The sequence below is a fragment of the Nonomuraea sp. NPDC049309 genome, assembly GCF_043196965.1.
Taxonomy (GTDB): domain Bacteria; phylum Actinomycetota; class Actinomycetes; order Streptosporangiales; family Streptosporangiaceae; genus Nonomuraea; species Nonomuraea fastidiosa.
Map to the genome: position 1 here is coordinate 1,577,623 of NZ_JBICSH010000001.1, position 113,302 is coordinate 1,690,924.

Here is a 113,302-nt window from a genome sequence, read left to right on the forward strand (position 1 = left end):
GAGAGCTGGCTCGGCGCCCGGCCGACGCGCGAGCCGAGGTCGGACAGCGTGAGGCCGCGCTGCTTGCGCAGGTGGCGCAGGCGCTGCCCGAACGCGATCAGGTCGAGCTCCTGCGTCAAAGACAGCGGTTCTTCGCTCAGCACGGACGCCATATCGGCATCTTAGACAGAAATTCCGGGCATTTTCTAGCAGCAGCACTCCGCCGAGCCGCCACCGGCGGAACCCCTGGCCACCCGCGGAATTGGTCCAGACCAAAGCTAAAACTTGCGATTTCTTCACCCTTGAATGCCCGCGAGTAATGTATATGAGCGGAAATTCGACGAATCTTCTCGGCTGAATGCCCTATTTGACCATGGCTGCCAGGGCAGAGACTTCGGCGTGAGCCCCAGGGGACGACCGAAGGAGTGAACGGTGAACGATCGCCTCAAGGGAGCTGCCGAGCAGCTGCGGGAAGAATGGGAGAACGACCCTCGCTGGGAGGGCATCGAGCGCACCTACAGCGCCGAAGACGTGATCAGGTTGCGCGGGAGCGTCCAGGAGGAGCACACGCTGGCCCGGCTCGGCGCCGAGCGGCTGTGGCGCCTGCTGCACACCGAGGACTACGTCAACAGCCTCGGCGCGCTGACCGGCAACCAGGCCGTGCAGCAGGTGCGAGCCGGCCTGAAGGCCATCTACCTGTCCGGCTGGCAGGTCGCCGCCGACGCGAACCTGAGCGGGCACACCTATCCCGACCAGAGCCTCTACCCGGCGAACTCCGTGCCGGCCGTCGTGCGCCGCATCAACAACGCGCTGCTGCGGGCCGACCAGATCACCTGGGCCGAGGGCGCGGAGGACGCGCCGCACTGGCTGGCGCCCATCGTGGCCGACGCCGAGGCCGGCTTCGGCGGCGTGCTCAACGCGTTCGAGCTGATGAAGGCGATGATCGCGGCCGGCGCCGCGGGCGTGCACTGGGAGGACCAGCTCGCCTCCGAGAAGAAGTGCGGCCACCTCGGCGGCAAGGTGCTCGTCCCGACCGGCCAGCACATCAAGACGCTCAACGCCGCCCGGCTCGCCGCCGACGTCGCGGGCGTGCCCACCCTGGTCATCGCGCGGACCGACGCACAGGCCGCGACCCTGCTGACCAGCGACATCGACCCGCGCGACCAGCCGTTCGTCACCGGTGAGCGCACCGCCGAGGGCTTCTACCGGGTCAGGAACGGGCTGGAGGCGTGCGTGGCACGCGGCCTTGCCTACGCGCCGTACGCCGACCTGCTCTGGATGGAGACCGGCACGCCCGACCTCGACGTGGCCCGCGCGTTCGCCGAGGCGATCAAGGCCGAGTACCCGGACAAGATGCTCGCCTACAACTGTTCGCCGTCGTTCAACTGGAAGGCGCACCTCGACGACTCCACCATCGCCAAGTTCCAGCGCGAGCTGGGGCACATGGGGTACAAGTTCCAGTTCATCACGCTGGCCGGATTCCACTCGCTGAACTACGGCATGTTCGACCTGGCCCACGCGTACGCGACGGACGGCATGAGCGCGTACGTCGGGCTGCAGGAGGCCGAGTTCGCGGCCGAGGCGCGCGGCTACACCGCCACCCGGCACCAGCGCGAGGTCGGCACCGGCTACTTCGACCTGGTGAGCACCGCCGTGGCGCCCGACTCCTCGACGACCGCGCTCAAGGGCTCGACGGAAGAGGAGCAGTTCGCGCACTGACCCCGCAGAAAGGGCCCCGCAGAAAGAGCCTCACTGAAGGGGCCCTCGCTCAGGGCTCGCCGGACGCCTCCAGGGGCATGGGAGGGTTCCCCGGCGAACGGGCCGCGCCGGTTCCCCCAGCACCGGCGCGGCCCCTCAGCGCACGTGGTCCGCAACGACCCTTCAGCGGCCCGACGGCCTGAGGGGGCCGACGGCCAGGCCCGCGACGCGACAACCTTTCAGACGGTGCGGCGTGGCCGGTGGCCGGGCTCCGCGACGCGGCGACCTTCAAGCGGCGCGGGGTGGCCGGGAGCCTGCGGCGGGTCTTCAGCGGTCCGATGGTGTGGGGTGGGCGGCGGGTCTTCAGCGGTCCGACGGGGTCGGGTCGCCCGGCGCCGGGGCCGGCGAGGGCGTCGGTGAGGGCTCGACCGACTCGCCCGGGCCCTCCTGCGGGATGCCGCTGATCGAGACCGGCGGGACGGGGCAGGCGCGGCGCCGCACCGGACGCCCGATCGGCCGGTTCCCCGGCCGCATCCGCTCGCCGCCGGGCCCCAAGCAGCTCTCGGGCTCCTCGTCGCGGGGCCCCGGCCCGCGGCCGCGGTCCCTGCCGCCGGGGCCGAAGGTGCGCGGCGGGGTGCGGAGGATCCTGACCGTGCTGCGGGACGGCGGTGCGAGCGTCCTGGCCGGCTCCTTCGTCATGGTCTCCGTGACGATCACCGTGGGCGTGCCCGGCGGCGGAGCCGTCGTCGCCGGGCGCACCACCGGCAGGCCACGCCCGGCCGAGGCGGTGGGCCTGATGGTCGAGTGCGCGCTGCCGGACGTCTCCACGACGGCGGGCGGGTCCGCGGGCGGCAGCGCGCCGGCCTCACCGCCCGCCTTGTCGCCGCCGGCCGCCACGATGACGGTGAGCGCCGCGATGGAGACGGTGGCCAGCGCGGCGAAGCCCGCGTGCCCGAGATGCGCGGTCTGCCGGGCTCGCCGGCCGCGCCTGGAGGCATGGGAACGGTCCACATCGGCGGTGGCCGTCGGCGGGGCAGGCGCGAGCCCGGCCACGGCGACCCCCTCCCCCGCCGAGTCCCCTCCGGTGAGCCCCGTCCCGGCCGCCGCGGGTTCCGCCCCCGCCGGGCCGCCTCCACCGAGCGTCGCGAGCCCCGTCCCGGCCGCCGTGGGCTCCGCCCCCGCCGGGCCGCCCCCACCGAGCGTCGCGAGCCCCGTCCCGGCCGTCGTCGGGTGCGGCACCGGGATCCAGAGTCTGGCGAGCGCGACGGGCACCGCCTGGCGCAGGTTCCACGGGGCGCTGAGACCGCCGGCCGTGAGCAGCGCGCGCAGCAGGTCGGGGGCCGCCGGCCGTTCCGCGGGGTCCTTGGCGAGCGCCGCCGCGACCGTGGGCCGCAGCAGGACCGGCACGCCGTCCAGGCGCGGCGGGTCGAACAGGATGCGCCGGGTGAGCACGTCGTCGTCGCCGCCGCCACCGAAAGGGTGGTGCCCGGTGGCGGCGTAGGCCACCAGGCAGCCCCAGGCGAACACGTCGGACGCGGGCAGCGCGGACCCGCCGGTCAGCCGCTCGGGCGCCACCCATCCCGGGCTGCCCATGATCTGCCCCGCCTGGGTGTGGGCGGCGGAGACGTCCACGTCGCGGGCGATGCCGAAGTCGATGACGCGCGGCCCGTCGGGTGACAGCAGCACGTTGGCGGGTTTGAGGTCGCGGTGCACCAGCCCGGCCTCGTGCACGGCCACCAGCGCGGCGGCGACGCCGAGCGCGACGCCGTGGGCGAGGCCGGGCGCGAGGGGGCCGCCGGCCGTGACGACCTGGGAGAGCGCGGGGCCGGGGATGTACTCGGTGACGAGGTACGGGCGGTCCCTGTCGGTGCCGTCCTCGATGACGGCGGCCGTACAGAAGGGCACCAGTCTGCGGGAGTATGCGACTTCTTCCGCGAAGCGGGCGCGTAACGTGGCATCGTTGAGATGCACCGGATGCGGGGTCTTGAGCGCGACCAGGCCGCCCTGCGGGTGCTCGGCGAGGTAGACGACGCCCATCCCGCCGGTGCCGAGACGGCCGAGCAGCAGATAACGGCCGATGATGGCCGGGTCCGTCACGGTCAGCGGTCGCACGCCGGGAGGCATGCCGCTCGCACCACGCGCCATCCGGGGCCGCCCTCCCTGATCAGTGTCCTGCCGTAGCACACTGTGGCGGCATCCGCGGATGCTTTCCGCATGTCTTACATAAGGGGTATCGAAGGTAAGGCGGTCGTTCCGTCCTAGTGAGTTAATGAAGTGACATAGCGGCTTGAAGTGGCGCTATGTCCTCAGCGTCGCCATCCCCCGGGGCCGGTCAGGATGCGATCGCCGCCGCCTCCTCGGCCTCCACCTGGCGGTTCCAGTCGCGCTTGACCGCGCGCCACGCCTCGTCGTCCACACCGGCCCGCCAGTAGCCGGAGATGGACAGCCGGTCGAGGCCGATCCCCCGCTCCAGCCGGAGGAAGCGGCGCAGCTCCTTGACGAACCCGGCCTCGCCGTGGACGAACGCGTGCACGTCGCCCCCGGGGAAGTCGAGCGCGCGCACGGCCGCGACGAGCTTCTCGCCCACCGGCCGGTCTCCGCGGTAGAGCCAGGTGACGCGGGCGTCGGCGGAGGTCTCCAGCTTCAGCTCGTCCTCGGGGGTGGCCACCTCGACGAAGACGTGGGCGAGAGCGTCCTCGGGCAGCGCTTCGAGCGAGGCGGCGATGGCCGGCAGCGCGCTCTCGTCGCCTGCCAGGAGGTGCCAGTCCGCCTCGGGGTCGGGCGCGTAGCCGCCGCCGGGACCCAGCATGATCACCTCGTCGCCGGGCGCGGCATGCGCCGCCCACGGCCCGGCCAGGCCCTCGTCGCCGTGGACGACGAAGTCGAGCGTGAGCTCGCGGGCGTCGGGGTCCCACGCGCGCACGGTGTAGGTGCGCAGCCTGGGCCACAGCGCCCTCGGCATCGTCTCGCGGCAGGTCTTCATGCTGAACGGCCGGGGATAGTCGACCCCTTCGTACGGGAACACGAGCTTGACGTAGTGGTCGGTGTACCCGTTCGTCGAGAAGCCGGAAAGCCCGTCGCCACCGATGACGAGCCGCACCATGTGACGCGAGATGCGCTCGGTGCGCTGGACGACCCCCCGATGGTGATCGACGTGATTCTCCGGCATGAGCAGTCCCCCTGAACAGGTTAGGTATACCTAACCTTACACTGCCCTCAGATCTCAGCGTATGCCTTTGCCCCCGAAACGGACAGGTAAAAAATCAGGCCGCCGCCGTGTCACCTGCGGCCGAGCCCGCTCCCGCCACCTCCTTCAGAAAGCGCGACATGTGCAGGAACGCCTGGCGCGCCTCCGGCAGCACGTCGGCGAGGATCGGGAAGACGTGCGGCATCCGCGGCCACTCCTCGTACCGCACCGAAACGCCCGCCTCTCGCGCCCGCACGGCGACCCTGCGCGCCTCGTCGCGCAGCACCTCCGTCGAGCCGGTCACGATCATCAGCGGCGGCAGCCCGGTGAAGTCGCCGTGCACCGGCGAGACCAGCGGGTCCAGCGGGTCGAGGCCCGAGGTCCACCTGCGGGCCAGCCAGCGCACCCGCCCGGCCGGCAGCATCGGGTCCTGCCAGCGGTTCTCGCGGCGCGGGATGTCGGTGAGGTCGGCCCACGGCGACAGGCAGATCGCCGCCGCCGGCAGCGGGCGGCCCGCGTCGCGCAGCGCGAGCAGCGTCGCGAGCGTCAGGTGGCCGCCCGCGGAGTCGCCCGCCAGCACGACGTCCTCGGCCGCATACCCCTGGTGCAGCACGCAGTCGTAGGCGTCGAGCGCGTCGGCCAGCGAATCCGCCAGCCTGTGCACGGGCCCCTGGCGGTAGTCGAGCGCGAGGACGGGACGCCCGGCCGCCGCCGACAGCCGCCAGGTGATGGACCGGTGCGTGCGCGGCGAGCACGAGAAGTAGCCGCCCCCGTGGAAGTACAGCACCGCCTTGCGCTCGTCGAGCTCCCGCCCGGCGCGCACCCATTCGCCGCCGCATGCCGAGAACGCGGCGGGCTCCACCTCGACGTGCTCGGGGCACGGCACCCGCATCACCCGTCCGAGCTCGCCCAGCCGCGCGGCGCCGACCAGCGCGAGCGGATGACGCATGAGCAGGCTGGAGATCGGTTTGACGGTGCTCCACATCAAGCCGGTCAGCGCCCGGGCCTGCCAGCTCAGGGGGTAGTCGGGAACCACGTCCGTGTCGATCCGCATTGTGTGACCCTCCAAAGGATGTCCTTCCCCGGAGATCGCGCTCCTACCGGCGGGTAAGTAACTCATCTCTTACCCGAACATTTCGGCATGGTGACGGACCACCGCCCGACCTTCCCATACGCGGAAAAAGTGTTGCGAGGAGCCGCCGCGCCTGCGCATAATTCCGTGCTCCCCATCACGGACCCGTGTGCGGGTCCAGGCACGAACCGTGACCGTGCCATCACCCCCCGGAGGTGCCAAACCATACCGCTCTATGCCCGGCTCGTCCGGTACGGCTTTCGCAAGCACGCCACCTACGTAGGGGCCGCACTCGCCGGAGCGTTCACCAACAGCGTCTTCGGCGTCCTGCGCGCCTACGTCCTCATCGCGCTCTGGCAGGCCCGCCCCGGGCTGGCCGGCTACGACGTGACCGACGCCGTCACCTTCTGCTTCCTCACCCAGGCGTTCATCGCCCCGATGCAGCTCTTCGGCGGCGGCCTGACCATCCCCGAGCGCATCCGCAGCGGCGACATCGCGCTCGACCTCGTACGCCCTGCGTCCCTGCAGCTGTGGACGCTGTCGGAGGACATCGGCAGGGCCTGCTACCTGTTCCTCGTACGCGGCATCCCGCCGATGCTGCTCGGCGCCGTGCTGTTCGGCATCACGACGCCCGACGGTCCAGGCCAGTGGGCCGCGGTGGCGCTGGGCCTCGCCATCGCCGTCGTGCTCAGCTTCGCCTGGCGTTACCTGCTCGCCCTGTCGGTCTGCTGGCTGCTCGACGACCGGGGCGTCCAGGTGCTTTCGCTGGTCCTGATGACGTTCTTCTCGGGGATGATGGTGCCGCTGCACCTCTTCCCCGGCGCCTTCGGCGACGTCGTCGCCGCGCTGCCCTGGGCCGCCATGGTGCAGGTGCCCGCCGACCTCTACCTCGGCAAGGCCGACGCCGTGCAGGCGCTGACCTTCCAGGCGTTCTGGGCGATCGTCCTGCTCGGGCTAGGCGCGCTCGGCACCCGCGCGATCCGCCACAAGGTGGTGATCCAGGGTGGTTAGGACGTACCTGCTGCTCATCTGGACGTGGACCCGCTCCGCCGCCGCCTATCCCGCCTCGTTCGCGGTGATGACCGTCTTCGGGTTCGTCACGGCGGCGATCGACGTGGGCGTCATCCTGGTGGTCTTCGCCAACACCACCAGCCTGGCCGGCTTCTCCCGCGAGGAGGTGCTGTTCCTGTACGGTGCGGCGAGCCTGTCGTTCACGGTGTGCGACACGTTCGCCGGCAACCTCGACCAGATCAGCCGGCACATCAAGGCGGGCACGCTCGACACGATCCTCATCAGGCCGGTCAGCCCGTGGCTGCAGCTGGCCACCGACCGGTTCAACGCCACCAGGGTGGGCCGCATCGTGCAGTCGGGGCTCGTGCTCGGCTACGCGATCGCCGCGCTCGGCATCGATCCGGGGCGGGCCTGGATGATCCCCGTCATGGTGATCACCGGCATCGTCATCTTCGCGGCGCTGTGGACGCTGGCCGGTGCCGTGCAGTTCGTGCTCACCGACGCGCCGGAGGTGGTCAACTCCTTCACCTACGGCAGCCAGCAGCTCAACCAGTACCCGCTCAGCATCTATGCCCGCGACCTGGTGGCGGGCGTGACGTACGTGCTGCCGCTCGCCTTCATCAACTGGCAGCCCGGCCTGTACGTCCTGGGCCGTGCCGACCCCTTCGGCACACCGGAGTTCATGCGGTTCCTCGGGCCGGCCGCCGCGCTGGTCCTCGCCCTGGTGGCCGGGTTCGCCTGGCGGCAGGGCGTACGGCACTACCGATCCACGGGGAGTTGATGATGATCGAGCTCGACAGGGCCGGGCGCTCGTTCAAGGTGCGTGGCAAGGTCGTCCACGCCGTACGAGACCTGACCTTCACCGTGCGGCCCGGGGAGTTCGTCGGCTACCTCGGCCCCAATGGCGCGGGCAAGTCCACCACGATCAAGATGCTGTGCGGCATCCTCACCCCCACGACGGGCACCGTGCGGGTGGCGGGGCTGGAGCCGTCGCGGCGGCGCACCACCCTGGCGCGGCGCATCGGCGTGGTGTTCGGCCAGCGCACGACGCTCTGGTGGGACCTGCCGCTGAACGACAGCTTCGAGCTGATCCGCCATCTGTACAAGGTGGAGCGGAGCACGTTCCGCACCCGGCTCGCCGAGCTGACCGAGACGCTCGACCTGGGCTCCTTCCTGCGCACGCCGGTGCGGCAGCTCAGCCTCGGCCAGCGCATGCGCGGCGACCTGGCGGCGGCGCTGCTGCACGCGCCCGACGTGCTGGTGCTCGACGAGCCGACGATCGGGCTCGACGTGGTCAGCAAGGCCGGCATCCGTGACTTCCTGCTCCGGCTCAACGCCGAGCGGGGCACGACCGTGCTGCTGACCACGCACGATCTGGGCGACATCGAGCGGTTGTGCCGGCGGGTGATGCTGATCGACCACGGGCGGCTGGCCTTCGACGGGACGCTCGACGACCTGATGGCCACCGCGCCCGGCCAGTCGTCTCTGGAGGAGGTGGTCACCCGCCTCTATACGGAGGCGAACGAGTCGGCCGCTCAGTAGTAGCCGCCCTGCCGGCTGCTCTCGTACTCGTCGTCGTAGTCGTCCTGCTGCCGCGACCAGCGTGACGGCATCAGCACGGGGATGAACAGGGCCACGCCGAGCAGCGCGTACACGCCGCTGGTGAGCAGCGTCCTGGCGCCTTCACCGGCCTCCAGGACGATCTGGTTCATCGACTGGCCCGACGGGATGAACGACAGCGCCCTGTTGACGTCGAGGGCGTACACGACGGTCCAGGCCAGCAGCACCATCGAGGGCACGAACGTCGCGAGCGGCGAGATGTGGCCGGCGACCACGAGCCCGACGACGAGACCCACCGCTGCCATCGAGCCCAGCGAGATCCACAGGGTCTTCTCATCGAGAGTGGTCGCCGCCGCGACGTCGAGCGCGTGCCGGACCGCCCATCCGCCGCCCCCGAGTACGGCCGCCGTCACGACTAAACCGACGAGCAATCCAGCGAAGTGCCGCAACGTTCTCACCTCTGTGTCGACGTGGTCGGCACCGACCCTAGCGACAAATGCCGCATACGGCCCAGGCATTGGGCAGCTTGGGTCTCCCCCGGCCCCGCCCCGTGAGACCATGAGCACACCCATGCGTGCGCAACTTCCGATGAGGCTCGCGCGGACGGCCGCCTTCGCCGCCGTCTGCGTGGCGCTGGCCGCGTTCGCCCACGTGCTCGGCGGCGGCGCCGCCCCTGCTCCGTGGGTGGCCGCGCTCGGCCTCGCCGGGGTGTCGATGCTGGGCCTCGCCCTGTGCGGCAGGGAGCGCTCGGCGGGCACGATCAACCTGGCGCTGGTCGGGGTGCAGATCGGGCTGCACGAGCTGTTCGCCGGTGAGGGCGCCGGCTACGTGTCGGTGCACGGCCACGCGCAGGGCGGGCTCGGGGTCAACGCGGGCATGCTGGTGACCCACCTGACGGCGACGATCATCACCGGGCTGTGGCTGGCGCGCGGCGAGGCCGCGCTCTGGTCGGTGCTGCGCGGGATCGGCCGCCGCCTGGTGCTGCTCGTCCTGCCCGCCGTACCCGTGCGGCCCCGGTGCGCTCCTCCCGTGACGACCAGGGTGCTCCCGCTGCGGCCGGTCTTCCGGCACAGCGTGGCCAGGCGCGGACCGCCGATTCCCGCCTGACCTTCTGACGCCCCTGTTCGACCCCCCGATCACACGTGGAGTTCTCGCATGTCCTTCGTACGCCGTGCGGCGACCGTGCTCGCCGCCACCACCGCCGCGCTCACCACCGCCCTGGCCCTGCCCGCCATGGCCCACGTCACCATCCAGCCCGGCTCGGCCGAGCAGGGCGGCTTCACCAAGGTCGCCTTCCGGGTGCCCAACGAGCGCGACAACGCCTCGACCACCAGGATCGAGGTGTCCTTCCCCACCGATCACCCGCTGGCGTTCGTCTCGGTCAAGCCGGTGCCCGGCTGGAAGGTCGAGGTCACCGAGGGCACGCTGCCCAAGCCGGTCACGACCGAGTACGGCGAGCTGAAGGAGGCCGTCACCAAGGTCGTCTGGTCGGGCGGCAAGGTCGAGCCCGGCCAGTTCCAGGAGTTCGAGGTGTCCATGGGGCAGCTGCCCAAGGACGTCGACTCGCTGATGTTCCCGACGAAGCAGACGTACTCGAACGGTGAGGTCGTCGACTGGTCGGAGGCGCCGAAGGCGGACGGCTCGGAGCCCGAGCACCCGGCGCCGCTGCTCAAGCTGGTGCCCGCCGCCGAGGAGGGCGACGCGGCCACGACCGCCGCGACCGCTCAGGCCGGCTCCTCGCCGTCGGTCGCGCCGGTGGCGGCGGGCGAACCGGCGTCCGACACCACGGCGCGGCTGCTCGGCGGGGCCGGGCTGCTCGTCGGCGCCGTGGGCGTCGTGGTCGGCGTGCTCGGCCTGCGCCGCCGCCCGTCCGCCTGATCCCTTCTTCGTCCGTGCGGCGCCCGGGTCACGCCCCGGGCGCCGCACGGGCGCTCACGAGGTGATGTCCTTGCCGGTGAAGCGCGCCCAGGCGATCGAGCCGAACAGCAGGATGTACGCCCCGAACGCCAGCAGACCGTCGCGCAGCGCGGCGACGTCGATCGGGCTGCGCAGCACCGCGTCGAAGTCCGTGAACCTGGTCGGCAGCAGGTACGGCGTGACCGCGTCCAGGTCGGGGATGGCCCGCAGCACCTGAGAGACGATGACCAGCACGATGGTCCCGGCGATCGCCCCGATGGACACCTCGGTGAACGTCGACAGCGCCAGCGCGATCGCGGCGAGCGCGGCCATCCCGGCGCCGACGTACCCGACGCAGATGACGATCCGCAGCAGCCCCTCCGCCACGCTGATCGTGGTGCCCGACAGCAGCGTCACCGGCCCGGCAGGAAACAACAACAGCCCGGTCACCAGCGCCGACAGCGCCACCACCGCGGTCACGGCGTAGGAGTAGACGACCGCGTTGAGGAACTTGACCGCGAGCAGCCGGGTGCGGCCCGCGGGGGCGGCCAGCAGGTAGCGCAGCGTGCCCGCGCCGGCCTCGCCGGCGATCGAGTCGCCCGCCACCACGCTCACCGCGACCGGCATCATCAGCAGCACCAGGAACGAGAACGACAGGAACGTCAGCATCAGGCTGTTGCCCGCGACGTCCTGGACGATGCCGCCCATGCCCCCGCCCGAGCCGCCGACCGCCCGCAGGGTGACGCCGACGATGACCGGCACGAGGGCGAGCACGCCCAGGATCACCAGGTTGCGCGGGCGGCGGAACGTCAGCCTCAGCTCGGAGGCGAGCAGCCGCCAGAACGCCGCCACCGGCCGCCCCGGCCCGGCCGCCGTTCCTTCCTCGGCGGCCCCGGCCGCCCGGCCCTCGACGGCGGCCCCGGCCGCAGGACCGGACTCCGGCTCTCCGGCGGCCGGCCCGGTGGCAGCGTCCGTCGCCGGGTCCGTCGCCGGGTCCGTCGCCGGGTCCGCAGTGCGTTCCACGGTGAGCATGGTCTCGGTGACCGGCACCAGGCCCGGGGTACGCCGGTCGCGGCTGCCGAGCGTGGACGTGCCGGCCGGTCCCCCGTTCTCAGCCGTCGACATCGAAGCCCTCCCCTGTCAGTCCCACGAACACGTCTTCAAGGCTCGGCCGTACGACGGCCAGCCCGCGCACGGCCACGCCCTCCCCCACCAGGGCGGCGTTGACCCGCTCCGGCGCGTGGCCGCCCAGCTCGGCGGTGACGTGCGCCTCCCCGGCCCGCACGCCGTCCATGCCGAGGCCCTCCAGCACCCGGGCGGCGGCGGCCGCGTCCGGCGTCTCGACCCGGATGCGGACGGCCGTCCCGGCGCTGAGCGAGGCGATCGTGCCCTGGACCACGAGCTGTCCTGCCCGCATGATCGCCGCGTGCGTGCACATCTGCTCCACCTCGGCCAGCAGATGGGAGGAGACGAACACCGTGGTGCCGTCGGCGGCGATCTCCTTGACCAGCGCGCGCACCTCGCGGGTGCCCTGCGGGTCGAGCCCGTTGGTGGGCTCGTCGAGCACGAGCAGCTCGCGCGGCCTGAGCAGGGCGGCGGCGATGGCCAGCCGCTGGCGCATGCCGAGCGAGTAGGTGCGGTAGCGCTTGCCCGCGGCGGCCGTGAGCCCGACCCGGTCGAGCGCGTCGGCGATGCGCCGGCGGGCGGTGGCGCGCGCGGCGGTCGGGTCGGCCGCGTCGAAGCGCATGAGGTTGTCGGCTCCCGACAGGTACGGGTAGAACGCCGGCCCCTCGACCACCGCCCCCACCTTCGGCAGCGCCTGGACGGGCGGCAGCCCGAGCACGGACAGCTCGCCCGAGGTGGGCGTCACGAGGCCGAGCAGCATGCGGATGGTGGTGGTCTTGCCCGAGCCGTTGGGGCCGAGGAAGCCGAACACCGAGCCGCGCGGCACGGTCAGGTCGAGCGCGTCGACCGCGACCTGGCCGCTCCTGAAGCGCTTGGTCAGCCCCCTCGTGACGATCGCCGCGTCCGCGATGTCCCCGGCGTCCATGTCCCGGGCATCCACCGCGTCCGCCCTGTCCCGCGCGTCCACCGTGTCTGTGGCGTCCGCACGCGTCGCCGTGTCCATCGTCTCCCCCGCGTCCGTTCTCACGACTCCATCGCCGGACGGCGGGGCCGCCCCGGAGGGCGCCCCCGCCTCGTGCGTGACCGGCGTCACGTGGTGCCCGCCACCCGGGTGATCTCCTCCGGGGTGACCGCGCCGACCAGCAGCCGGCCGTCGTCGGTGAGCAGGGCGGTGACGAGCTTGGTCGTGATCAGCCTGCCGGATCCCCACGGCCCGCTGACCGGGGTGGCGCTCTTCATGACGCTGTCGAGCACCGCCTGCGGGTCGCCGCCGCCGTCGAACCCGTGGGGGCCGCGCTCGCCCGAGCCGCCCTCGCGCGCCTGCTCGGCCGCAAGCTGCTCGGTGTCGACCGGCAGCACCGCCACCCGCGCCCAGCCCTCGCCGACGACCTTGGCGGTGTCCGCGACGTCCTTGGCGTGCTCGGCGTGCTCCTCGCGGGCCTGGTCGAACCCGATCTGCTGCTCCTCCACCTTGGCGCCCGCGGGCGGGGTGAAGGTGAAGTTCTCCTCGGCCGGCGGCGTGAACGTGACCTGGGTGAAGCCCACCTGGTAGGCGGGCTCGGCCGAGCCCTTGGCGTAGATCTGGACCTGGAGCGGGACGTACGTCTCGCCGTCGAGCGCGATGCGCACCTCCTGCACCAGCGAGCTCTCCACCTTGGGCGAGAGCACGAGCTGGTACACCGGCCGCCCGGCCACCTCGGCGGTGTTGATCACCCGGACGGCGGTGTGCTCGCCCGCCTGGGCCAGCACGTGCTCGGCCACCTGCTGCGGGGTGAAGTCCGTAGGCTGGGGCACGGGCGTCTCCGGCCGCTCCCGCCCGCCGCCCTTGATGGTCAGCCTGGTGGCGGTGTTGGTGGCGCTGTCCCAGTACCATGCCTGGCCGCCGTTCAGGATCAGGTTGGTCTCGTTGAGCTGGGTCGGCATGGCCACGCGCAGCTTGTCATCGGCGCCGTACCAGACCTTGACCTCGTGCGAGCCGGACAGCAGGCTCAGCGGCGAGGAGCCGGTGGCGGAGGCCGGCAGCGCGGGCAGGCCGAGCGAGGCCGTCTGCTGCACGGTGCCGGACATCGGCGGGATGCCGCCTTCCTTGCCGGTGGCCGCCACGGCGTCGGCGAGTAGCTGCTCGGCCGAGCGCTCCGGCAGAGCGGGTTCGCCGCTCACGGCGGCGATGACGGGGCCGGCGCCGATCGCGGCTGCGATCACGGCGGCCGCCGCGGCCGGAACCCCCCACCTCACGAGCGTGCCTCTTCGCATCTCACTCCTTCACGGTATGTCGATGCTCAGAGCCTGCGTCAGCGATCCTGTGGTGGACCTGAGACAGTCTGAGACGGCTCTCAGTCTTCTCAGCGGAGTCTCAGCGCCGGAACGGGAGAATCAGCACATGAGAGTACTTGTCGTCGAGGACGAGCGCCGGATGGCCGCCGCGCTCCAGCGGGGGCTCCAGGCCGAGGGTTTCGCCGTCGATCTCGCCCACGACGGCCAGGAGGGCCTGCACGCCGCCAGACACGGCGACTACGACGTGGTCGTGCTCGACATCATGCTGCCCAAGCTCTCGGGCTACAACGTGTGCAAGCAGTTGCGCGCGGAGGAGAACTGGGTGCCGATCCTCATGCTGTCGGCCAAGGACGGCGAGTACGACATGGCCGACGGGCTCGACCTGGGCGCCGACGACTACCTCACCAAACCGTTCTCGTACGTGGTGCTGGTGGCCAGGCTGCGGGCGCTGATGCGGCGGGACGCCGGGCGGCGGCCGTCGGTGCTGCTGGCCGGCGACCTGTCGCTGGATCCGGCCAGGCGGCGGGTGGAGCGGGGCGGGACCGCGATCGAGCTGACGCCCAGGGAGTTCGCGCTGCTGGAGTACCTGATGCGGCGGCGGGACGAGGTGGTGTCGAAGTCGGAGATCCTGGAGCACGTGTGGGACACCTTCGACACCGATCCCAACGTGGTCGAGGTCTACGTCGGCTATCTCCGCCGCAAGATCGACGCCCCGTTCGGCAGGAACGCGCTGCAGACCGTGCGCGGCGCGGGCTACCGGCTGGCGGGCGACGGTGGCTGACTCGCCGCTGGCCTGGTGGCGGCGGCAGGGGCTGCGCTTCCGGCTCACCCTGGCGGCCGCCGCCGTGCTCGCGCTGGCGCTTGCGCTGTCGGCGTCGGTGCTGCTCAGCGTGCTCGACCGGGCGCTGATCTCCACGGTCGACGACACCACCAGACAGCACGCGCAGGCCGTCAGGGTGGCGGCCGACGCGGGCACGCTGACCAGCCCCATCACCACCCACGACGGCACGATCGTGCAGGTCATCGACGCCAAGGGGCGGATCACGCACGTCACGTACGGCACGGACAGGCTGGTGCCGCTGCTGGACGCGGAGGCCAGGGCCAAGGTGCTGGCCGATGGCGAGCCCGTGCTGCTGGACGGACGGCCGTACGCGATCCCGGGCTTCCTGCGCGTCGTCGTGCTCCGCGCCGACCACGGCCAGACCGTGGTGGCGGCCAGGCCGGTCAACGAGATCCAGACCAGCCTGGTGACCGCCGGCAAGGTGCTGCTCGTCGGCACGCCCGCGCTGATCGTGCTGCTCGCGGTGGCGAGCTGGCTGATGATCGGCCGCACGCTGCGGCCGATCACCGCGTTGCGCAGGGGCGCCGCGGAGATCACGCACACCGCGCGCTCGCGCCGCCTGCCGGTGCCGGAGTCGCGTGACGAGGTGCACTCGCTGGCCACCACGCTCAACGACATGCTGGCCCGGCTGGAGGAGGCCGAGCAGCGCCAGCGCGCATTGGTCGCCGACGCCGCGCACGAGCTGCGCAGCCCGCTGGCCAGCATCCGGCTGCAACTCGAGGTGGCGCTCGGCCACCCCGACGGCCAGCACTGGCAGGAGACCGCCGAGGGCGTGCTCGAGGACACCCTGCGGCTGTCCAGGCTGGCCGAGGACCTGCTGGCCCTGGCCAGGCTGGACGAGCGCGGAGGTGTGCCGGCCCGCCGCGAGCCCGTCGATCTCGACGAGGTCGTACGGCGGGCCGTGGACCGCTATCCCGAGGTCCGGCTGACCGCCTGCGAGCCGGTGGTGGTCACGGGCGACGCGCTGGACCTGAGCCGGGTGCTGACGAACCTGCTGGACAACGCCGTACGCCACACCACCTCCAAGGTCGAGGTGGCGCTGACCGGCGATGGCGTGCTGACCGTCACCGATGACGGTCCCGGCATTCCCGAGCAGGATCGCGAACGGGTCTTCAACCGCTTCACCCGGCTCGACACCGGCCGCAGCCGCGACGAAGGCGGCGCCGGGCTGGGGCTGGCGATCGTCCGGGAGACCGTGCGCGCACACGGCGGGACCGTCCGGCTGGAGGACGCCGAACCGGGGCTGCGGGCGGTCGTGACGCTGCCGCCTGCCCGCTAGCCATACCCGTTGGTGTCCATGGAGGGGCCGGGCCCTGGTCTCGCGGGGCTCTGCGTGTTACGCACGGGTCATGCGCGCGGTACGGGACCGGCCGTCGGGGCTCGATCGGAGCGCCGCCTCCGTGGCGGCGTCCGTTCCCGCGCCCGCGCTGGCTCCCCCTGCCGCGCCGCGTCAGGCCGTGCCTGAGCCCGTGTTCTCACCTGAAGGTGCACATGGAGAAGGGCTCGCGCCTGGGCCTGTGCCGGAGGCCGTCGCCGGATCCGCGCATGCCGCCGGCGCATGCGCATGGGACGTCCTCGCGGGGGATCAGCAGGGGGTTCCGGGAGATCCGGGGTGGTTCATCGGGGGGTTTCGTCGGTCCGCTGACGACGCTGTGGCCGCCACGGCGCCGGCGCCTCAGGGGCGGGCGACGTCACCGGTGTGGTGTGGCTCGTCAGGCGGAAATGGATCGTTCCAGATGGGTGTGTCAGGCTGCGGTTCCTTTCTCGGCGGTGGCCAGGAAGTCCTGGGCGATGAGCGGCAGGCGGCGGCGTGCGTGCACGACCGCGATGACGCGACGCACCGCGGGTTCGAGCGAGCGCACCACCAGGCCCGCGCGCGCGGCCTGCTCGGCCATGCCCCGGTACCACAGCAGCGAGGCCTGCCCGGTGCGCACGGCCTTGAGCCAGCCGTTGCGCTCGTCGGTTTCGAGCACGACCTTCGGGGTGACCGAGTACTTGCCGAACATCGCGTCCAGCTCCCTGCGGCGCAGGCTCCCCCGGGCCGGCAGGGCCAGCCGCATGCCGTGCAGCTTGCCCATGGGCACCGGGTTGGGCAGTTCGAGCCCCGGCGGGGAGATCAGGACGATCTCCTGGCGTTCGAGCGGATGGGTGATGAGATCGGTGGGCACCGGCAGGTCGGTGAGACCCAGGTCGGCACGCTGATCCCGGATGGCGCTGACGACGCCGTCACGGCCGTCGCAGCGCACGATGTGGACGCGCACACCCGGATGCTCGGCCGCGTAGGCGGGCAGCAGCCGCCCTGCGAGGCCGGGCTCCAGGCTGGGTGTGGCGGCGATGCGGAGTTCCGCCTCGGTGACCGTCGTCTGGTTGGCCAGGCCCTCGATCTCGTGAACGGCGTCGAGTGCCTCCCTCGCCAGCTTGACCACCCGGCGTCCCTGCGCGGTGACGACCACGCCGCGTCCGGAGCGAGCGAAGAGAGTCATGCCGAGCTCGCGCTCGAGATCGCGGATCGCGCGGGAAAGCGCAGGCTGCGCGATATAGAGCGATCTGGCCGCATCGGTCATGGTGCGGTGCTCCGCAGTCGCGACCACATAGCGGAGCTGCTGGAGATTCATGCCAAAGAAGCTAGGACAATGCCCGCCGCTGAGACCGGGAGATAGCGGAGATCACCTCGACTGATTACGAACTGTAACCGAGTGCTGCTACATCCGTGACGGGTGATACGTCAGTATGCTTTTGCCCCAAATTTGGCAAGGGTCCGGAAAGCCATGTCCCAAACGTGGCAAATGCCGACATCCAGCTGAACGGGGAGACAGGTTGACAGGGAACGGGCACTATCCACCCCCGCAACACGGGCAAGGGCAGCCTCAACGGCCACCCTCATTGCCCTGGCCGCCGCCGGGCTACCGGGGGCCGCAGCAGCAGGGCGGCCCGTACCCGCAGCCCCAGCAGCCGGCACAGCCGCCGCAGCAGCACCCCCAGCAGCACCACCAGCAGCACCACCAGCAGGGGCCGCCTCCGCCACCGCCGTACGGGCAGCCCCATCCGTCCTACGGGCAGCCCCCGCAGGGACCGCCTCCGCACGGGCGGCCGCCGCAGGGGCCGTACGGGCCGCCGCAGCCGCCGTACGGGCAGCAGCCGCCCCGCCCGCCGCATGGTCCGGGCTACGGGCAGCCGCCGCCCCCTCCGCCCCCTCCCGTCCTGCCGCCGGTGCCGACGCAGCGCTGGCAGGGACCGCCCGTCAAGCGCGGGCTCGGCGTCGGGGGAACGCTGGGCCTGGTGCTCGGGTCGCTGGCGACGCTGGTCGTGCTCCTCGTCGTGGGCGCGGCGCTGCTGGACGGCGGGTCGGGCAAGGACACGACGACGCCGGTCGCGATCCCCTCGTACGACCCGTACGACGACGACGAGCCGTTCGCGAAGCCCTCGTACGCCGCCTCCGACGAGCCGGGCGAGAAGGAGACCCGCAGCGAGCGGCCCACGCCGAGCAGCGAGCGGCTCACGCCGAGCCGGGAGCCGACACCGAGCAGGCAGCCGACACGGCGGCCCGAGCCGGAGGTCACGCTCGACACGAGCCTGAAGACCAACACGATGTACAAGGCCGGCATACTGCCCCGGCTGCGCTGCCCGGCGGGCAACGCCAGCATCTACAACCACACCCAGCTCAAGGCGCTGATCCTGAAGACCGGCAACTGCATGAACCAGGCCTGGCGGCCGGTTCTGGAGAAGCAGGGCATCAAGTTCAGCCCGCCGCGGTACGCCATCGCCTCGGGGCGCGGGCGCGGCGCGTGCGGCGACTACCCGCAGCCCGGCAGCATGGTGCCATACTACTGCCCGCGCAACAATACGATCTACGCCTCCACCTCGGCCATGGCCAGGGGTAACGGCAACGCGCGCGGCTACGGCCAGATCCTGAGCTGGCACGGCGGCATCATCAGCATGATGGCGCACGAGTACGGCCACCACGTGCAGAACATCACCGGCCTCATGGACTCGTGGTGGCAGCAGACCCTCGCGTCGAGCAGCCAGAGCGGCAAGCTCGAGCTCAGCCGAAGGCTGGAGCTCCAGGCGACGTGTTTCGGTGGCATGTGGATGCGGTCGGTGGCGGCGTCGTACCCGGTCAGCACCGCGAACCGCAACAAGCTGTTCTGGTTCTACGGGCAGGTGGGCGACTACCCCGGCTGGCCCCGCGACCACGGCAAGCCCGTCAACAACCACCGGTGGTTCCGCCAGGGCTGGGAGCGCAACCAGGCGTACCAGTGCAACACGTGGATGGCGCCCGCCTCGACCGTCTCCTGACGCTCCCCCGGATGTTCATCTCAGGTTGGGCACATGTCTCGGTTGTCCAGATATGGCGACTAGAATCCTGGCAATCTTGTGCCCAACGGGGGGCAAACGTCAGTTTTGCCTGGTAGGCGTGATAAGGAGCCGGGAGTGAGCAATCGCGATGGGGAAGACACCGTGCCAGAAGGCAGGAAACGGCGCCCCCAGCGACGATCGCGCACGGGTGGCAGGGCCGAGCCGGGGGCGGCCGGTCAGGACATTCCGGTAGCGGGGCCGTCGGCGTCCCGCTCATCCGGCTCGGAGCCGTCCACGTCCCGCCAGGACCGGTCCCGCGCCCAGGGGCCCGAGGCCTCCGGATCGCGTTCCCGCACGCCCGGGTCCGAGGCGCCGCGCGCCCGTTCGGACCGCTCCCGCGCGGCCGGCCCTGAGGGCGCCGCGCACCGGCAGCCCGGATCGGGAAAGAACGCCGACGGGCGGGCCGCCTCGGGGGCGGCCAGGTCCGGCGGCTCCGGCTCCAGGAACCGCTCGGAGGGCCCGTCGCGGACGCGGCCCGGCTCCTCCTCCCGCCCCGGCGGCTCCAAGGACGGCTCGAACGCCTCGAAGGGCTCGAACGCCTCGAAGAAGGCGCGTCCCGCGCGCAAGCCCGGCTCCGGCTCCGCCGCGCCGCGCTTCGCCAAGCCGCTGAGCCCGGCCGCCTTCCTCGGCTGGACCGCCCTGTCCGCCATCGTGCCCGGCGCCGCTCACCTGCGGGCCGGGCACCGCCGTACCGGGCTGGTGCTGATCAGCGCGTACGCGGTGCTGCTGCTCGGCCTCCTCGCCTACGGCCTGAGCGTGGCCAGCGACCTGTCGAACGCGGCGTTCCTGACCGACGACACGGCCATGACGACGGTGATCGTGCTCGCGGTGGTGTTCGCGCTGGCGTGGTTCGCGCTGCTGGTGACCTCGTACATCGCGCTCGGCCCCAGCAGGCTGCCGCAGCAGGGCCAGGTGGTGACCGGCATCGTGGTCGGCGTGCTGTGCGTGGCGGTGATGTCGCCGTTCGCGCTGACCGCCAACTACGTGGTCGCCGCCCGCGACTCCATCGGCGCGATCTTCCCCTCGGACCCCGACGACCCGCAGGCGCCCGTCGCCGCCAAGGACCCCGAGAACCCGTGGGGCAACAGGGAGCGGGTGAACTTCCTGCTCATCGGCGGTGACGCGGCGGGCAACCGCACCGGCGTCCGCACCGACAGCATGAACGTCGCCAGCGTCGATCTGAAGACCGGCGCCACGGTGCTGTTCAGCCTGCCGCGCAACCTGCAGCACGTCCGCTTCCCGCCCAGCTCGCCGCTGCGCAAGCAGTTCCCGAACGGCTTCATGGCGGAGCTGCCCAACGGCGGCCTGCTCAACGAGGTCTGGCAGTGGGCCAACGACCACCCGCAGATCATGGGCGGCCGCAACCAGGGCCCGCGTGCCCTCATGGACGCCATCGGCTACACGCTCGGCCTGAAGATCGACTACTACATGCTGATGAACATGTACGGCTTCGCCGACCTGGTGGACGCCATCGGCGGGCTGAAGATCAGGGTCGAGAAGGACATCAAGTGGGGCGGCCTGTACGGCACCGCCGGCGTCATCAAAGCGGGCTACCGGAAGCTGAACGGTGAAGAGGCCCTGTGGTACGGCCGCTCGCGCGTCGGCAGCGACGACTTCTCCCGCATGGCCCGCCAGCGCTGCGTCATCGGCGCCTTCGCCCAGCAGGCGACGCCGGCCGTGATCCTCACCAAATTCGAGAAGATCGCCAAGGCGGCCAAGCGGCTCGCGCAGACCAACATCCCCCGCCACCTGGTGCAGCCGCTGGTCGAGCTGGCGCTGAAGGTCAAGCAGGCCAAGATCACGAGCCTGCAGTTCGTGCCCCCGGAGTTCTACTCGGGCCGCCCGGACTGGGCCAAGATCCGCCGCGCCACCAAGAAGGCCATCGAGGACTCGCTCCGTCCGGCCCGCCGGGCGCAGACCGCGAACGTCTCCGCCTCCCCCAGCGTCACCGGCGCCAGCCCGACGCGGACGCGCGCGATGTCGCCCACGCAGACGCCGACCAAGAACGCCGCACAGGCCCAGTCCCTCGACGAGATCTGCGGCCTCTGATACGCCGCGCCGCCTGCCGCCGGATGACGGCGGCAGGCGGGGCCGCCGAGGCCCGCACCCGCCTGACGACATGACGGACGGCCTCCGGAGGCCGCGCACGGCGATGCCGCTGCGCCGGTAGCGCCTCGTCGGCGGGACCGCGAGCGCGAACCCCCGGCAGACCCACAGGCTCGGCGCGACACCGGCAGACCAGCAGGCTCGGCGCGAGGCGGTCAGCGGGCGAAGACGACGGGGAGCTCGCGGGGGCCGCGGACGGTGATGCTGCTGCGCCAGCGGAGCGCCTCCGGCGGGACGGCGAGCGCGAGACCCGGCAGGCGGGCGACCTCGGTCAGGGCGGCACGGGCGACGAGCCTGGCCAGCGGCGCCCCCAGGCAGTGGTGCGGGCCGTGGCCGAAGCTCAGGTGGGCGTTGTCCTCGCGGGTCAGCACCGGCACGTCGGGCGCGTCGAAGCGATCGGGGTCGCGGTTGGCGGCGGCGAGCGCCACCAGGACGGGCTCGCCGGCCTCCAGGCGCACCCCGCCGATCTCCACGGGCTCCCGCGCGAACCGCCAGGTGGCCAGCTCCACGGGACTGTCGTGGCGCAGCAGCTCCTCGACGGCCTGCCCCGCCAGCTCGGGACGGGCCCGCAGCTCCGCCAGCCGGTCGGGGTGACGCAGCAGCGTGTACGTGCCGAGCGCGATGAGCCCGACGGTGGTCTCGTATCCGGCGACGAGCAGCAGGAAGAGCATCGACAGCGCCTCGTCCCCGGTCATCCCGTCGCCGTCGTGCGCGGCGCCGGTGACGGCGCTGATCACGTCGTCGCCGGGCTCGCGCCGCTTGGCGGCCACCAGCTCGCGCGCGTACGCGGCCAGCTCACGCAGCGCGGCCGGCCTGGCGTCCCGCTCCCCCGGCTCCGACGAGACGACGGCCGCCGTCCAGCGGCGGAAGTCCGTACGGTCCCGCTCCGGCACGCCCAGCACGTCGCAGATGACGCCGGCCTGGAGCGGCGCGGCGAAGCCCGCCACCAGATCGTCCCCCGGCTTCAGCGCGGCGGCGAGGTCGCGGGCGCGGGCCTCGATCCCGTCCCGCATGCCGGCCAGCCGCCGCGCGGTGAAGTAGCGGGAGACCAGGCGGCGCAGCCTGGTGTGCTCGGGCGGGTCGGTGGTGAGCAGGTGGGTGCCCAGCCCCGACCGGTCCTCGAGCGGGCGGCCGCGCCCCGCCTCCTGCCAGCCGGGCGGCGCGATGCGGGGGTCCTTGCTCAGCCGGGGGTCGGCCAGGGCGGCGCGGGCGTCGCCGTAGCGGGTGACGAGCCGGCCGTACAGGCCGCTGCGCAGGCGTACGAGCCGGGGCGCGCCCTCCTCGCGCAGCCGCGCGTAGAGCGGATACGGGTCGGGCAGCGACTCCCACACCATCGCCGCACCGAGCGGCGGGCTCACCGACGGATCACTCGCCGACGGCGGGCCCCCCAGCGCACCGCTCACGGACCGCGGGCTCCCCAGCGCACCGCTCACGGGCTGCGGGTTCCCCGGCGGATCGCTCGCAGACAGCGGGCCCCCCAGCGGCGGACCCTCCGGAGGGGCACTCGCCGGCAGCGGCCCCTCGGGCGACAGCGGCCCCTCGGGCGACAGCGAGCCCTCGGGCGACAGCGAGCCCTCGGGCGACAGCGGGCGCTCGGGTGGCGGTGTGTGCGCGGTCATGCGGCTCCCCGGATGTCGGCTACCGTCCCATCCTGCCCCTCGTGGGCCGGGCGAGCCGAGGAGGTCACTTGCCGAGCTGGTCCAGGATCCATTCGGCGAGCGTCGCGGTCACCTGGCCGTGCTCGCTGTTATGCGCGTCGCACTGGTAGTCGTCGAGCTCGCTCTGCTCCGGCGACAGCGACGTGATGTCGGTGTACAGGTCCACCGGCCACTCCACGGGGTCGAACTGCAGGGCGACGGCGCTCACCGACGGGACGAAGCACGCCGAGCGGAACCGCGCGTCGATGGGTGCGCCGAGAAGGTCGGCGACGCCGCCGTACACGGGCAGCGTGCCGCCCGGTGCGCCGTCGAAGGCGGCGACGTCGCTGGTGTAGCTGCGGGTGGCCCACAGGGGCAGCGCCCGCATGCCGCCGACGTGACGGCGGGTGCCGCGGTCGGGCTGGGTGCGTACGGTGGCGCCGGCCAGGCCGTCGAGCGCGTCCCATGCGAAGACCTGCTCGTCGGGCGGCACGTTCCTGCCGGTGCCGTCGGCGGCGCCGTTGGCCACCCCGATCTTGCGCGGCCGGTTCGGGAACCAGCCGGCGCGCCGCAGGTCGCGCAGGAACTCGGCGCGCAGCGGGCCGGCGGTGGCGACCGGGCCGCTGTAGCGGGCGCTCGGGACCCACGCCCACAGCAGCTGCTGGGCGGCGGGGCTGCGGATGAGCGCGGCCTGGCCGGGTCCGGCGGGGGCGAGGTGCTCGGCGAAGTGGGCGAGCTGCTGGAGGATCAGCGGGATCCAGGCGCCGTTGTGCGGGGCGTCGTACGACAGATAGGTGCCGGTCTGGTGGTCTTCGCCGCGCTGCTCCATGTCGGCGAGCGCGTACCGCATGATGAGCCCGCCCGCGCAGAGCCCGCCGGCGACGAGCGGGGCGTGGCCGTGCCGCCCGGCGATGGCGCGGCGCACACAGGCCACGGCGACGCCCGCGTTGGCCTGCAGGTGCGTGTGCCGGGCCGCGAAGCCGAGCAGGACGACGTCGAAGCCCTGGGCGAGGAGCTCGCCGAGCAGCCGCCGCCCGTGCGGCGGGTACGGCGTGTCGAGCCGCCGCCAGAGCCCGCGCAGGTCGCTCGGCCCGTAGCCGAAGCCGTCGGCGATGATCAGCGGCCGGACGAGCCGGTCGTGTCCCGCGCCGTAGTGGACGGCGGCGGTGCCGGTGGCGACGTGGCCGTGATGGGACCACGCGCCGGTGAGCGCCCACGTCTCCTGGGGAGCGGGGGCCTCCCCCGCGGGCCCGGCCGTCGCGAACATCGTCGCGAACATCACCGGGCCGGGCAGCACCTCGGCGATCTCCTGTGCGCGCCCGGGAGGCGCCGGGCCCGGCTCGTGCCGCAGGTCGAGTTCGACGTCGATTCTCGCCGTCCCGTGTGTCGCCATGGTCACCCTTTTCTCGCGGGTTTACCGGACGTCACCCCCGATCGCCCGACCTCCTTTTCCGTACGACCGGATCTTCTTTTTCCGATACGCCTTTCCCGCCGTCGCTCCGCGCGGGCACGGCAGGGCAGGTACCTTTACCTCACATCGCGTTCCGCGACAAAGCAAGCCGGGGTATCGACAATTCATCCGACCGGCTCGAAGAGAAATCAGAGACCGTTTCATATACGGCCCGCGGTGATTTTCAGGCGGTGACGGAGTTACGCCGCGGCAGCAGGACGAGCGCCCCGAGATAGAGCACGGCGGCCACGATGAGCAGGCCCTTGTAGCCGACGACGAGCGCGACGTATTCGAGGCAGCCGCCGACCATCGCGCCGAGGAGGTTCGCGCCGAAGGACGTGGTGGCGTCGGCGGTGTCGGCGAACCGCTTGGCGAAGATCACGTTCGCGGCGAAGATCGGCAGGAAGGCCACCGTCACCGCCGCCACGGCGCGCAGCGGCACCGGCAGCGCGAGCAGCCACTCGTTGGGCACCAGCCAGGCGAGCAGCAGGCCGGCGAAGAGCACGGCGTACATGACGGGCAGCGGCGGGGTGCGGAAGCGGCGGGTCACCTCGACCGCGCAGAGCACCGCGACGAGCACGCCGGCGAAGACGATCGCGTTGACCACCCAGGTGGTGCCGAACAGCAGCGCGAACCCGGTCACGCTCTTGGTCTCCAGCAGCATGAAGCCGACGCCGAGCAGGAACAGGTCGGCGTACGGGCGCATCCGGCGGTACGGCCCGGCCACGGCGCGCACCGCGAGCAGGCTCACCGCGAGGATCAGGCCGAGCGTGATGAGGTAGAGCGGCGGGATCGTGGCGTCCTTGAGGTAGAGGAAGGGCCGGTCGTCTCCGGCGGGCTCGGGCGTGCCGGGCGCGGCGCCCGGCCACTCGGTGGCGCAGCGCTGGTCGGCGGCCGTCAGCCCGGCGGTGATGACGGCCTGCTGCCCGGCGGTGCTGACGACGTCGACGCACGGCGCGTGGCCGAAGGCGCGCTGCATGGTGGCGGCCAGGCGGTCGACGAGCCAGCTCTCGCGGTAGTAGTTGTACATCGAGAACGTGCCGCCCGGCTTGAGGTGGGCGCGGGCGGCCCGCATGGCCTCCTCGGTGAACAGGTAGCTCTCCAGGCGCAGCGAGCTCGCGCCGGAGACGAGGGTGAGCGAGTCGGGCAGCGCGAACAGGATCAGGTCGTAGGTGTCGTCGCTGCGCTCGAGGAACGCGCGGCCGTCGGTGATGTGGGTGGTCACGCGCGGGTCGTCGTAGGGGCGGTCGGGGTGGGTGGAGCCGCCCAGCTCGCGCAGCTTGGGGTCGATCTCGACGGCGTCGACGCGGGCGGCGCCCTTCGACAGCGCGATCGCCACGTCGGTGCCGCTGCCCGCGCCGACGATGAGCACGTCCTTGGGCTGCTTGGCGGTGCGCTCGTACGGCAGGCCGTACTGCGCCTCCCACTGCAGGCGGACGTGGGCGGGCACGGCCTGCTGGTGCGGGATGCCGTTGACCGCGATGTCGGTGACGGGCACGCCGGCCAGCACGAGCGGCTTGGTGGTGACCTTGTAGTACGGCGACCACAGGGCCCCGGCGGTGAGCGTCTCGGCCAGCAGCAGCCCGATGACGGCCACGGCGGGCACGACGACGAGGCCCGCGTACAGCGCGGGCGGGCGGGGCACGAGCAGCACGGCGTAGCAGCCGGCCGCGATCAGCCCCCAGAAGACGGGCGGCGCGCTGAGGAACGACAGCAGCGTGAACGCCGCGATGCCGGTGAGGCTGCCGATGAGGTCGTAGCGGTAGGCCTCGAGGCGCGGCAGCTCGGGAAAGCACCGGCCGACGAGCTCGGCGGGGCCCATGAGCACGATCGCGGCGGCGCAGAAGACCACCGGCAGGATCGCCCAGGCGGGCGGGCCGCTGGTGGACAGGCTCGTCCAGTACAGGACGCCCTCGGTGTCGCGGTCGACGGTGACGGGGAACGCCAGCACGACGATGACCAGCAGGGCGAGCACGACCGGCGAGTAGTAGGGCTGCCGGTCGGACCGTCCGACGCGCAGGAAGCCGAGCCCGATGCCGAGGAAAGAGCCGAGCAGAACGAAGTTCGTGAAATAGCTCAGATGGACGATGTTGGAACCGGTCCACCGGATCAGCGCGAGTTCGAGGAAGAGCATGAAGGCGCTGGCGAGGACGAGCCTCGGCCGGACCGCCAGCCAGTGGGTCTTCTCACCGTCGTCGACGGGCTTTTGCGCCTGCAGCGTCATAAGCCCTCACCGTAGTGAACGGCCTGGGAACACGGAAGCCTGACGCCGCCGGGGCAAGATGACGGTATTTGCGTTCTTTTCGAGGTTCGCGCAGGTCAAAAGCCGCGTCTTGGCCGGGGCATTTCCGGCGGAGCGGGAATGCGACGAGCTTCGTTTCATACCACCCGAGCGCCCCGGACCGGACATCACGGACCGGCGTGCGGGACCGGGCGCAGCCCCCGGCCCCGCACAAACCCGACACGGCGCCCCGGCCCCGCACGACCTCCCCGCACGGTCACACCGGGCGGCTCGGGCTCACGCCTGCTCGCGGCTGAACACGTGGGTGCCGAGCGCGAGGCTGAACACCGCGAAGACGACGGTGACCGCCGCACCGATCCCCACTGTCCCGGTCAGGTAGTGGCCGTGGAACAGGTCGCGCAGCGCCTCCAGGACGTACCTGAACGGGCTGATGTGCGACAGCGCGTCCAGCCAGCCCGGCGCCATCGACATGGGCAGGAACGAGCCGGACAGCAGGATCAGCGGCACCACCGCGGTCGTCATCACCGGCGGGAACAGGTGGTCGTCGATGGTCAGCGCGATCGCGTACGACAGCGCCGCGAGGCTCGCGCCCAGCACCACGACCAGCACGAACCCGCCCGCGATCCCGGCGAGCGGCGCCCGCAGCCCGAACGCGTAGGCCACGACGAGCAGCAGCACGGTCTGGATGACCACCGTGACCACGTTGTTGAGCACCCGCCCGAGCAGCAGCGCGAGCCGGCTCGCCGGGGTGACCCGCAGCCGCTCCAGCACGCCCGAGCGCTTGTCGAAGACGATGCCGAACCCGGCCATGCCCGCGCTCATCAGCCCGAGCTGGATGATCAGGCCGGGGACCAGCGTCTCCCACGTGCCGATGGTGACGAAGATCGGGCCGAACAGCACGAGGAACAGCAGCGGCTGGATCGCCCCGACCACGATGCCGACGCGCTGCCCCAGCGTGACGCCGAGGCCGTGACGGAACAGCAACCAGGTGTCGCGCAGCATCGTCACACCGCCTGTCCGCTCAGCGCGCTCTCCTCGCGCAGCGACCTGCCGGTGATGTCGAGGAAGACGTCGTCGAGCGTGCGCCCGCCGCTCTTCAGCTCGGCGGGCGTTCCCTCGGCGACGATGCGGCCACCGTCCATGATCATGATGCGGTCGCAGAGGGCGTCGGCCTCGTCGAGGTAGTGGGTGGTCAGGAACACGGTCATGCCGCGCTCGTCGCGCAGGGAGCGGATGTGCCGCCACAGGTCGGCGCGGCTCTGCGGGTCGAGCCCTGTGGTGGGCTCGTCGAGGAACAGCAGCACGGGCTCGTGCAGCAGCGCGAACGCGATGTCGAAGCGGCGGCGCTGCCCGCCGGAGAGCGTCACGGCCGCCCTGCCGGCGAGGCCGGTCAGGTCCAGCCGCTCCAGCACGTCCGCGATGCGGCCGGCCACCTCGGCGCGGCCGAGCCCGTACAGCATGCCCTGAAGCTCCAGCTCGCCCCTGAGCGGGCTTGCGGGCGGCAGGCCGCTGCCCTGGGCGACATATCCGATCCGGCGGCGCACCCGGGCCGGCTCGCGTACGAGGTCGTGCCCGGCCACGGTGGCGGCGCCGCCGGTGGGGCGCAGCAGCGTGGTCAGCATGCGCATGGTCGTGGTCTTACCGGCGCCGTTGGGGCCGAGGAAGCCGACGATCTCGCCCGCCTCCACCGTCATGTCGACGCCGGCGACGGCCTGCACGCCGTTCTTGAAGGTCTTGCTCAGACCCGATGTCTCGATGATCATTTCATCGCCTCCAAACTTTAAGCAACCACAATTTTGGTGTAACTGCAAACTTGGTACGATGGCAGGCATGACCGAGGGACTGCGGGAGCGGAAGAAGCGCGAGACCAGGCAGCGCATCTCCGACGTCGCGACGGGGCTCTTCATGGCGCGGGGGTTCGACAACGTGACGGTGGCCGAGGTGGCGCGGGCCGCCGACGTCTCGGTCAACACGGTCTTCAACTACTTCGGCACGAAGGAGGACCTGTTCGCCGACCGGCAGGACGAGGTGGTGGGACAGCCGCCGAAAGTGCTGCGCGAGCGACGGCCGGGCGAGAGCGTCGTGCACGCGTTCCGGCGCGACTACCTCGACGCGATCGAGACCCGCCACTGGCGCTACGGACTCAACGAGGGCAGCGACGTGTTCTCGAAGATCGTCGCCGACAGCCCGGCGCTGACGGCCCGCATGCGCGAGATCGCGGTCGCGCAGGAGGAGACGCTGGCGCGGGCCCTGGCCGAGGAGCTCGACGCGCATCCCGACGACCTGACGCCGCGCCTCGTGGCGGCGCACCTGCTCGGCACCACGCGCATACTGACCGAGCGCGCGATGGCCATGATGGCCGCCGGCGAGGCATGGGAGCGCATCGCCCCCATGCTGCGCGAGCAGGCCGAACGCGCCTTCGACCTGCTGGAGTCCGGGCTGGGGGCGCTCGGCCGCGAGCCCGGCGACGGCAACGGATGAAACGAAGCCCGGCTCGGGCGGGAGCGGTCCCGCCCGAGCCGGGCTCAGACGTGCGTGCGATCAGCACGCATCGGCATGTGCCGGTACGCGCCTCTACGCGTCAGTACATGTCAGTACGTGTTGATGCTCGCGATGATGCCCATCACGATGATGAAGGCGACGATGAGCACGGCGAGGCCGAGGAAGACCGTGCCGATGATGCCGCAGATGCGGCCGGCCTGGATCTGGCCGCGATTCTCGTAGTAGTAGCCGCTGGAGTCGATCTCCTTGATGGCCTTGTTGCCCATCACCCACGCGAACGGGCCGATGAAGCTGCACACCACGATGCTGAGAATGCCCAGCACGAGAATCGTGGTGCCGTTAGGGTGGCTCTGCGGAGGCGGTCCGTGGTAGCCAGGGCCGTAGTCGGGATAGGACATGCGTTTCGGGTCCCCTCACGTGGTCAAGGTCAGGTGGGTTTATACCACAGTCAACCTCTTGATCATGTTGCGCCATCATGGTGAGGCACATGTCCACCCCTGAGGAGCCTGCCCCTGTGCGTGAACGCATCCGCGCCCTTCTCGCGCACCCGTACTTCCAGCGATTCATCATCGGCGTCATCCTGATCAACGCGGCCACCCTCGGCCTGGAGACCTTCCCCGCCGCGGTCGAGCGCTACGGGACCCTGCTGACCGTGGTCGATCACCTAGCGCTCTACATCTTCGCCGCCGAGCTGCTGGGCAAGCTGTACGTCGAGCGCACCGCCTTCGCGCGCGACCCCTGGAACATCTTCGACACCCTCATCGTCTGCATCGCCTTCGCCAGCACGAACGGCGGCCTGTCGGTGCTGCGTTCGCTGCGCATCCTGCGGGTGCTGCGGCTGCTGTCGGTCGTGCCCAGCCTGCGCCGCGTCGTCTCGGCGCTGCTGCGGGCGATGCCGGGAATGAGCTCGATCGTGGTGCTGCTCTCGCTGGTGCTGTACGTGGCCGCCGTGATGGCCACCAAACTCTACGGCGAGACCGCGCCCGACCGCTTCGGCAGCCTGCCGACCTCGCTGTTCACGCTCTACCAGACGATGACGGGCGACGACTGGGGCAACATCGCCCGCGAGGTGATGGCCGAGCATCCTTCGGCGTGGATCTTCTTCGCCTCGTTCATCCTGGTCTGCACGTTCGTGGTGCTGAACCTGTTCCTCGCCGTCGTGGTGAGCGCCATGGACGAGGAGAGCGCCGAGGAGCGGGCGGCGCACGAGCAGGACGCCGCCGCGCAGACCCGGCAGACCGACCGGATACTCGCGGAGCTGGCCGCGCTGCGCAAGGAGGTCGCCGAGCTGCGGGCGCTCCAGACGGCGGTCCCGGTGGCCGCGGGCGCCGCGCACAACGGCGCCAAGAACGGCGCCAAGGCGCGGGGCAACGGCCACAACGGCGGCGCGCGTGCCAAGAAGGGCCGCAGGTAGGCCCGGATCGTCCCGGGGGCCTGTCCCCCGGTCAGGCCGCGGCGGGACGGTGCCGGTAGCCGACCAGCCACAGCGCCGGGACCAGCAGCAGCGCCACCACCAGCCATCCCGGCAGCAGCGCCGACACCCCCGCGACGATGAGCGCGGCGAGCACGGAGGGCACCGCCCAGCCCCAGATCCACCGGCGCTCTGCACGCATGGCCAGCCCCATCGCCATGGAGGCGGCGAAGTAGAGCGCGAGGCCGCCGCCCAGCACCCAGCCGACCCCGCCGTGCAGGTGTTCGGCGGGCGCGGCGGCCACCGCGCCGAGCCCGGCCGCGGTGGCGGTGATGCCCGCCGTCATGACGAAGTGCGCGGGCAGCGCCACGTACGGCTTCAGCCCGCTCTCGGTGGCGCCCGGCACGGCGCTGAGGCCGTACTGGAGGGTGAGCCACCACAGGCTGCAGATCAGCCCGAACCCGGCGAGCGCCGCAAGGCCGAGCTCCGGCTCCCAGGTGCGCCCCGACGAGGCCAGCACGACCTGCATGACGGCCTCGCCGAGCACGATGATGACGAAGAGCCCGAGCCGCTCCCCCAGGTGGGCGAGCTCCAGCACGGCGGGCGCGACCTGAGGCACCGGACGCGGGCGCGCCTCGGCCGTACCGCCGCGGCGGGCGGCGGCGCGGCGCAGCATGCGCGCCTCGGCCCTGCGGGCCCGCGCGCTCACCTCGGCGAGCAGACGTTCGGGGCTGCGGCCGCTCAGGATGGAGAAGGCGAGGTCGAGGACGACGCCGAGGGCCCACAGCACGTACCGCCCGGTGCCCTCGACCCAGAAGGAGACGATCCACGGCGTGAGCCCGGCGCCGAGCTGCGCGGCCGGCCATGCCGTCAGCACGGTGCCGGCGCGCTGCAGGCTGCGCGACGCGCTGATCCTCGCGATGATGTACGCCGCGATGAACCACACGTCGTGCGTGCCGCCGCCGGGCATCTCGTGGGCCACGTCCGGCGCGGCGGCGGCCATCACCGCGATGCCGGCCATGCCGACCAGCATGTTGCGCACGCCGGCGCTCTCGCCGCGGACGTTGGAGTAGAGGGTCAGCGACGTCCACGCGTTCCACACCGCGTAGTAGAGCAGCACGAAGAGCGCCACCCCCGCCCAGGTGGGATGGGCCAGACGATGGGCGAGCTGCACCACCGCCACGACGACGACCAGGTCGAAGAACAGCTCCAGCCAGCTCGCGTGGCGCTCTCCCGGTTGACTCATGGTCAACGAGAATAGAACTCCACGACGAGCTGCTCGTCGACGGGGACGGCGATCTGCTCGCGCTCCGGCCGGTGGGTGAGCGTGAAGCGCAGCTCGGGCAGATCGACCGACAGGTACGGCGCGGTGCGCTCGTCGGCGTGCACGCCTTCGGCAGCGGCCACGAAGGGCTGCATCCTGCGGGAGCGCTCGCGTACGGAGACGGTCTGGCCGGGCTTGACCAGGTAGCTGGGGATGTCCACCTTGCGGCCGTCCACGGCGATGTGGCCGTGGCTGATGTACTGCCGGGCCGCGTAGATCGACGGGGCCAGCCCGGCGCGCAGCACGAGCGAGGCCAGGCGGCTCTCCAGCAGCGTGACCAGCTCGGCGCCCGAGGCGCCCGGCTTGCGGACGGCGAGGTCCCAGTAGCGGCGGAGCTGGCGTTCCGAGACGTCGTAGTACCAGCGCAGCTTCTGCTTCTCCATCAGCCGCAACCCGTAGTCGCCGGCGTTGCGGCGGTTGGTCTTGCGGCCGTGCTCGCCCGGCGGATAGGGGCGCTGCTCGAAGTAGCGGACGGCTTTCCTGGTCAGCGGGACGCCCGCGCGACGCGACAGTCGCACCTTCGGGCCGGTGTAGCGCACGTTCACCTCGTATGGTTAGGTAGTCCTTACTTAGGTAAGGCTAACCTACGCGAGTAGCTGCCCTCAAGGAGGCGCCCATGCTCCCGATCCCCGAGCGGGTCCGCACCCTCGCCGCCACCGCGAACGTCGCCAAGCTGACCGTGGACGGCGCTCCCTCGCCCGCCCGGGGCGCGGTGGACGAGCGCGGCCGCCCGGTACTGCTGGTGCTGCCCGGCGAGACCCTGCACCGGGTGGCCACGGACGCCGTGGTGGCGGTGAACCTGACCTCGACGCGGCGGCTCGGCACGGTGACCCGTCCGCGCGGGCTGATCGAGGTGCAGGGCTGGGCGGAGCCGGTGCCCCAGGAGCAGGCCCGCGCCGCGGCCGTGACCGTCGCGGAGCGCTGCCCGGACGAGAACCTCTTCGACGCCCTCGAACGCTTCGGCGCGCCCGACGCGCCGCGCCTGTTCCGGCTGGACATCGGCCAGGTCGTCTACCTGACCGAGCAGGAGTCGGGGACGCTCGACGCCGACGACTACCTCAAGGCCGCGCCCGACCCGCTCGCCGGCGTCGCGGAACGCGTGCTCGCCCACGTCAACGCCGCGCACCGGGCCCAGCTCGCGGCCGGGGTGGCCGACCGGCTCGGCGAGCCCGCCGGCGAGGTGTGGCTGTGGGAGCTGGACCGCTACGGCGCGACCGTACGCGTGGACGAAACGCTCGTCCGCTTCCCGTGGCCGCGGCCCGCGCGCTCCATGATGTGCCTGGAGACGGCGCTGCGCGGCCTGCTCTGCGCCTGCTGATCTCCCTGTCGCCCCCTGCCGCTTCCTGCCGCCCCCAATGACGCCTTCCGGCGCCCCGGCTCAGGTCTGCCGCGACGACTCCCTTCCGGCGTGCGCGCGGTCATCCGCGACCGCCGGCATGCCGTCGCCCCTACGGGAGAGCGCCGGAACCTGTGATCAGCCCGCGGCGGAGGCGGTGCGGTCGCGGCGCAGGGAGGTGAGGGTCATCGTCTCGTCGATGGCCTCGGGCGAGAGCACGTGGTCGAGCACCATCACCGCGCACCCGCTGATGCCGGCGCCCGCGCCGAGCCTGCTGGGCTCGATGCGCAGGCGGCGGGTGGCCAAGGCGGTGGAGCGGCGGTAGACGACCTCGCGGATGCTCGACACCAGGGGCCCGAACGCCTCCGCGACGTCCCCGCCGAGCACGACGACCGACGGGTTGAGGATGTTGACCGCGCCCGCGAGAACCTCGCCGATGCGGCGGCCCGCCTCGCGCACGGTGGCCATGGTCTCGGCGTCACCGGCCCGCACGAGCCTCGTCACGTCGGCGATCGTCTTGACGTCCTTGCCCATGGCGCGCAGGTCGCGCAGCAGGGCGGTGCCGCTGGCGACGGAGTCGACGCAGTCGTAGTTGCCGCAGCGGCACAGCACGCCGCCGCCGTCGATGACCGGGATGTGGCCGATCTCTCCTGCCGCGCCGAGCGCGCCGCGCAGGATGCCGCCTCCGGCGATGACACCCGCGCCGATCCGGGTGGAGATCTTGACGAACATCAGGTCGTCGAGCTCGGGGTAGACGCCGCGGTGCTCGCCGATGGCCAGCACGTTCACGTCGTTGTCCACGAGCACGGGGACGGGGAAGCGCTCGCGGATGATCGGCGGGATGACCACGCCCGTCCACGACGCCATGACGCGGGCGCTCTCGGTGCGGCCCTGCGCGAACTCGACGGTGGCGGGCACGCCCATGCCGACGCCGCGGATCATCGAGTGCGGCCGGTCGCCGAGCAGCTCTTCCCAGGTGTCCATGAGCAGCGGCAGCACGATGTCGGGCCCCTGCTCGACGTCCATGGCGAACTCGCGGCCGACCAGCTCGCGCGCGGCCAGGTCGCACACGGCGACGCGGGTGCGGCTGGCGCCGAGCGCCGCCACCAGCACGACGCCGCCCTCGGCGTTGAACTCCAGCCGGACCGGCGGGCGGCCGCCGGTGGACGGGCCGTCCGTCCGCTCGACGACGAGGCCGCGTTCCAGCAGCTCGGCGACGCGCAGCTGCACCGCGGGCCGCGACAGGCCGGTCACCCGGCCGAGGTCGGCCCGGGTCACGGCCTCTCCACTGCGGATGAGGCGGAGCACCTCGCCGCTCGTGGCGAGGCCGGAGGCGGTACGTCGAGGCATCGCTTAAGTGAACCACATGGGGTTCTGTCATGAAAAGTCGCCACTTTTTAATCTCAAATACCAAAACTCCGCTTGTGTACGACCAGAACTCTCGTTAGTGTCCGTTCTGTCCTTGCTTGGTAGATCGTTCGGAGCCCCTACCGTGTCCCCGTCGTCCCCCGTCCCCTCCGTCCCCTCCGTCCTAGACGCACCCACCCCCGCGGACCCCGCCGTCGCCTACACCGCCGACCTCGTCGTGTTCGGCGGCACCGGCGACCTGTCCATGCGCAAACTGATCCCCGCGCTGTACCACAGCGACCGCGACGGCCGGCTGGCCCCGGAGACCCGGATCATCGCCATGTCCAGGGGCGGGCTGACCGACGCCGACTTCCGCGGCAAGGTGGACGCCGAGGTACGCGGCCAGGTGCCGGCGGACGACCCGGACGGCTGGCAGCGCTTCCTCGGCCGCCTGCACCACGTGTCCGTGGACGTGGGAGGCCAGAATCGCTCCGGCTGGAGCGCGCTGAGCCGCCTGCTCGCCGGGTACGAGCAGCGCGACCGCGTCTTCTACCTGGCCAGCCCGCCCGCGACGTTCGGCCCGTTCTGCCGCGAGGTGCACCAGGCGGGCCTGGTGACGCCGCGCTCGCGGGTGGTGCTGGAGAAGCCGCTCGGCCACGACCTGGCCAGCGCCCGGCGCATCAACGACGAGGTCGGCGAGATCTTCGACGAGCACCAGATCTTCCGCATCGATCACTACCTGGGCAAGGAGACGGTGCAGAACCTGCTGGTGCTGCGCTTCGCCAACGCCTTCCTCGAGCCGATCTGGAACTCCCTGTGGATCGACCACGTCCAGATCACCGCCGCCGAGACCGTCGGCACGCCGGGCCGGCGCGGCTACTACGACCAGGCGGGCGCGCTGCGCGACATGGTGCAGAACCACCTGCTGCAGCTCCTCACGCTGACCGCGATGGAGCCGCCGGCCCGCAACGACCGCGAGGCCATCCGCGACGAGAAGGTCAAGGTGCTGCAGGCGCTGCGGCCCATCACCGGCGGCGAAGTGGAACGCTTCACCGTGCGCGGCCAGTACACCGGCGCCGGTGACATGCCCGGCTATCTGGACGAGCCCGCCTCCACGCCGCCGACCGAGGCCTCGCGCCGGGTGGAGACGTTCGCCGCGATCCGGGCCGAGATCAAGAACTGGCGCTGGGCCGGAGTGCCGTTCTACCTGCGCACCGGCAAGCGCATGCCGTACCGGCGCTCGGAGATCGTGGTGCAGTTCAAGGACGTGCCGCACTCCATCTTCCCCGGCGGCTCGCCCAACCGGCTGGTGCTGCGGCTGCAGCCGGAAGAGGGCATCGAGCTGCACATCATGGCCAAGGAACCGGGCGCGGGCGAGGTGACGCTCAAGCCGGTGCCGCTGTCGCTGAGCTTCGGCAAGACGTTCACGACGCGGGTGCCCGAGGCGTACGAGCGGCTGCTGACCGACGTGCTCGCCGGTAACCCCACCCTGTTCATGCGGCGCGACGAGGTCGAGGCCGCCTGGCGCTGGATCGATCCGATCCTGGAGGCCTGGCAGGCCGACCCCGCGCTGCCCGAGCCCTACCCCGCAGGAACCACCGGCCCCGCCGGAGCCCACGAGCTGCTCGGCCGCAGCGGTCGCGCCTGGCACGAGGAGGAACTGTGAACCCCGTCATTCAGGAGATCACCGATCGCATCACCGAGCGGAGCGCCGCCAGCCGGGCCGCGTACCTGGAGCGGATCCGCCGCGACGGGGAGGCCGCACGGGCGAAGGGCCCGGCGCGCGCCCACCTCGGCTGCGCGAACCTCGCCCACGGCTTCGCCGGCGCCCCCGCCGAGGACAAGCCGGCGCTGCGCGGCACCGCCAAGCCCGGCGTGGCCATTGTGACCAGCTACAACGACATGCTGTCGGCGCACCAGCCGTACGAGACGTACCCACAGGAGCTGAAGCGGGCCGTGCGCAAGGCGGGCGGCGTGGCGCAGGTCGCCGGCGGCGTGCCCGCCATGTGCGACGGCATCACGCAGGGCCGTGCGGGCATGGAGCTGTCGCTCTACAGCCGCGACGTGATCGCCATGTCCACCGCGATCGCGCTGTCGCACGACATGTTCGACGCCGCGCTGCTGCTGGGCGTGTGCGACAAGATCGTGCCGGGGCTGTTCATCGGCGCGCTGCACTTCGGGCACCTGCCCGCGATCTTCGTGCCGGCCGGGCCGATGACCTCGGGCCTGCCCAACAAGGTCAAGGCGCGCACCCGGCAGCTCTTCGCCGAGGGCAAGGTCGGCAGGGACGAGCTGCTCGACGCCGAGGCGAAGTCGTACCACTCCCCCGGCACCTGCACCTTCTACGGCACCGCGAACTCCAACCAGGCGCTGATGGAGGTCATGGGCCTGCACCTGCCGGGCTCGACCTTCATCAACCCGCACACCGAGCTGCGGCACGCGCTCACCGAGGCGGCCGGTCGGCGCGCGGTGGAGATCACCGCGCATGGCCCGGCGTACACGCCGATCGGCGAGCTGGTGACGGAGAAGACGATCGTGAACGCCTGCGTGGCGCTGCTCGCCACCGGCGGCTCGACCAACCACACGCTGCACCTGGTGGCCATGGCCGCCGCCGCGGGCATCGTGCTGACCTGGGACGACATGGCCTGCCTGTCGCGGGTCGTGCCGTCGCTGACCAAGGTCTACCCCAACGGCCAGGCGGACGTGAACCACTTCCGCGACGCCGGCGGCATGCAGGTGCTCATCGGCGACCTGCTGGACGCGGGCCTGCTGCACGGCGACGTGATGACCGTGGCCGGCCCCGGCCTGGACCGCTACCGCGAGGCGCCGGAGCTGGTGGACGGCGAGCTGGTCTGGGCGCCGGTCACCGGCGGCAGCAAGGACCTCGACGTGCTGCGCCCGGTCTCGGACCCGTTCGCGCCCGACGGCGGCATCCACATGGTGGAGGGCAACCTGGGCCGCGCGGTCAGCAAGGTGTCGGCGGTCAAGCCGGAGCACCTGGTGATCGAGGCGCCGGCCAAGGTGTTCGACGACCAGCTCGACCTGCTGAAGGCGTTCGAGGCGGGCGAGCTGGACGGCCAGGACTTCGTGGCGGTCATCCGCTACCAGGGCCCCAGCGCGAACGGCATGCCGGAGCTGCACAAGCTCACCCCGCCGCTGGCCGTGCTGCTCGACAGGGGGCAGCGGGTGGCGATCGTCACCGACGGCCGCATGTCGGGCGCGTCCGGCAAGGTGCCCGCCGCCATCCACCTGTCGCCCGAGGCCGCCGACGGCGGTCCGATCGCGCTGGTGCGCGACGGCGACGTGATCAGGCTGGACTCCGCGCAGGGCACGCTGGAGCTGCTGGTGCCGGCCGAGGAGCTGGCGCGGCGCACCCCCGAGGGCCGGCCGCTGAGCGACGCGCAGTGGGTCGGCACCGGCCGGGAGCTGTTCGCCGCGTTCCGCCGCATGGCCGGCCACGCCGAGCAGGGCGCGGGCATCTTCGGCGTGAGCGGCGCCGAGTCGCCCGACCACGGCCCGGGGCTCGGCTTCCCCGCCCAGGCGGGCTCCTCGCACCTGGAGACGGGCGCGCCGGTCGGCGCGCGGCCCGCCGGACTGGCCCGGTGAACGTTCGTCCCCCTGTACGGCGCGGCGCTCACGACCCCCTCTGGGCGGTCGTGAGCCGCCGTGGCATCCTTCGGTGGAGCAATCGGCTGCGCGATCTTGACGCCGCCCCTGAACGCCGGAGGTATGCGTGAGTGCCTTTGACCTTCCGTGGCTCGTCGCCGACATCGGAGGGACCAACGCCAGATTCGGCCTGGTCACCTCGCTCGGAGCGCGCCCCTCGCACGTGGCGGTGCTGCCGGGCCGCGACTATCCGACGCTGCCCGACGCCATGGCCGCCTACCTCGCCGAGCACGCGGGCGGCGTCCGGCCGGGCGCGGCCTGCCTGGCGCTCGCCGGGCCGATCGAAGGCGACCGCTACCGGCTGACGAACTCCTCGTGGGCGGGCAGTGTCCAGGACCTCGACGTGCCGTACGTGCGGCTGCTCAACGACTTCGAGGCGCTGGCCGTGTCGCTGCCGCACCTGGAGGGCGACGAGCTCGTCTCGCTGGGCGGCCCGCCGCCCGGCGACGAGGGCGTCAAGGCGGTGCTCGGCCCCGGCACGGGGCTCGGCGTGGGCGGCCTGGCGCCGTCCGAGCACGGCTGGGTGCCGGTGCCGGGCGAGGGCGGCCACGTCACGGTGCCGGTCGTGGAGCCGCGCGAGTTCGAAGTGGTCCGCGCGCTGCGCTCGCAGGGCATGGAGCACGTGGTGGCCGAGCACCTGCTGTCCGGCCCCGGCCTGGTACGCCTGCACCGGGCGCTCGCCCTGGTGAACGGCGTCACCGCGCCGGAGCTGACCGCCGCCGACATCGTGGCCAGGGTGGACGACTCGCTGTGCGCCGAGACCGTCGAGATGTTCTGCGCGCTGCTCGGCGGCTTCGCCGGCAACGTGGCGCTGACGCTCGGCGCGCGCGGCGGGGTCTATCTCGCCGGCGGCGTGCTGCCCCGTATCGTGGAGCGCGTGCGTGGCAGCGCCTTCCGCACGCGCTTCGAGTCCAACCCCGACATGGCCGCCTACCTGTCAGGGATCGGGACGTCGCTCATCGTGGCGGCCCAGCCGGGCATGACCGGCGCGGCCGCCTGGCTGAGCCATCGGGCCCGCAGGGAGCTGGTGGGCTGACCACCGCCCCCGTTCGAGACGGCCTCGTCCATGAGCGCCGATGAGGAGAAAGATAACCCCATGAGCTTGCTCGATCTCGCCCCCGTGATCCCCGTCGTGGTGATCGAGGACGCCTCCACCGCCGTCCCGCTCGCGCGGGCGCTGGTCGCAGGCGGGCTGCCGGTCATCGAGGTGACCCTGCGCACACCCGCCGCGCGCGAGGCCATCGCCGCGATCGCCGCCGAGGTGCCCGAGGCCACGGTGGGCGCGGGCACGGTCAGGACGGCCGAGGACGTCACCGCGTCGGTCGCGGCCGGCGCGAAGTTCCTGGTCTCGCCCGGCACCACGCCGTCGCTGGTGGAGGCGCTGGACTCGAGCGGGGTGCCGTACCTGCCGGGCGCGGCCACCGTCTCCGAGGTGATGGCGCTGGCCGAGCGCGGCATCAAGGAGATGAAGTTCTTCCCCGCCGAGGCGGCGGGCGGCGTGCCCTACCTGAAGGCGATCGGCGGCCCGGTGCCGGACGTGCGCTTCTGCCCCACCGGCGGCATCCGCCTCGCCACCGCCCCCGACTACCTCGCGCTGCCCAACGTCGGCTGCGTCGGCGGCACCTGGCTCACCCCGGCCGACGCGCTGGCGGCCGGCGACTGGGCCCGCGTGGAGAAGCTCGCCGCGGAGGCCGCCGCGCTCCGCTGACCCCGATGATGGCGGTGTGGCATGGGAGCCGGCCGCGCTGAAGGCGGGGAGGACATCGCCGACGCCGTGACCGCACGGATCACCAAGCTGTGCGGTCACGAGTACCCCGGGCTCGGCGACGACGACCGGCTCGTCGCGCTCGCGGAGGTCACCGACGCGCTCGGCCGCGTCGGCGTCGTGGCTGGAGGAGGACGGCTTCGCGCCTCGCCTCCATGCCCTGCGCGCTCAACCTCGACCGCATCACCCAGCTCCCGCCCGACCGCATGGGCCTGTACGCGGCGGCGCTGGAGATGCTGCCCGAACGCGGGGACGCCGAGCGGGTTCAGACGCCTCTTCCCTGACCGCGTGGGAGTCCCTGCCTCCGCCGGACCGGATGCGGACACTGGCGATCTACGGCACGCCGCTGATGTCCTCGGTGCGCGATCTCGTCGCACGCGCCCCCGCACCCCACTTCTTGGGGATAGGGCGCCAGGATCGCCTCACCGGTCTTGACGCGCTCGGCCATACCGGCATCACCTCACTGACCTTCTTCCGCGTCCCCTGCCTGGCCGGCCTCTCGCCGCTCGCCGCCTGCCGGACGCTGCGCTTCCTGCAGCTCGCGGAGACACCGGTGGAAGATCTCTCACCCCTGGCGGAGCCGCCGGAACTGCGGACGCTGTGGCTGGTGGAGTGCCCTCCGGGCCTCGGCCGGAGGTGCACCTGATCGGACATCAAAAGGTGAGGAACGGAAAGCCGCTCGGCAAGCGCCTGCGCCGCTGATTCCCCCCATCGACACCTGAGCGTGCACGGAGAGATCATCGGTCTTCACTGAGCGTGGTATCAGCGGGCGGCGGCCGGGTAGGTCAGCGGGTGTAAACGACAAGCCCAACCGCAGCCCCGGGAAGCCCCTTCTGCTCCTCGGAGAGCGAAAGGGACATCGATGCCGACGGAAACGATCAGCCAAGTGCACACGGTGCCGGACGAGCGCCCCGCGTCCCAGCCGGGCAGCCTGGAGCGGGGCATCGACATCCTGCTCGCGCTCAGCGCCGCCGCAGAGCCCGTCACGCTGTCGCAGCTGTGCCGCAGCACGGGCCTGCCCAAGTCGACCGCTCACCGCATACTCGGCGTGCTGTGCTCGCGCGCGCTCGCCAGGCGGGTGGGCAGCGCGTACCTGCCGGGCGAGCTGCTGGAGTCGATGGCCGGGGTGACGCGCCCGCGCATCCCGGGCACCCGCAGGCTCGTCCTGCCGTACCTGCTCGGCCTGTACGAGGCCACCAGGCAGACGGTGAACCTGGCCGTGCCCGCCGGGCTGGAGGTGCGTTACGTCGAGCGCATCTACGGCCACGACCGGGTCCCCTCGCGTTCCGACGGCGACGACCGCGCGCCGCTGCACTGCACGGCGGCCGGCAAGGCGCTGCTGGCCTTCGACCCGAAGCTGCGCGACGGGCTGCCCGCGGGGAGCCCGTTCGCGCGGATGACGCGCCGCACGATCACCGGTCTGGCGGCGCTCGAACGCGAGCTGGCCCAGGTGCGCAGGCACGGCGTCGCGTACGCGCGCGAGGAGTACACCGAGGGCGTGTCCTGCGTGGCGGCCCCGGTGTTCGGTCCCGGCGGGCGGGTCTGCATGGCGGTGGCGGTGGCGGCGCCCGCGCACCTTCCGCTGGCGCGGCTGGACATCTCCGTGCGCGGGGCGGCCCAGGCCATCTCCGCGGCCCTGCTCAGCCGGTGACCGTTCCGGTGGCCGGAACACCGACCGATCTTGAAGCCGGAAGTGTTCCATTGACCGAAACCCCGCATTGCGGCGGCGTCGCCGGGACGATCACATCGATCCATGACCTACCCACCCGTTCTCCGCAAGGCCGCGCGTGCCTAGGGGGCTGCCCAGGACGACCCTGCTGGAGAGCCTGCGCCTGACCGCCCTGCTCCTCCCGCCGGGCATCCCGCACCTCACGCACGGCCGCGACCTGCTGCGCTCGCGCGCGCTGCTGGCCGACCTCGATGCCCGTTACGGCGGCCGTCCCGTGCTGGTCCGCAAGCCGCGCCGCCCCGCTCTGCTCGTGCTGTCCAAGCGCGACGCCCTGCGCGTGCTCGACGAGGACGATCCCGCCTTCGCGCCCGCGCTCGACGAGCGCCCCTTCGGCCTGCCCACCGACGTGCTGCGGCCGCGTTTCGTCGAGATCGCCCAGGAGGAGGCCGCCGAGCTGGCCAGCGGCGTGGTGGACCACTCGCGGCTGAACGCCTGCTGGCAGCGCGTGGCCAGGCGCTGCGTCTACGGCGACGGCGCCGCCCGCGACGAGGAGCTCACCCGCCTGCTCGAAGGCATCACGCGGGCCGGCCGGTGGCGGGCGGGCCGCCGCCAGGAGATCCTGTCCGGACGGTACGACGCCCGCATCATCGACCACCTGCGCAGGGCCGAGCCCGGCAGCCTGGCCGGGCTGATCGCCGAGACGCCCGAGCCGGAGGCGCGGGGGCTCATGCAGGCGGCGTACTGGCTCATGGGGTTCGGCTGCGCCGCGGCCGGGCTGACGCAGACGCTGGCGCTGCTCGCCGCGCACCCGGGCCACCGCAAGACGGCCCGCAACGACCCCGAGCACCTGCGCGCGTGCCTGCGCGAGGGCCTGCGCCTGTGGCCGTCGGTGCCGGCGCTGTCGCGGGTCACCACCACCGACACCGAGTGGTACGGCTCCACCGTGCCCGCGGGCACCCCCGTCCTCGTGCCCGTCGCGGCGCACCAGCGCAGCCCGCACCTGCCGTACGCCGACACCTTCGCCCCGGAGATCTGGCTGGACGGCACCGCCGCCACCGAGTGGTGGGCGCGGCCCGGCTGCGACGGCGTGCACCTGACGCTCGCCGTCGGCACCGCCTTCCTCGGCACCATCCTGCGCATCGCCCGCCCCAAGCCCGTCGGCAGGCTGCTCTCGCCCCACCGGCCACTGCCGCACGCCATCGATCTCGCCCGCCTGCGCGTCTCCATGCGGCCCCTGCGCCGCGACCCCGCCCGAGGCTGCTGAACGGCCTACCCGTTGGGGCCGTGCACGGCCTAGTGGCCAACGGACATCGCCTGTCTCCGTTAGAGTCTGGGGTACAAACGGGATGCCGGGCGCGGGACAGTTCGGGTTGTCACACGATACGAACCGGCGGGAGGAACGGTTCGGGTTGCGACGGGATGACGACGGCGAGAGGACGGCGACGTTGGGGCGCTCCGCAGGCACTCCTCTTGAGCCGGATGACCCGCCGGCGATCGGCCCCTACGAGCTGATCCGCCGTCTCGGCTCCGGTGGCATGGGCGTGGTCTACCTCGCCAAGGCCCCCGACGGTTCCAAGGTCGCGGTCAAGGCGATCAGGCGCGACTTCACCGCCGACCCGGTCTACCGGGCGCGGTTCCACGAAGAGGTGTCCAACGCGCGCAAGGTCGCCTCGTTCTGCACCGCGCGCGTGCTCGACCACGGCGAGGACCGCGGCCGGCTCTACCTCGTCACCGAGTACATCGACGGCATCTCGCTCGAAGAGCACCTCATCGAGCACGGCGCGCTGTCGCCGTCCGTGCTGCACGCCGCCGCCGTCGGCGTGGCCGCCGCGCTCACCGCCATCCACGCGGCCGGGCTCGTCCACCGCGACCTCAAGCCGGCCAACGTGATGCTGACGCTGGCCGGGCCGCGCGTGATCGACTTCGGGCTGGCCCGCTCCACCCACGTCCACTCCCGCCACACCAACGCCGGCATGGTCATGGGCACGCCCGGATGGATCGCACCCGAGCAGGTCTTCGAGGGGCAGACCAGCCCGGCGGGCGACGTGTTCGCGTGGGGGTCGCTCATCGCGTACGCGGGGCTCGGCGGGCATCCGTTCGGCGAGGGCGACGCGTACGTGATGGCGGCCAGGGCCCGGCAGGCGCCGCCCGACCTGCGCGGGCTGCCCGAGCCGCTGGACCGGCTCGTCGCGGCGGCCATCCACCCCGACCCCGCGCGCCGGCCCGCCGCCCGGCAGCTGCTGCTCGAGCTGGTGGGCGCCGCCGACGAGCCCGCCGCGCAGCTCGCCGCGACCAAGCATCTGACCAACGCGTGGAACCCGTCCGAGTTCGGGCCGCTCATGCCGCCCCCGCCCGACGTCACCCACGCCGGGGCCCGCCCCGCCGTCCACCTTCCGCCGCAGCCGCCGCCCGCCGAACGCACCGGCCCGACGCCCGGCACCACCCGGGCGCCCCAGCCGCCGCCCGGCGACCGCGGCCCCGTCCCCGGCCCGGCTGCCCCGCACCCTGGCCCTCACGCCGCGCCTCAGGGCGCCCCGGGCGCACCGCAGGGAACCCCGGGCACTCCCCAGGGAGCCCCTGGCACGCCGCAGGGTGGCCCGGCCCCTGGCGCGTCTCACGCCGCCCCTGGACCGTCCCATGCCCCGCAGCCCGGCCCGGCCCCCGCACACGTGTCCCAGCCCGGCCCTCAGGGCGGGCCTCAGCCCGGCCCGAACGCGCCCCAGGGCGGGCCCGGCGTGCCCCGGCAACCCGGCCAGGGAGGAGCCCAAGGCGGCCCGGCCGCGCCCCCACCTGGACCGAACGCGCCCCAGGGCGGACCCGGCACACCCCAGGGCGGACCCGGCACACCCCAGAGTGGGCCTGGCACGCCCCAGAGTGGGCCTGGCACGCCGCAGGGTGGCCTGGCCGCGCCCCAGGGCGGGCCGCAGCCCGGCCAGAACGTGCCGCCCCAGGCCGCGTCGGCGCACGCGCCACAGCAGGTCGTACCGCCAGGAGCCCCGCAGGGCGGCGCTCCGCAGGGTGGCGCACCGCAGAGCGGCGCACCGCAGAGCGGCGCACCGCAAGGAGGCGCACCGCAACAGCCGCCGCCCGCCGAACGCACGGGACCGCGCCCCGGTTCTTCGCACCAACCGCCGCCCGCCGAGCGGACCGGCCCCCGTCCGGGCTCGTCCCGCGCGCCGCAACAGCCGCCGCCAGCCGAACGCACCGGGCCGCGGCCGGGTGGCGCGCCCCCGCAGCCACCGCCCGCCGAGCGCACGGGACCGCTGCCGAGGACGTCGCACCCGCCGCAGCAGCCGCCGCTGGAGTGGACCGGGCCGATGCCGCGGGTGCCCATGCCGCCGCCCCAGGGCAGGCCGATGCCCCAGCGGCCGGGCCGGGATCCGCGCCGGCTCTACGGCGGCCCCAGGCGCGGCGTGACCAACGGTTGCCTGGCCATGGTGGCGGTCGTCGCCGTGCTGATGGTGGGGCTGGTCTCCGGGCTGTCCTGGTTCTTCCGTTCGCCCGCCGTCGGCGAGGACGGGCCGGTGCAGGACGGCAAGCTGCGCTTCGCGGTGACCGGCGTGCACTGCGAGGACACGGGCAAGGCGGCGACGCGAACGTGCGAGGTCGGCATCCAGGTCAGGAACGTCGGCCAGGAGGCCCGCGTGCTCGATCCCGGCCGGCAGATGCTGATCGATGAGGACAAGGCGCTGCACGGCGGCACCAAGCTGCTCGACGAGGACGGCAAGGAGATCACCCCGGTCCGGATCGAGGCGGGCCGGACGTTCAAAGGAGCGGTGGTGTTCGAGCTGCCGGACGACCTCGACCCGCTGGGCCTGGAGGTCCACGACTCGGGCCTGAGCCGCGGCGCCCGTCTCAACCTCGACTGACCCGAGCCGGCACCACCGCCCCGCCCCGGCCGCACAGACACCCGCCCACCGCCCGGAGGAGCACGGCACAGGCCCGCTGGACTCCGACCGCCGCGCCTGAGGCCCCTCACCCCGCGACAGGCACCCGAACCGGACAGGCAGTCAGCCGGCCGGCCGGGGCCGGCCGGGGCCGGCCGGGCCACCGGGAGGACTACCGGGAGGGCCACCGGAAGGGCAGGGTATGGCCGCCGAGCCAGGCAGGCCACCGGGGCAGAACCGGTCACGCCACCAGGCAGAGCGCCGGGAGAGCCGGCCAAGCGACCGGCAGAGGCCAGGCAGACGGCCGAGCCGAGCCGGACAGGCCGCCGAACCGAGCCGGACAGGCCGCCGAACCGAGCCGGACAGGCCGCTGGGAGCGGCGGCCGGGCTGCGGGGTCGGCGATCGAGCAGTCGGGACGGACAACCGAACAGCCGGGACGGCGCGGGACCGGCGGCGAACGCGGAAGGGCGGTCAGAAGCCCTGGGAGGGGGAGGCGACGCCCTCCAGGGGTTCGCCGGCGATGAGGTGGCGGACGTTGGCCGTGACCCGGTCGGCCAGGCCGCGCCAGTAGGCCGGGCGCGGGTTGGCGCTGTGCGGGGTGATGAGCACGTTCTCCAGGGTCCACAGGGGGTGGCCGTCGGGCAGCGGCTCGGGGTCGGTGACGTCGAGCGCCGCCCCGCCGATGACGCCCGAGCGGAGCGCCTCCACCAGCTCGCCGGTGACGACGAGGCTGCCTCTGGCGACGTTCACCAGCCAGGCGTCCTCCCGCATCAGCCCGAACTCGTGCGCGCCGAACATCCCCCTGGTCTCGGGGGTGGCGGGCGCGGCGACGACGACGTAATCGGCCTCGGGCAGCGCCTCGCGGAAGCGGGCGCGCGGCAGGATGGTGTCGGCGCCGGGTACCTGGCCGCGGTCGCTGACCGCCACGACGCGGCAGCCGAACGGCTCCAGCAGCCGGGTCAGCGACCTGCCGATGCCGCCCGCGCCGACGATGGCGACCGTCGATCCGGCGAACACCCGGGAGTCGTTGCGGCCCCAGGTGGTGGCCCTCGCATGGCGGTGCAGGGAGCGGGCGGCGGCCAGCATGAGGGCGAGGGCGTGCTCGGCGACGGCCGGGCCGTACGCGCCGGTGGCGGCGGTGAAGACGGGATGGTCGGCGAGGATGCCGGCGTCGGCCCAGCGCTCGATGCCGGCGTGCGGGAGCTGCACCCAGCGGATGCCCTCGTGCAGCATGCCGCGCAGCTCGTCCGGGTCGTCGTTGCCGTAGTAGACGATCGCCTCGGCCTGCTCCAGTGGGACGACCCGCCCGCCGGCGCGGCGCACGGCGTCGATGAGAACGGGGACGGGTTCGGGGCCGACGTGGACGGCGAGGGTCATCGGGGCAGCCTCCCGGTGGTACGCGTGGATCGGGCCACGAGCTTATCCGGCCCGGACAAGCAGCCCGCCGCTGAGGTCTCCCCGCACCGCATAAGGACAGGCCTCCCCCGCACCGCGCAAGGCAGGCCTCCCCGCTCTGCAGGAGGCAGGTCTCTTGCGCCACAGGAGGCACGCCTCCCCCACGCCACAGGAGGCAGGCCTCCCCCACGCCACAGGAGGCAGGCCTCTCCAGCGTCATCGGAGGGCAGGTCTCCTCCGCGTCGCCGCAGGGCACCCCATGCTCTAGGTCTCGCTCTCAGGGCTCCGCCGCTGAGAACTCTCTGCCCGCCAAGAACTGCGCCCTCCGGCGCGCCACACGGGCAGTGGCGCCGCACGCCGCACCGGCAGTGCTGCGGCGCGCCACACCGGCGGTGATGCCGTGCCGCCCTGTCAGCAGCGCCGCGCACCTCACGTCGGCGGTGCCGCGCACCCCAGGCGGTGCCACGTGCCCCAGGCAGTGGTGCGCACCCCAGGCGGTGGTGCCGCGCACCCCAGGCGGTGGTGCCGCGCACCCCAGGCGGTGGTGGCGTGTGCCCCGGCGGTGGTGGCGTGTGGTGGGCGCCTTGCTCGTTCCTGCATTTCCGAATTGTCGATTTACGACCGCCGCACCGGCAGATCATCCCGATATATCAGGACGTAAGTCGTCAAAATGGGCTGCTTGACCATAAGCCACCCATGAGCAACGCTGTAGCGACAACCGTTGCCGGGGGCATCGCGTGAGGCGTCCATTCATCACCTTCCTGGCCGCCAATGCCCTATCCATCACCGGCAACATGCTCTCCCTGCTCGCCGTCCCCTGGTTCGTGCTGGAGACGACCGACAGCGCGGTGCTGACGGGGCTGGCCTCGTTCGCCACCACCTTCCCCATCGTGATCTCCGCCGCGTTCGGCGGCACGCTGGTGGACCGGCTCGGCTACCGCGCGACGAGCGTGCTGTCGGACCTGGCCGGCGGGGTGGTGGCGCTGGCCGTGCCGCTGCTGTTCGTGACCTCCGACCTCGGCTACCCGCTGCTCATGCTGCTGCTCTTCCTGCGCTGGCTGGTGACCACGCCGGGCGAGACCGCGCGCAAGGCCATGCTGCCCGACCTGTCGGTGGCGGCCGGGGTGCGCATCGAGCGGGCGACGGCGGCCTACGACGGGGTCTCCCGGGCCGCCGCGATGGTGGGCGCGCCGCTTGCGGGGATGCTGATCCTGTGGTTCGGCCCGCACCTGCTGCTGTTCATGGACGGGGTGTCGTTCCTGCTGTCGGCGCTGCTGATCGGGGCGGGGGTGCCGCGCGTGCGGCGGAGCGTGCGGCGCTCGGCAGGCTATCTCGGCGACCTGCGGGCCGGGCTCGCGTTCCTGTGGCGGGATCGGCTGCAGCTCAGCGCCACCGCCATGGTCGTGGTGGTCAACCTGCTGGACACGGGCGTCACGCAAGTGCTGCTCGCGCTCTACTCGCGCGAGGTGGTGGGCGATCCGCGGGCGTTCGGCCTGCTCACGGGCATGCTGGGGGCGGGCGCGGTGGCCGGGACCATCGTGTACGGCGCGACCGGCGAGCGCCTGCCGATGCGGCTGACGTACGGGCTGGCCTTCCTGCTCGCCGGGGTGCCGCGCGTGCTGGTGCTGGCGCTGGGCGCGCCGTTCCCGGTGGCGCTGGCGGTGACGGCGGTGTCGGGGTTCGCGGCGGGCGCGATCAACCCGATCCTGGGCATCCTGCAGTACGACCGGATCCCCGCTCCGCTGCGGGCCCGGGTGATCGGGACGATGACGGCCGCCATGTACGCGGGCATGCCGATCGGCGGCCTGCTCGCGGGCTCGCTCAGCTCCCTGACCGGCCTGGACGTGACGCTGCTGATGTTCACCTGCGTGTACGTGCTGATCTCGGCGCCGCCGTTCGTCTTTCCCGCCTGGCGGGAGCTGGACCGCTCGCGCCCGTTCGGGAGCTGAGGTCAGGCGCGGGCGAGCAGCAGCTCCTCGGTGATCGGGGACTCGTGGGTGCCGGGCACGGTGCAGGCGTGCGCTCCGGCGATCGCGCCGAGACGTACGCACTCCTCCAGGGGCCTGCCGCGCAGGGTGCCGTACAGGAAGCCGGAGACGAACGCGTCGCCCGCGCCGTTGGTGTCGGCCACGGGGCCGGGCAGCGGCGCGGCCGGGAAGGCGCGTACGCCGGAGCCGCGGGTGAGCACCAGGCAGCCGAGCCCGCCGCGCGTGCAGACGACGGTGTGGGCCCGGCCGCGCTCGGCGATGGCGCGCATGGTGGCGGCCGGGTCGGCCAGCGCGGCGGCGGACAGGAACACCAGGTCGGAGCGGTAGGCGAAGTCCTCGTGGTAGTCGTCGGCGCCGTCCCAGTCGTGCAGGTCGGTGGAGACGGGCACGCCGCCGAGGTCGTCGAAGACGTCGCGGCAGGCGTCGCTGATCGACACGTGAGCGTGCCTGACCGGCAGGCCGGCGTACAGCTCGCGCGGCAGGCGCTCGCCGGGCGTGGCTCTGGCGTCGTGCAGCGAGGTGCGGCGGCCGTCGGGTCCGACCAGCAGGACGCTGCGGCGGGTGCCGGCGGCGGCGCGGCCGAAGCGGCAGTCGAGGTCGCGCAGCGCGTCGCGGATGAGCGCGCCCTGCGGGTCGTCGCCGATGAGGTCGGCGAAGGCGACGCTCAGCCCGAGCGCGTGGCAGCCGAGCGCGACGCCGGAGCCGGTGTTGCCGATGCGGTCGGCGACGGGCGGAACGTGGCAGGTGTCGCGGTACGGCAGCGGCAGCTCGGGGACGTACACGGTGGTGTCGACGCCGGAGCCGCCGAGCACCAGCAGGTCGTGACCGCTCACCGGTTGACCAGCGGGCCGGAGCCGGTGGAGCCGCGCACCACCAGCTCCGGCTGGAAGACCAGCTCGACGTGCTTGGCGGGCGCGCCGTTGACCTCTTCGAGCAGCGTCTGCACGGCGGCCGAGGCCATCGCGCCGATCGGCTTGCGTACGGTGGTCAGCGGCGGATCGGTGAACGCGATGAGCAGCGAGTCGTCGAACCCGACCACCGACACCTCGCCCGGCACGGACAGCCCCTTCTCCCTGCACGCCCTGATCGCGCCGAGCGCCATGAGGTCGCTCGCGCACACGATGCCGGTGCAGCCCCTGCTGAGCAGCTGCGCGGCGGCGGCCTGGCCGCCCTCGACGGAGAACAGCGAGTGGGAGATCAGCTCATCGACGTCGGTCGCGCCGAGCAGCTGCGCCATGGCCTGCCGGTAGCCCTCGATCTTCCTGATGACGGGGACGAACCTGCGCGGCCCGAGCGCGAGGCCGATGCGCTCGTGGCCGAGGTCGACGAGGTGCTGTACGGCGAGCCTGGCGGCCATGCGGTCGTCGGGCGAGATGAAGGGCGCGTCGATGTGCTCGTTGTAGCCGTCGACCAGCACGATCGGCAGCCCGCGGTCGGTCAGCCTGGTGTAGCGGTCCATGCGGGCGGTGGTGTCGGCGTGGAGCCCGGAGACGAACACGATGCCGCTGACGCCGCGGTCGACGAGCAGCTCGGTGAACTCGTCCTCGGGCGCGCCGCCGGGGAGCTGGGTGCACAGCACGGGCGTGTAGCCGTGCTGGGTCAGTGCCTTCTCGATGGCCTGGGCGAACGCGGGGAAGATCGGGTTGTCCAGCTCGGGCGTCACCAGGCCGACCAGGCCGTTGCTGCGCTGCCGCAGGCGGGGCGGGCGCTCGTAGCCCATGAGGTCGAGCGCGGCCATCACCGCCTGCCGCGTGGCCGCCGAGACGCCCGGCTTGCCGTTGAGCACTCTGCTGACGGTGGCCTCGCTCACCCCTGCCTGGGCGGCGATGTCGGCGAGGCGAGCGTGACCGTTCATGCCAGACACTTTACTTTCCACCAGGCCGCCGAATCGGCTGCTCCGGGGACGTCGGAGGCGAGCAGGAGGGTGCCGTCCACGCCGAAGTCGACGGGCTCGCCGGTGAGGTTGACGGCGCAGACGAACGCGCCCCGGGAGAACATCAGCGTGCCTTCGGGAGAGTCGTGCCAGACCAGGTCGCCGTCGAGGTCGCGGCGCAGCCGCAGGGCCGTGCGGTACAGCTCGAGCGTGGAGCCGGGCACGCCTTCCTGGGCCTGCACGCTCAGCTCGGCCCACTCGGCGGGGATGGGCAGCCACGGGTCGCGCCAGCCGCCGTCGCGGGTCCAGGGCAGCGGCACGCGGCAGCCGTCGCGGCCGCTGTCGGGGTCGCGCAGCCGCTGCGGGTCCTGGCACAGCTCGGGCGGCAGGTCCTGCACCTCGGGCAGGCCCAGCTCCTCGCCGTTGTAGATGTAGGCGGAGCCGGGCAGCGCGAGCGTGAGCAGCGCGGCGGCGCGCGCTCTGGCCAGGCTGCCGTAGCGGGTGACGTGCCGCTTGACGTCGTGGTTCGACAGGACCCAGGTGGTGGGCGCGCCGACCGAGCCGGCCGTGGCCAGCGAGTCGTCGATGACCTCGCGCAGCGCGGCGGCGTCCCAGGGGGCGAACAGGTAGTGGAAGTTGAACGCCTGGTGCAGCTCGTCGGGGCGGACGTACATGGCCAGCCGCTCGGGCGTGGGCGCCCACGCCTCGGCCACGCCGATGCGCTCGCCCGGATAGGAGTCGAGCACCCGCCGCCAGGAGCGGTGGATCTCGTGCACCTCGTCGTTGTCGAAGAACGGCACCGGCTCCCTGCCGACCATCGTGGCCTGGCCGCCGCGCCCGATGTCGGGCAGACCGCGTGGCTTGACCATGCCGTGCGCCACGTCCACGCGGAAGCCGTCCACGCCCAGGTCGAGCCAGAAGCGCAGGATCGACTCGAACTCGCCGCGCACCTCGTCGCTGTCCCAGTTGAGGTCGGGCTGCTCGGGGGCGAACAGGTGGAGGTACCACTGCCCGTCCTCGACCTGGGTCCAGGCGGAGCCGCCGAAGATGGACTCCCAGTCGTTGGGCCGGTCGCGGAAGATGTAGCGGTCGCGCCGCTCGCCGCGCAGCGCCTGCTGGAACCACGGGTGCTGATCGGAGGTGTGGTTGGGGACGATGTCGACGATGACGCGCAGCCCGTGGCCGTGCGCCTCGTCGATGAGCGCCTTGGCGTCGGCGAGCGTGCCGAAGAGCGGGTCGACGTCGCGGTAGTCGGCCACGTCGTAGCCGAAGTCGGCCATCGGGGACGGGTAGAAGGGCGTGAGCCAGATGGCGTCGACGCCGAGGCCCGCGAGATAGGGCAGGCGATCGCGGACGCCTATCAGGTCGCCCACGCCGTCGCCGTTGCCGTCGGCGAAGCTGCGCACGTAGACCTGATAAATCGCCGCATTTCGCCACCAGTCGGTCATCGGTCTCCCCCGAGGTCTCCCCAGCACGCCTCGACCATGAAATCCCTTTCCGCAAGTTTACGCAACCGCTTCCACGCCCATCAGATCCGGAAATCTAGGCGTTCGGATGCCCAAAAGTCCCGCCCGAAACCTCGACCGAATGAGATTCTTTATGTCAAGGGTGGACATCCAGTGTTAAGGCACGATGTACTACCTCTTCAATCAGCCCCGTCACAGGTGACACGCGCGCAAGGTGTGGGCCCATGAGCTCGGTCGTTCTCGACAAAGTGTCCAAGGTGTATCCGGGTGGCTATCTGGCAGTCGACCGGCTGAGCCTCCAAGCGAAGGACGGTGAGTTCCTCGTCCTGCTCGGCCCGTCAGGCTGCGGCAAGTCCACCCTGCTCCGCATGATCGCGGGGTTGGAGGACATCACCGCGGGCGACCTATGGCTGGACGGCGAGCTGGCCAACAACCTGGCCCCGCGCGACCGCGACGTCGCGATGGTGTTCCAGAACGGCGCCCTCTACCCCCACAGGACGGTCCGCGGGAACATCGCCTTCCCCTTAGAGATCGCCAAGGCCGACCCCGCGATGGTCCGCGAGCGCGTCACCGAGCTGTCCAAGGCGCTGCACATCGACGAGACGCTCGACCGCCGACCCGGCACGCTCTCCGGCGGCCAGCGGCAGCGGGTGGCGATGGGACGGGCCATCGTCCGCCAGCCCAAGCTCTTCCTCATGGACGAGCCCCTGTCGAACCTCGACGCCGGCATGCGCACCGAGCTGCGCATGGAGATCTCGGCGCTGGTCAGGTCGCTCGGCGTCACCACCATCTACGTCACCCACGACCAGGTGGAGGCCCTGACCCTGGCCGACAGGATCGCGATCTTGAACCGCGGCGTCCTCCAGGACGTAGGCACGCCGGCGCAGATTTACAACGATCCAGCCACCGCGTTCGTCGCCGCGTTCCTCAACTCGCAGCAGCTGAACCTGCTCGCGGCCACCGTCAGGACGCCGCAGAACCAGTACGTCATGCTGGACTTCGGCACGCACCGGCTCACGATGCCGTGGAGCGATCCGCGGGCGTACGCGGTCTCGCAGCACACCGGCGGGCAGGTGCTCGTCGGGTTACGGCCCGACGGGCTGGCGCCGGTGCCCGAGTCGTACGAAGGGCCCTCGTTCTTCGGGCGCGTCCGCGCCCTCGAGTACCACGGGCACGAGTGGCTGGCGTACCTGGAGTGCGGGATGCCCGGCGTGCCGGTGCCCGAGCCGCCGGACCCGCGCCAGCGGCGCCGCGCCAACGGCGTGTCCGAGGGCGGCGGCAGGCTGACCGGGCTGGTACGGCGGCTGTTCTCCCGCGAGGACGAGGAGTGGCAGGAGCAGGAGCGCGTGGGCCAGCACCCGAACGGCAGCGGCGTCCACCGGCGCTCCGACCTGATCGTGCGGCTCGGCGGGCGGCCCATCTGGCGGCAGGGCGACCCGGCCAAGGTCGCCGTGGACGTCTCCCGCATCATGATCTTCACGCTGGACGGCGCCCGCATCGACCCGCCCCGCCGCTGACCGGAGCCCGCCCCGCCCCTCGGCTCTGCCGCACCCCCGACGAGGTCCGGCCCGCCGCTGACCGGGGTCGCCCCGCCCCCGATCGCGCGTCGTCACGCGAGGCTCCAGCGAGGGCCGTCGGGAGTGTCCTCGACGGCGACACCGCCCCTGACCAGGGCCGCGCGCAGGGCGTCGGCGACGTCGTAGCGGCCGCTCGCGCGCAGCTCGGCCCGCAGCTCGAGGAGCGGCTCGACCAGGGCGGTCAGCCGCTCGGAGCGCCGCCCCGACTCCGCGGCCAGCTCGCCGAGCCGGGCGATCAGCAGCCGCATCAGCTCCCTGGCCTGCTCCACGCCGCCCGAGTCCTCCTCGGTGTCGGCGGCCCACTTGACCATCTCCGCCTCCAGGTCGAGCACCGCCTCCGCGGCCCGCATCGGGTCGCGCCCCGCCACGGCGGCGAACGTCTCCTCGCACGAGCGGATCGACTCCTCCAGCGTCACCTCGGCGGGGGGCGCCTCCACCTGAGGCGGCGCCATGCCCGGCGAGCCGCCCGCCGCACCGCCCTCGGCCAGGCGGCGCAGCTCGGCCAGGTCCGTACGCGTCCCGGACGGCAGCACCGTCGCCGCCCCGGACCGGCGCACGGTCAGCCCGCCGCGCCCCGCCACCCGCACCTCCTCGCTCGCCAGGTCGATGATGAGCGCGGTGTGCTCGTCGATCCCCAGGACGGCGGTGCCCGGCGGCAGCTCGCGCTCCATCCGCGACAGCCGCCGCTCCCCCAGGTAGCAGTAGCGGGTGTCGTGAGTGCCGCCCTCGGCGTTGTCGAAGTGGGGGATCACCACCGCCTGCAGCCCCAGCGGCTCCAGCAGGTCCAGGCCCTCGCGCCAGTGCGGGTCCGCGCCCACCTTGTAGATCTCATAGACCGGGACGGTGGCCAGCCCCGCCGTGCAGGCCGCCGCCGAGGCGAGCACGGTCACGCCCTCGCGGGCGCGCACCCGGGCGCGCAGGTCGCCCGCCACGCCGGAAGCGGCCCAGCGGTCCAGCGCGTACGTGGGGCTGCCGGGCCCCGAGAACACCCAGTCCGCGCCGGCGATGGACGGCGCCACCTCCACCTCGAGCCCGACGCTGCGGGCGAAGTAGCGGCGGGCGCGGGCGGAGATGTCGGCGCAGTTCTCCTGGAAGGCGTACGGGGTGTCGAGCAGCACGGCCCGCGCCCCCGCGCGCAACGTCCGCGCCGCGGCGCGGTGGACCTCGACCATGGTCGGGCTCGTCTCCCCCGACCCCATCAACACCAGCAAACCGGGCATCACCGTCGGCCTCCTCGTCGCACGCCATCGATCACAACCCGGCCGCCCTGGCGTTTCAAGACCGACACGTGACATGCCAGATGAACGCACCTGCACATCGTTGGCAGTAAAGTCGGTGGCGATGACGGCAGGACACGTGGTCTCGGTCGAGACGCTCATGCTCAGGGTGGACGCCAGCGGCCGCTGGTCGTACCGGACGGCCTCCGCGATCCCCCTGCCCGGGGAGAGCCCGGACGAGACGGCCAGGCGGCTCGGCGGGATCTCCGCCGCCGACCCCGCCACCGTCGTCCACTCCACGAGCTGGCGCTACGAGCCGGGCACCGTCGTCCTCACGTACGCGATCTGCCCCGACCCCGAGCCCTGGCTGCCCGCGACCGAGGCGCCGGTGCTGGAGATCGCCCGCGGCCCGGCGCCCGCCGCGCCGTCACCCGCTGGATTCTCCCTGGTCAACGTGGTCGCTCACGCGGTGCGTCACCTGGCGTTCCTCATGGCGGAGGACCCGGTCGTCGCCCGCGCCCTCGCGCGGCACCCGCACCTCGCCGCCGCCCTGCAGCCCGCCGCGGCACCGGCGTGAGATCCGCCGTCCCAGGTCCTGCATCGGCTTCTCCACGAACCGGTACGTCACCGCGCTCACCGCGATGATCAGCGCCAGCGCCGCCGCCGACATCACCAGCTGGTACGCGAGCGGCTCGCCGCGCAGGTCACCGCTGAACAGCACGAAGTACCGCAGCAGTGGATGATGCACCAGGTAGAGCGAGTAGCTGATCAGCCCGAACCACACGAGGATCCTCGGCAGCCGCCGCCCCCGCAGCGCCATCCCGCCCGCGAACGTGGCCGCCGCCAGCAGGATCGTGGTCAGCCAGACGTCCGCCTGCACCCACCACCAGCCGCTCTCGATCGCCCACACGGGCGCGATGACCACCAGCGCCCCGGTCACCGCCACCGGCCACAGCGGGCCCGTACCCCGCTCCCACCGGTAGATCGCCGTGCCGGCGAACATCACCGCGAGCACCGCCGCCCCCAGCCACGGCACCCGGCTGCTCAGCAGCAGGCACGCCACCGCCATCACGCCGAGCGCGCACGCCGACAACCTGCGCAGGCGGCCCGTCAGCACGCCGGTCAGGCCCAGCACGAACACCGCGCACGACACGTACGCCGGCCACCCGCCGCCGAACACCGCACCGGAGGCCACCAGCCCCACCAGCACCGCCGCGACCGCGAACACGATCGCCCAGGTCCCGCTGCGCTCATGTCCCCTCGTCAGGAACAGCGCCGTGACCACCAGGTAGAAGACCATCTCGTACGAGAGCGTCCACATCGTGTCGGCGACCCCGCCGATGCCCACCACGTCGAGCAGCATCGTCGCGTGCGCCGCCACCGCGCTGCCGTCGCGCACCACCGCCTCCCGCACCGGCGCCCACCACGACAGCGCCAGCACGACGGCGATGACCGCGAGGTAGAGGGGGTAGAGGCGGAAGAAGCGGCTGATCCAGAACGCCCGCACGTCGCCGTGCCGTTCCAGGGACGCCGGGATGATGTAGCCGCTGACCAGGAAGAAGACGAGAATTCCGTAGACGCCGAGACTGAACCAGTAAGGCCGCAGGCTGGGCAGGAACCACGGCAGCATGTGCTCGGCCACGACCGCCAGCGCGCCGATCCCCCGCAGGGCGTCCAGCCAGGCGAGGCGGCCGGCGGAGGTGAGGGCGGGCGGTGACACAGGGGATGAAGTGGCTGCGGACACCCGCCCCAACCTACCCTTTACCGTCCGAACGATGCGCGCAGCTCCGCCGAACACCCCCGCAAACCACCCGCATTCAACGGCCTCCCCCGCCCGACCGCGCCTACCGCTCCCGCTCACTCCTGCACCACCAGGCCGTTCTTCCGACCGACCGCACCACTGCGACAACCACGCCCGCCATCCACCGCGTCAACCGATCGACGCCCCGCCCGGCCGCACCGGCCGCCCCACGCCACTGACCTGCCGCACCAACCGGCCGCCGCGCCCATCGGCCGCCGTGGCCGCTGCGATGCGCCGGCTGACCGCCGCCCCTCTCTTCTCTTTCCCCCCAAGGACCGCCGCCCCTGACAGCCGGCATGAAGTGCGCGCCCGAGATACGGAGGACGGCGCTCTCCAGCCGTGACCTGCGCACCCACCGTCACCTTCAGGGGTCAGGCTGAGGCGCGCCAGAGCGGCGCGGCCCCACGGGGGGCGGCGTCAGCGGAGGGGGGTGACCGGCTGGGACGGCGACCGGCCCCGCGCGGCACCTGGTCGGCGCGGCCCCAGCCCGGGACGCCGGTCAGCGGGCACGGTAATCGGCCAGGCGCGGCCTCGGGCGAACCCGGTCGCCGGACGGACGCGGTGCCCGGCGGGCGCGGGTACCGGACCCGACGGGGAGACCGCACCGGACGCGGAGACTCACCGGGCGGGGAGACCCCACCAGACGCGGGACCCCACCGGACGCGGAGACCGGCCGGGTTCGGAGACCGGCAGTCGGTGGGCGGGCATGCCCCGGGTGAACGTGGTGCTCGTCAGGGGGGCCGATGAGGGTGGCGTGGTGGCCGGCGGTGCCCGAACCGTCGGGGCCGCTGTGCGAGGTGCCGCCCGCAAGCGGCGCCGAGCGGCCCGGGGAGCCGCGGGGTCACCAGCCGATCGTGCCCTTGCCCGAGATGAGCGCGCGGGCGATGACCATGCGCTGGACGTCGTTGGTGCCCTCGCCGATCGCCATCAGCGGCGCGTCCCGGTAGAGCCGCTCGACCACGTACTCCTGCGAGTACCCGTACCCGCCGTGGATGCGCATCGACTCCAGCGAGGCCTTCAGCGCCACCTCCGACGCGAAGTACTTGGCCATGCCGGCCTCCATGTCCACCCGGCGGCCGCCGTCGGCCTGGGAGGCGGCCCAGTACGTGAGCAGCCGCGCGGCCTGGATCTCCGTGGCCATGTCGGCGAGCTTGAGCTGGATGGCCTGGAAGTCCGCGATGGGCTGCCCGAAGGCGGTGCGCTGGCGCGAGTAGGCGAGCGCGGCGTCGTACGCGGCCTGTGCGACGCCGACGGCGCGGGCGGCGATGTTGATGCGGCCGATCTCCAGCCCGCCGAGCACCTGCTGCATGCCGCGCCCCTCGACGCCACCGAGCAGGCACGAGACGGGCACGCGCACCTCGTCCAGCACGACCTCGCACGTCTCGGTGCCCTTGTAGCCGAGCTTGGGCAGGTCACGGCTGACGCTGAAGCCCTTGAGATCGGGGTCGACGAGCAGCACCGACATGCCCTTGTGCGCGGGCTCCTCGATCGAGGTCTTGACCAGGACGGGCAGCGGGTCGGCGTGGCGAGCGTTGGTGATCCAGGTCTTGGTGCCGGTGACGACGTAGTGGTCGCCGTCGCGTACGGCGCGGGTCTGGATGCCCTGCAGGTCGGTGCCGGCGCCGGGCTCGGTCAGCGCGATGGCGGTGCGCCGCGCGCCGGTGGCGAGGTCGGGCAGGTGGCGGCGCTTCTGCTCGTCGGTGCCGTGGCGGGCGATCATCCAGCAGGCCAGCGAGTGGGAGCCGATGGTGCCGGCGACGCCCATCCAGCCGCGCGCGATCTCCTCGAAGACCAGCGCGAACGTGACCATGTCGGCTCCGAGACCGCCGTACTCCTCGGGCACGGACAGCCCGAACAGCCCCATCTGCTTCATCTTGTCGATGATCTCGGCCGGGTAGCGCCCGGAGTGCTCCCACTCGGTCGCGACCGGCATGATCTCCTTGTCGACGAACGCGCGCAGCGTCTCGCGGAACGCCTCCTGCTCGTCGGTCAGCTCGAAGTCCATGCGAGTCGCCTCCTCAGAGCGGGCCGGTCTTGGCCTGGGGGAAGTAGCCCTTGTCGTGCGGGGCGTCGCGCTTGTAGACCATGACGGTGCGGGTCCACGACATGACCTCGTCGCCGTCCTGGTTGAGCCCGCGCGTGTAGGCGGTGACGATCCCCGCGTACGGGCGCGACTTCGACTCCCGCTTGGCGGTCACCTTCGACTCGGCGTACAGGGTGTCGCCGACGAACACCGGGTGGGTGAGCTTGATGTCGGTCCAGCCCAGGTTCATGATCGCGGTCTGGCTGATGTCGATGACGGACAGGCCGAGCACGATCGCCACGGTCAGCCCCGAGTTCACGATGATCTTCCCGGTGGGGGCCTTGGCGGCGAAGTGGGCGTTGAAGTGGTTCTGGTTCGTGTTCATCGTCAGGAGCGTGAACCAGGTGTTGTCCGCCTCGCTGATCGTGCGGCCCATGGGGTGCTGGTAGACGTCCCCGACGGTGAAGTCCTCGTAGTAGCGGCCGATGGCGGGCTGGTGGACGGTCAAGGGCGGCTCCTCGGCAGCTGTGCACACCGTCGGAACGCCCACGTTAGACACCAGATCAATGTTCGGTCAATGATCCGCGCCGGGCCACGCGCACTCCAGATCGGTCCGGGGCGCGCGTCCGCGCCATGGTGAGCCCCGCCCCGCGTTCCGCACCGTCGTGAGCGGTGCCCCGCGTCCCGCGCCATGGTGGGCCGGGGCGCGCGTTCCACGCCATGACCCGCACCTGGCCGCGCGCGTCCCGGTCGGCGTGAGCGGCAGGCCTCGAGGTTCAAGCGAGTGACCGGCCCGTGACGTCAGGCGCGGGCGGCCGGCTTCTGCGGATCGGCGCGGGCGGCCAGCTTCGACACCACGTCCACGATGCGCGCTACGCGCTCGACCTCTGCACGGTGGAAGTCGGGGCCGTCGGACCGCGCCACCACCAGGTGCATCCCGGCGGCGGCGACGGGCAGCAGGAGCAGGCGCAGCTTCTCGGCGTCCATGGTGATCGGCCGGGGCGGTGGCTCGGGCAGCTCGAACGAGGCGGGCGCGGCCAGCGAGGCGTGCCGTACGACGCCGTCGGCCACCGCCAGCGACCACTCGGCCCCGCACAGTCCGGGCAGCGCGTCCACGAGCGTGGCGAAGCCCCTGGCGGGCTCGCTGGCGACGTGCATGAGGAGGTCGTAGTCGGGGGCCGAGCCGGGCACCTCCTTGGTCGGCCACACCCCCTCGACCCGCACGCCGGGCAGGGCGGAGAGCCGCTCGCGCGCTTCGGCGGAGGTCACCGGCGCCGGCCAGGAGACGGTGAAGTCGTCCACCGCCCTTCCGGCCTCGCGTTCGAGCACGGTGACCTGCAGGATGTCGGCGCCCAGAGCGCCCAGCGCCTTGGCCACCTGGCCGAGACCGCCGGGCCTGTCGGGCAGCGACACCCTCAGACGCAGCAGCATGTCCGCCCCCTTTCCGCAGAGGCTCTCACATTGCCGTGGAAAGGTTTCCAGCATGTTCCACGGTTATGTCGTACATGCTGCGGTTATATCCAACATTGCTGTGTTAAGTCCGGATTGTCGATAAAGGGACCGTCCGCCAAGGCGCATCACCGGACAAAGCACAGCTCACCGCGACACACCCCCGCCCCACGCCACACGAACCGCGTCGCACGCCACGCCCGAGCCCGCCACGACGGCGCGCACGAGCCCGCGCGTGGTGGGCTGCATGCGGCTACTGGTGGACTCGGTACAGCGCGTCGCGGAGCCGCGCGCGGCACGAGGCGCGTGCGGCAGGCTCGGGCGTGATGCGGTGGGCTGCGCCTGGCCTGCGACGGTGGCTCGTTAGTGCTGATGAAGCGCTCCGACGGCTTGAACGGCCGGCCGGTCCTCGTCCATCGGCCGCGAGCGACCCGCAAGGGGCACGTCGGGAACGGGTGCGGGTCGCCCGCGACGAGGCCTGTCAGCGCGGCGGTTGCGCACGGCGAACGCGCGCATCGCGACAGTCCCGGCACGGCGCCCCTGCATGGGCTGAGGGTGGGCGCGGATGCGCACATCGCGCGGGGCAACGCACGGCGTCACTCTGGGTGGAGGTAGCGCACGCAAGCCTGCATGTCGCGGGAGTAACGAACGGCGCCCCTGTGGGGGCGGGGATGCGGGCTTGGAGGCAGGGGCGCGGGCGGCGCCACGCCCCCCCCGCACAACGAGCCTCGCACCGCACACAGCACCGCACAGCGAGCCCCGCGCCACACACAGCGCCGCACGGCGAACCCCGCGCCACACACAGCGCCGCACGGCGAACCCCGCGCCACACACAGCGCCGCACGGCGAACCCCGCGCCACACGCGCTGTACCAAGCCCGACGCACGGCCCGCGCCTCACGAAGTCCTCCGCGTGAGACCCGTCGGTGTCAGGCGAAGACGTCCTGCTGGTAGCGGCCCTGGGCTTCCAGGTTCGCGAGCCAGGCGGTGCCGTCCTCGCCGGTCTTGTCCCGGTGGATGTCGAGGAGGGCCTGCCGGACGGCGGGGGCCATGCGCAGGCCGTCGCCGCAGACGTACACGTGGGCGCCCTGTTCGAGCAGCGTCCACACCTCGTCGGCGTGCGCGGCCACGGCGTCCTGGACGAACCGGTACGGGTGCCCGGCGACCGCCGAGTACGCCCGGTGCACGGTCACCTGACCGGCCTGCTCCCAGGCGGCGAGCTCGTCGGCATAGAGCAGGTCGTGCTCGGGGTGCCGGCAGCCGGTGAAGACCTCGGCGCGCCCGCTCGCCCCAGTGAGCGCCCGCTCTTCCAGGAAGCCGCGCAGCGGCGCGAAGCCGGTGCCGGGGCCGACGAGGATGATCGGCGTGGCGGGGTCGGCGGGCAGGCGGAAGGGCGGCGCGGGCACGCGGACGTAGCCGTAGAAGACGTCGCCCTCCTTCAGCCCGGCCAGGTACGCCGAGCACATGCCCTGGTAGGTGCCGTTGCCGGACCAGGCGGGCCCCTCGACGAGGCCGACGGTGAGCCGGACGAGGCCGGGGTCGGCGTGCGGCGAGGAGGAGACCGAGTAGTAGCGCGGCTTGATGGGCCCGGCCATCTCCAGGAACACCGGCAGCGGCAGCTCGATGGCGGGGAAGCGGTCGAGCAGCGCGAGCGGCGAGACGCGCTTGGCGAGGATCTCGTCGGCGTAGGAGGCGGTGAGCTCGGCGAGCTGCCGCTTGGTCCACGGGCAGTCGGTGTGGGCGGCCAGTGCCTCCAGGTCGGACCTGGTGGCGACCTGCTGCAGCTCGGCGAACTCGGTGAGCAGCAGCCCGGCGGTGACCGGCGTGCCGACGGGCAGGTGGGTGGCGCCGTCGGCGTGCAGCCGGACGACCTGCTCGCGCGGCACCCGCAGGCAGCGCAGGGCCCACTCGACCAGTTCGGGGTCGTTCTTCGCGAAGACCGCGATGTGGTCGCCGGCGGTGTAGGTGACGCCCTCGGGCAGCCTGGCCACGATGGAGCGCACGCCGGGGCGCGGCGCCTCGGCGGAGAAGTCCCACAGCCCTTCGGGGTCGCCGGTCAGCTCCTCGTTGGAGACCACGGTGAACGGCACGGCACGCTCCGACACCACCGAGGGCCTGACCTCGGTCTCGGCGAGCACCTCCATCCGGTAGCGGGGCCCGGTGCCGCCGGCGTCGGCGGCGTATTCCTCGGCGAGCGCCGCCCACAGGCGGGTGGTCCAGGCGGTGACGTCGCCGTCGAAGTCGCCGTCGGTGTCGGCCTCGCCCCGCTCGACGATCGGCACGGCTCCGGCGGCGGTGAGCTTGTCGTACGCGCGCCGCGGGAACTCCTGGTACGTCGGCCACTGTGTGTTGCCGCAGCCGAGCACGGCCAGCCGCACGCCCGACATGTCGGGCAGGCTCTCCAGGGCGTCGAAGCGCTGGGCGTTGTCGGGCGCCTTGCCGTTGTAGGAGGAGGCGACCACGATGAGCAGGCCCTCGCTGGGCGGGGTGAGCTCGTCGAGCGTGGTGAGGGTGACGGCGAAGCCGGCCCGCCCGGCCCGCTCGGCCAGCCGTTCGGCGATGTCGGCGCTGGTGCCGAGGTTGGAGCCGTAGGCGACGGTGAGCGGCACCCCGACCGCCCCGGTCACCGCGAGGTCCTGCTGCTCGCTCTCCTGCACGGGCTGCTCGGCGGGCAGGGCGCGCTCGTGGGGCCGGCGTTCGCGGACCCGCAGCGTGAAGCCGTCGGGCTTGAGGGTGAGCGTCTGCTTGAGCTTCATCCGGTACGCGGAGGGGTCGGACAGCGCGAAGCGGCGCAGGATCATCGCGAGCGCCAGCCTGGCCTCGGTGAGCGCGAACTGGCGGCCGATGCAGGCCCGCTCGCCGTTGCCGAACGGCTTGTACGCGGCGGGGTGGTGGTGCTTCTTGTTCTCCGGCAGCCAGCGGTCGATGTCGAACTCGTCGGGCCGCTCCCACGCCTTGGGGTGGCGGTGCAGCAGCGGCAGCAGCACGCCGACGCCCTGGTCCTCGGGGATGTGGTAGCCGCCGATCTCGGTGTCGCGGATCGCGCTGACGTTGAAGAGCGGGATGGGCGACCAGAACCGCAGCGTCTCCTCCAGGACGCGGGGGATGACGTCCAGCTTCATGATCGTCTCGTACGTGGGCGGCTCGTCGCCGGGCAGCAGCCGGTCCACCTCGTCGTAGGCGCGGGCCAGGGTGTGCGGCTCGCGCAGCAGGTTGTACAGGGCGAACGAGAGCAGCCCGCTGGTGGTCTCGTGGCCGGCGATGAGGAAGGTGAGCACCTGGTTGCGGATGTTCTCGTCCGACAGCCGGGCGCCGGTCTTCGGGTCGGCGGCCTCCATCATGAGCCCGAGCAGGTCCTTGGCGGGCTCGCCGCCGCCTTCCGCTCTGCGCTGCTTGATCAGGTCGTCCACCAGCGACCGCATGGTGGCGATGTCGCGCCGGTAGGAGTGCTCGTGCGACTTCCTGAGCCTGGTGACGATCGGGAGCTGCTGGTTGCGCAGCATCGCCTCGGTCAGCGCGCCGCCCATCGCGGTCAGGAACGGGTGCAGCTCGGGCGAGTCGAAGGAGCGGAAGCGGTAGCCGAAGCCGGTGAGCGAGATCGTGTCGAGGGTGAGCCTGGTCATGTCGTCGGCGACCGGCAGGTCCTGCCCCTGGCGGGCGGCCCAGGAGCCGACGAGCTGCTCGGCGATCTCCAGCATCTGCGGGTAGTACGCCTTCATCGAGCGCTGGCTGAAGGCGGGCATGAGGATGCGGTGGGCGTGGCCCCAGACCGGCTCGTCGGAGTCGGCGGTGAACAGCCCGTCGCCGCCGAAGTCGCGCACGATCGTCAGCGGCGGCTTGATGCGCTTGACGAAACGGGTCTCGTCGCACACCTCGGCCACGAGGTCGGGGTCGTAGACCAGCACGATCCGGCGGCCGGCGACCTCGAACTGGATGATGCCCTCGTCGTACTGCGCCGCCACCTTCATGAAGTGCTCGACAGGGGCGTGCGAGGGGATCTGCAAGGTGTTGCCGACGATCGGCAGGCCCTTCGGGGCGGGAATCTGCGCCACGGGGTTGCTCCCTTCCATAAGCCATACACCGTATGGCTGACGCTACCATACGGCGTATGGCTGTTAGCGCGCGCAGGGGCACACCCCTGACCATCGAAGAGATCTGCACCACGGCACTGCGCCTGGTGGAAGAGAGCGGCGTCGAGGCGCTGTCCATGCGCAAGCTGGCGGCCGAGCTGCAGGTCAACCCGATGTCGCTCTACCACCACGTGGAGAACAAAGAGGCACTGATCAAGACCCTCTGCATCGCCGCCAACCAGCGCGTCAAGCTGCCCGCCGACGACGGCTCACCATGGGAGGACCAGCTCAGGCGGCTCGCGATCGCCTATCACGAGCACACCCGCACGCACGCGAACCTGTGGGCCTACCTGCACCGGCACCCCGAGATCATCTCCGACCGCACGCAAGCGCTCTGGCAGGCGCTCTACCGCATCCTCCGCCTGGCCGGGGTGCCGGAGGAGGAGCTGCGGCGCACCAGCGACGTGCTGCACGCGTTCGTCACGGGTTTCATCATGGCCGAGACACAGGGCCACCTGCCCGCCGACCCGAAAGAGGTCGAGCGCGACTTCGACACCGCGATCGACATGATCATTCACGGCCTGGCGGGGTTCTCCAGGCGAGCCTCATAGGGGTTGCGTTGGATTTTCCAACTCACTTATGGTGGGTTGGAAAATCCAACCTATAAGGAAGGGGCCGCGATGCGTGACGCCGTCATCGTTCAGGCCGTGCGCACCCCCATCGGCAAGGGAAAACCCGGCGGCGCTCTGTCCGGCGTGCACCCGGTCGATCTGCTCGCCCACGCCCTGAAAGCGCTCGTCGAGCGCAGCGGCATCGACCCGTCCGAGGTGGACGACGTCATCGGCGGCTGCGTCGACCAGGTGGCCGAGCAGGCCATGAACACCACCCGGTACGCCTGGCTGGCGGCCGGCTTCCCCGACTCCGTGCCCGCCGTCACCGTGGACCGGCAGTGCGGCTCGTCACAGCAGGCCGTGCACTTCGCCGCCCAGGGCGTGCTGTCCGGCGCGTACGACCTGGTCATCGCGTGCGGCGTGGAGTCGATGAGCCGCGTGCCCATGTGGTCGAACGTGCCGCCGGGCACCGACCCGTTCGGGCCCGGCCTCGCCGCCCGCTACCCCGACGGCCTGGTGCCGCAGGGCATCAGCGCCGAGCTGATCGCCGCCAAGTGGTCGCTCAGCCGCGAGCGGCTCGACGCGTTCTCCGCGCAGTCGCACGCTAAGGCCGCGGCGGCGGACTTCAGCGCCGAGATGGCGCCGATCGCCGGCCTCGACAGGGACGAGTCCGTACGTCCGGCGACCACCCCCGAGATCCTCGCCGGGCTCAAACCGGCCTTCGCCGACCCCGGCTACGCCGAGCGGTTCCCCCAGATCGACTGGTCGGTCACCGCCGGCAACTCCAGCCCCATCAACGACGGCGCCGCGGCGGTGCTGATCACCACGTCGGAGACCGCGGCCCGCCTCGGCCTGCGGCCCCTGGCCAGGCTGCACAGCTTCGCCGTCACCGGCTCCGATCCGCTGCTCATGCTCACCGGCGTGATCCCGGCCACCGAGAAGGTGCTGCGCAAGGCCGGGCTGAGCCTCGGCGACATCGACCTGTTCGAAGTCAACGAGGCGTTCGCCAGCGTCGTGCTGGCCTGGCAGCAGGAGACCGGAGCCGACCCCGCCAAGGTGAACGTCAAGGGCGGCGCCATCGCCCTCGGTCACCCTCTGGGCGCCAGCGGCGCCCGCATCACCACCACGCTCGTCCACGCTCTCCACGAGCGTGGCGCCCGTTACGGCCTGCAGACCATGTGCGAGGCCGGCGGCCTGGCCAACGCCCTCATCCTGGAGCGAACCTCGTGAAGATCACCGGCAGCGTCGCGCTCGTCACCGGCGCCAACCGCGGCCTCGGGGCCGTCTTCACCCGCGCACTCGTCGAGCGCGGCGCGGCGAAGGTCTACGCCGCCGCCAGGAACCCCGAGACGATCACCGACCCGGCGCTCACCCCGATCGCGCTCGACGTGACCGACCCGGCCGCCGTGGCGGCCGCCGCCGAACAGTGCGGCGACCTCACCCTGCTGATCAACAACGCGGGCATCTCACGCGGCCCCGAAGGCACCCTGGACGGCGCCAGGGCCGAGATGGAGGTCAACTACTTCGGCACGCTGGCCATGAGCCGCGCCTTCGCGCCCATCCTGGGCCGCAACGGCGGCGGCGCGCTGGTGAACATCCTGTCGGTGCTGTCGTGGATCACCTTCCCGCGCGTCACCACGTACGCGGCATCGAAGGCGGCGGCCTGGTCGCTGACCAACGCGCTGCGGCTCGAGCTGCTCGAGCAGGGCACGCAGGTGGTGGGCGTGCACGCCGGCTACATCGACACCGACATGGTCGCCGGCCTCACCGAGCCCAAGATCTCCCCCGAGGCGGCGGTCGCCGCGGCGCTGGACGGGCTGGAGTCGGGGGCGTACGAAGTGCTGGCCGACGACGTCAGCAAGGAGGCCAGGTCCGGGCTGTCCGCCGGCCTGGACGTGCTCTACCCGGCCCTCGCCGGATAAGAACCCGCGGATCGGCCCGCGGCGCCGCGGGCGCCACGTCAGGACCCGCCGGCTTCCTGGTCAGCCGGCGGCGTCCCAGACCGCTTCGAACGCCTCAGGGGTGATCTCGGTCAGCTCCCAGATCTCCAGCGGCTGGTCGGCGAGGAACCCCTGCTCGTCCTGCAGGTGGCGCCACCAGTACCGGCGGGCGGCGCGGTCGGCGCCCACCTCGACCTGGCGCACGGCCCAGTGCTCGCCGTCGCCTTCGACGCTCTCGAAGAGCCACGCCCGCCCATCGGCGTCCCCCAGGTGCCAGTAGCGCCTGGGGGCGCCGGACTCGGCGAGCCCGCGCACCAGTTCCCTGCGCGCCGCCAGATGCTCGGCGTCCAGCATCGCGTCAGCGCTGGTAGGCGCCGGCGTCGGGCGCGGACCTCAGCGGCTTGCCCGCGGCGTCCTTGGGGATGGCCTTGCCGCCGTACCACTTGGAGGTCAGCTTCACGCCGCGGCCGATCGCCGGGGAGCCGGGACGCAGCCGCAGGTCCGTGCGGGAGACGAACTTCGGGTCGGCCATGACCGTCTTCGGCCCCGGCTTGAACCTGGCCGTGCGCCCCTTGTAGACGCCGCCCGCCTCGTCGGCGCCCTTGCCGTCGGCGAAGCCGGCCTCGCCGCCGACGTGGATCACGTTGTTGCGCAGCTTCAGGATCGACGGCGAGCACCCGTCGTGGCAGGACCAGCCGATGGTGTCGCGGGCCGGCAGGTAGACGGAGTTGTGCACCGCGATCGTGCCCTTGACCGGGCCGACGACGTGGCGCGGGCCCCGGGTGATGAGGAACGAGCCGCGGCTGTGCTTGGAGGTGACCACGTTGAAGGCGAACACGTTGCCGGTCGCGGTCTTGCCCTTCTGCGCGCCCAGCTCGGTGAAGGTGTCGTTGTCGCGGGCGATGTTGTGCGTGACGACGTTGCGGTCGCCGTTGAAGATCTCGACGGCGGCGCCGTCGGTGCCGTAGTCCTTGCTCTTGGCGTAGCTGCCGGTGATGGTGTTGCCGGTCACGAGGTTGTCGTCGCCGTTGAGCAGCACGCCGAACGCGCCGGAGTCGTTGTCGCCGCCCTCGTCGTTGACGCTCATCCGGTTGTTGTCGGTCAGCACGCTGTCGCGGATGGTGTTGTGCGAGCCGGACGGCGCGACCATCACACCGGCGATGTTGCGGTCGGCCTTCACGCCGGACAGCTCGATGCGGCGGCCGTCGAGCCGGAAGCCGGCCCAGCGGCAGCCGGAGGCGCGCAGCCCGCTGATGCGCCAGTGGTCGCCCTTGACGATCACGCAGTCGTTCTGGGTGCCGCTGATCTTGGGGAGCGCGCCCTTGCCGTAGGCGCGCACGACGATGGGCTTGGCGGCGGTGCCGTCGGCCTCGAGGATCAGCGGGGCGGTGAACGTGCTGCCGCGCTTGACGGCGATCGTGTCGCCCGGCTTGAGCTCGGCGGCGTTGACGTTCGCCAGCGTCTTCCACGCGGTGCGCTCGCTCGTGCCGTCGGCGGAGTCGTCGCCGGCGCGGGAGTCGACGTAGTAGGTGGTGCCGGCCTTCGCGCTCGCGGTCGATGGCGCGGACCGCGCGGACTCCGTCGCGGCGGCGGCAGGAACGGCGGGCAGAAGCGAAGCGATGACGGCTACAGACACCAACCTCATACGGGGCACACCACTATCGAGATGAGAAGGTACGGAAAGGTAACGGGTGCCACCGTAGCGTGATCAACGTCTCACGCGCCACATGCTCACCGAAGGTCCATCGCCTGGTATGACGTCTCCGTCGTCCGCCTGGTACAGGCCCGTGGCGTGCTCGCCGAGCGGGATCGGCGCGCCGGGCGCCCGCCGCGCGCACACCACGATCGTCTCCTCGTACGCCTCCCGCGCGAACACCAGGCAGTCGGCGTCGGCGTGCAGCCAGCGCAGGCCGCCGTGCCGCAGCGTGGGCTCGGCCCTGCGCAGGCCGAACAGCTCGCGATAGCCGGCCAGCGTCGCGAGGTCCTGGTCGGCCGGCCGGTTCCAGGGCATGGGGGTGCGCGCGTGCTCGCCGTTGACGCCGGTCAGGCCGAACTCGCTGCCCGCGAAGATCATCGGCGTGCCGGGGAGCGTGGCCTGCAGCCCGGCCGCGACGAGGTGGCGCTCGCGCGAGCCGGTCACGGTGCGCACGCGGGGCGAGTCGTGGGAGTCGAGCAGCTGCCAGGAGTGCACATACGAGCGCCACGACATGTGGGCGGCGAACTGCCGGAACGTGGCCACCGTGGCCGTGCCGTCGCGCTCGGGGATGCCGCCCGGCGTGCCGAGGAAGTGCTCAAGGTCCGTCTCGGGGCCGCGCAGGAAGGCCCAGACCGGCCGGGTGAAGCCGCCGTAGTTCATGGTGCCGTGCCAGCCGTCGCGGTCGAGGTCGGCCGACGCGTCGTGGTTGTGCTCGGCGATGAGCGCGGCGTCGGGGCCGACCTCGGCGCGCAGCATGGCGGCGACCTCGTGCGCGTAGTCGTCGGCGGCCAGGCGGCCGGTCATGTTGGCGACGTCCACCCGCCAGCCGTCGAGCGGGCCGAGCCAGCGCTTGAGCACCGCGGTCATGCGCTCGCGCACCAGCGCGCTGCCCCAGTTGAACTTGGGCAGCGACTTGAAGCCCCACCAGGACTCGTAGTCGCCGGTCGCGGGGTCGAAGTAGAACATCTCCCGCTCGGGGGCGTTGACGTCGGAGACGGCGGTGGTGAACCACTCGTGGGCGTCGCCGCAGTGGTTGGTGGTGATGTCGCCGATGAGCCGCATGCCGCGCGCGTGCAGCGCGTCCGACAGCCGGTGCAGCGCGGCGTCGCCGCCGAGCAGCGGGTCGACGTGCTCGAAGGTCGAGGCGTCGTAGCGGTGGTTGGAGCGGGCGGGGAAGAACGGCGTGAGGTAGACGGTGTCGGCGCCGAGTGCGCTCACGTGGTCGAGCCTGCGGGTGATGCCGTCGAGGTCGCCGCCGTAGAACTGGGTGGAGGTGCCGGGGCCGCTGGGGATGACGGGGTCGCGGTCCCAGTCGCGGGGCAGTGCCCACGCCGGCGTCTCGGGCATGGGGCCCGAGCGGTCGAACCGGTCGGGGAAGATCTGGTAGACGATCGCGTCGGCCAGCCACGACGGCGGCGGCTCGTGGCAGATGAGCCGGAAGTCGGTGGCGTCGGTGACGTCGTGCGCGGCCAGGCCCGCCGCGGTCAGCCACCGCTGCCCGGCGCGGGTGCGCAGCAGGAAGCGGTAGCGGGTGACGGGGTTGACCGCGGTGATCTCGGCCCGCCACCACACGTCGGTCCTGCCGTAGCCGCCCGCGCCCTGGCGTGTCTCGTCGACGCGGGCTTCGGCGTAGCGGGGCTCGCCGTCGTGCACGGCGCGCACGTGCACGCCGGTCACCCCGGCGGCCAGCGGTGCGCGCAGCCAGAGCGTGACCCGCGCTCCCAGCTCGGGCCGCTGGTCGGAGACGTACAGGGCGGAGCCGTCGTGATGAGGTTCCCCGAGGTAACGCACTGTGCCCTTTCATCCCTTGACGGCTCCGGCGGTCAGGCCGGAGACGATGTACTTCTGCAGCCACAGGAACACGCCGACCGTGGGCACGGCGGTGATCAGAGTGGCCGCGGCGAACATGCCGAAGTTCGTGTTGCGGTGATCTCCCGCGATCATGCCGTACATGCCGACCGCGAGCGTCTTGCTCTCGGGGTCGCGCAGGAACACGTTCGCCATCAGGAACTCGCTCATCGTGCTGATGAACGCCAGCAGCGCGGTGACCGCGAGGATCGGCGTGACCAGCGGCACGATGATGCGCCAGAAGATCTGGGCGTGGGTGGCGCCGTCCACGGTGGCGGCCTCGTCCAGCTCCTTGGGCACCGTGTCGAGGAAGCCCTTCATCAGCCAGGTGTTCACGCCGAGCGCGCCGCCGAGGTAGAGCAGCAGCAGGCCCCACACGGTGTCGAAGCCGAACGCGGGGTACAGCTCGGTCACCCTGGTGAAGATCATGAAGATCGTCACGATGGCCAGGAACTGCGGGAACATCTGGATGAGCAGCAGCGCGAGCAGCCCGACCCGGCGGCCGGCGAAGCGCATGCGGCTGAAGGCGTACGCGGCCATCAGCGACAGCACCATGCCGGCGAACGACGACACCAGCGCGATGAAGACCGAGTTGAAGAACCAGCGGCCGAAGGGATAGGTCTCGGAGGTCAGCAGGTCGCCGAAGTTCTCCAGGCTGGCCCCTGTGGGCAGCAGCTCCGTCGAGGCCAGCGTGCCCAGCGGGTTGAGCGCCGCGGAGACCACGAAGAGGATCGGGAAGACCGCGAACGCGCACACGGCCAGCACGAAGACGTGCCGCAGGGCGAGCTTCACGCGTAGACCTCCTCCTGCTTGCGGGTGCGCCGGAAGGCCACCGCGGAGATGACCGCCACGATGGCGAAGATGAACACCGAGATCGCCGCCGCGAAGCCGAACTGCGCGCCCGCCGGTCCGAACGCGAGCCTGAAGGTGTAGGTGATGAGCAGGTCGGTCCCGCCGACCAGCGGGTTCTCCGCGGGGAACGGCCCGCCGTCGGTGGTCAGGGCGATGGCGTTGTAGTTGTTGAAGTTGAACGCGAACGACGAGATCAGCAGCGGCGTGAGCGCGACGAGCAGCAGCGGCAGCGTGACCCGGCGGAACGCCTTCCACGGGGTGGCGCCGTCGATGGCCGCGGCCTCGGTCAGCTCGCGCGGGATGGCCTGCAACGCGCCCGTGGTGACGAGGAACATGTACGGAAAGCCGAGCCACAGGTTGACCAGGATGACGCCGAGCCTGGCGGTGCCGGTCTGGCCCAGCCAGTCGATCTGGGCACCGAGGAGCTGGTTGATCAGGCCGAAGTCGCGGTTGAACATGTCGCGCCAGACCAGCAGCATCGCGAAGGCCGGCATCGCGTACGGCAGGATCAGCACGATCCGGTAGACGCGGGTGCCGCGCATGCGCGGATGGTGCAGGGCGAGGGCGACGGACATGCCGAGCGCGAACGTGCCGAGCACGGAGGCGAGCGCGAAGACCAGGTTCCAGCCCAGCACGCCGGCGAAGTAGCGGGAGATGGTGGGCTCGGTGAGCACCCGCAGGAAGTTGTCGAAGCCGACATTGACCTGCCAGCCCTGGGCCAGGTGCTCGCCCTCGGCGTTGACGAAGTAGCCCTGCGACTCGTCGGCCTGCCAGGGGCCGCCTTCGCCCTGGATGCAGTCGCAGGCGGCGTCGTACACCAGGGTCGCCTTGCCCTCGACGGCGCGGCTGAGCCCGTTCGCCTTGATGAGGCCGTCGCGGGTGGGGACGGCCAGCGCGCTGATCTCCTGCCCCCGGGCGGCGGCCTCGGGTGCCTTGAGCACGGTGAGGCCGGGTGCGGCGAGCACCTTGCCGGTGAGGCCGACCTGCGCGCCGGCCAGCGGCTCCAGGCCGTCCTTCGTGCCGAGCGAGACCTGCTTGGTCTTGGGGTCCACGAGCAGGAACACCAGCTCGTCGCCGCGCAGGGCCGCGGTGAGCGTGTACTCGGGCGAGCCCGGCGCCTGGCGGACCGAGCCGCTCTGGATGGCCTCGATGGCGGCGGCCTTGTCGCCCCGGTGCCCGTCGCCGAAGTTCGTGAACGCCGTGGTCACCGTGTAGAGCACGGGGAACACCTGGAAGGCGATGAGGAAGACGGTGCCCGGGATGAGGTACTTGGCCGGTATGAAGCGCCGGGTCAGGTAGAGGTAGGAGATGCCCGCGGTGGCGGCGCACAGCAGCGCAAGCGCCACCCACGATCCGGCGGCCACCAGCGGCGGCACGGCGTAGAGCAGGATCGCGGCGGCCACGCCGAGCACCGCGATCCTGCTCACCACGAACGCCGTGGTCCGCTCGGCGCGCGGCCGCGGTGCCGCGCGCCCGGGTTCGCGCACGTCCGTCGTCATGAGCGGCTAGTTCTTGAGCGCGCCGTCGATGGCCTTCTGCGCGGCCGCGGCGGCCTTGGCCGGGTCGCCGCCCTTGACCACGGAGTTCTCGGCGACGCCGAACGGCTCCCAGATGGCGGCCATCGCGGGGATGGCGGGCATCGGCATGCCGTCCTTGCCGGCCTCCATGAACTTGACCGCGTCGGGGTCGCTCGCCTGGACCTCTTCGAGGGCGGCGGTCAGCGCCGGGGGCCGCGGGTCGGCGTCGTAGAGCGCCTTGGCGACGTCCTTGTTGGTCACGTAGTTGGCGACGAACTCCTGGGCCAGGGCCTTGTTCTTGCCCTTGGACGCGACGAAGAACGCCTGCACGCCGACGAACGGGGTGGCAGGCTGCCCGTCCTTGAACGGCGGGACGGCGGTGATGTCGTAGGAGACGCCGGCCTTCTTGATCTCGCCGATCGCCCAGGGGCCCGAGACGAGGAAGGCGCACTTGCCGCCGGCGAAGGTGGGGATGTAGTTCTCGTTGGTCACCGACGTGCGCAGGGCGCCCTCGCCCTTCTCGCCCAGCTCGGCGAGCTTCTCGAACGCCTTGACCGACCCCTCGGAGCCGAGCAGCACCTGCTTGGGGTCGGGGTCGCCGCTCGCGGTGGTGCCGAACAGCGCGCCGCCGCCGGAGGCGAAGATCGGGTAGACGTGGAAGGCGTCGCCCTTCTGGCCGACCGGCAGGCAGAGCACCTCCTTGACCTTGCCGTCCTTCTTGAGCTCCTTGCCCTTGGCGATCATGTCCTCGATGGTCGCGGGGGCGTCGGGGGCGAGCTCGGTGTTGCGGATGAGGGCGATGTTCTCCACCGCGTACGGGGCGCCGTAGATCTGCCCGTTGAAGGTCACCGCCTGGACGGCCTTCGGGGAGAAGGCCGCCTTCTGCTCCTCGGTGAGGGTGACCGGGTCGATGGCGCCGTTCTGCACCAGGTTCCCGATCCAGTCGTGCGCGCCGATCATGATGTCGGGGCCGCTGCCCTGCTGCGAGGCGGTCAGGAAGGTGGTCTGGTTGTCCTTGCTGATCTCCTTGACCTCGACGGTCACGCCGTTCTCGGTGCCGAACTGGTCGGCGAACGGCTTGAGCGCCTTGACCCTGTTGGGGTCGGCCCAGATGACGAGGGTGCCGCCCGCGCCTGCGGGGGCCGATGACGCGGCGGAGGACGCCGTGCCTTCCGCCGGGGTCTGTGACGACGATCCGCCGCACGCGGTCGCCGTGAACGCGAGGGTCGCGAGAGCTGCCACACCCAGAGCCCGGATGCGCATGAGGGGGACCTCCTGAGGTCACGGAGGAACGGCGGCACGCGCCGCCGCCGAGGTTGGCTCGACGTTTCCGGGACGTTAGCGGCTCTTTGCAAAACATGGAAGAACTTGCGCAAGAGCGTTACCCGATCATCACCCTCGCGAACGGTTCTGACCTGGCGGACACCCGATCATGACGGCGAGGCCGGGATCTGCAACTTTCCGAAACTTGCACTTGACCTTCGTCCGGTGAATCGGACATCCTTCACCAGAACCACACCGACCATCCGGACCTCCCGGGAAGGACGCCCATGCTCGGCAACGACGACTGGTGGCGGGACGCCGTCGTGTACCAGGTCTACCCCCGCAGCTTCGCCGACGCCAACGGCGACGGCATGGGGGACCTCGAGGGCGTGCGCCAGCGCCTCGGCTACCTGTCCGAGCTGGGCGTGGACGCCATCTGGCTGAGCCCGTTCTACACCTCGCCGATGGCCGACGGCGGCTACGACGTGGCCGACTACCGCAACGTGGACCCGATGTTCGGCACGCTCGCCGACTTCGACGCGCTGGTCGCCGACGCGCACGCCAAGGGCATCAGGGTCATCGTGGACCTGGTGCCGAACCACTCCTCCGACCGGCACCCCTGGTTCCAGCAGGCGCTGCGCGGCGAGCGGCGCGACCGCTACATCTTCCGTGACCGGCCCAACGACTGGGAGTCCATCTTCGGCGGCTCCGCCTGGACCCAGGTCGAGGACGGGCAGTGGTACCTCCACCTGTTCGCCCCCGAGCAGCCCGACCTCAACTGGGAGAACCCCGAGGTGCGGGCCGAGTTCCGCGACATCCTGCGCTTCTGGCTGGACCGGGGCGTGGACGGCTTCCGCATCGACGTGGCGCACGGCATGATCAAGGCCGAGGGCCTGCCCGACGTGGGGCAGAAGGACGGCCCGCAGGCCGAGATGCTCGGCGACGAGCAGGTGCCGTACTTCGACCAGGACGGCGTGCACGACATCTACCGCGAGTGGCGGCCGATCCTCGACTCCTATCCCGGCGGGCGCATGGCGGTGGCCGAGGCGTGGGTGTCCTCCGCCGAGCGGCTGGCCCGGTACGTCGGGCCCGACGAGCTGCACCAGGCGTTCAACTTCGAGTTCATGATGGCCGACTTCCACGCCAAGTCGTTCCGTTCGGTCATCGAGAAGTCGCTGAAGGAGGCCGAGCTGGTCGGCGCGCCCACCACGTGGGTGCTGTCCAACCACGACAAGCCGCGCCACGTCACCCGGCACGGCTCCCTGGCCCGCGCCCGCGCGGCCACCCTGCTCATGCTGGCGCTGCCCGGCTCCGCCTACCTTTACAACGGCGAGGAGCTGGGCCTGCCCGAGGTGCTCGACATCCCCGACGAGCTGCGTCAGGACCCCGCGTTCCTGCGGCGCGGCGAGAGCCGCGACGGCTGCCGGGTGCCGCTGCCGTGGACGTCGTCGGAGGGGCTCGGCTGGCGCGACCCGTGGCTGCCGATCCCGCCGGAGTGGGCGGCGCTGTCGGCCGAGGCGCAGGAGGACGACCCCGCCTCGACGCTGAACCTCTACCGCGCCGCGCTGCGGCTGCGCAAGCGGCACCCGGCGCTCGGCGGCGGCACGCTGGCCTGGCTCGATTCCCCGTCCGAGGACGTGCTGGTGATCGAGCGCGACCCCGGCCTGGTCGTGGTGCTCAACACCGGGGACGAGCCGGTGCGCCTCGACCTCGGCGGCGAGGTGCTGCTGTCCAGCGGCCCGCTCGCGGACGACGGCGCGATCCCGCCGGACACCACCGTCTGGCTCCAGCGCTGACCGTGCCACCGTCCGGCGGCCCGCCGCCGGACGCCACGGCCTGGTTGCCGCGCTGACGGTGCCGCCGTCCGCCGGCCCGTCGCACACCACCGTCGCCGACCGTGCCGCCGGCCGGGCGACGGGAGCGGTACTTGCCGGGCACCGCCGCGTGACCGCAGCGCTGCACTTGCCAAAGCTTTTCCCTTACCCGGTATATAGCGGACAAATCACTGCATTTGCCCTCGGTAGCCTCGGGGGATGGCACCCTGGTGGGCCAGATCTCTGCGCGGACGCTTCACCCTCATCGCGACGGCCATAGCCGCCCTCGTGCTCATCCCCGTTGCCATCGCCGGGATCGTCGTCACCAAGACGCTGGTCGCCGAGGGTGTCTTCAACGACACACGGGACACCGCCGAGCGGATCGCGTTCGAGCTGCGCGGCGGCGTCCTGCCCCTGGGCGCCGCCATCCCGGTGCCGAACCCGACCGTCGACCTCGTCCAGGTGGTGAGCTCCGACGGGCTGCTGCTCGGCGCCAGCGACGGGGCGCGAACCCTGCCGCCGCTCACCGACATCCGCCCCACGGCCGCCGACCGCGTCGTCAACACCACGAACTGCCTGCCCACAGAATGCATCCACGTGTCGGCGGTGCGGGTGTCGGTCTCCCCCGACTCGCCCATCGTCTACGCCGGCCGCAGCTCGCCCGACGTGCTGCAGACACGCACCCTGGAGGTCGTCGTGGCGATCGAGGTCACCATGCTCATCGTCCTGGCCGCCTGGTCCACGTGGCTGGTCACCGGCCGGGCGCTGCGCCCCGTCGCCCTCATGCGCGCCGAGCTCGACCGCGTGCACGCCGGCGACCTCAGCCGGCGCGTCACCCAGCCGTCCGGCGACGACGAGGTGGCCCAGCTCGCCCGCTCCATCAACGGCACGCTGGCCAGGCTGGAACGCTCCGCCGAGCAGCAGCGCCAGTTCGCCTCCGACGCCTCGCACGAGCTGCGCACCCCCATCGCCGGGCTGCGCGCCCAGCTGGAGAGCGCCCAGCTCTACCCGGACGACACCGACCTCGAGGCCCTGGTGGAGAGCGCGCTGCGCGACACCGACCGGTTGGAGGCCATCATCTCCGACCTGCTGCTGCTGGCCAGGATCGGCTCGCGGGTGGACATCGTCAGGGAACGCCTCGACCTGTCCTTGCTGGTCCGGCAGGAGCTGGCCACCCGCACCGACAAGATCCCCGTCGCGGTCGACCTGGCGGACGGCGCGTACGTCGAGGGCGTCCGGCTGCAGCTGTCCAGGGTGCTGACGAACCTGCTGGACAACGCCCAGCGGCACGCCGAGACCACGATCCTCGTCACCGTGCGCGAGGAGCGCGGCAGGACGCAGGGCCGGGACAACGGCGGCGAGCACCACGCCGTAGTGGTGCTCGCCGTGGAGAACGACGGCATCGAGATCGCCCCGCACGACCGCGAGCGCATCTTCGAGCGGTTCACCCGCCTCGACGCGGCCCGCAGCCGCGACGCGGGCGGCACCGGGCTGGGCCTGGCCATCGCGCGTGACGTGGCGATCGCCCACGGCGGCACCATCCGCGTCGAGGACCGCACCGGAGGCGCCCGCTTCGTGCTGCGCCTCCCCGGGGCATGACCCGCCGCACGTCAGGCGGGCGACAGCTCCTTGGCGGGCTCGCGCGGGTCCTCGCCGTCCCGGCCGCCGCCACCGCCGCCGTCCCCGTCGTGGCCGTCGTCGAGCAGCGTCGCCTCGTCGAACGGCGCCTGCCCGGTGAGCACGCGTCCCGCCCGCTCCCTGTCGAACTGACCGGTCCAGGTGCCGATGAGCACGGTGGCCACGGCGTTGCCCGCGAAGTTCGTCAGCGCCCTGGCCTCGGACATGAACCGGTCGATGCCGACGATGAGGCCCACGCCGTCCACCAGCTCGGGCCGGTGCGCCTGCAGGCCGCCGGCCAGCGTGGCCAGGCCGGCGCCGGTGACGCCCGCCGCGCCCTTGGAGGCGACCATCATGAACAGCAGCAGCGTGACCTGCTCGCCGAAGCCCAGCGGCGACCCGGTGGCCGTGGCGATGAACAGCGTGGCCATCGTGAGGTAGATGGCGGTGCCGTCGAGGTTGAAGGAGTAGCCGGTCGGCACGGTGATGCCGGCCACGGTCTTGCTCACCCCGAGGTGCTCCATTTTGGCGATGAGCCGGGGCAGGGCCGTCTCCGACGACGAGGTGGACAGGATCAGCAGGAACTCCCTGCCCAGGTAGCGCAGCAGCGACCACAGGTTGACCCTGGCGACCAGCCAGAGGATAGCGCCGAGCACGACGCCGACGAACAGCACGCAGGTGACGTAGAAGGCGATCATGATGATGGCCAGGCTCTTGAGCGCCTCGATGCCGGTGTCGCCGACGACGGCCGCGATCGCGCCGAACGCGCCCACCGGCGCCGCCCACATGATCATGGCGAGGATGCGGAAGACCAGCCGCTGGAAGTGCTCGATGGCGCGCAGGATCGGCTCGCCCTTGCGGCCCATCGCCTGCAGCGCGAACCCGGTCAGCAGCGCCACGAGCAGCGCCTGCAGCACCGAGCCCTCGGTGAGCGCCGACACCAGCGTCTTGGGGATGATGCCGAGCAGGAAGTCCACCATGCTCGCCTCGGCGCCCTTGGCCGCCTCCGCCTCGGCCCGCTCCCTGGCCGCGTCGGTGAGCTGCAGGCCGGAGCCGGGGTCGATGACGTTGCCGACCACCAGGCCGATGATCAGCGCCACCGTGGACATGGCGATGAAGTAGCCGAGCGCGAGCCCGCCGACCTTGCCGACCTGGGCCGCCTGACGTACCGAGCCGATGCCGAGCACGATCGTGCAGAAGATGACCGGCCCGATCACCATCTGGATCAGCGAGACGAAGCCCGTGCCGATGGGTTTCAGCTGGACGGCGACGTCGGGTGCGACGAAGCCGACGAGGATGCCGAGCAGGACCGCCACCACGACGGCCAGATAGAGATAACGGGTGCGATCGCGCATAGGGGGGTTCTCCGGCGGTTTGGGAGCGGATTTCTATCCGTGCGACTATGCGCCTCACGAGTGATCCAGGTCACCATTGCGTAAGTTTCGTTCACGAGGAGGGTGGAGCATGCGGCGCTGGAGCCTGGCCGGCCAGATGCTGGTGCTGCAGCTGCTCGTGGTGACCGTGACGGCCGCGGGCGGCGCGACGCTCGCGCTGGTGCAGGCGCACCGGCTGCTCACCGAGGAGGCGGGCGGCACCGCGCGGGCGGTGGCGGTCAGCGTGGCGGCCTCGCCCGACGTGGCGGCCGCGCTCGGCGAGCCCGACCCGTCGGCGCGGCTGCAGCCGTACGCCGAGCGCGTCCGCGCGGCGACCGGCGTCGACTTCATCACGATCATGCGCCCCGACGGCACCCGCTACACCCATCCGAACCCGGCGGAGATCGGCCGGCGCTTCCTCGGCCACATCGAGCCGGCGCTGCGCGGCCGGACGTTCACCGAGACCTACACCGGCACACTGGGCCCGTCGAAGCGGGCGGTGACGCCGGTCGTGACCGGCGGCCGGGTACGAGCGCTGGTCAGCGCCGGCATCACGATCGACCGCATCGACGCCAGGCTGCGCGAGCAGCTCGCCTGGGGCGGCCTCATCGTGGCGCTCGCGCTCGGGCTGGGCGCGGCCGGCACCTGGCTGGTGACCGCCAGGCTGCGCCGCCAGACCCACGGACTCGGCCCGGTCGAGCTGGGCCGCATCCACGAGCATCACGACGCCGTCCTGCACGCGGTCAGGGAGGGGCTGCTGCTGGTCGGCAGGGACGGCACGCTCACGCTGTGCAACGACGCGGCCAGGCAGCTGCTCGGCCTGCCCGCCGACGCCGAAGGCAAGAACGTGGCCGAGCTGGGCCTTGCGGAGCTGGCGGCCGCCGACGAGGAGCGCATCCACCTCGCCGGTGACCGGGTGCTCGCGGTCAACAGCGCGGCCAGCAGGCTCGGCACGGTTGTCACCGTACGCGACCACACCGAGCTGCAGGCGCTGTCCGGCCAGCTCGACGCCGAGCGCGGCTTCGCCGAGTCGCTGCGCTCGGCCGCGCACGAGGCCGCCAACCGGCTGCACACCGTGATCACGCTGGTGGAGCTGGGCCGCACCGAGCAGGCGATCGCGCTGGGCACGGCCGAGCTGCGGGCGGCGCAGGAGCTGACCGACCGGGTGGTGGGCGCGGTGCGCGAGCCCGTGCTGGCGGCGCTGCTGCTGGGCAAGAGCGCGGAGGCGGCCGAACGCGGCTCCGAGCTGGTGATCAGCGAGGACAGCGAGCTCGACGACCTGGGGCTCGACCCGCGCGACCTGGTCACGATCGTCGGCAATCTCATCGACAACGCCATCGACGCGGCGAACCGGGTCGATGTGCACATCAGCGGCGACGAGCGCGGCGTGCTCATCAGAGTGGCCGACGACGGGCCGGGACTGACCGACAAGGCCGCGTTCGAGAAGGGCTGGACGACCAAGGGCGACGGCCGCGGCCTGGGCCTGGCGCTGGTGGGCCAGGCGGTGCGGCGGCTCGGCGGCACGATCGAGGTGGACGGCTCGGTCTTCACCGTACGCCTGCCCGCACCGCGCAGGGAGCCGGTCTCGTGACCGCAGGGCCGGGCGGCGAGCCCATCACCGTGCTGGTGGTCGAGGACGAGGAGATCACCGCCGAGGCCAACCGCATCTACGTGGAGCGGGTGCCCGGCTTCGAGGTGGCCGGGGTGGTCAGGTCGGGCGGCGAGGCGCTGCGCTTCCTGCGCCGCAGGCCGGTCGATCTCATCCTGCTCGACCTCTACCTGCCCGACATGCACGGCCTTGAGGTGTGCCGGGCGGTGCGCGCGGCCGGGCTGCTGTGCGACGTCATCGCGGTGACCTCGGCGCGCGACCTCGCCATGGTGCGCTCCGCGGTGTCGCTGGGCATCGTGCAGTACCTGCTCAAGCCGTTCACGTTCGCGGCGCTGGCCGAGCGGCTGACCCGCTACGCCCGCTTCAAGGAGGAGGCCGGGCTCGCGGTCGGCCAGGGCGACGTGGACCGGGTGCTCGGCACCCTGCGGGGCACCGCGGCCGAGCTGCCGAAGGGCATGGCGCAGGACACCCTCGACGCGGTGGCCGCGCAGCTGCGCGAGCGGCCCGCGGGGATGAGCGCGCAGGCGGTGGGGGACGCGATCGGCATCTCCCGGGTGACCGCGCGGCGTTACCTCGAATATCTCGTGGACCTGGGCGTGGCGGCCCGCATCCCGCAGTACGGCGGGGTGGGCAGGCCAGAGTTGCTCTACCGGATCCCCACGCAGCGTTCAGGGCGGTGACGCCGGCCGTTCAACACCGGACTTCAGCTTCTGGGTGCAATCCGCTGCACTGAGGAGACACCTTGCGAGTCCTGGCCGTAGTTCCCGCCCGCGGAGGTTCGGCGGGCGTACCCCTGAAGAACCTCGCCCTGGTCGAGGGCGTCCCGCTGGTCACCAGGGCCGTGCGGGCCTGCCTGCGCGCCGAGCTGATCGACCGGGTGGTGGTGAGCACCGATCACGACGGGATCGCCGAGACCGCCAGGCAGGCGGGCGCGCACGTGGTGGAGCGGCCCGCCGACTCCGGCCACGAGCGCGGCCTGCAGATCTCCCTGGCCGCGGTCACGCTGGGCGCGGTCTGCGTGGAGCGGCACATCACGCTCGACCGGACGATGTGGGGCTCCGACCACGCGGCCTCGCTGGAGCCGGCCGGGCTCGAGCACCTGGTACGCGACATCCGGCATCATCGAGCAGGCCCTGGGCGACGGGGTCAAGCGCGTCTTCCCCGGCGAGCAGGCGCCCAAGGCCCGCCTGCGCCGGGTGACCGTCTGAAGCCCGCTCCCCCTGGAGACCAGCCGCTTTGCTCGCTCTTTCGGCGTCGTGCCGGTGCGGCACCGGGCGATCGCGCCATCGCGGGCGCGCTCGCCCGGTGCCGCAGGAGGCTCAGGTCAGCGCTTCGAGAGAGCGGCGCACGCGGCGCTTGGCCCGGTGGCCGGCCCGCAGCATCGTGGGCGGCACCTCCACCCGCAGCCGGGCCCTGCGCCGCGCCGCCGCGTGCGCAGGCCCGTCGAGCAGCGACACGGCGGGCGGGCGCGGCCCCGACGCCACCAGCTCCGCCAGCCGCCGCGCCCAGTCGTCGCGTTCGGCGGGGTGGAAGTAGCTGGCCGCGCACCAGGCGGGCGAGGCCGTGCGGAAGCGGCCCTGCGCCAGGTCGTCGAGCGTGCCCAGCAGGCCGCTGCCCTCGAACACCAGGTTGATCATCTCGGCGCTCACCCCGAAGTCGCTGAGCACCAGCGACGGCACCCCCATCGCGATGGCCTCCAGCGCCGCCGTCGAACCGACCGTGACGAAACCGGCCGCCTGCTCCAGGTGCTCGCGCATCGGCCCGGCCGCGAACCTCAGCCGCCCCGGCTCCCCCATCTCCCGCCACAGCCGCTGGTACGGCAGCCGCTCGTGGTGGGTCTGCCGCTCGCCGTACCGACCGCGCCGACAGCACCGGAGGCGCGGGCAGATCGTCCACTGCAGCGGCGATCTGCCCGGGCGAGGGAGCGATCGGCGTGCGCACCACGACCACCTCCGTCGCGCACTCCGGTGGCAGATCGCCGAGCAGGCAGGCCGCCCACTTCAGATACGAGTCGGAGTCGGCGACGGCCAGCACTCTCACCCGGGAACTCCTGTCACATGCGAGCGCAGGGCGGGCGCCGCCCTGCTGGTCCACCAGTCATCGGGAACGTCGACGGGCTCGACGGCGACGCCGCGCGGGCTGAGCAGCACGCGCAGCGACGTGATCGCGGTCGAGGGGAGGCTGAGCACGCGCTGGCCGGCGTCGAGGCCGCGCAGCGTCAGCTCGGCGGGCGCGCCGGCGTCGTGGACGGTGATGCCGGGGCGCTCCCGGATCAGCGCGACGTCCACGGGGTCCTCGCGGCGGTGCGGGAAGTAGGCGACGGGCTCGCGCGCGGCCAGGTCGGTGAGCCAGCGCAGGTAGTGGTCGCGGCGGACGAGGCCGTTGCGCACGAGCGAGGTGCCGAGCACGACCGTCCGCTCGGCCGGGCTCGCGGCGCTCGGCGGCTGCGCGCGCAGCCAGGCGAACTCGTGGCGTACGAGGTGCACGCCGGCGCGGCGGGCGGCCGCGGCGAGCGCGCCGTCCACGGGCAGCGCGGTGAAGATCGACACGTCGCTGAGGCGCAGCCGGACGGCGGCGGCCAGGCCGAGCGCCCTGCGCAGCGGCCTCGCCTCGGCGCGGGCGCGCAACAGCGGCCGGAACGGGCCGCCGGCCAGCAGTTCGAGCAGCCGCAGCGTGGCCGGCCCGTCGTCCACCACGACGACGCGGCCCGGCCCGGACAGCAGCCAGCGCAGCTGCACCTTGCCGGAGAAGGCGTCCCCCACGGCCCGCACGCGGCGCGGCATGCGCTCGCGCGGCTCGGCCAGCTCCAGGCCCTCGGGCAGCGCCATGGAGCGCAGCTCGCGCCCGGTCGCCTCGAGCGGGCGCAGGCCGGCGCGCGGCACGATGGCGGTGGCCGGGCCGAGCAGCCCGGCATGGTGGGCCTCGACGGCGCACAGCATCTGGAGCGGGGACTCCACCCAGGCCGACGCCTGTTCGACCACTCCTGCCCTCCCGGGTGATGGGCCGTTCACGACCGCTTCAAGCTAGCCCCACCGCCTGAAGCCGCCGGAAACGCGGCGTGAACAATGGAGGGTATGAACTCGCTCATGCTCAACACGGACGGCGTGCAGATCCCGCAGCTCGGGTACGGCGTCTGGCAGGTACCGCCCGAAGAGACCGAGCAGGCGGTCCTGACCGCGCTCAAGGCCGGCTACCGGCACATCGACACCGCCGCCGCCTACGGCAACGAGGAGGGCGTGGGACGCGCGGTGCGCGCCAGCGGGCTGCCCCGCGAGAAGGTGTTCGTGACCACGAAGCTGGCCAACGGCCAGCACCACCGCGCCGAGGCCGCCTTCGAGGAGTCGCTGGCCCGGCTCGGCCTCGACTACGTCGACCTTTACCTCATCCACTGGCCGATGCCGCAGCACGACAAGTACGTGCAGGCCTGGAAGGCCATGGAGAAGATCTACCGGGACGGCCGGGCCAAGGCCATCGGCGTGTCCAACTTCACGGTCGAGACGCTCACCCGGCTCATGAACGAGGCCGACATCGTTCCCTCGATCAACCAGATCGAGCTCCATCCGTACTTCCAGCAGCGCCAGATGCGGGAGTTCCACGAGGCCAACGGCATTCTCACCGAGGCGTGGAGCCCGCTCGGCCAGGGCAGGGGGCTGCTCGACGACCCGGCGCTGCGGGTGCTGGCCGACAAGCACTGCAAGACGCCCGCGCAGATCGTGCTGCGCTGGCACCTCCAGATCGGCAACGTGGTGATCCCGAAGTCGGTCACGCCGGCCAGGATCGCCGAGAACATCGACGTCTTCGACTTCTTCCTCGACGACGAGGACCTCGCGGCCATCAGCGCGATGAACAGGGAGCAGCGGCTGGGTCCCGACCCCGACACGTTCCACGCGGTGTGAAGGTGACCGGTGTGACTGCCGGACATTTCTGATATTTCCGGCATCACCCGGCATATAAGCGTTTTTACCTTCCGGATACGATCGCCGGCGTGCGAGATTTCACTTGGGGAATAGCCGCCACCGGCGGCATCGCCCGTACCGTCGGCAAGGTGATCGTGGCGGAACCCGGCATGCGGGTGGCCGCCGTCGGATCGAGGAGTCTGGACAGGGCGCAGGCCCTGGCGGCGGAGCTGGGCGCCGAGTCGGCGTACGGCTCCTACGAGCAGCTGTGCGCGGATCCGGCGGTGGACGCCATCTACATCGCCACCCCGCACGCCCAGCACCTGCAGGTGGCCGAGGCCGCCATCGCGGCGGGCAAGGCGGTGCTGTGCGAGAAGCCGCTGGCCGCGACCGTGGACGACGCCGAGAAGATGGTGCGCCTGGCCCGCGAGGCGGGGGTCTTCCTGATGGAAGCGATGTGGATGCGGTTCAATCCGCTCATTCAGCTCATCAAGGACGACCCTCGCTTCGGCGAGATCCGGTCGGTGCAGGCGAGCTTCGGTTTCGCCCACCCCTACGACCCCGCGCACCGCCTGTGGGCGCCGGAGCTGGGCGGCGGCGCCCTGCTCGACCTGGGGATCTACCCGTTCGGGCTGGCCCAGCTCCTCCTGGGCATGCCCACCGGCCTGCACGTCACCGGTAAGCTCGCACCGAACGGCGTTGACGCGGAGGCGGCCGGCGTCTTGCTCTACCCCGACGGCAAGCACGCTCTCGTGGCGACTTCATTGCTCGGGAATTACCCGAACCAGGCCGGCGTTGTGGGTACTCAGATGCGCGCGGACATCCAGGCGCCGTTCTGGGCACCGCAGCGGATCGTGCTCTCCGGGCCCTCGATGGAGCCGGAGGAGCACGTGCTCGATCCGGCCGACAACGGTTACGCCGGAGAGCTCCGCGAAGTCCGCGCCGCCACGGCCGAAGGCAGGACCGAATCCTCGATCATGCCTCTTGACGAATCCCTTGCCATGATGGGGCTTCTGGCCGAGGCTCGCAGTCAGCTCAGCTGACTTTACTTTTATGGATTTGTAATCCTCTTGCCTCGTGTATTACCTTATGGGGCATCTTGAGGCATACGCCCGGTTTGTCCGGCTATGTCAGACCATCGCACGAAAGATCACAGGAATGTCCTGTGACCGCTGAATCCGCCACGTGCGGAACCGGGGACCCACGTCCTTTGGGGTGAATCGGCACTCCGGTGCCGTAGGGCAGCTTCCACGCCCGAACCCGTCAGCTAACCCGGTAAGCGGCATGGAAGCAAGGAGTTACCCCCTCGATGGCCAAGCACCGTCTTACCGCTGTCTCGAAGAACACCATCGCCCGCGCCGTGCTCGGCGCCGGCGTCCTGGCCTCGGCCCTCGGCGTCCCCGCCACGGCCCACGCCGACGCCTCCACCGCGGTCGCCGCGGCCACCGCCGCCAAGCACCCGGACACCGCCCGCGCCGCCCACAAGGCGGGCGAGCGCGACGAGACGAAGATCAACGTCACCGCCGACCAGGTGCTCGCGGTCGCCAGGTCGCAGATCGGCACCTCCGAGAACGCCAAGGGCGGCGGCACCCCGTACCAGCAGTGGTACGCCAACTCCCAGCGCGCGGCCGAGACCATCGCCCGCGACGGCGGCAGCCGCGCCGATTACCTGAACGCCGCCTGGTGCTCGATGTTCGTCTCCTGGGTCGGCGAGAAGACCGGCGCCCGCCCGCAGGTCGGCTGGGACGCCTGGACCGTCGCCCACGCCAAGTGGTTCGCCGCCAACAAGCGCTTCGGCCACGAGGCCAAGCCTGGCGCCGTGGTGTTCTTCTCCTGGAAGGGCGGCAAGTCGCTGAACGACATCCAGCACGTCGGCTTCGTCGTCAAGGACAACCGCGACGGCACCATCACCACCATCGAGGGCAACACCGGCAACGGCAAGGTCGAGGAGCGGGTCCGGCCGAAGTCGCAGGTCGTCGGCTACGGCTACCCCGAGTACGCCTCCTGACGCACTCCCACCGGTGGGTGCTCCCACCTTCTTCGTGACGGCAGAACGCGCGTCCCCTCCCCGGGGCGCGCGTTTCGTCGTCCGGGGCTCTCGAACGCCCGGCGCCGCGTCTCGCCATCGGGGCTCTCGAACGTCGGGGCTCTAACGCCCGCGCCGCGTTTCGTCATCCCGGGACGTCGAACGCCCGGCGCCGGACCACGTCGAGCTCGGCGTAGAGCCCCGGGACCGCGACGAGCTCGTCATGCGTGCCGCACCGCACGATGCGGCCCCCGTCGAACACGACAATGAGATCCGCCATCCGCACCGCCGGAAAACGGTGGGTGATCAGCAGCGTGACGGCCCCGGGCGGCTCTTCGCCGCCTCGGGCTCTCGGACGGGGCGTCCGGCGCCGCGGTCGGCTCGTCCAGCAGCACCACCAGCAGCCGCGGCGCCGTACGCATCGAGCCTCGGGCGAGCGCCAGCCGCTGCCGCTGCCCGCCGGAGAGCCGCACGCCGCCCTCGAACGTCTCGCCCGGCTCGGTCTCCAGGCCGCGCGGAAATTCTCCGGCCACCGGGCGGGCGTCCGCGCGTTCCAGCGCCGCCCGGACGGCCGCGAGGCCGTGCAGGGCGAGCCGCAGGTCGCCTTGCACGTGCGGGCGTTCGAGCCGGGCGAGCGGCATGGCCGCGACTGCGGCGCGCACCCGGTGGCGCAGCTCCCCGTCGATCCGCCGGACCACGGCGGCCCCGCGGGCTCCAGCAGCGCGGTGCAGAGCTCCTGGGCTTGCAGCACCAGCAGCAGGGCGACGAGCGGGCCCGCCCCGCCGTAGGCGACCAGGCGGCCGAGCGGAAACGTGGCGAGCGGCCCGAGCACCGCCGCGCCGATGGCGACCAGCGCGTACGCCGCCGGCGGCCCCGCTCGGGCGAGGGGCGGCAGCCGAATCAGTTGCTACGCCCGGGACGGTGACCCGGCACGACTGGACCGGTCAATCCGATGCGGTCACATTGGAAATCGCCTGGCTTACGATGCTGCGATGATCCACGGTGAACGGCCGTCGTACGACGAGCTGGTGTCGATGCTGGGAGTGCCCATCACGGTCGAGGACGCCCGCGCCCGCTGGGGCGGGCTCATCGAGGAGACGAAGAGCGGCCGGACCGTCATGATCATCCGCGAGCGCTGGGAGTGGGCCGCGCTCGTGCCGCTGTCCAGGGTGGGCGGGGTGCTGACCGGCCTGCCGCTCGTGGGGCTGTCCACCGCGCGGTCCAAGCTGGGCGACCTCGTACGCCAGGTCGCCGACCCGTACAGCGAGCCGGTGGTGCTCGGCCGGCGCCGCAAGCCCGTCGCCGGCCTGATCGGCGCGCACGTCCTGCTCGGCAAGGAGCGGCCCGAACGCCCGTCCGCCGCCGACGCGCTGCTCGTCGGCGGCCACACGATCACGCTCACCTACAACCCGGCCGAAGGGCTGGTGCTGGCCGTCGCCCGCGACCGCGAGGGAAGGGAGGTCTCCGCCGGCGCGGGCCACAACGCCCGCGAGGCCCTGCGGGACCTCTCCGAGCCTCCCCAGTGGCCCTGACCCCGAGCCCCTGCGGCGGCCCTGACCCCGAGCCCCTGCGGCGGCCGTGGCGGGTCCGAAGACGTTCCGCGCATCGGGCGACGGCGACCCGAGCGACGGCCACGGCGGCGCGATCAGCCGGCGCTCGCCGCCGAGCCGACGGCGCGCGCTCCGAGCATCTCCGCCAGCACAGGGTGCGCCCGCCCCACATCGATCGTGGTGATCGCGTACGTCGCCACCCCGGCCACCACGAACGGGTCCTCCGCCGCGATCCGCTCCACCTCCTCGCGATCGACCCCGCACGCCACGATCGCCCCGCCCACGGACGCCGGCACCGTCTGCCCGGAGGCCAGGAACACGCCCGCCCGGTGATGCCGCTCCAGGAACTCGACGTGGGCGGCGACGTACGGCCCGGCCGCCTCCTCGGAGCCCGTGTACCGCAGCAACAGCAGATGCAACATCTCACTCCCCTGGTCTTGAGTCCGCCCATGATGGCATCCGCCCCGGACGTTTTCCTGCAAGCCCGTGTCACCCGACCGTCGCTGCCCCGCGGCCCCTGCCGCCTTGCTGCACCTGCGACGCCCCGCACTACTTCACCGAACGCCTTTACATCGTAGATTTCCGGGCACGGGACGGCGCGGACGGCGCAATGCCCGCGAGACGCGCAGACGAGTTCCCGCGAAACCCGAGGTCACACGCCGCCGGGTCAAGCCTCGCGCCCATCCACCGACCTGAGCCGGCACAGCACGACCCACCGGCACGGGGAGGAAGCCGGGACCGCCGGCACAGAACGGGGACCGTCAACACGCGAAGACGACCGGCCAGCGTAGACACGGAAAGACGAGCAGGGCGGAGACCGCCGGCACAGGTAGACGGGGCGTGGGAAGGCGGGCGGGAGTGGGAACCGTCGGTTCAGGGAGGCGGGGCCGGGGGCCGTGGACGCGATGCGGGAAGGCAGGCGGGCGCCGGCTCCGCCGCCCCCAGGCCCTCCCGTGCCACCGGCTCCGCCGCCCGCAGACCTTCCCGTGCCACCGGCTCCGCCCCCGGTTGAGGTGGGGTCGGCGGCCTTGACCTGACCCCGTGTACCCGGCGTTGACAGCCCGGAGGAGCGCCGGGGTGGCCGATGCCGTTTTGGGCGGTCGGGCGGGTGGTGGGAACGAGGGATCGCGCGTCGGCCCGCGCTGGTCTGCGGGCGGTCTGGGCGGGGTCTCGGGAGGGAGACATGCCCTGATGCGACACGAAAGATGCCTCTTGTGATGGGAGCGCTCCCAATCAGCTCTTTGCACCATATACACCCGTAAATCCGGTTTCAACCTTCCAAACCGCCCCATTGGTAACGGTTACGTTTCGCGGCATTGACGGGCCACTCACGCAAGTGCACCCTTTGTGGGAGCGCTCCCAAATGTTCCACCGCGGCAGAGCGCATGTCGCGGTGCCCTCACACCAATCACCCCAGAAGGGCTCCACCATGATGATCAGGAAGCGTCGCGGCACCCTGGCCGCGGCCTCGGCCCTGACCGCGGCGGCGCTCGCCGTCGCGTCGTGCGGTTCCGGCGGCACCTCAGAGCAGAGCGGCGCCTCGGCCTCCTCCTCGGACTCGGGGCCGATCACCATCCGGCTGCAGACGTTCGGCGGCGGCAGCAACTTCGGCTACAAGAACGCGGTCGACAAGTGGAACGCCGAGCATAAGGACATCCAGATCCAGTACGAGAACCTGACCGACCAGTTCGAGCAGCAGTACTGGCCGCAGATGATCCAGTGGCTTCAGGCCGGCAGCGGCGCCGGTGACGTGGTCGGCATCGACGAGGGCGGCATGGGCCTGGCCAAGGCGCGCCCCGAGTGGTGGGCGGACCTGAAGGAGTACGGCCTGGAGTCGCGCAAGGCCGACTACCCCGCCTGGAAGTGGGAGAACGGCGTCGCCGCCGACGGCAAGCTGTTCGCGCTGGGCACCGACGTCGGCGGCATGAGCCTGTGCTATCGCAAGGACCTGTTCGAGAAGGCCGGCCTGCCGAGCGACCGCGACGAGGTCAGCGCGCTCTGGCCGACCTGGGACGACTACCTCAAGGTGGGCGAGAAGTTCCAGTCGAAGGTCAAGGACACCAAGTGGGCCGACGGCACCAACACGCTGTACCAGGTGGTGCTGTACCAGGAGGCGGAGAAGAACGGCGGCGTCTCCTACTTCGACAAGGACAACAACCTGATCGTCGACAAGAACCCGGCGGTCAAGACGGCCTTCGACTTCGCGACGAAGCTGAGCCAGCAGGGCCTGACCGCCAAGCTGCGCAACTTCACCGAGGAGTGGGCGACGGGCACCCAGAAGGGCGCGTTCGCCACGCTCGGCTGCCCGTCCTGGATGCTCGGCGTGGTCAGCGACAACGCCGGTGAGGACGCCAAGGGCAAGTGGGACGTGGCCGCGGTGCCGGGCGGCGGCGGCAACTGGGGCGGCTCCTGGCTGGCCGTGCCCAAGCAGTCGAAGCACCCGAAGGAGGCGGCGATGGTCGCCGACTACCTGACGCAGGCGGAGACGCAGGCCAGCGTCTTCAAGGACTTCGGCAACATGCCGAGCAACACGAAGGCGCAGCAGGACCCGGCGGTGCAGGGCGCGAAGAACGAGTTCTTCAACGACGCCCCCGTCGGTGAGATCTTCGCCAAGTCCGCCTCCAGCCTCCAGCCGGTCTTCCTCGGCGTGAAGCACGCCCAGGTCAAGAACGCCATCGAGTCGGTCATCCAGGGTGTGGACGACGGCTCGGTCCCGTACGACAAGGCCTGGCAGCAGCTGGTCGACGACGCGGTGAAGGCCGCGGGCTGATCTCCCGCCCGGCCCGCCTCAAGGGCGGGCCGGGCCTGTTGCCGCCGAAAGGTCTGTTATGAGCCTCGACACCCTTCCACGGGCGACGCGGAGCAATCACCGCCGCGCCCGCCCGCCGGGCAGCCGCTGGCGTTCCCGTCTGGACGTCAAGGCGATGCCGTACGTCCTGGTGTCCCCGTACTTCCTGCTTTTCGCCGCCTTCGGGTTCTTCCCGCTGGCGTTCACGCTCTACTACTCGCTGTACGACTACGACCTGACCGGCACCGTCGAGTGGGCCGGGCTGGGCAACTACGCGGCGCTGCTGAGCGACTCCGCCTTCTGGCGGGCCACGATCAACACCGTGGCCATGTTCATCATCGCCACCGTCCCCCAGATGCTGCTCGCGCTGTTCCTCGCCAACGCGCTGAACAAGCGCATGCGGTTCCGGCTCGCGCTGCGGATGAGCGTGCTGCTGCCGCTGGTCACGTCGGTGGTCGCGGTCGCGGTGGTGTTCACCCAGCTGTTCGCCCGCGACTGGGGCCTGGTCAACTGGATCCTCGGCATGTTCGGGGTGGACCCGCTGAACTGGCGTGCCGAGCGCGTTCCGTCGTGGATCGCGATCGCGACCATGGTCGACTGGCGCTGGACCGGCTACAACGCGATCATCTTCCTGGCCGGCATGCAGACGATCCCGCGCGATCTGTACGAGGCCGCCTCGATCGACGGGGCCTCGCAGCGCCGGCAGTTCTGGCAGATCACGCTGCCGATGCTGCGGCCCACGATGATCTTCGTGGTGCTGAACTCCACGATCGGCGGCCTGACGCTGTTCTCCGAGCCGATGACGTTCTACAACGGCAATCCGGACGGCGGGTCGCAGGGCCAGTTCCAGACGGTGGCCATGTTCGTCTACAAGGAGGCGTTCCGTGAGTTCGACTACGGCTACGCCTCGGCGGCGGCCTGGCTGCTGTTCCTGCTGATCCTCATCGGAGCGGCGATCAACTTCGCGTTCGTGCGCAGGATCGGGGGCACGCGATGACCATCTGGAAACCGACCGTCCTGACGCGGGTGCTGCTCGGCCTCGCCATCTTCCTGTCGGCGTTCCCGCTGTACTGGATGCTGGTCATCGCCTCGCGGACGAACTCCGACGCGGTGGCCTCGCCGCCGAAGTTCCTGCCGGGCGGCAACCTGGGGCAGAACATCCTCGCGGTGCTCCAGCACCCCGAGGCGAAGTTCGTGGCCGGTCTGACGAACTCGTTCATCGTGGCGAGCGTCGTCACGATCTCGGTGATCATCATCTCGACGCTGGCCGGCTTCGCGTTCGCCAACCTGAACTTCCGCGGCAGGAACGCGCTGCTGCTGCTGGTGCTGCTGACGATGGCGGTGCCGCTGCAGCAGATGGGCGTGGTGCCGCTCTACCGGCTCATGGTGAGCCTGGAGTGGACGGGCACGCTCAAGGCGGTCATCCTGCCGTACCTGCTCAACGGGTTCGGCGTCTTCCTGATGACGCAGTACACGCGCCAGTCGGTGCCGATGGAGCTGGTCGAGGCCGCCCGCGTGGACGGCGCCGCCACGCTGCGCATCTGGTGGAACGTCGTGCTGCCCGCGGTGCGGCCCGGCATGGCCGTGCTCGGGATCAACACGTTCATGCTCATGTGGAACGACTACATGTGGCCGCTGATCGTGCTCAACCAGGACAACCCGACCGTGCAGATCGCGATCAACGGCCTCAACGCGAGGTACTCCACGGAGTACTCGTTGATCTTCGCGGGCACCGCGTTGTCCATCATTCCGCTCATCGCAGTATTCGTCGCATTCGGCCGCCAGATCGTCGGCGGCCTCATGGAAGGTGCGGTCAAAGCGTGACGACACAAGAGGAACAGACGCGTTCCGGGCTGCGCTTCCCTGCGGGCTTCGCGTGGGGGGCCGCGACCTCGGCGTACCAGATCGAAGGGGCGGTCGCGGAGGACGGGCGCGGCACGTCCATCTGGGACACCTTCACCAAGCAGCCGGGAAAGGTGCTCAACGGGCACAACGCGGACGTGGCCATCGACCACTACCACCGCTACCGGGAAGACGTCGCCATCATGGCGGAGCTGGGCCTGTCGGCCTACCGGTTCTCGGTCTCCTGGCCTCGTATCCAGCCCACCGGCTCGGGCCGGATCAACCAGAAGGGCCTCGACTTCTACCGGCGGCTCTGCGATGAGCTGCGCAAGCACTCCATCGACCCGTGGCTGACCCTCTACCACTGGGACCTGCCCCAGGCGCTGGAGGACAAGGGCGGCTGGCCCAACCGCGACACCGCCTACCGCTTCGCCGAGTACGCGGCGGCGGTCCACGATGCGCTCAAGGACTACGTCCACACGTGGAGCACGGTCAACGAGCCATGGTGCGCCGCGTTCCTCGGTTACGCCTCGGGCGAGCACGCCCCCGGCCGCCGCGAGCCGGAGAACGCGATCAGGGGCGCGCACCACCTCAACCTGGCCCACGGGCTGGCCGTGCAGGCGATGAACGCCCGCCGGGTCGGCGGCTGCGTCAACCTGTACGCGGTGACGCCGGAGACCGACAGCGAGCGCGACCTGGACGCCGCCCGCCGCATCGACGGGCTGCAGAACCGGTTCTTCCTGGACGCCATGCTGCTCGGCCGCTACCCGGAGGACGTGCTGGCGGACCTGCCGATCGAGCCGGACGCCTACATCCAGCCGGGCGACATGAAGATCATCAACGCGCCCATCGACGTGCTGCTGGTCAACTACTACAGCCGCTTCACGGTCTCGGGCGCCCCCGGCGGGAGGCAGTCGGCGGCCGCGGCACCCACCGACTCGGGCTCGCCGTGGGTCGGCAGCGAGCACGTCTCGTTCGTCAGCGGGGGCCGCCCGGTGACGGCGATGGGCTGGGAGATCGACGAGAGCGGCCTGGTGGAGATCCTCACCAGGGTGGCGCGCGAGTACCCGCCGATCCCCATGGTGGTCTCCGAGAACGGCGCCGCCTTCGACGACGTGCTGGAGGACGGCCGGGTCCACGACAACGAGCGCCGGGCGTACGTGGAGGCGCACCTCGGCGCCTGCAAGGAGGCCATCGACAAGGGCGTGCCCCTTCAGGGCTACTTCGCCTGGTCGTTGATGGACAACTTCGAGTGGGCCTGGGGTTACGGCAAGCGCTTCGGCCTCGTTCGGGTCGATTTCGAAACGCAGGAGCGAGTGCTGAAGGACAGCGCACTCTGGTACTCGGAGATCATCCGGCAGAATAGGCGTTATGAACCGACCGACTCTTGAGGCAGTCGCTGCTCGGGCCGGGGTGGGCCGGGGCACGGTGTCGAGAGTCATCAACGGCTCGCCGAACGTCAGCGCGAAGGCCCGCGAGGCCGTCGAGCTGGCGATCCGCGAGCTGGGCTACGTGCCCAACCGTGCGGCGCGCGCTCTGGTGACGCGCCGCACGGACACGGTGGCGCTGGTGGTGTCCGAGTCCCAGTTCCGGGTCTTCGACGAGCCGTACTTCGCGGGCACGATCCGCGGCATCGGCTCGGCGCTGGCCGAGACCGGGTTGCAGCTCATCCTCGCGATGGCGCGCACCCCGGAGGAGCACGCGCGGCTCGAGCACTACCTGACGGGCCAGCACGTCGACGGCGTGCTGCTGCTGTCCCTGCACGGGGCCGACCCGCTGCCGGGCAGGCTGGAGGCGATGGGGGTGCCGACCGTGCTGGGCGGCCGCCCCGTCGGCCTCGACCCCTACAGCTATGTGGACATGGACAACAGGGCAGGGGCCCGGCAGGCGGTCAAACACCTGCTGAGCCTCGGCCGCACCGCGATCGCCACGATCGCCGGCTCCCAGGACATGGGTGTGGGCGTCGACCGGCTCTCGGGCTACCGAGACGCGCTGCTGCCGACGGGCCTTCCCGAGCTTGTGGCCTACGGTGACTTCTCCGAGCACAGCGGCGCGGCCGCGATGACCGAGCTGCTGCGCGCCCACCCCGATCTCGATGCGGTCTTCGCCGCCTCCGACCCGATGGCGCTGGGCGCGATGCGCGTGCTCAAGGCCGAAGGGCGCCGGATTCCCGACGACGTGGCGGTGATCGGCTTCGACGACTCCAAGGCGGCGCTGCACGCCGACCCGCCGCTGACCACGGTGCACCAGCCGACCGAGGCGATGGGACGGCAGATGGCGCAGCTCCTGGTGGCCCGCATCAACGGCGAGGAGCTGCGCCAGCCCGTGGTGATCCTCGACACTCACCTCGTGCGCAGGGAGTCCGCCTGACGGGCCGGCGCGCACGCGGGTGAGCAGCGGCACGAGAGGCAGGGTGAGGCCGCCGTGGACAGCAGGACCAAGCGCCGCTTAGCGGCGGCCGAGCTCGACGCCCTGGCCCGCCGTGCCGTCGGGGCGGGCGTCGCCTCGGCCACCGAGCTGACCGACGGCTACGCCAACGCCGTGTGGCGGCTCGCGCTGGACGACGGCCGCGAGGCGGTGCTCAAGCTGAGCCCGCCTCCCGACCTCGACCAGCTCAGCTACGAGCGCAACCTGCTGCGCATGGAGGCCGTCGCCATCGAGCTGGCGGCGCGGGCCGGCGTGCCGGTGGCGGGCCTGCTGCGCGCCGGGTTCGACGACCCGGTGCTGGGCGGCGACTACCTGTTCCTGGCCGCGCTCGACGGGGTGTCGTGGAACGACGTCAAACCGGACGGCGAGGCCGCGCTGCGCAGGGAGCTGGGCCGGCATCTGGCCCGCTTCAACAGCGTGACCGGCGAGGTGTTCGGCTACCCGCACGCCGGCATCACCGGCCCCACGTGGCGGGCGGCGTTCCTCGCGATGGTGGCGGCGCTGCTGGGCGACACCGAGCGCTACCCGACGCCGCTGCCGCTCCCGCCCGCGGAGATCATGGCGATCGTCGAGGCGGCGGCGCCGGTGCTCGACGAGGTGACCACGCCCAGGCTGGTGCACTTCGACGTGTGGGCGGGCAACGTCTTCCTCGACCTCACCGGGCCGCCGAAGATCCAGGCCATCATCGACCACGAGCGGGCCTTCTGGGGCGATCCGCTGGCCGAGTTCGTCACGCCGACGATCTTCGGCGAGCTGTCCGGCGGCGACCCGCTGCTCGCCGGCTACCGCGAGGTGACGCCGCTGGAGCTCACCCCGGCCGCGCGCGTCCGCATCGACCTCTACCGCGCCTACCTCTATCTGATCCTGCTCATCGAGAACGGACCCCGGCAGTACCCGCCGGACGAGTACGCCAGGGTCCGCACGATCGCGACCGCGTCACTGACGGACGTGCTGGACCGCCTCGTACGCGCGGCCGCGCGCCCCGTCGAGTAGGTCGCCGCAGCTGTTGCCGCCCTTGACCGTGTTCGGCACGCCCAGGTCGGCCGGGGTGCCGCCGGAGCAGGACAGCGCTCCCGCGACGGTGCTGCCGGACAGCACGGCCGTGCCGGTCAGGCCGGTGAGCCGGGCCGCGCCGCGCAGGTCGGCTCCCACGACGGTCAGGTTCCGCGCGCCGTCCACCGCGAGCGCGCCGTTCACGCGGGTGCCGAGCAGGTGCACCTCGGCGGGCCGGTCCGCGCTGAGCGCCCCGGTGATCCGGCCGCCCGTCGCCACCAGCGACGCGCCGGGCCGCACCGTGACCGCGCCGGTGACCGCGGCGCCGTCCAGGCAGGTGACCCCACTGGTCACGGTGAGCGGGCCCCGGTGCTCACCGGTGATGGTGCGGGTGCAGGCGGGCGGCGGGGCGATCGTGGTGACGGTGAAGCTCTTCGGCTCGCCGTGGTTTCCGGCCGCGTCCATCGAGCGGTACTCGATCGTGTGCCGGCCGCGCGGCAGCTTGCCGTACACCAGGGAGTCGATCTCCGTGCCCTCCTCGGAGAACGTCCACGGCAGCTCGGACGAGGTGGGCCAGCCGAAGTAGTTGAACCAGCCGTCGCCGTCCACCCGCGACTCGGAGACCACGTGGCCGTCGTGGTCGTCCTCGCCGGTCAGCCGCATCGTGAACGGGCCGTTGAAGACGTAGGTGTCGCCGTGCCGGGCCAGCGGCTGCGACAGCTCGTACGCGGTGCGCGGCGCGGTCGCGTCCACCGTCCAGGTGAGGGTCTCGCCCGCCAGGGTGGCGGTGAGCGTGTGCGTGCCCTCGGGCAGGTCCAGCTCGCCGAGGTCCAGGTCGGTGCCGTGGTGGCGGCGGCCGTTCAGCGTCCAGGTGACCTCGGGGAGCGACGTGGCGGGGTGGGTGGTCTCCACGTACACGACGTCGTCGCGGCCCACCGGGCGGTCGGTCGGGGTGGAGGAGACGAACGCCGGCTCGACGCCGTCCGGCGGGGTGGTGATCGCGGTGTCCACCGTCCAGGTGCGGGTGGCGCTGACGGCCTTCCTGATCTCCGGGTCCCTGATGAACTCGGTGGGGTCGGTGACGGTCGCGGTGACCGCGTGCCGGCCCGGCGTCAGCTCCAGCGTCCGCAGGTCGAGCGCGTCGCGGTCGCCCTCGATCTCCTCGCCGTCCACGGTCCAGGTGGTGACCAAGGAGTGGCCGACGGGCCGCATCGGCTCGACCCACAGCACGCGGTCGGCGCCCACCGGTTCGCCGGTCGGCGTCGCGTCCTGGATGACCGCGGTCTTGGCGGTGATGCGCTGCACCATGACCTCGCGGCCGACCTGGTCGTAGGCGTAGCCGAGGGTCTTCATCATGGAGTGGGCGCTCGGCCGCCACACGCCGGTCGTGTAGTACAGGCCGCCCTCGTAGCGGCCGATCTTCCCGCCGGACTCGCTCTCCTCGCCGAGCCAGCGCCACCACTTCGTGCGCTGCTCGCGCATCTGCTGCTCGGTCAGCAGCGTGTGGTGGGCCGACGCGGGCTCGGGCCCGGTGTAGGCGCCGCCGGGGACGCCGCGCTGGTAGTAGTCGTACTCGTCCTGCAGGCCGCCCAGCGAGTGGCCCAGCTCGTGCGGGCTGATCAGGGCCGACATGCTGTTGCTGCCCGAGGCGGTGGCGTACGCGCCGCCCGCGCCGCCGTACGTACCGCTGTTGGCCAGCGCGAGGATCTGCCGGTCGCCCGCGCCGGTGCCGGTGACCATGTCGGCGTAGCGGGTGGCGGCCGCGTTGTCCATGGTGATCAGGCGCTGCACGCTCGAGGGGTTGCAGCCGCCCCAGAAGCCCATGCCGAGCGGCGTGTCCCGGCGCGGGGCGTCGAGGCCGGGATCGCAGCTGACGCCGGACTCTCCGGAGACGATGTCGATCCGGTACACGTTGATGTAGTTCCGGTACGTCTTGAACGGCTCGATGGACCACATCACGTTGAGATGCCGGTCCACGTCCGCGCGGTACTTGTCCTGCTCGGCCTCGGTGTAGCCGTCGCCCATCACGATCAGGTTGAACCGTTTGGCCGGTGCTCCGGTGACCTGCACGGGCACGACGGTGGCCGAGCCCGGCTCGGCGGCGTGCGCGGGCGCTGCCGGAGCGGTTACCACGGTGGCGGCCAGCGTCAAGGCCGCGAAGATACGCATGATCGCACTATCGGGTGATCAGATCCGATAGTCCATCTCGTTCCGATCACGCCTTGGTTGTCGGCCGCTCCCCCGCACCGGCGTACCTCGTCCGGGCCGCGGGAGCGCGCGCGCAGGTGCTCGCCGGACGGCGCGCCCGCCCGGATGGCCTCGGCCCGCGAAAACGCGAGAGGTAGAATCTCATTAGGTGATGAATTATGGGAACCGTCATAGCGGGAGGCGGACCGGCAGGTGCGATGCTCGCCCTCCTCCTGGCCAGGTCAGGCGTCGAAGTGACGCTGCTGGAAAAGCACAACGACTTCCTGCGGGACTTCAGGGGCGACACCATCCACCCCTCGACCCTGCAGCTGCTCGACGAGATCGGGCTGGCGGAGGAGTTCCACAAGCTCCCCCACTACAAGGCGCGCAGCATCCACCTCGTCTCGGACTCCGGCGACATCAGGCTGGCCGACATGAGCCGCCTGCCCGGCAAGTACGACTACATCGCCTTCGTCCCCCAGTGGGACTTCCTCACGCTCGTCACGCGGGCGGCGGCCCGCTACCCCACGTTCACGCTGCTCATGAACGCCGAGGCCACCGACCTGATCCGCGAGAACGGCGCGGTCCGCGGCCTGCGCTACCGCGACCCGTCGGGCGAGCACGAGATCAGAGCCGATCTGACCGTGGCCGCCGACGGCCGCACCTCGGTGCTGCGCGCGCGGGCCGGCCTGGTGCCGCGGGACCTCGGCGCGCCCATGGACGTGGTCTGGTTCCGGCTGCCGAGAGAGCCGGGCGACCGGGAGGACACGTTCCTGCGGGTCTCGAAGGGCCGCCTCATGGTCGCCATCAACCGGGGCGGCTACTGGCAGCTCGCGTACGTGATCGTCAAGGGCGGCTACGACGACCTGACCCGCCAGGGCATCGGCGCGCTGCGCCGGCCGGTCGCCGAGCTGCTGCCCTGGCTGGCCGGCAGGACGGAGCTGATCAGGAGCTTCGACGACGTCAGCGTGCTGACCGTCCGGCTCGACCGGCTGCGCCGCTGGCACCTGCCGGGGCTGCTGTGCATCGGCGACGCCGCGCACGCGATGTCGCCCGTCTTCGGCGTGGGCATCAACCTGGCCGTGCAGGACGCGGTCGCCACCGCCAACCTGCTGGCCGGCCCGCTCAGGTACGGCAGGCCGCTCCCCGAGCGTGCGCTGCACCTGGTGCAGCGGCGCCGCATGCCGCCCACCCTGATCACGCAGGCGGCGCAGCGGTTCGTGCAGGACAGGTTCGTCAGCCCCGCGCTCACCGGGGGCTTCGACCCCGACAGGCTGCCCCGCGACCTGACCAGGATCCCGGTGCTCAACACGCTGGCGGCGCGGATGATCGGCCTCGGCGTCCGGCCCGAGCACCTCATGAGCGGGAAGATTTGACCGGTTCTGGACTCGCAGCCGGATAACCGCATTCTCACAACGTGGACAAGAGGGTCGGTGGGGTCGGGCCGGTGGAATACCCTCGTATCTCGTGAGCAGCAATCTAGTGGATCTCGATTCCTGGCGAGCCCTCCCCGCGGCGCAGCAGCCCGACTGGCCCGACCGCGGCGAGCTCGACAAGGTCGTCGCCGAGCTCGGCGGTCTGCCCCCGCTGGTCTTCGCCGGCGAGTGCGACCAGCTCAAGGAACAGATGGCGGCCGTGGCGCGCGGTGAGGCGTTCGTCCTGCAAGGCGGCGACTGCGCGGAGACGTTCGCGGGCGCGACCGCCGACAACGTGCGGCAGAAGCTGAAGACGTTGCTGCAGATGGCGATCGTGCTGACCTATGCCGGCCGGGTGCCGGTCGTGAAGATCGGCCGGGTGGCGGGGCAGTTCGCGAAGCCGCGCTCGAAGCCCACCGAGGTCCGCGACGGCGTGGAGCTGCCGGCGTACCGGGGCGACATGGTCAACGGGATCGACTTCACGCCGGAGGCCCGCACGCCCGATCCGTGGCGGCTGCTCAAGGCGTACCACTCCTCCGCCGTGACGCTCAACCTGGCCCGCGCCTTCACCAAGGGCGGCTACGCCGACCTGCGCCAGGTCCACGCGTGGAACCAGGACTTCGTCGCCGAGTCGCCCGCCGGCCGCCGCTACGAGCAGCTGGCCAGGGAGATCGACCAGGCGCTCGCCTTCATGCGGGCCTGCGGCGCCGACCCCGAGGAGTTCCACACGGTCGAGTTCTACTCCTCGCACGAGGCGCTGATCCTCGACTACGACCGCGCGCTCACCCGCATCGACTCGCGCACGGGGCTGCCGTACGACGTGTCGGCCCACATGGTCTGGATCGGCGAGCGCACCCGCCAGCTCGACGGTGCCCACGTCGAATTCTTCTCCAAGATCCGCAACCCGATCGGCGTCAAGCTCGGCCCCACCACCACGCCCGACGAGGCGCTGGCGCTGGTGGAGAAGCTCAATCCCACCAACGAGGCGGGGCGGCTGACGTTCATCACCAGGATGGGCGCGTCCAAGATCCGCGAGCACCTGCCCGCGCTGGTCAAGGAGGTCACCGCGTCCGGCGCCCGGGTCGCGTGGGTGTGCGACCCGATGCACGGCAACACGTTCGAGGCGCCGAGCGGCCACAAGACGCGGCGCGTCGACGACGTGCTCGACGAGGTGGCCGGCTTCTTCGAGGTGCACCGCTCGCTCGGCACCCACCCCGGCGGCATCCACATCGAGTTCACCGGCGACGACGTGACCGAGTGCGTGGGCGGCGGGCACGAGATCAACGAGGCCGATCTCGCCACCCGCTACGAGACGGCCTGCGACCCGCGGCTCAACCGCAGCCAGTCGCTCGACCTCGCCTTCCAGGTGGCCGAGCTCTACCGCGGCTGACCCGTCGCGGCTCACTCAGCGTGGCAGGACGGCGGGCCGGAGTGACGCTCCGGCCCGCCGTTCGCGCTTTTCCGAAAAGAGTGATCCAGGTCTCATCGGCGGGCATTCCAGAACCTGAGAGAAAGGTGAGGTATGAGAGCTATGATCGCCCGGAAAAGCTCTCATATTTCAGGAGAATTGACGTGGCTGGTGCTCCGGAGGGGGTCGACCCGAACGTCCCCAACGTCGCGCGTATGTACGACTACTTCCTCGACGGCAAGGACAACTTCGCGGCCGACCGGGCAGCGGCCGAGGAGATCCTGAAGAAATTCCCGCATACCAAGGAAGCCGCCAGGGCGAACCGCGACTTCCTGCGCCGCGCCGTGCGCTATCTGGTGGACGCCGGCGTCGAGCAGATCGTGGACCTGGGCGCCGGCCTGCCCACGCAGGGCAACACGCACGAGATCGCCCCGCAGGCGCGCGTCGTCTACGTGGACTACGACTCGGTGGTGTGCGTGCACGGCAGGGCGCTGTTGGCCAGGAAGGACAACGTCGACTTCCTCCAGGCCGACGTGCGCGAGCCGGACGTGCTGCTCGACAAGCTGCGCGGGCTCATCGACTTCGACAGGCCGGTGGCGTTCCTGATGCTGGCGCTGCTGCACTTCATCGAGGACGAGCACGCCTACGACCTGGTGGCCAAGCTGCGCGCGGCCAGCGTGCCCGGCAGCCACCTGGCGATCAGCCACGCCGTGGACCCGACGCCGGACATCACGCCGCAGGCGCTGGAGATCTACAAGAGGTCGACGGCCCAGCTCAACCTGCGCACGCGCGAGGACATCGAGCGCTTCTTCGAGGGCTACGAGCTGGCCGAGCCCGGCCTGACGTTCCCGGCCCGCTGGCGTCCCGACGAGGAGAAGCCGCTCGGCGACAACATCACGTTCGGCTACGTCGGCGTCGGGCGCAAGCTCTGACTCCGAAGACGCACGCGTGAGGCCCCGCCGTCGTCCGGCGGGGCCTCACGCGTGTCGCAAGCTCAGTTCTGCTGCTGGGCGTTCTTCAGCTCCTCGGCGAGCTCGGCCCTGATCGCGTCCATGTCGAGGGCCCTGACCTGACGGATGAGGTCTTCAAGCGCGGGCGCCGGGATGGCGCCGGCCTGCGCGAAGACGACGATGCCGTCGCGGATGGCCATCAGCGTCGGGATCGAGGTGATGTCGAACCCCTGGGCCAGCCCCTGCTCAGCGTCGGTGTCGATCTTGCCGAAGGTGATGTCCTCGTGCTTGTCCGACGCCTGCTCGAAGATCGGACCGAACTTCTTGCACGGCGGGCACCACTCGGCCCAGAAGTCGAGCAACACGATCCCCTTGTCGGCGATCTCGTTGAAGTTCTTCTCGGTTACTTCGATGGTCGCCACAAGTGGCTCCTTGCTCGTTGTCGCTAGCAGTGCATCCGTCTCAACCACGTACCCACATCCAGCATTCCATGCTCCGGCGCCGGGCGCGGCCGCTTCCGGCGACCGCGCCCGTACGGGTCAGCGGCCGCCGGGCAGGTTCAGGCCGATGAGCAGGGGATCGTGGTCGGAGGATCGGTAGGCGTCGGGCCGGTAGAGATCCGGCGGGTTGAACTCGGTGTTGTAGTCGAGGATGCGCGGCTCGTCGGCGTTGATGTGCCAGATCGTGGCGCCGCTGACCCGCTTGAGCAGCTGCCGGCCGACGAGGGCGTGGTCCAGCTCGCCCGCGAGGCCGTCGAACAGGTAGCTGTAGCGCTGCGCGGCGGGCACGAACCGCTTGGTGACGCCGGCCAGGCCGCCCGCTTCGAGCGTGCGGATCGGGTCCTCTTCGCCGTAGGCGTTGAGGTCGCCGAGCACGATCGGGTTCGGCAGGTCCCGCTCCTCGATGATGCCGAGCAGGGCCTCGGCCTGGGCGACGCGGGTGGCGTTCCAGCAGCTCTGGCCGTCGCCCTGGTCGGCGTCGGGCCCGCTGGACGGGCAGCCTCCCTTCGACTTGAGGTGGTTGACCAGCAGGGTGAACGGCTGGCCGCCGCCCTTCCTGCGGAAGGTCTGGATCAGCGGCGGGCGGCTGAACACCGGGTCCTGCGACGACATGGCCGCACCGGCCGGAGTCAGCTTGCCCGGCTTGTAGATGATGCCGACCTGGATGGCGTCGGTGCCGGGGTACGGGTGCGCGAGCGCGGCGTACGTGCCGGCGCCCACCTCGGCGTTGACCGCGTCCACGAGCGCCTGCAGCGCGGTCTGGCCGTTGTTCTCGACCTCCATGAGCGCCACCGCGTCGGCGTCGAGGCCCTTGAGCGCGGAGACCAGCTTGGCGAGCTGGCGCCGCTGCTCCTCGGCGTTGTTCGCGCCGCGCGAGCCGAGCGTGGTGAACCAGTTGAGGGTGTTGAACGAGGCCACCGTGACGTTGCCGCCCACCGGGGCCGGCCGGGCCGGGCGCGGGGCGGCGCTCTCGTACGCGATGGGCTCGGTGGGCTGGAGCCGGTAGGAGCCGAAGCCGTAGCCGAGCACGCCGGTGACGCCGCGCGCCACGTCGCCCGCCCGCACGATGGGCGGCAGCGTGGCGGGGTTCTCGCGGGTGGAGGCGTCGTCCACGAGCAGCGCGCGGCGCTCGTTCGCGGCGGCGTCGACGCCGGGCCGGTCGGTCGGCTGGAACAGCCGGCCCTGCGCCGACAGCGTGACCTCGCCGTAGCGGCCCAGGTTGTAGTGATCGCTGACGGTCAGCGGCTGCGGGAACGTCAGCAGCATGTTCTCGACCTGCTCCAGGCTCGCGCCCGGGGCCACCGGCAGCCGGTACGGCAGCGGCTCCACCCGGCCCGTGCCGCAGACGTCCACGGCGGTGACGGGCGACAGCTCGGTCCAGCCGTTGTACTCGGTGACCGTGCCGGTGATCAGGACGCGGTCGCCGACCTTGACGTCCTTGACCGACTCGCCCGCGTACGCGAACAGCCCCTCGGACGTGGCCGGGTCGGCGTCGGGCCGCGGATCCTGCAGGAAGAAGCCGCTGAGCTGGTCGCTCCGCTGGAAGTCGGCGGTGACGACGCCCTCGACGCGGACGGTCTGCCCGGCCAGCGGGCTGGCGTCCCCGGCGCCCTGCACCTGCGCGATGCGGTGGGAGGCGGGGGTGGCGCAGGCGGTGCTCGCTCCTGCAGCGGGGTCGGCGGCGGCCGGGACGGCGGGCAGCGCCACGCAGACCGCGACGGCGGCAGCCAGGGAGGCTCGGGATAAAACCTGCATGTCCGGCACTTTACGGCTAATTCCGGTTGCATATTTCCACATAAAGATGGCGGGAACATTAAATCGCCGAACCTTGACATCGGCGGCTGCGGGTATCACCTGTGCATGGACTGGGTCACCTGCGCGCATTCCGATACCTGCACAGGAATCGCTAGCCGTCCCACCGGCCGGTGCCTCGCGCACCTCGACCCCGAGGACCTGCGCGCGGCGCTCGCCACGCTCTCCCCCGGCCGCCTGCTCGACCTGCGCGGCACCACCGTCACCAGCGCGCTGCTCGCCATGGTGCTCGACGCCACCGGCGGCCGCCCGGGACGCGCCCGGCTCGACCGGGCCAGGTTCACCGGCGACGTACGGCTGTCCGGAGTGACCTTCTGCGGCGACGTGTCCCTCGACGGCGCGAGGTTCGACCGGCTGGCCTCCTTCTTCGGGGCCCGTTTCGAGGGCAACGTGTCGCTGGCGGGCGTCAGGTTCGGCCGCGAGCTGTCCTTCCATGGTGTGACCGTACGCGGGCACGTCTCGCTCGACCAGGCCGTGATGTCGCGCGACGCGCTGTTCAGCCAGGCCCGCTTCGGTCACGGGCTGTCGTGCGAGCGGGCCAGGTTCGACGGGTTCGCCACCTTCGACGGCGCCGGTCTCGGCGACGGCGCGGTCTTCAGGGGTGCGCGCTTCGGCCGCACGCTGTCGTTCCGCAAGGTCACCGGGCAGGCCTGGTTCGAGGCCGCCCATTTCGTCTCCGACGCCTACCTGTCGGCCACCGGCCGCCTCTCGGCGGCCAGGGCGCGCGCCGACGGGCTGCTCGACGTGGCGGTCGCGCACTGCGGCGTCGACCTGCGGGGCGTCGAGGTGACCGGCCCGACCCACGTGCGGCTCACCGACTCCCAGGCCGACCTCGAAGGCGCGGTGCTGCGCGGCCCGGCCACCGTGACCGGGCGCGGCAGGTCGGCGCTCACCTCGCTGCGCCGGGTGGACGCCGGCGACCTCGTCCTGCACGGGCTCGACCTGACGTCGTGCCACTTCACGGGGCTCGCGCACCCGTCGGGGGTGCGGGTCAAGGACTGCACGTTCGCGTTCACGCCGCGCGGGGTGCAGCTCAGCCTGCGCTGGCCGATGCTGCGCCGGCTCTCCCGCCGGCCGGCGCCGGCCGGCGGGCACACCGTGCCCGCGACCGGGTCCGGCGGCGACGGCCCCGGCGTCACGACCGGCGACCCGGCCGCGCTCCCCACGGATCCCACCGGCCTCCCCTCCGCCGAGACGGAGGCGCACCGCCAGGCCGGCCACGACCGGTGACCGCGGGGTCAGAGCCCGGCGGCGATCTCCTCGATGGAGGCGAAGTGCCCGCGCCAGCCGCCGCCCATGATGCGCCGTGACATCTGCTGCAGCTCGTCGTCCGGATCGAATCCCTCGTGATCGAGGAAGAGCCGGGTGCCCTTGCCCTCGGGCTCCAGCCGCCACGTCACGGTCCAGTCCGCCCGGCCGTCGCTCCAGGCGAGCCTGAGCAGCCTCTCCGGCTCGATGGCCAGCACCTCGCAGCGCACGATCCCGTCGAAGCCGACCTGCGGCCTGGGCTGGGTGGTGAACGTGAACCGGTGGCCGACCTCGGGCTTGATGTCGTTCGGCATCAGCCGGCGGGCCCTCAGCTCCGGCTCGGTGAGCGCCCGCCACACCGTGGCCGGCGGGTGGGCGAGGAACTGGTCGAGCCTGATGGCCCGGCGGTCGTCATCGGTCTTGGGGGTTCCCGCCGGGGGCAGGGTCGGGGGCATCGCGGTCCTCCGTGTCGTCTGTGTCGCCGGTGTCGGTTGTGTCATGTGTGTCGTCTGTGTCGTCCATGTCGTCGAGCAGGGTGGAGAGCGCGGCGAGGCGTTCCCGCCAGAAGCGCTCGTACGGGCCGAGCCAGTCGCGGATCTCCATGAGCGGCCCCGCCTCCAGCCGGTAGTGGCGCTCGCGGCCCTTGCGGCTCTCGGAGACCAGCCCCGCGTCCTTCAGCACCTTCAGGTGCTCCGACACGCTGGGCCTGCTCATGTCGAACCGCTCGGCCAGCCGCCCCGCGGGCTGCGCGCCCTCGTCGAGCAGCAGGCGCAGCAGCTCGCGCCGCACCGGGCTGGCCAGGGCGCTGAAGACGTGATCGGCGCTCACGTCCGGCCCTCCTCGGCGGCGCCGCGGCTCGGAGCGGCGGTAGCGAGTAAGGAGATGAGCATGTCGCACACTATACGTAGGATTTTTCCTACATGTGGCCCCCGCCCTCGGCGGAATATCAGGGAATTCCCCGATGAAGCCCAGGGGCCCGCTCTCTAGACTTGAGCCATGCTCATCGACGACTACGTGTCCGAGCTGGATCGGGCCCTGTGCGGCCCTCCGGGCCCCAAACGCGACCTGGTCGTCGAGGCACGTGACAGCCTGCTCGACACCGCCGAGGCGCTCGAGGCCGAAGGGTTCGGCCGGGAGGAGGCCGAGCGGCGGGCGGTGAAGGAGTTCGGCGACATCGCCGAGATCGCCCCCGGCTACCAGATGGAGCTGACCGCCGCGTCGGGCCGGCGGCTGGGCACACTGCTGTTCGTGAGCGTGCCGATCACGGTCGCGATGTGGTCGGTGCTGTGGCGGCTCTACCCCGCCGACGCCACCACCTGGGCCTCCGCGCCCGCCTGGGCCGGCGTCGTCTCCGACCTGATCGACGCGCTCCAGCTCGCCACCGGCGCGTACGGCGGCCTGGTGGTCTTCGCGCTGAGCAGGGGCGCCCGCTGGATCAAGCGGCCCCGCCTCGCCATCCGGTCGATGGCCTTCATGGTCTTCGGCGCGCTGGCGATCACGGGCGGGCTGTCGCTGACGCTCTCGCTCGCCCTGCACACCTCGGCCTCGCTCGATCCCCTGCCCGCCCTGCTGGCGAACCTGGTCACCTCGGCGATGTGGGGCCTGCAGATCTACGGCGCCACGCAGTGCGTGCGCGTGACGCGCTCCTGAGCGATGCCCTGCCCGGCCCGGCGGGGCCCTGCCCGGGTCAGCCCAGCGCGGCGGACTCGGCGCGCAGCACGCTGCCGATCACGGTGGAGAACTCCCGCCAGGCCGATCGCTCCCCCTGAAGCTGCTTCCTGCCCGACTCGGTGAGCCGGTAGGTGCGACGCCTGCGCCCGCCCACGGTCGCCCACTCGCTCGACAGGTAACCGATGCGCTCGAGCCTGCGCAGCGCCGGATAGACGGTGCCGGTGGGCACGCTGAGCGCTCCCCCGCTGCGTTCCTGCAGGGCCTCGATGATGGCATAGCCGTGCAGCGGCTCGTCCTCCAGGACGGAGAGCAGCAGAGCGTCCATGTGCCCGCGCAACGCATCCGGATTCATGACTTCGATCCTAGTGACCGACCCTCCATGTAGCCAGTCTACATGTAGGCTCTCTACGTGTAGGCTATCTACGTATCGAGGGACACGACTTCGGAGCGGTGATGGACGTCCTGGATCTGGCACGCACGCAATTCGCGGTGACGGGCAGCCTGCATTTCCTGTTCGTGGTGCTCACGCTGGGCCTGGCGCCACTCGTGGCGATCATGCACACCCGCTGGGCGCGGACCGGGCAGCCGCTGCACGAGCGCATGACGCGCTTCTGGGGGCAGGTGTACGTGATCAACTACGCGCTCGGCATCATGACCGGGCTCGTCATGGAGTTCCAGTTCGGGCTGGCGTGGAGCGGGCTGACCGATTACGCCGGCGACGTGTTCGGCGCCCCGCTCGCCATGGAGACGCTGCTCGCCTTCTTCCTGGAGTCCACCTTCCTCGGCCTGTGGATCTTCGGCTGGGGGCGGCTGCCCAGGTGGGCGCACACGGCCTGCATCTGGGCCGTGACGCTCACCGCGTACGCGAGCGCGTTCTTCATCATGGTCGCCAACTCGTTCCTGCAGAACCCGGCGGGCGCCGTCGCCGACGGCGAGCGGCTGCGGCTTGCCGGCTTCGGCGCGCTGCTCACCAACAAGGCGCTGATCTTCTCCTTCCCGCACGTCATCGGGGCCGGGCTGTTCACCGGCGGGTGGTGCTGGCCGGCGCGAGCGCCTACCGGCTGTGGCGGCGCGCGGAGGAGACGGAGTTCTTCAGCCGGTCGCTGCGCACCGGCGTGCTCGCCGCCGCGCTCGGCATCACGGTGACCGTCGCCTTCGGCTACGCCCAGTTCGACGGCATCGCCGAGGGCAAGTTCGGCAACGGCAACGTACCGGCGTCCGCGGCTCTCGGGTTCATGATCGAGACCGGCCAGCTCCTGGCTCTGGTCGTGCTGCTCGTGATGCTGCCGCTGATCCGGGTGCTGCCGCGGGCCCGCTGGGCGCACCCGGTGCTCATGCTGATGACGCCCCTGCCGTTCGTCCTGGCGATCTCCGGCTGGCTGGCCAGGGAGCTCGGCAGGCAGCCCTGGATGATCTGGGAACGGCTCACCATCGCCGACGCCATGACGCCCGGCCTGACCGCCGGCATGGTGACGACCTCGCTGATCGGATTCACCGCCGTCCTCGGGCTGCTGGCGGTCGTCGACTACGTGCTCATCGCCCGCGCGATCAGGCGGGGCCCGCAGGCGCCCGCCCTCGGCGCCGCCTCCGAGAGCACGCCCTCCCCCGCCCTGACCTACTGAAGAGGTGCTGACGATGGAGCTGCTGTGGTTCGCCGTCTTCGCGGTGCTGCTGGCCGGTTACTTCGCCCTTGAGGGCTTCGACCTCGGCGTGGGGCTGCTGCTGCCGCTGCTCGGCAGGACGCGCGCCGACCGGGACCGCATGGTCGCGGCGATCGCCCCGTACGTGCTGGCCAACGAGGTGTGGCTGGTCGCCGTGGGCGGGACGCTCGCCGGGGTCTACCCGCTGCTGGACGGCCGGGTGCTGTCCGCCCTGTATCCGCTGGTCGTGGCCATGCTGCTGAGCTGGGTGCTGCGCGACGCCGGGCTGTGGTTCCGCCGCAGGCTCGGCGGCACGCTATGGCGGGGCGTCTGGGACGCCGCCATCGCGTTCGGCTCGCTCGGCCTGTCCGCCGGCTGGGGCATGGCCCTGTACGCCGCCGCCACCGGCTTCCAGGCCCCCGCGGTGCACCCGCTCGGCCTGCTGCTCGGCGTCGTGGTGACGCTGCTGTTCGCCTTCCACGGCTGGACGTTCCTGGCCTGGCGCACGCCCGGCGCGTCCGGCGCCGCCAGGTCGGGGCGGGCGCTGCTGGTGTCGGGGGCGACGGCCGCGCTGCCCGCGCTCGGGGTGCTGGTGGCCGCGATGCCGTACCTGCTGGAGCACACCGCAGCCCCGGCCACGCTGAATGTGCTCAGTCTCATGGTCCTGCCTGTCGCGCCCATCCTGGTGGGAGCGCAAGTATGGGTATGGCGCACTTTCCGGCCAGGCAAGGACGCCGTACCGCTCCCGTCGTTCTTCTGAAGGACCACCGAGGGCTGAGGGGCTCTGTGCACAAGGGTTTGCTGTCGCTGATGCGGGCCGAGCGCGCGGTCCGCACGCACCTCGGCGTCACCATGGCCGCCGCCGTGCTCGCGGGGCTGCTCGTGCTGGTGCAGGCCGAATTGCTCGCGGGCGTGCTGTCCGGGCGGTTCACCGCGGCCGCGCTCGGCGTGCTCGCGGCCGTCGTCGGGGTGCGGGCGCTGCTGGCCTGGACACAGGGCGTCTTCGCCGGGCGCACCGCCACCGGCGTCAAGTCCGCGCTGCGCCGCCGGCTGCTCGAACGCCTGCGCGAGCTGGGCCCCGCCCGGCTGACCGCGCACCGCTCCGGCGAGCTGGTCACGCTCGCCGGGCGCGGGCTCGACGGGCTCGACAACTACCTGACCGGCTACCTGCCGTCCATCGCCGTGGCCGGTGTCGTGCCGCTGGCCGTGCTCATCCGGCTGTTCGCCGCCGACCTGGCCAGCGCCGTCATCGTGCTCGTGACGCTGCCGCTGATCCCGATCTTCGGCGCGCTCGTCGGCATGACCACCAAGGCCGTCACCGAGCGGCAGTACAAGGCGCTGTCGCGGCTCGGCGGCCACTTCCTCGACGTCGTGCGCGGGCTGCCGACGCTGCGCGCCTTCGGCCGGGCCCGCTACCAGGCCGGCGTCATCCGGCAGGTCGCCGACGCGCACCGCAGCGCCACCATGCGGACGCTGCGGGTGGCGTTCCTGTCGTCGCTCGTGCTGGAGCTGTGCGCCTCGCTGTCGCTGGCGCTGGTCGCGGTGCCGATCGGGCTGCGGCTGCTCGGTGGCTCGCTGGACCTGACGACGGCGCTGCTGGTGCTGCTGCTCGCGCCCGAGGCGTACCTGCCGCTGCGGGCCATGGGGACCCGCTTCCACGCCTCCATGGAGGGCGTCGCGGCGGCCGACGCGGCCTTCGCCGTCCTGGACGCCGAGACCGGCGAGCGTGCGAACGGGACCCGCGAGGTGACCGGCGGCGGCGCGCCGGAGATCCGGCTGGAGAACGTCACCGTGCGCTATCCCGGCCGCGACGCGCCCGCTCTCGAAAACGTCTCGCTGACCATCGCGCCCGGCGAGCGGGTGGCGCTGGTGGGCGAGAGCGGCGGCGGCAAGAGCACGCTGCTCCACCTCATACTCGGGTTCGTCCGGCCGTCCGCCGGCCGGGTGCTCGTCGACGGCGTCGATCTGCGCGAGCTCGACCTGGCGGGGTGGCGGGCGAGGCTCGCCTTCGTGGCGCAGCGGCCGCACCTCTTCGCCGCGTCGGTGGCCGACAACATCCGGCTCGGGAACCCGTCCGCCTCGCTCGACGACGTGCGCAGGGCGGCCGAGGCGGCGCACGCCGACTTCGTCGCCGATCTGCCGCAGGGGTTCGACACGGTGCTGGGCGAGCGCGGCGCGAACCTGTCGGCGGGCCAGCGCCAGCGGGTCGCCCTGGCCCGCGCGTTCTGCCGTCCCGGCGCCTCCGTGCTGCTGCTCGACGAGCCCACGGCCCGGCTCGACGGGCGCAGCGAGGCCGCGGTGGTGGCGGCCACCGCCAAGCTGGCCGAGGGCCGTACGGCGGTCATCGTCGCGCACCGGCCCGCCATGATCGAGCTCGCCGACCGCGTGATCCGCGTCCACGACGGCCGCGTCCTGTCCGACACCGTACGGACCGGCGCCCGCAAGGACACCGCACCGGCCGGGGACGGAGACGCGGAGCCGCGGGACGGCGGGACGGCCCGGCAGGCGCCTGGGAAGCCGCGGAACGGCGGGACGGCCGAGCAGACACGTGCGGAAGGAGGCGGGCGATGAGACGGCGCTTGGGCCTGCGCCTGTGGTGGGCGGTGCTCGCCGGTTCGGCGGCCGATCTGGCCGGTCTCGGGCTCATCGCGGCGGCCGCCTGGCTCATCACCCGGGCCGCCGAGCAGCCGCCGCTGGCCGCGCTGAGCGTGGCGATCGTGGCGACCAGGGCGTTCGCCACGGGCAAGGGCGTCTTCCGCTACGCCGAGCGCCTCACCGGCCACGACGTCGCCCTGCGCGCCCAGGCGGGCACCAGGGAGGACCTGTACGAGGCGCTCATCCCGCCCCAGCGCCCCCGTCACGGCGGTGCCGACCTGCTGAGCCGCATGGTGGACGACACCGAGGCCGTCCAGGACCTGCTGGTCCGCTGCCTGCTGCCGGCCGTGGCCGCGGCGGTCGCGGGCCTTGCGGCCGTGGTCATCGGGCTGGTGATCCTGCCGGTGGCGGCGCTGGTGCTGCTGGCGGGCCTGGCGCTGGCCGGGGTGCTGCTGCCCGCGGGCACGGCCGCCGCGGCGCGCCGCTGGTCGGCGCGGATCGCCCCGGCGCGGGCGGCGCTGGCGGGGCGGGTGGCCGACCTGGTGCACGGCTCGGCCGACCTGGCCGCGTACGGCGCCGACGGAGCGGCTCTCGACCGGGCGCTGGCCGCCGATGACGCGCTGGCCGCGCTGGAACGCCGCCAGGCCCGCGTGCACGCCGCCGCCCTGGCCGGCGGCACCCTGCTGCAGGGCCTGACCGTGGTGGCCATCGTGCTGCTCGCCCAGGCGGCGGGCGTCGGCACGGTCGGCACGGCGGTGCTCGCCTTGACCGGGCTGGTCGCGTTCGAGCCGGTGCTGCCGCTGGCGGCGGCGGGCGAGCGGATGGCGGGCATCACGGCGGCGCTGCGGCGGCTGCGCGAGGTGCGCGCGTCGGAGCCGGCCGTCACCGAGCCCGCCGCGCCCAAGCCCCGCCCCGAGCCGCCGCTCACCATCGAGATCGAGAACCTCGTGGTCCGCCACCCGGCCCGCACCGCGCTCGACGGGGAGGCGCACGACGGTGATCGCCCCGTCTCCGGCGGCGGCCGTCCGGCGCTCGACGGGGTCTCGCTGCGGGTCGAGCCCGGCCGGCGGGTGGCGATCGTCGGGCCGAGCGGCGCGGGCAAGAGCACGCTGCTGGCCGCCCTCATGCGCCTGGTCGAGCCGGAGTCGGGCCGCATCGCGGTGAACGGCGTGGACGTGCGCGACCTGCCGGGCGACGACGTACGCGCTCTCATGACCGGCCTCACCCAGGACCCGTACATCTTCCGCGCGAGCCTGCGCGACAACCTGCGCCTCGCGGGCCCCGACGCGGACGACGAGCGGCTGCTCCAGGCGGTGCGCGACGCCCGCCTGGACGGCTGGGTCGAGCGGACCGGCTGGGACACCGAGCTGGGCGAGGACGGCAGGACGGTGTCGGGCGGCCAGCTCCAGCGGCTGGCGCTGGCCAGGGCGCTGCTGTACGACCCTCCCGTGCTGCTGCTCGACGAGCCGGCCGAGGCGCTCGACGAGGAGACGGCCGACCGGCTCATGGAGGACCTGCTCGACGTCACCCGCGACCGCACGACCCTGCTGGTCACCCACCGGCTCAAGGGCCTGGAGTCGGTCGACGAGGTGATCGTGCTGGAGGACGGCCGGGTGACACAGCGCGGCACGCACGACGAGCTGGTGCGCGTGCCCGGTTACTACCGCGACCTCTGGGAGTCGGAGGTCCTCACCCGGCGGTGACGCCCCCGTGCCCCCGCCTTGAGTTGGCGATGCCATCAGGTTTAAACTGCAAACTACTTTACTGATTTGAGGAGTTTGCATGGTCGACGATGATGAGCGCGCGCCCAGCCCCGAGGAGATGCTGCGGGTCATCGAGGAGCAGAGCCACGCCACCGTGCGGCTGCTCCAGGGCGACCCGCGCCTGCTCTACGTCCCGTGGGGGGCGGCCTGGCTGCTCGGCTTCACCGCCCTGTTCCTGCACTACGGCCTCGGCGGGCGCCCCTACCTGCCGATCTCGCAGATGCAGGCGGTGAGCGTGCTGATGGCGGCCA

Annotated in this window: 99 protein-coding genes, 2 pseudogenes and 1 riboswitch (2 of these 102 running past the window's edge); of the genes and pseudogenes, 54 read left to right on the forward strand and 47 right to left on the reverse strand. The window is 72.0% G+C overall.

The genetic code is table 11. From position 1 onward, the window contains the following. Positions 1 to 152: the beginning of a helix-turn-helix domain-containing protein gene (locus tag ACGFIM_RS07205; RefSeq protein ID WP_393196010.1), read on the reverse strand. Its footprint begins 1,321 nt before the window's first position; only the first 152 of its 1,473 coding nucleotides appear in the window; its start codon is at positions 150 to 152; its stop codon lies off the left edge, out of view. Between the two features lie 259 nt (positions 153 to 411). On the opposite strand from ACGFIM_RS07205, the gene aceA reads away from it, so the two are divergent. Further along, positions 412 to 1,698 (forward strand): isocitrate lyase, encoded by a 1,287-nt coding sequence (aceA, locus tag ACGFIM_RS07210; RefSeq protein ID WP_393196013.1) that lies wholly within the window; start codon positions 412 to 414, stop codon positions 1,696 to 1,698. Positions 1,699 to 2,040: 342 nt separating this feature from the next. On the opposite strand, the gene ACGFIM_RS07215 is transcribed toward aceA, so the two are convergent. From ACGFIM_RS07215 to ACGFIM_RS07225, 3 genes are all read right to left on the reverse strand, one after another. Further along, a complete protein-coding gene (locus ACGFIM_RS07215; protein ID WP_393196016.1) occupies positions 2,041 to 3,789 on the reverse strand; it encodes a protein kinase in 1,749 nt (582 codons plus the stop codon). Positions 3,790 to 4,009: 220 nt separating this feature from the next. Beyond that, complete coding sequence (locus tag ACGFIM_RS07220; protein ID WP_393196018.1) at positions 4,010 to 4,846, reverse strand: siderophore-interacting protein; 837 nt, start codon at positions 4,844 to 4,846, stop codon at positions 4,010 to 4,012. 94 nt (positions 4,847 to 4,940) lie between these two features. Continuing rightward, positions 4,941 to 5,918 (reverse strand): alpha/beta hydrolase, encoded by a 978-nt coding sequence (locus ACGFIM_RS07225; protein WP_393196021.1) that lies wholly within the window; start codon positions 5,916 to 5,918, stop codon positions 4,941 to 4,943. A gap of 165 nt (positions 5,919 to 6,083) precedes the next feature. Here ACGFIM_RS07225 and ACGFIM_RS07230 point away from each other — a divergent pair, with 165 nt between their 5' ends. The 3 genes from ACGFIM_RS07230 to ACGFIM_RS07240 are packed head-to-tail and all read left to right on the forward strand — an operon-like array spanning position 6,084 to position 8,489. Beyond that, positions 6,084 to 6,947 (forward strand): ABC transporter permease, encoded by an 864-nt coding sequence (locus ACGFIM_RS07230; RefSeq protein ID WP_393196024.1) that lies wholly within the window; start codon positions 6,084 to 6,086, stop codon positions 6,945 to 6,947. Next, a complete protein-coding gene (locus ACGFIM_RS07235; RefSeq protein ID WP_393196027.1) occupies positions 6,940 to 7,728 on the forward strand; it encodes an ABC transporter permease in 789 nt (262 codons plus the stop codon). The genes ACGFIM_RS07230 and ACGFIM_RS07235 overlap by 8 nt, the downstream gene beginning before the upstream one ends. A gap of 2 nt (positions 7,729 to 7,730) precedes the next feature. Next, entirely contained in the window at positions 7,731 to 8,489 is a 759-nt protein-coding gene (locus ACGFIM_RS07240; RefSeq protein ID WP_393196030.1) for an ATP-binding cassette domain-containing protein, read from the forward strand. Here the strand turns inward: ACGFIM_RS07240 and ACGFIM_RS07245 are convergent. Then, positions 8,483 to 8,956, reverse strand: a complete 474-nt coding sequence (locus ACGFIM_RS07245; protein ID WP_393196033.1) for a hypothetical protein — start codon at positions 8,954 to 8,956, stop codon at positions 8,483 to 8,485. The genes ACGFIM_RS07240 and ACGFIM_RS07245 overlap by 7 nt on opposite strands. Before the next feature lie 121 nt (positions 8,957 to 9,077). Between ACGFIM_RS07245 and ACGFIM_RS07250 the strand changes: the two genes are divergently transcribed. Both ACGFIM_RS07250 and ACGFIM_RS07255 read left to right on the forward strand, forming a co-directional pair. Then, positions 9,078 to 9,614 (forward strand): MFS transporter, encoded by a 537-nt coding sequence (locus ACGFIM_RS07250; protein ID WP_393196036.1) that lies wholly within the window; start codon positions 9,078 to 9,080, stop codon positions 9,612 to 9,614. A gap of 48 nt (positions 9,615 to 9,662) precedes the next feature. After that, positions 9,663 to 10,385 carry a YcnI family protein gene (locus ACGFIM_RS07255; protein ID WP_393196039.1) on the forward strand — a complete coding sequence of 241 codons (723 nt, stop codon included), beginning with the start codon at positions 9,663 to 9,665 and terminating at the stop codon, positions 10,383 to 10,385. Positions 10,386 to 10,439: 54 nt separating this feature from the next. Here the strand turns inward: ACGFIM_RS07255 and ACGFIM_RS07260 are convergent, their stop codons facing one another. From ACGFIM_RS07260 to ACGFIM_RS07270, 3 genes are all read right to left on the reverse strand, one after another. Further along, a complete protein-coding gene (locus ACGFIM_RS07260) occupies positions 10,440 to 11,528 on the reverse strand; it encodes an ABC transporter permease (protein WP_393196042.1) in 1,089 nt (362 codons plus the stop codon). Then, positions 11,515 to 12,555 (reverse strand): ATP-binding cassette domain-containing protein, encoded by a 1,041-nt coding sequence (locus ACGFIM_RS07265; protein ID WP_393196045.1) that lies wholly within the window; start codon positions 12,553 to 12,555, stop codon positions 11,515 to 11,517. The genes ACGFIM_RS07260 and ACGFIM_RS07265 overlap by 14 nt, the downstream gene beginning before the upstream one ends. A 62-nt stretch (positions 12,556 to 12,617) precedes the next feature. Continuing rightward, positions 12,618 to 13,763 carry an outer membrane lipoprotein carrier protein LolA gene (locus ACGFIM_RS07270; protein WP_393196048.1) on the reverse strand — a complete coding sequence of 382 codons (1,146 nt, stop codon included), beginning with the start codon at positions 13,761 to 13,763 and terminating at the stop codon, positions 12,618 to 12,620. Positions 13,764 to 13,908: 145 nt separating this feature from the next. Here ACGFIM_RS07270 and ACGFIM_RS07275 point away from each other — a divergent pair, with 145 nt between their 5' ends. Both ACGFIM_RS07275 and ACGFIM_RS07280 read left to right on the forward strand, forming a co-directional pair. Next, positions 13,909 to 14,583 carry a response regulator transcription factor gene (locus ACGFIM_RS07275; RefSeq protein ID WP_393196050.1) on the forward strand — a complete coding sequence of 225 codons (675 nt, stop codon included), beginning with the start codon at positions 13,909 to 13,911 and terminating at the stop codon, positions 14,581 to 14,583. After that, the gene (locus ACGFIM_RS07280) at positions 14,576 to 15,922 is read left to right on the forward strand and encodes an ATP-binding protein (RefSeq protein WP_393196052.1); all 1,347 of its coding nucleotides are present in this window, start codon (positions 14,576 to 14,578) and stop codon (positions 15,920 to 15,922) included. Before ACGFIM_RS07275 ends, ACGFIM_RS07280 begins: the two co-directional genes overlap by 8 nt. 466 nt (positions 15,923 to 16,388) lie before the next feature. Here ACGFIM_RS07280 and ACGFIM_RS07285 read toward each other — a convergent pair whose 3' ends face one another. Both ACGFIM_RS07285 and ACGFIM_RS07290 read right to left on the reverse strand, forming a co-directional pair. Beyond that, positions 16,389 to 17,258, reverse strand: a complete 870-nt coding sequence (locus ACGFIM_RS07285) for a LysR family transcriptional regulator (protein WP_393196055.1) — start codon at positions 17,256 to 17,258, stop codon at positions 16,389 to 16,391. A gap of 265 nt (positions 17,259 to 17,523) precedes the next feature. Then, on the reverse strand, positions 17,524 to 17,799 hold the full coding sequence (locus ACGFIM_RS07290; protein WP_393196058.1) for a hypothetical protein: 276 nt from the start codon (positions 17,797 to 17,799) through the stop codon (positions 17,524 to 17,526). A gap of 54 nt (positions 17,800 to 17,853) precedes the next feature. On the opposite strand from ACGFIM_RS07290, the gene ACGFIM_RS07295 reads away from it, so the two are divergent. Together ACGFIM_RS07295 and ACGFIM_RS07300 are read left to right on the forward strand one after the other, a co-directional pair. After that, positions 17,854 to 18,939: a neutral zinc metallopeptidase gene (locus tag ACGFIM_RS07295; RefSeq protein WP_393196061.1), complete on the forward strand. Its 1,086-nt coding sequence runs from the start codon at positions 17,854 to 17,856 to the stop codon at positions 18,937 to 18,939. 135 nt (positions 18,940 to 19,074) lie between these two features. Next, positions 19,075 to 21,048 carry an LCP family protein gene (locus ACGFIM_RS07300; RefSeq protein WP_393196064.1) on the forward strand — a complete coding sequence of 658 codons (1,974 nt, stop codon included), beginning with the start codon at positions 19,075 to 19,077 and terminating at the stop codon, positions 21,046 to 21,048. A gap of 212 nt (positions 21,049 to 21,260) precedes the next feature. On the opposite strand, the gene ACGFIM_RS07305 is transcribed toward ACGFIM_RS07300, so the two are convergent. The 5 genes from ACGFIM_RS07305 to ACGFIM_RS07325 form a co-directional block, all read right to left on the reverse strand. Continuing rightward, the gene (locus ACGFIM_RS07305) at positions 21,261 to 22,463 is read right to left on the reverse strand and encodes a cytochrome P450 (protein ID WP_393196067.1); all 1,203 of its coding nucleotides are present in this window, start codon (positions 22,461 to 22,463) and stop codon (positions 21,261 to 21,263) included. Positions 22,464 to 22,788: 325 nt separating this feature from the next. Continuing rightward, positions 22,789 to 24,135: a hypothetical protein gene (locus ACGFIM_RS07310; protein WP_393196070.1), complete on the reverse strand. Its 1,347-nt coding sequence runs from the start codon at positions 24,133 to 24,135 to the stop codon at positions 22,789 to 22,791. A 241-nt stretch (positions 24,136 to 24,376) separates the two neighbouring features. Further along, entirely contained in the window at positions 24,377 to 26,416 is a 2,040-nt protein-coding gene (locus tag ACGFIM_RS07315) for a spermidine synthase (protein WP_393196073.1), read from the reverse strand. Between the two features lie 294 nt (positions 26,417 to 26,710). Beyond that, positions 26,711 to 27,436 (reverse strand): ABC transporter permease, encoded by a 726-nt coding sequence (locus ACGFIM_RS07320; protein WP_393196076.1) that lies wholly within the window; start codon positions 27,434 to 27,436, stop codon positions 26,711 to 26,713. Between the two features lie 2 nt (positions 27,437 to 27,438). Further along, the gene (locus tag ACGFIM_RS07325; protein WP_393196079.1) at positions 27,439 to 28,197 is read right to left on the reverse strand and encodes an ABC transporter ATP-binding protein; all 759 of its coding nucleotides are present in this window, start codon (positions 28,195 to 28,197) and stop codon (positions 27,439 to 27,441) included. A gap of 67 nt (positions 28,198 to 28,264) precedes the next feature. Here ACGFIM_RS07325 and ACGFIM_RS07330 point away from each other — a divergent pair, with 67 nt between their 5' ends. Beyond that, a complete protein-coding gene (locus ACGFIM_RS07330) occupies positions 28,265 to 28,915 on the forward strand; it encodes a TetR/AcrR family transcriptional regulator (RefSeq protein WP_393196082.1) in 651 nt (216 codons plus the stop codon). Positions 28,916 to 29,025: 110 nt separating this feature from the next. On the opposite strand, the gene ACGFIM_RS07335 is transcribed toward ACGFIM_RS07330, so the two are convergent. Then, entirely contained in the window at positions 29,026 to 29,334 is a 309-nt protein-coding gene (locus ACGFIM_RS07335; RefSeq protein WP_393196085.1) for a DUF4190 domain-containing protein, read from the reverse strand. 116 nt (positions 29,335 to 29,450) lie between these two features. Here ACGFIM_RS07335 and ACGFIM_RS07340 point away from each other — a divergent pair, with 116 nt between their 5' ends. Next, positions 29,451 to 30,350: an ion transporter gene (locus ACGFIM_RS07340; RefSeq protein ID WP_393196087.1), complete on the forward strand. Its 900-nt coding sequence runs from the start codon at positions 29,451 to 29,453 to the stop codon at positions 30,348 to 30,350. 31 nt (positions 30,351 to 30,381) lie between these two features. Here ACGFIM_RS07340 and ACGFIM_RS07345 read toward each other — a convergent pair whose 3' ends face one another. Next, positions 30,382 to 31,593 (reverse strand): low temperature requirement protein A, encoded by a 1,212-nt coding sequence (locus ACGFIM_RS07345; protein ID WP_393196090.1) that lies wholly within the window; start codon positions 31,591 to 31,593, stop codon positions 30,382 to 30,384. A 2-nt stretch (positions 31,594 to 31,595) separates the two neighbouring features. Continuing rightward, entirely contained in the window at positions 31,596 to 32,210 is a 615-nt protein-coding gene (gene rpsD / locus ACGFIM_RS07350; protein ID WP_393199651.1) for a 30S ribosomal protein S4, read from the reverse strand. A gap of 77 nt (positions 32,211 to 32,287) precedes the next feature. Between rpsD and ACGFIM_RS07355 the strand changes: the two genes are divergently transcribed. Next, positions 32,288 to 32,989: a DUF2470 domain-containing protein gene (locus tag ACGFIM_RS07355; protein ID WP_393196093.1), complete on the forward strand. Its 702-nt coding sequence runs from the start codon at positions 32,288 to 32,290 to the stop codon at positions 32,987 to 32,989. Positions 32,990 to 33,145: 156 nt separating this feature from the next. On the opposite strand, the gene ACGFIM_RS07360 is transcribed toward ACGFIM_RS07355, so the two are convergent. Next, positions 33,146 to 34,357: an ROK family protein gene (locus tag ACGFIM_RS07360; protein WP_393196096.1), complete on the reverse strand. Its 1,212-nt coding sequence runs from the start codon at positions 34,355 to 34,357 to the stop codon at positions 33,146 to 33,148. 235 nt (positions 34,358 to 34,592) lie between these two features. Between ACGFIM_RS07360 and zwf the strand changes: the two genes are divergently transcribed. The 9 genes from zwf (at position 34,593) to ACGFIM_RS07405 (ending at position 45,323) form a co-directional block, all read left to right on the forward strand. After that, positions 34,593 to 36,020, forward strand: coding sequence for a glucose-6-phosphate dehydrogenase (gene zwf, locus ACGFIM_RS07365; protein ID WP_393199654.1), 1,428 nt, complete (start codon positions 34,593 to 34,595; stop codon positions 36,018 to 36,020). Beyond that, on the forward strand, positions 36,017 to 37,960 hold the full coding sequence (edd, locus tag ACGFIM_RS07370; protein WP_393196099.1) for a phosphogluconate dehydratase: 1,944 nt from the start codon (positions 36,017 to 36,019) through the stop codon (positions 37,958 to 37,960). The genes zwf and edd overlap by 4 nt, the downstream gene beginning before the upstream one ends. Before the next feature lie 127 nt (positions 37,961 to 38,087). Next, complete coding sequence (gene glk / locus ACGFIM_RS07375) at positions 38,088 to 39,056, forward strand: glucokinase (protein ID WP_393196102.1); 969 nt, start codon at positions 38,088 to 38,090, stop codon at positions 39,054 to 39,056. A gap of 60 nt (positions 39,057 to 39,116) precedes the next feature. Continuing rightward, positions 39,117 to 39,728: a bifunctional 4-hydroxy-2-oxoglutarate aldolase/2-dehydro-3-deoxy-phosphogluconate aldolase gene (eda, locus tag ACGFIM_RS07380; protein WP_393196105.1), complete on the forward strand. Its 612-nt coding sequence runs from the start codon at positions 39,117 to 39,119 to the stop codon at positions 39,726 to 39,728. 212 nt (positions 39,729 to 39,940) lie between these two features. Then, on the forward strand, positions 39,941 to 40,069 hold the full coding sequence (locus ACGFIM_RS07385; protein ID WP_393196108.1) for a hypothetical protein: 129 nt from the start codon (positions 39,941 to 39,943) through the stop codon (positions 40,067 to 40,069). A gap of 32 nt (positions 40,070 to 40,101) precedes the next feature. Continuing rightward, positions 40,102 to 40,431, forward strand: a complete 330-nt coding sequence (locus tag ACGFIM_RS07390; protein ID WP_393196111.1) for a hypothetical protein — start codon at positions 40,102 to 40,104, stop codon at positions 40,429 to 40,431. Between the two features lie 216 nt (positions 40,432 to 40,647). After that, positions 40,648 to 41,436 (forward strand): IclR family transcriptional regulator, encoded by a 789-nt coding sequence (locus ACGFIM_RS07395; RefSeq protein WP_393196114.1) that lies wholly within the window; start codon positions 40,648 to 40,650, stop codon positions 41,434 to 41,436. Positions 41,437 to 41,572: 136 nt separating this feature from the next. Continuing rightward, the gene (locus ACGFIM_RS07400) at positions 41,573 to 42,718 is read left to right on the forward strand and encodes a cytochrome P450 (RefSeq protein ID WP_393196117.1); all 1,146 of its coding nucleotides are present in this window, start codon (positions 41,573 to 41,575) and stop codon (positions 42,716 to 42,718) included. Between the two features lie 181 nt (positions 42,719 to 42,899). Next, positions 42,900 to 45,323, forward strand: coding sequence for a protein kinase (locus ACGFIM_RS07405; RefSeq protein WP_393196120.1), 2,424 nt, complete (start codon positions 42,900 to 42,902; stop codon positions 45,321 to 45,323). 490 nt (positions 45,324 to 45,813) lie between these two features. Here ACGFIM_RS07405 and ACGFIM_RS07410 read toward each other — a convergent pair whose 3' ends face one another. After that, on the reverse strand, positions 45,814 to 46,719 hold the full coding sequence (locus tag ACGFIM_RS07410) for a D-isomer specific 2-hydroxyacid dehydrogenase family protein (RefSeq protein WP_393196123.1): 906 nt from the start codon (positions 46,717 to 46,719) through the stop codon (positions 45,814 to 45,816). 755 nt (positions 46,720 to 47,474) lie between these two features. Between ACGFIM_RS07410 and ACGFIM_RS07415 the strand changes: the two genes are divergently transcribed. Continuing rightward, on the forward strand, positions 47,475 to 48,686 hold the full coding sequence (locus ACGFIM_RS07415; protein WP_393196126.1) for an MFS transporter: 1,212 nt from the start codon (positions 47,475 to 47,477) through the stop codon (positions 48,684 to 48,686). Positions 48,687 to 48,688: 2 nt separating this feature from the next. On the opposite strand, the gene ACGFIM_RS07420 is transcribed toward ACGFIM_RS07415, so the two are convergent. The 3 genes from ACGFIM_RS07420 to ACGFIM_RS07430 are packed head-to-tail and all read right to left on the reverse strand — an operon-like array spanning position 48,689 to position 52,046. After that, positions 48,689 to 49,558, reverse strand: a complete 870-nt coding sequence (locus ACGFIM_RS07420) for a carbohydrate kinase family protein (RefSeq protein WP_393196129.1) — start codon at positions 49,556 to 49,558, stop codon at positions 48,689 to 48,691. Then, the gene (locus ACGFIM_RS07425) at positions 49,555 to 50,580 is read right to left on the reverse strand and encodes a LacI family DNA-binding transcriptional regulator (protein ID WP_393196132.1); all 1,026 of its coding nucleotides are present in this window, start codon (positions 50,578 to 50,580) and stop codon (positions 49,555 to 49,557) included. The genes ACGFIM_RS07420 and ACGFIM_RS07425 overlap by 4 nt, the downstream gene beginning before the upstream one ends. Next, on the reverse strand, positions 50,577 to 52,046 hold the full coding sequence (locus ACGFIM_RS07430) for a glycoside hydrolase family 13 protein (protein WP_393196135.1): 1,470 nt from the start codon (positions 52,044 to 52,046) through the stop codon (positions 50,577 to 50,579). Before ACGFIM_RS07430 ends, ACGFIM_RS07425 begins: the two co-directional genes overlap by 4 nt. 242 nt (positions 52,047 to 52,288) lie before the next feature. On the opposite strand from ACGFIM_RS07430, the gene ACGFIM_RS07435 reads away from it, so the two are divergent. Beyond that, positions 52,289 to 53,581, forward strand: a complete 1,293-nt coding sequence (locus ACGFIM_RS07435; protein ID WP_393196138.1) for an ABC transporter ATP-binding protein — start codon at positions 52,289 to 52,291, stop codon at positions 53,579 to 53,581. Positions 53,582 to 53,673: 92 nt separating this feature from the next. Here ACGFIM_RS07435 and ACGFIM_RS07440 read toward each other — a convergent pair whose 3' ends face one another. From ACGFIM_RS07440 to ACGFIM_RS07465, 6 genes are all read right to left on the reverse strand, one after another. After that, a complete protein-coding gene (locus ACGFIM_RS07440) occupies positions 53,674 to 54,861 on the reverse strand; it encodes a hypothetical protein (protein ID WP_393196141.1) in 1,188 nt (395 codons plus the stop codon). Positions 54,862 to 55,285: 424 nt separating this feature from the next. After that, on the reverse strand, positions 55,286 to 56,602 hold the full coding sequence (locus ACGFIM_RS07445) for an acyltransferase family protein (protein WP_393196144.1): 1,317 nt from the start codon (positions 56,600 to 56,602) through the stop codon (positions 55,286 to 55,288). 898 nt (positions 56,603 to 57,500) lie between these two features. Then, positions 57,501 to 58,664, reverse strand: coding sequence for an acyl-CoA dehydrogenase family protein (locus tag ACGFIM_RS07450; protein WP_393196147.1), 1,164 nt, complete (start codon positions 58,662 to 58,664; stop codon positions 57,501 to 57,503). Between the two features lie 13 nt (positions 58,665 to 58,677). Then, positions 58,678 to 59,190: a MaoC family dehydratase gene (locus ACGFIM_RS07455; protein ID WP_364053930.1), complete on the reverse strand. Its 513-nt coding sequence runs from the start codon at positions 59,188 to 59,190 to the stop codon at positions 58,678 to 58,680. 293 nt (positions 59,191 to 59,483) lie between these two features. Further along, positions 59,484 to 60,113 carry an ACT domain-containing protein gene (locus tag ACGFIM_RS07460; RefSeq protein WP_393196151.1) on the reverse strand — a complete coding sequence of 210 codons (630 nt, stop codon included), beginning with the start codon at positions 60,111 to 60,113 and terminating at the stop codon, positions 59,484 to 59,486. 946 nt (positions 60,114 to 61,059) lie between these two features. After that, positions 61,060 to 64,182 carry a bifunctional cytochrome P450/NADPH--P450 reductase gene (locus ACGFIM_RS07465; RefSeq protein WP_393196154.1) on the reverse strand — a complete coding sequence of 1,041 codons (3,123 nt, stop codon included), beginning with the start codon at positions 64,180 to 64,182 and terminating at the stop codon, positions 61,060 to 61,062. A gap of 56 nt (positions 64,183 to 64,238) precedes the next feature. On the opposite strand from ACGFIM_RS07465, the gene ACGFIM_RS07470 reads away from it, so the two are divergent. The 3 genes from ACGFIM_RS07470 to ACGFIM_RS07480 all read left to right on the forward strand — a co-directional run bounded on the left by ACGFIM_RS07470 (position 64,239) and on the right by ACGFIM_RS07480 (position 66,733). Continuing rightward, complete coding sequence (locus ACGFIM_RS07470) at positions 64,239 to 64,811, forward strand: TetR/AcrR family transcriptional regulator (RefSeq protein ID WP_393196157.1); 573 nt, start codon at positions 64,239 to 64,241, stop codon at positions 64,809 to 64,811. A gap of 69 nt (positions 64,812 to 64,880) precedes the next feature. Then, complete coding sequence (locus tag ACGFIM_RS07475) at positions 64,881 to 66,041, forward strand: thiolase family protein (RefSeq protein WP_393196160.1); 1,161 nt, start codon at positions 64,881 to 64,883, stop codon at positions 66,039 to 66,041. Continuing rightward, positions 66,038 to 66,733 (forward strand): SDR family oxidoreductase, encoded by a 696-nt coding sequence (locus ACGFIM_RS07480; protein ID WP_393196163.1) that lies wholly within the window; start codon positions 66,038 to 66,040, stop codon positions 66,731 to 66,733. Before ACGFIM_RS07475 ends, ACGFIM_RS07480 begins: the two co-directional genes overlap by 4 nt. Before the next feature lie 60 nt (positions 66,734 to 66,793). Here the strand turns inward: ACGFIM_RS07480 and ACGFIM_RS07485 are convergent, their stop codons facing one another. The 6 genes from ACGFIM_RS07485 to ACGFIM_RS07510 form a co-directional block, all read right to left on the reverse strand. Next, positions 66,794 to 67,105, reverse strand: a complete 312-nt coding sequence (locus ACGFIM_RS07485; protein ID WP_393196170.1) for a hypothetical protein — start codon at positions 67,103 to 67,105, stop codon at positions 66,794 to 66,796. Between the two features lie 4 nt (positions 67,106 to 67,109). Continuing rightward, complete coding sequence (locus tag ACGFIM_RS07490) at positions 67,110 to 68,396, reverse strand: right-handed parallel beta-helix repeat-containing protein (protein ID WP_393196173.1); 1,287 nt, start codon at positions 68,394 to 68,396, stop codon at positions 67,110 to 67,112. Positions 68,397 to 68,459: 63 nt separating this feature from the next. Next, positions 68,460 to 70,238 (reverse strand): glycoside hydrolase family 13 protein, encoded by a 1,779-nt coding sequence (locus tag ACGFIM_RS07495; protein WP_393196176.1) that lies wholly within the window; start codon positions 70,236 to 70,238, stop codon positions 68,460 to 68,462. A 9-nt stretch (positions 70,239 to 70,247) separates the two neighbouring features. Beyond that, positions 70,248 to 71,087 carry a sugar ABC transporter permease gene (locus ACGFIM_RS07500; RefSeq protein WP_393196179.1) on the reverse strand — a complete coding sequence of 280 codons (840 nt, stop codon included), beginning with the start codon at positions 71,085 to 71,087 and terminating at the stop codon, positions 70,248 to 70,250. Further along, positions 71,084 to 72,646, reverse strand: a complete 1,563-nt coding sequence (locus ACGFIM_RS07505) for an ABC transporter permease subunit (RefSeq protein WP_393196182.1) — start codon at positions 72,644 to 72,646, stop codon at positions 71,084 to 71,086. Before ACGFIM_RS07505 ends, ACGFIM_RS07500 begins: the two co-directional genes overlap by 4 nt. Before the next feature lie 6 nt (positions 72,647 to 72,652). After that, positions 72,653 to 73,927 carry an extracellular solute-binding protein gene (locus ACGFIM_RS07510; RefSeq protein WP_393196185.1) on the reverse strand — a complete coding sequence of 425 codons (1,275 nt, stop codon included), beginning with the start codon at positions 73,925 to 73,927 and terminating at the stop codon, positions 72,653 to 72,655. Between the two features lie 287 nt (positions 73,928 to 74,214). On the opposite strand from ACGFIM_RS07510, the gene ACGFIM_RS07515 reads away from it, so the two are divergent. Next, a complete protein-coding gene (locus ACGFIM_RS07515) occupies positions 74,215 to 75,723 on the forward strand; it encodes a glycoside hydrolase family 13 protein (protein WP_393196188.1) in 1,509 nt (502 codons plus the stop codon). Between the two features lie 237 nt (positions 75,724 to 75,960). Next, positions 75,961 to 77,340: a sensor histidine kinase gene (locus tag ACGFIM_RS07520; protein WP_393196191.1), complete on the forward strand. Its 1,380-nt coding sequence runs from the start codon at positions 75,961 to 75,963 to the stop codon at positions 77,338 to 77,340. Between the two features lie 11 nt (positions 77,341 to 77,351). Here the strand turns inward: ACGFIM_RS07520 and ACGFIM_RS07525 are convergent, their stop codons facing one another. Next, positions 77,352 to 78,713, reverse strand: coding sequence for a cation:dicarboxylate symporter family transporter (locus ACGFIM_RS07525; RefSeq protein WP_393196194.1), 1,362 nt, complete (start codon positions 78,711 to 78,713; stop codon positions 77,352 to 77,354). Between the two features lie 109 nt (positions 78,714 to 78,822). Between ACGFIM_RS07525 and ACGFIM_RS07530 the strand changes: the two genes are divergently transcribed. From ACGFIM_RS07530 to ACGFIM_RS07540, 3 genes and pseudogenes are all read left to right on the forward strand, one after another. Next, positions 78,823 to 80,322 (forward strand): ATP-binding protein, encoded by a 1,500-nt coding sequence (locus tag ACGFIM_RS07530; protein ID WP_393196197.1) that lies wholly within the window; start codon positions 78,823 to 78,825, stop codon positions 80,320 to 80,322. Continuing rightward, the gene (locus ACGFIM_RS07535; protein WP_393196200.1) at positions 80,319 to 81,020 is read left to right on the forward strand and encodes a response regulator; all 702 of its coding nucleotides are present in this window, start codon (positions 80,319 to 80,321) and stop codon (positions 81,018 to 81,020) included. Before ACGFIM_RS07530 ends, ACGFIM_RS07535 begins: the two co-directional genes overlap by 4 nt. 62 nt (positions 81,021 to 81,082) lie before the next feature. Next, positions 81,083 to 81,409 (forward strand): annotated as a pseudogene (locus tag ACGFIM_RS07540) (cytidylyltransferase domain-containing protein); the annotation flags it as partial. A gap of 250 nt (positions 81,410 to 81,659) precedes the next feature. Here the strand turns inward: ACGFIM_RS07540 and ACGFIM_RS07545 are convergent. From ACGFIM_RS07545 to ACGFIM_RS07555, 3 genes and pseudogenes are all read right to left on the reverse strand, one after another. Continuing rightward, on the reverse strand, positions 81,660 to 82,097 hold the full coding sequence (locus ACGFIM_RS07545; protein ID WP_393196203.1) for a DUF6716 putative glycosyltransferase: 438 nt from the start codon (positions 82,095 to 82,097) through the stop codon (positions 81,660 to 81,662). A 97-nt stretch (positions 82,098 to 82,194) separates the two neighbouring features. Continuing rightward, positions 82,195 to 82,434, reverse strand: a pseudogene (locus ACGFIM_RS07550) (DUF6716 putative glycosyltransferase); the annotation flags it as partial. Then, a complete protein-coding gene (locus ACGFIM_RS07555) occupies positions 82,377 to 83,321 on the reverse strand; it encodes a hypothetical protein (RefSeq protein WP_393196206.1) in 945 nt (314 codons plus the stop codon). The gene ACGFIM_RS07555 and the pseudogene ACGFIM_RS07550, both read right to left, overlap by 58 nt. A 93-nt stretch (positions 83,322 to 83,414) precedes the next feature. On the opposite strand from ACGFIM_RS07555, the gene ACGFIM_RS07560 reads away from it, so the two are divergent. The 3 genes from ACGFIM_RS07560 (at position 83,415) to ACGFIM_RS07570 (ending at position 86,244) form a co-directional block, all read left to right on the forward strand. Beyond that, on the forward strand, positions 83,415 to 84,236 hold the full coding sequence (locus tag ACGFIM_RS07560; protein WP_393196209.1) for an aldo/keto reductase: 822 nt from the start codon (positions 83,415 to 83,417) through the stop codon (positions 84,234 to 84,236). Positions 84,237 to 84,325: 89 nt separating this feature from the next. Continuing rightward, a complete protein-coding gene (locus ACGFIM_RS07565; RefSeq protein WP_393196212.1) occupies positions 84,326 to 85,279 on the forward strand; it encodes a Gfo/Idh/MocA family protein in 954 nt (317 codons plus the stop codon). 117 nt (positions 85,280 to 85,396) lie between these two features. Further along, positions 85,397 to 85,533, forward strand: a riboswitch (cyclic di-AMP (ydaO/yuaA leader). Between the two features lie 12 nt (positions 85,534 to 85,545). After that, positions 85,546 to 86,244, forward strand: coding sequence for a CHAP domain-containing protein (locus ACGFIM_RS07570; RefSeq protein ID WP_393196215.1), 699 nt, complete (start codon positions 85,546 to 85,548; stop codon positions 86,242 to 86,244). A gap of 163 nt (positions 86,245 to 86,407) precedes the next feature. On the opposite strand, the gene ACGFIM_RS07575 is transcribed toward ACGFIM_RS07570, so the two are convergent. Then, positions 86,408 to 86,542 (reverse strand): hypothetical protein, encoded by a 135-nt coding sequence (locus ACGFIM_RS07575; protein WP_393196218.1) that lies wholly within the window; start codon positions 86,540 to 86,542, stop codon positions 86,408 to 86,410. On the opposite strand from ACGFIM_RS07575, the gene ACGFIM_RS07580 reads away from it, so the two are divergent. Both ACGFIM_RS07580 and ACGFIM_RS07585 read left to right on the forward strand, forming a co-directional pair. Then, positions 86,529 to 87,050 carry a hypothetical protein gene (locus tag ACGFIM_RS07580; protein ID WP_393196221.1) on the forward strand — a complete coding sequence of 174 codons (522 nt, stop codon included), beginning with the start codon at positions 86,529 to 86,531 and terminating at the stop codon, positions 87,048 to 87,050. The two genes, ACGFIM_RS07575 and ACGFIM_RS07580, sit on opposite strands and share 14 nt — an antisense overlap. 204 nt (positions 87,051 to 87,254) lie before the next feature. Further along, on the forward strand, positions 87,255 to 87,794 hold the full coding sequence (locus ACGFIM_RS07585; protein ID WP_393196224.1) for a hypothetical protein: 540 nt from the start codon (positions 87,255 to 87,257) through the stop codon (positions 87,792 to 87,794). A gap of 113 nt (positions 87,795 to 87,907) precedes the next feature. On the opposite strand, the gene ACGFIM_RS07590 is transcribed toward ACGFIM_RS07585, so the two are convergent. Continuing rightward, positions 87,908 to 88,234: a YciI family protein gene (locus ACGFIM_RS07590; RefSeq protein WP_393196227.1), complete on the reverse strand. Its 327-nt coding sequence runs from the start codon at positions 88,232 to 88,234 to the stop codon at positions 87,908 to 87,910. A 1,007-nt stretch (positions 88,235 to 89,241) separates the two neighbouring features. Here ACGFIM_RS07590 and ACGFIM_RS07595 point away from each other — a divergent pair. Genes ACGFIM_RS07595 through ACGFIM_RS07620 form a run of 6 tightly spaced genes read left to right on the forward strand, consistent with a single transcriptional unit; the run spans position 89,242 to position 95,862 of the window. Further along, positions 89,242 to 90,582, forward strand: a complete 1,341-nt coding sequence (locus tag ACGFIM_RS07595; protein ID WP_393196230.1) for an extracellular solute-binding protein — start codon at positions 89,242 to 89,244, stop codon at positions 90,580 to 90,582. 58 nt (positions 90,583 to 90,640) lie between these two features. After that, positions 90,641 to 91,597 (forward strand): carbohydrate ABC transporter permease, encoded by a 957-nt coding sequence (locus ACGFIM_RS07600; RefSeq protein ID WP_393196233.1) that lies wholly within the window; start codon positions 90,641 to 90,643, stop codon positions 91,595 to 91,597. Continuing rightward, complete coding sequence (locus ACGFIM_RS07605; protein WP_393196236.1) at positions 91,594 to 92,424, forward strand: carbohydrate ABC transporter permease; 831 nt, start codon at positions 91,594 to 91,596, stop codon at positions 92,422 to 92,424. The genes ACGFIM_RS07600 and ACGFIM_RS07605 overlap by 4 nt, the downstream gene beginning before the upstream one ends. Beyond that, a complete protein-coding gene (locus ACGFIM_RS07610) occupies positions 92,421 to 93,833 on the forward strand; it encodes a GH1 family beta-glucosidase (protein ID WP_393196239.1) in 1,413 nt (470 codons plus the stop codon). The genes ACGFIM_RS07605 and ACGFIM_RS07610 overlap by 4 nt, the downstream gene beginning before the upstream one ends. After that, complete coding sequence (locus tag ACGFIM_RS07615) at positions 93,814 to 94,812, forward strand: LacI family DNA-binding transcriptional regulator (RefSeq protein WP_364054023.1); 999 nt, start codon at positions 93,814 to 93,816, stop codon at positions 94,810 to 94,812. Before ACGFIM_RS07610 ends, ACGFIM_RS07615 begins: the two co-directional genes overlap by 20 nt. Positions 94,813 to 94,866: 54 nt before the next feature. Then, the gene (locus ACGFIM_RS07620) at positions 94,867 to 95,862 is read left to right on the forward strand and encodes a phosphotransferase family protein (protein ID WP_393196242.1); all 996 of its coding nucleotides are present in this window, start codon (positions 94,867 to 94,869) and stop codon (positions 95,860 to 95,862) included. Here ACGFIM_RS07620 and ACGFIM_RS07625 read toward each other — a convergent pair. Beyond that, positions 95,806 to 98,031 carry a M64 family metallopeptidase gene (locus tag ACGFIM_RS07625; RefSeq protein ID WP_393196245.1) on the reverse strand — a complete coding sequence of 742 codons (2,226 nt, stop codon included), beginning with the start codon at positions 98,029 to 98,031 and terminating at the stop codon, positions 95,806 to 95,808. The two genes, ACGFIM_RS07620 and ACGFIM_RS07625, sit on opposite strands and share 57 nt — an antisense overlap. A 197-nt stretch (positions 98,032 to 98,228) precedes the next feature. On the opposite strand from ACGFIM_RS07625, the gene ACGFIM_RS07630 reads away from it, so the two are divergent. The 3 genes from ACGFIM_RS07630 (at position 98,229) to ACGFIM_RS07640 (ending at position 101,804) form a co-directional block, all read left to right on the forward strand. Beyond that, positions 98,229 to 99,425: an FAD-dependent oxidoreductase gene (locus ACGFIM_RS07630; RefSeq protein ID WP_393196248.1), complete on the forward strand. Its 1,197-nt coding sequence runs from the start codon at positions 98,229 to 98,231 to the stop codon at positions 99,423 to 99,425. A 91-nt stretch (positions 99,426 to 99,516) separates the two neighbouring features. Beyond that, on the forward strand, positions 99,517 to 100,854 hold the full coding sequence (locus tag ACGFIM_RS07635) for a class II 3-deoxy-7-phosphoheptulonate synthase (protein ID WP_393196251.1): 1,338 nt from the start codon (positions 99,517 to 99,519) through the stop codon (positions 100,852 to 100,854). 182 nt (positions 100,855 to 101,036) lie between these two features. Beyond that, the gene (locus tag ACGFIM_RS07640) at positions 101,037 to 101,804 is read left to right on the forward strand and encodes an SAM-dependent methyltransferase (RefSeq protein WP_393196254.1); all 768 of its coding nucleotides are present in this window, start codon (positions 101,037 to 101,039) and stop codon (positions 101,802 to 101,804) included. Between the two features lie 62 nt (positions 101,805 to 101,866). Here the strand turns inward: ACGFIM_RS07640 and trxA are convergent, their stop codons facing one another. Continuing rightward, a complete protein-coding gene (gene trxA / locus ACGFIM_RS07645; RefSeq protein WP_364054041.1) occupies positions 101,867 to 102,244 on the reverse strand; it encodes a thioredoxin in 378 nt (125 codons plus the stop codon). Between the two features lie 117 nt (positions 102,245 to 102,361). After that, positions 102,362 to 104,077: an ExeM/NucH family extracellular endonuclease gene (locus ACGFIM_RS07650; protein WP_393196257.1), complete on the reverse strand. Its 1,716-nt coding sequence runs from the start codon at positions 104,075 to 104,077 to the stop codon at positions 102,362 to 102,364. Positions 104,078 to 104,182: 105 nt separating this feature from the next. On the opposite strand from ACGFIM_RS07650, the gene ACGFIM_RS07655 reads away from it, so the two are divergent. Beyond that, the gene (locus ACGFIM_RS07655; protein ID WP_393196260.1) at positions 104,183 to 105,364 is read left to right on the forward strand and encodes a pentapeptide repeat-containing protein; all 1,182 of its coding nucleotides are present in this window, start codon (positions 104,183 to 104,185) and stop codon (positions 105,362 to 105,364) included. 8 nt (positions 105,365 to 105,372) lie between these two features. On the opposite strand, the gene ACGFIM_RS07660 is transcribed toward ACGFIM_RS07655, so the two are convergent. Together ACGFIM_RS07660 and ACGFIM_RS07665 are read right to left on the reverse strand one after the other, a co-directional pair. Then, positions 105,373 to 105,837, reverse strand: coding sequence for an SRPBCC domain-containing protein (locus ACGFIM_RS07660; RefSeq protein ID WP_393196263.1), 465 nt, complete (start codon positions 105,835 to 105,837; stop codon positions 105,373 to 105,375). Beyond that, entirely contained in the window at positions 105,794 to 106,210 is a 417-nt protein-coding gene (locus ACGFIM_RS07665; protein ID WP_393196266.1) for an ArsR/SmtB family transcription factor, read from the reverse strand. The genes ACGFIM_RS07660 and ACGFIM_RS07665 overlap by 44 nt, the downstream gene beginning before the upstream one ends. Positions 106,211 to 106,378: 168 nt before the next feature. Between ACGFIM_RS07665 and ACGFIM_RS07670 the strand changes: the two genes are divergently transcribed. Further along, the gene (locus ACGFIM_RS07670; RefSeq protein WP_393196269.1) at positions 106,379 to 107,032 is read left to right on the forward strand and encodes a permease prefix domain 1-containing protein; all 654 of its coding nucleotides are present in this window, start codon (positions 106,379 to 106,381) and stop codon (positions 107,030 to 107,032) included. A 37-nt stretch (positions 107,033 to 107,069) separates the two neighbouring features. Here ACGFIM_RS07670 and ACGFIM_RS07675 read toward each other — a convergent pair whose 3' ends face one another. Beyond that, on the reverse strand, positions 107,070 to 107,405 hold the full coding sequence (locus tag ACGFIM_RS07675; protein ID WP_393196272.1) for a PadR family transcriptional regulator: 336 nt from the start codon (positions 107,403 to 107,405) through the stop codon (positions 107,070 to 107,072). Between the two features lie 101 nt (positions 107,406 to 107,506). Here ACGFIM_RS07675 and ACGFIM_RS07680 point away from each other — a divergent pair, with 101 nt between their 5' ends. From ACGFIM_RS07680 to ACGFIM_RS07705, 6 genes are all read left to right on the forward strand, one after another. Continuing rightward, positions 107,507 to 108,199 carry a cytochrome ubiquinol oxidase subunit I gene (locus tag ACGFIM_RS07680; RefSeq protein ID WP_393196275.1) on the forward strand — a complete coding sequence of 231 codons (693 nt, stop codon included), beginning with the start codon at positions 107,507 to 107,509 and terminating at the stop codon, positions 108,197 to 108,199. After that, positions 108,088 to 108,675, forward strand: a complete 588-nt coding sequence (locus ACGFIM_RS07685; RefSeq protein ID WP_393196278.1) for a cytochrome ubiquinol oxidase subunit I — start codon at positions 108,088 to 108,090, stop codon at positions 108,673 to 108,675. Before ACGFIM_RS07680 ends, ACGFIM_RS07685 begins: the two co-directional genes overlap by 112 nt. Before the next feature lie 13 nt (positions 108,676 to 108,688). Further along, positions 108,689 to 109,453 carry a cytochrome d ubiquinol oxidase subunit II gene (locus tag ACGFIM_RS07690; RefSeq protein WP_393196281.1) on the forward strand — a complete coding sequence of 255 codons (765 nt, stop codon included), beginning with the start codon at positions 108,689 to 108,691 and terminating at the stop codon, positions 109,451 to 109,453. Positions 109,454 to 109,479: 26 nt separating this feature from the next. After that, entirely contained in the window at positions 109,480 to 111,264 is a 1,785-nt protein-coding gene (cydD, locus tag ACGFIM_RS07695) for a thiol reductant ABC exporter subunit CydD (RefSeq protein WP_393196284.1), read from the forward strand. Continuing rightward, positions 111,261 to 112,991 (forward strand): thiol reductant ABC exporter subunit CydC, encoded by a 1,731-nt coding sequence (gene cydC, locus ACGFIM_RS07700; protein ID WP_393196287.1) that lies wholly within the window; start codon positions 111,261 to 111,263, stop codon positions 112,989 to 112,991. The genes cydD and cydC overlap by 4 nt, the downstream gene beginning before the upstream one ends. Positions 112,992 to 113,070: 79 nt before the next feature. Continuing rightward, a protein-coding gene (locus ACGFIM_RS07705; RefSeq protein ID WP_393196290.1) for a hypothetical protein crosses the window boundary here: on the forward strand, positions 113,071 to 113,302 show its beginning. The gene runs 398 nt beyond the window's last position; 232 of the gene's 630 nt are visible here — the first part of the coding sequence; its start codon is at positions 113,071 to 113,073; the stop codon falls past the right edge of the window.

What these genes read in the sequence shown, in the direction of transcription:
- ACGFIM_RS07675 (WP_393196272.1), bottom strand. Translation starts at nt 107,405, where the DNA reads ATGAATCCGGATGCGTTGCGCGGGCACATGGACGCTCTGCTGCTCTCC.
- ACGFIM_RS07320 (WP_393196076.1), bottom strand. Translation starts at nt 27,436, where the DNA reads ATGCTGCGCGACACCTGGTTGCTGTTCCGTCACGGCCTCGGCGTCACG.
- ACGFIM_RS07250 (WP_393196036.1), top strand. Translation starts at nt 9,078, where the DNA reads ATGCGTGCGCAACTTCCGATGAGGCTCGCGCGGACGGCCGCCTTCGCC.
- ACGFIM_RS07575 (WP_393196218.1), bottom strand. Translation starts at nt 86,542, where the DNA reads ATGGCGGATCTCATTGTCGTGTTCGACGGGGGCCGCATCGTGCGGTGC.
- ACGFIM_RS07520 (WP_393196191.1), top strand. Translation starts at nt 75,961, where the DNA reads ATGGCACCCTGGTGGGCCAGATCTCTGCGCGGACGCTTCACCCTCATC.
- ACGFIM_RS07525 (WP_393196194.1), bottom strand. Translation starts at nt 78,713, where the DNA reads ATGCGCGATCGCACCCGTTATCTCTATCTGGCCGTCGTGGTGGCGGTC.
- ACGFIM_RS07460 (WP_393196151.1), bottom strand. Translation starts at nt 60,113, where the DNA reads ATGCTGCTGCGTCTGAGGGTGTCGCTGCCCGACAGGCCCGGCGGTCTC.
- ACGFIM_RS07660 (WP_393196263.1), bottom strand. Translation starts at nt 105,837, where the DNA reads ATGCCCCCGACCCTGCCCCCGGCGGGAACCCCCAAGACCGATGACGAC.
- ACGFIM_RS07580 (WP_393196221.1), top strand. Translation starts at nt 86,529, where the DNA reads ATGAGATCCGCCATCCGCACCGCCGGAAAACGGTGGGTGATCAGCAGC.
- ACGFIM_RS07390 (WP_393196111.1), top strand. Translation starts at nt 40,102, where the DNA reads ATGCGGACACTGGCGATCTACGGCACGCCGCTGATGTCCTCGGTGCGC.
- eda (WP_393196105.1), top strand. Translation starts at nt 39,117, where the DNA reads ATGAGCTTGCTCGATCTCGCCCCCGTGATCCCCGTCGTGGTGATCGAG.
- ACGFIM_RS07410 (WP_393196123.1), bottom strand. Translation starts at nt 46,719, where the DNA reads ATGACCCTCGCCGTCCACGTCGGCCCCGAACCCGTCCCCGTTCTCATC.
- ACGFIM_RS07355 (WP_393196093.1), top strand. Translation starts at nt 32,288, where the DNA reads ATGCTCCCGATCCCCGAGCGGGTCCGCACCCTCGCCGCCACCGCGAAC.
- ACGFIM_RS07655 (WP_393196260.1), top strand. Translation starts at nt 104,183, where the DNA reads ATGGACTGGGTCACCTGCGCGCATTCCGATACCTGCACAGGAATCGCT.
- ACGFIM_RS07630 (WP_393196248.1), top strand. Translation starts at nt 98,229, where the DNA reads ATGGGAACCGTCATAGCGGGAGGCGGACCGGCAGGTGCGATGCTCGCC.
- ACGFIM_RS07255 (WP_393196039.1), top strand. Translation starts at nt 9,663, where the DNA reads ATGTCCTTCGTACGCCGTGCGGCGACCGTGCTCGCCGCCACCACCGCC.
- cydC (WP_393196287.1), top strand. Translation starts at nt 111,261, where the DNA reads ATGAGACGGCGCTTGGGCCTGCGCCTGTGGTGGGCGGTGCTCGCCGGT.
- ACGFIM_RS07325 (WP_393196079.1), bottom strand. Translation starts at nt 28,197, where the DNA reads ATGATCATCGAGACATCGGGTCTGAGCAAGACCTTCAAGAACGGCGTG.
- ACGFIM_RS07650 (WP_393196257.1), bottom strand. Translation starts at nt 104,077, where the DNA reads ATGCAGGTTTTATCCCGAGCCTCCCTGGCTGCCGCCGTCGCGGTCTGC.
- ACGFIM_RS07345 (WP_393196090.1), bottom strand. Translation starts at nt 31,593, where the DNA reads ATGAGTCAACCGGGAGAGCGCCACGCGAGCTGGCTGGAGCTGTTCTTC.
- ACGFIM_RS07560 (WP_393196209.1), top strand. Translation starts at nt 83,415, where the DNA reads ATGAACTCGCTCATGCTCAACACGGACGGCGTGCAGATCCCGCAGCTC.
- ACGFIM_RS07440 (WP_393196141.1), bottom strand. Translation starts at nt 54,861, where the DNA reads ATGCCCGGTTTGCTGGTGTTGATGGGGTCGGGGGAGACGAGCCCGACC.
- ACGFIM_RS07625 (WP_393196245.1), bottom strand. Translation starts at nt 98,031, where the DNA reads ATGCGTATCTTCGCGGCCTTGACGCTGGCCGCCACCGTGGTAACCGCT.
- ACGFIM_RS07485 (WP_393196170.1), bottom strand. Translation starts at nt 67,105, where the DNA reads ATGCTGGACGCCGAGCATCTGGCGGCGCGCAGGGAACTGGTGCGCGGG.
- ACGFIM_RS07260 (WP_393196042.1), bottom strand. Translation starts at nt 11,528, where the DNA reads ATGTCGACGGCTGAGAACGGGGGACCGGCCGGCACGTCCACGCTCGGC.
- ACGFIM_RS07600 (WP_393196233.1), top strand. Translation starts at nt 90,641, where the DNA reads ATGAGCCTCGACACCCTTCCACGGGCGACGCGGAGCAATCACCGCCGC.
- ACGFIM_RS07225 (WP_393196021.1), bottom strand. Translation starts at nt 5,918, where the DNA reads ATGCGGATCGACACGGACGTGGTTCCCGACTACCCCCTGAGCTGGCAG.
- ACGFIM_RS07425 (WP_393196132.1), bottom strand. Translation starts at nt 50,580, where the DNA reads ATGAACGGTCACGCTCGCCTCGCCGACATCGCCGCCCAGGCAGGGGTG.
- ACGFIM_RS07335 (WP_393196085.1), bottom strand. Translation starts at nt 29,334, where the DNA reads ATGTCCTATCCCGACTACGGCCCTGGCTACCACGGACCGCCTCCGCAG.
- ACGFIM_RS07505 (WP_393196182.1), bottom strand. Translation starts at nt 72,646, where the DNA reads ATGACGACGGACGTGCGCGAACCCGGGCGCGCGGCACCGCGGCCGCGC.
- ACGFIM_RS07570 (WP_393196215.1), top strand. Translation starts at nt 85,546, where the DNA reads ATGGCCAAGCACCGTCTTACCGCTGTCTCGAAGAACACCATCGCCCGC.
- ACGFIM_RS07475 (WP_393196160.1), top strand. Translation starts at nt 64,881, where the DNA reads ATGCGTGACGCCGTCATCGTTCAGGCCGTGCGCACCCCCATCGGCAAG.
- ACGFIM_RS07605 (WP_393196236.1), top strand. Translation starts at nt 91,594, where the DNA reads ATGACCATCTGGAAACCGACCGTCCTGACGCGGGTGCTGCTCGGCCTC.
- ACGFIM_RS07220 (WP_393196018.1), bottom strand. Translation starts at nt 4,846, where the DNA reads ATGCCGGAGAATCACGTCGATCACCATCGGGGGGTCGTCCAGCGCACC.
- ACGFIM_RS07490 (WP_393196173.1), bottom strand. Translation starts at nt 68,396, where the DNA reads ATGAGGTTGGTGTCTGTAGCCGTCATCGCTTCGCTTCTGCCCGCCGTT.
- ACGFIM_RS07450 (WP_393196147.1), bottom strand. Translation starts at nt 58,664, where the DNA reads ATGGACTTCGAGCTGACCGACGAGCAGGAGGCGTTCCGCGAGACGCTG.
- ACGFIM_RS07435 (WP_393196138.1), top strand. Translation starts at nt 52,289, where the DNA reads ATGAGCTCGGTCGTTCTCGACAAAGTGTCCAAGGTGTATCCGGGTGGC.
- ACGFIM_RS07530 (WP_393196197.1), top strand. Translation starts at nt 78,823, where the DNA reads ATGCGGCGCTGGAGCCTGGCCGGCCAGATGCTGGTGCTGCAGCTGCTC.
- ACGFIM_RS07690 (WP_393196281.1), top strand. Translation starts at nt 108,689, where the DNA reads ATGGAGCTGCTGTGGTTCGCCGTCTTCGCGGTGCTGCTGGCCGGTTAC.
- ACGFIM_RS07615 (WP_364054023.1), top strand. Translation starts at nt 93,814, where the DNA reads ATGAACCGACCGACTCTTGAGGCAGTCGCTGCTCGGGCCGGGGTGGGC.
- ACGFIM_RS07310 (WP_393196070.1), bottom strand. Translation starts at nt 24,135, where the DNA reads ATGGCGACACACGGGACGGCGAGAATCGACGTCGAACTCGACCTGCGG.
- ACGFIM_RS07275 (WP_393196050.1), top strand. Translation starts at nt 13,909, where the DNA reads ATGAGAGTACTTGTCGTCGAGGACGAGCGCCGGATGGCCGCCGCGCTC.
- ACGFIM_RS07515 (WP_393196188.1), top strand. Translation starts at nt 74,215, where the DNA reads ATGCTCGGCAACGACGACTGGTGGCGGGACGCCGTCGTGTACCAGGTC.
- ACGFIM_RS07385 (WP_393196108.1), top strand. Translation starts at nt 39,941, where the DNA reads ATGCCCTGCGCGCTCAACCTCGACCGCATCACCCAGCTCCCGCCCGAC.
- ACGFIM_RS07680 (WP_393196275.1), top strand. Translation starts at nt 107,507, where the DNA reads ATGGACGTCCTGGATCTGGCACGCACGCAATTCGCGGTGACGGGCAGC.
- ACGFIM_RS07315 (WP_393196073.1), bottom strand. Translation starts at nt 26,416, where the DNA reads ATGACGCTGCAGGCGCAAAAGCCCGTCGACGACGGTGAGAAGACCCAC.
- ACGFIM_RS07240 (WP_393196030.1), top strand. Translation starts at nt 7,731, where the DNA reads ATGATCGAGCTCGACAGGGCCGGGCGCTCGTTCAAGGTGCGTGGCAAG.
- ACGFIM_RS07330 (WP_393196082.1), top strand. Translation starts at nt 28,265, where the DNA reads ATGACCGAGGGACTGCGGGAGCGGAAGAAGCGCGAGACCAGGCAGCGC.
- ACGFIM_RS07430 (WP_393196135.1), bottom strand. Translation starts at nt 52,046, where the DNA reads ATGACCGACTGGTGGCGAAATGCGGCGATTTATCAGGTCTACGTGCGC.
- ACGFIM_RS07590 (WP_393196227.1), bottom strand. Translation starts at nt 88,234, where the DNA reads ATGTTGCATCTGCTGTTGCTGCGGTACACGGGCTCCGAGGAGGCGGCC.
- ACGFIM_RS07290 (WP_393196058.1), bottom strand. Translation starts at nt 17,799, where the DNA reads ATGCGGCGGGCGGGGCGGCTGCTGCCCGTACGGCGGCTGCGGCGGCCC.
- ACGFIM_RS07670 (WP_393196269.1), top strand. Translation starts at nt 106,379, where the DNA reads ATGCTCATCGACGACTACGTGTCCGAGCTGGATCGGGCCCTGTGCGGC.
- ACGFIM_RS07595 (WP_393196230.1), top strand. Translation starts at nt 89,242, where the DNA reads ATGATGATCAGGAAGCGTCGCGGCACCCTGGCCGCGGCCTCGGCCCTG.
- ACGFIM_RS07470 (WP_393196157.1), top strand. Translation starts at nt 64,239, where the DNA reads ATGGCTGTTAGCGCGCGCAGGGGCACACCCCTGACCATCGAAGAGATC.
- ACGFIM_RS07285 (WP_393196055.1), bottom strand. Translation starts at nt 17,258, where the DNA reads ATGAATCTCCAGCAGCTCCGCTATGTGGTCGCGACTGCGGAGCACCGC.
- ACGFIM_RS07585 (WP_393196224.1), top strand. Translation starts at nt 87,255, where the DNA reads ATGATCCACGGTGAACGGCCGTCGTACGACGAGCTGGTGTCGATGCTG.
- ACGFIM_RS07395 (WP_393196114.1), top strand. Translation starts at nt 40,648, where the DNA reads ATGCCGACGGAAACGATCAGCCAAGTGCACACGGTGCCGGACGAGCGC.
- ACGFIM_RS07510 (WP_393196185.1), bottom strand. Translation starts at nt 73,927, where the DNA reads ATGCGCATCCGGGCTCTGGGTGTGGCAGCTCTCGCGACCCTCGCGTTC.
- ACGFIM_RS07360 (WP_393196096.1), bottom strand. Translation starts at nt 34,357, where the DNA reads ATGCCTCGACGTACCGCCTCCGGCCTCGCCACGAGCGGCGAGGTGCTC.
- ACGFIM_RS07545 (WP_393196203.1), bottom strand. Translation starts at nt 82,097, where the DNA reads ATGCGCGAGCACCTGGAGCAGGCGGCCGGTTTCGTCACGGTCGGTTCG.